The 113,758-nt window shown below is 64.4% G+C and carries 105 protein-coding genes and 1 tRNA gene (1 of these 106 cut by a window edge); 55 read left to right on the top strand and 51 right to left on the bottom strand.

Translation table 11 applies throughout. The features are described from left to right. Window positions 1-67: 67 nt before the first annotated feature. The 3 genes from BM118_RS40730 to BM118_RS41770 form a co-directional block, all read right to left on the bottom strand. A complete protein-coding gene (locus tag BM118_RS40730; RefSeq protein ID WP_244550265.1) occupies window positions 68-511 on the bottom strand; it encodes an SNF2-related protein in 444 nt (147 codons plus the stop codon). A 111-nt stretch (window positions 512-622) separates the two neighbouring features. After that, complete coding sequence (gene mobF / locus BM118_RS28735; protein WP_177234776.1) at window positions 623-3,466, bottom strand: MobF family relaxase; 2,844 nt, start codon at window positions 3,464-3,466, stop codon at window positions 623-625. Then, a complete protein-coding gene (locus BM118_RS41770; RefSeq protein WP_177234775.1) occupies window positions 3,463-3,756 on the bottom strand; it encodes a hypothetical protein in 294 nt (97 codons plus the stop codon). The genes mobF and BM118_RS41770 overlap by 4 nt, the downstream gene beginning before the upstream one ends. A gap of 93 nt (window positions 3,757-3,849) precedes the next feature. On the opposite strand from BM118_RS41770, the gene BM118_RS28730 reads away from it, so the two are divergent. After that, a complete protein-coding gene (locus BM118_RS28730) occupies window positions 3,850-5,646 on the top strand; it encodes a type IV secretory system conjugative DNA transfer family protein (RefSeq protein WP_244550264.1) in 1,797 nt (598 codons plus the stop codon). A 171-nt stretch (window positions 5,647-5,817) separates the two neighbouring features. Here the strand turns inward: BM118_RS28730 and BM118_RS28725 are convergent, their stop codons facing one another. The 5 genes from BM118_RS28725 to BM118_RS28705 form a co-directional block, all read right to left on the bottom strand. Further along, on the bottom strand, window positions 5,818-7,857 hold the full coding sequence (locus tag BM118_RS28725; protein ID WP_092189623.1) for an AAA family ATPase: 2,040 nt from the start codon (window positions 7,855-7,857) through the stop codon (window positions 5,818-5,820). Beyond that, window positions 7,854-8,390: a hypothetical protein gene (locus BM118_RS28720; protein ID WP_092189621.1), complete on the bottom strand. Its 537-nt coding sequence runs from the start codon at window positions 8,388-8,390 to the stop codon at window positions 7,854-7,856. The genes BM118_RS28725 and BM118_RS28720 overlap by 4 nt, the downstream gene beginning before the upstream one ends. After that, window positions 8,387-9,691 carry an SIR2 family protein gene (locus BM118_RS28715; protein WP_092189619.1) on the bottom strand — a complete coding sequence of 435 codons (1,305 nt, stop codon included), beginning with the start codon at window positions 9,689-9,691 and terminating at the stop codon, window positions 8,387-8,389. Before BM118_RS28715 ends, BM118_RS28720 begins: the two co-directional genes overlap by 4 nt. A gap of 359 nt (window positions 9,692-10,050) precedes the next feature. Next, entirely contained in the window at window positions 10,051-11,868 is a 1,818-nt protein-coding gene (locus BM118_RS28710) for a site-specific integrase (protein ID WP_092189617.1), read from the bottom strand. A gap of 97 nt (window positions 11,869-11,965) precedes the next feature. Continuing rightward, window positions 11,966-12,055, bottom strand: a tRNA-Ser gene (locus tag BM118_RS28705). 137 nt (window positions 12,056-12,192) lie between these two features. On the opposite strand from BM118_RS28705, the gene BM118_RS28700 reads away from it, so the two are divergent. After that, window positions 12,193-13,056 (top strand): alpha/beta fold hydrolase, encoded by an 864-nt coding sequence (locus BM118_RS28700; RefSeq protein WP_092189615.1) that lies wholly within the window; start codon window positions 12,193-12,195, stop codon window positions 13,054-13,056. Window positions 13,057-13,342: 286 nt separating this feature from the next. Here the strand turns inward: BM118_RS28700 and BM118_RS28695 are convergent, their stop codons facing one another. After that, window positions 13,343-14,467 carry an ROK family protein gene (locus BM118_RS28695; protein ID WP_092189613.1) on the bottom strand — a complete coding sequence of 375 codons (1,125 nt, stop codon included), beginning with the start codon at window positions 14,465-14,467 and terminating at the stop codon, window positions 13,343-13,345. 329 nt (window positions 14,468-14,796) lie between these two features. Here BM118_RS28695 and rplU point away from each other — a divergent pair, with 329 nt between their 5' ends. The 3 genes from rplU (at window position 14,797) to BM118_RS28680 (ending at window position 16,286) form a co-directional block, all read left to right on the top strand. Then, window positions 14,797-15,186 carry a 50S ribosomal protein L21 gene (gene rplU / locus BM118_RS28690; protein ID WP_011083252.1) on the top strand — a complete coding sequence of 130 codons (390 nt, stop codon included), beginning with the start codon at window positions 14,797-14,799 and terminating at the stop codon, window positions 15,184-15,186. Window positions 15,187-15,283: 97 nt separating this feature from the next. After that, entirely contained in the window at window positions 15,284-15,553 is a 270-nt protein-coding gene (gene rpmA, locus BM118_RS28685) for a 50S ribosomal protein L27 (protein ID WP_011083253.1), read from the top strand. Between the two features lie 139 nt (window positions 15,554-15,692). Continuing rightward, on the top strand, window positions 15,693-16,286 hold the full coding sequence (locus BM118_RS28680) for a GNAT family N-acetyltransferase (RefSeq protein WP_177234774.1): 594 nt from the start codon (window positions 15,693-15,695) through the stop codon (window positions 16,284-16,286). 59 nt (window positions 16,287-16,345) lie between these two features. Here the strand turns inward: BM118_RS28680 and BM118_RS28675 are convergent, their stop codons facing one another. Further along, on the bottom strand, window positions 16,346-17,260 hold the full coding sequence (locus BM118_RS28675; protein ID WP_092189609.1) for a DMT family transporter: 915 nt from the start codon (window positions 17,258-17,260) through the stop codon (window positions 16,346-16,348). Between the two features lie 270 nt (window positions 17,261-17,530). Between BM118_RS28675 and BM118_RS28670 the strand changes: the two genes are divergently transcribed. From BM118_RS28670 to BM118_RS28660, 3 genes are all read left to right on the top strand, one after another. Further along, the gene (locus BM118_RS28670; RefSeq protein ID WP_177234773.1) at window positions 17,531-18,010 is read left to right on the top strand and encodes a MaoC family dehydratase; all 480 of its coding nucleotides are present in this window, start codon (window positions 17,531-17,533) and stop codon (window positions 18,008-18,010) included. Window positions 18,011-18,111: 101 nt separating this feature from the next. Continuing rightward, window positions 18,112-19,152, top strand: coding sequence for a GTPase ObgE (gene obgE / locus BM118_RS28665; protein ID WP_092189605.1), 1,041 nt, complete (start codon window positions 18,112-18,114; stop codon window positions 19,150-19,152). Window positions 19,153-19,380: 228 nt separating this feature from the next. Further along, entirely contained in the window at window positions 19,381-21,015 is a 1,635-nt protein-coding gene (locus BM118_RS28660; protein ID WP_092189603.1) for an alkaline phosphatase family protein, read from the top strand. A 153-nt stretch (window positions 21,016-21,168) separates the two neighbouring features. Here BM118_RS28660 and BM118_RS28655 read toward each other — a convergent pair whose 3' ends face one another. Beyond that, window positions 21,169-22,134: a Bug family tripartite tricarboxylate transporter substrate binding protein gene (locus BM118_RS28655; RefSeq protein WP_177234772.1), complete on the bottom strand. Its 966-nt coding sequence runs from the start codon at window positions 22,132-22,134 to the stop codon at window positions 21,169-21,171. A gap of 213 nt (window positions 22,135-22,347) precedes the next feature. On the opposite strand from BM118_RS28655, the gene proB reads away from it, so the two are divergent. After that, on the top strand, window positions 22,348-23,469 hold the full coding sequence (gene proB, locus BM118_RS28650) for a glutamate 5-kinase (protein WP_092189599.1): 1,122 nt from the start codon (window positions 22,348-22,350) through the stop codon (window positions 23,467-23,469). A 31-nt stretch (window positions 23,470-23,500) separates the two neighbouring features. Here proB and BM118_RS28645 read toward each other — a convergent pair whose 3' ends face one another. Beyond that, window positions 23,501-27,112, bottom strand: a complete 3,612-nt coding sequence (locus tag BM118_RS28645; protein ID WP_092189597.1) for an autotransporter domain-containing protein — start codon at window positions 27,110-27,112, stop codon at window positions 23,501-23,503. 332 nt (window positions 27,113-27,444) lie between these two features. Between BM118_RS28645 and BM118_RS28640 the strand changes: the two genes are divergently transcribed. From BM118_RS28640 to BM118_RS28590, 13 genes are all read left to right on the top strand, one after another. Beyond that, the gene (locus BM118_RS28640; protein WP_244550263.1) at window positions 27,445-28,251 is read left to right on the top strand and encodes an AraC-like ligand-binding domain-containing protein; all 807 of its coding nucleotides are present in this window, start codon (window positions 27,445-27,447) and stop codon (window positions 28,249-28,251) included. Beyond that, window positions 28,251-28,463: a helix-turn-helix transcriptional regulator gene (locus BM118_RS42450; protein ID WP_244550266.1), complete on the top strand. Its 213-nt coding sequence runs from the start codon at window positions 28,251-28,253 to the stop codon at window positions 28,461-28,463. Before BM118_RS28640 ends, BM118_RS42450 begins: the two co-directional genes overlap by 1 nt. A 144-nt stretch (window positions 28,464-28,607) precedes the next feature. Beyond that, on the top strand, window positions 28,608-29,903 hold the full coding sequence (locus BM118_RS28635; RefSeq protein ID WP_092189595.1) for a glutamate-5-semialdehyde dehydrogenase: 1,296 nt from the start codon (window positions 28,608-28,610) through the stop codon (window positions 29,901-29,903). A 23-nt stretch (window positions 29,904-29,926) separates the two neighbouring features. Beyond that, complete coding sequence (locus BM118_RS28630) at window positions 29,927-30,571, top strand: nicotinate-nucleotide adenylyltransferase (protein WP_177234771.1); 645 nt, start codon at window positions 29,927-29,929, stop codon at window positions 30,569-30,571. 208 nt (window positions 30,572-30,779) lie between these two features. Then, complete coding sequence (rsfS, locus tag BM118_RS28625; RefSeq protein ID WP_027547558.1) at window positions 30,780-31,136, top strand: ribosome silencing factor; 357 nt, start codon at window positions 30,780-30,782, stop codon at window positions 31,134-31,136. Window positions 31,137-31,231: 95 nt separating this feature from the next. Continuing rightward, the gene (gene rlmH / locus BM118_RS28620; protein WP_027547557.1) at window positions 31,232-31,714 is read left to right on the top strand and encodes a 23S rRNA (pseudouridine(1915)-N(3))-methyltransferase RlmH; all 483 of its coding nucleotides are present in this window, start codon (window positions 31,232-31,234) and stop codon (window positions 31,712-31,714) included. Between the two features lie 33 nt (window positions 31,715-31,747). Then, window positions 31,748-33,100 (top strand): murein hydrolase activator EnvC family protein, encoded by a 1,353-nt coding sequence (locus tag BM118_RS28615; RefSeq protein WP_092189593.1) that lies wholly within the window; start codon window positions 31,748-31,750, stop codon window positions 33,098-33,100. Continuing rightward, the gene (locus tag BM118_RS28610; protein ID WP_027547555.1) at window positions 33,097-34,452 is read left to right on the top strand and encodes a S41 family peptidase; all 1,356 of its coding nucleotides are present in this window, start codon (window positions 33,097-33,099) and stop codon (window positions 34,450-34,452) included. Before BM118_RS28615 ends, BM118_RS28610 begins: the two co-directional genes overlap by 4 nt. A 159-nt stretch (window positions 34,453-34,611) precedes the next feature. Next, a complete protein-coding gene (locus BM118_RS28605) occupies window positions 34,612-35,838 on the top strand; it encodes a divergent polysaccharide deacetylase family protein (protein WP_092189591.1) in 1,227 nt (408 codons plus the stop codon). Window positions 35,839-35,914: 76 nt separating this feature from the next. Then, the gene (locus BM118_RS28600) at window positions 35,915-36,421 is read left to right on the top strand and encodes an RNA pyrophosphohydrolase (protein WP_092189589.1); all 507 of its coding nucleotides are present in this window, start codon (window positions 35,915-35,917) and stop codon (window positions 36,419-36,421) included. 104 nt (window positions 36,422-36,525) lie between these two features. Continuing rightward, window positions 36,526-37,029, top strand: coding sequence for an RNA pyrophosphohydrolase (locus BM118_RS28595; protein ID WP_092189587.1), 504 nt, complete (start codon window positions 36,526-36,528; stop codon window positions 37,027-37,029). A 609-nt stretch (window positions 37,030-37,638) separates the two neighbouring features. After that, complete coding sequence (locus BM118_RS41765) at window positions 37,639-38,904, top strand: PAN domain-containing protein (RefSeq protein WP_177234770.1); 1,266 nt, start codon at window positions 37,639-37,641, stop codon at window positions 38,902-38,904. Continuing rightward, window positions 38,886-40,019 carry a glycoside hydrolase family 25 protein gene (locus BM118_RS28590; protein ID WP_177234769.1) on the top strand — a complete coding sequence of 378 codons (1,134 nt, stop codon included), beginning with the start codon at window positions 38,886-38,888 and terminating at the stop codon, window positions 40,017-40,019. The genes BM118_RS41765 and BM118_RS28590 overlap by 19 nt, the downstream gene beginning before the upstream one ends. 123 nt (window positions 40,020-40,142) lie before the next feature. On the opposite strand, the gene BM118_RS28585 is transcribed toward BM118_RS28590, so the two are convergent. From BM118_RS28585 to BM118_RS28560, 6 genes are all read right to left on the bottom strand, one after another. Continuing rightward, window positions 40,143-41,795 (bottom strand): adenylate/guanylate cyclase domain-containing protein, encoded by a 1,653-nt coding sequence (locus BM118_RS28585; RefSeq protein ID WP_092189583.1) that lies wholly within the window; start codon window positions 41,793-41,795, stop codon window positions 40,143-40,145. Window positions 41,796-41,957: 162 nt separating this feature from the next. Next, window positions 41,958-42,365 (bottom strand): F0F1 ATP synthase subunit epsilon, encoded by a 408-nt coding sequence (locus BM118_RS28580; protein WP_092189581.1) that lies wholly within the window; start codon window positions 42,363-42,365, stop codon window positions 41,958-41,960. 137 nt (window positions 42,366-42,502) lie between these two features. Next, window positions 42,503-43,936: a F0F1 ATP synthase subunit beta gene (atpD, locus tag BM118_RS28575; protein ID WP_011083272.1), complete on the bottom strand. Its 1,434-nt coding sequence runs from the start codon at window positions 43,934-43,936 to the stop codon at window positions 42,503-42,505. Window positions 43,937-44,019: 83 nt separating this feature from the next. Further along, window positions 44,020-44,892 carry a F0F1 ATP synthase subunit gamma gene (locus BM118_RS28570; protein ID WP_092189579.1) on the bottom strand — a complete coding sequence of 291 codons (873 nt, stop codon included), beginning with the start codon at window positions 44,890-44,892 and terminating at the stop codon, window positions 44,020-44,022. Between the two features lie 152 nt (window positions 44,893-45,044). Continuing rightward, on the bottom strand, window positions 45,045-46,574 hold the full coding sequence (atpA, locus tag BM118_RS28565; RefSeq protein ID WP_092189577.1) for a F0F1 ATP synthase subunit alpha: 1,530 nt from the start codon (window positions 46,572-46,574) through the stop codon (window positions 45,045-45,047). Then, window positions 46,574-47,134, bottom strand: coding sequence for a F0F1 ATP synthase subunit delta (locus tag BM118_RS28560; RefSeq protein WP_092189575.1), 561 nt, complete (start codon window positions 47,132-47,134; stop codon window positions 46,574-46,576). Before BM118_RS28560 ends, atpA begins: the two co-directional genes overlap by 1 nt. A gap of 659 nt (window positions 47,135-47,793) precedes the next feature. On the opposite strand from BM118_RS28560, the gene BM118_RS28555 reads away from it, so the two are divergent. Beyond that, window positions 47,794-48,291 (top strand): septal ring lytic transglycosylase RlpA family protein, encoded by a 498-nt coding sequence (locus BM118_RS28555; RefSeq protein WP_027547545.1) that lies wholly within the window; start codon window positions 47,794-47,796, stop codon window positions 48,289-48,291. Window positions 48,292-48,460: 169 nt separating this feature from the next. On the opposite strand, the gene BM118_RS28550 is transcribed toward BM118_RS28555, so the two are convergent. Then, window positions 48,461-50,671 (bottom strand): primosomal protein N', encoded by a 2,211-nt coding sequence (locus tag BM118_RS28550; RefSeq protein ID WP_092189573.1) that lies wholly within the window; start codon window positions 50,669-50,671, stop codon window positions 48,461-48,463. 112 nt (window positions 50,672-50,783) lie between these two features. On the opposite strand from BM118_RS28550, the gene BM118_RS28545 reads away from it, so the two are divergent. Continuing rightward, complete coding sequence (locus BM118_RS28545; RefSeq protein ID WP_092189571.1) at window positions 50,784-51,749, top strand: tyrosine recombinase XerC; 966 nt, start codon at window positions 50,784-50,786, stop codon at window positions 51,747-51,749. Window positions 51,750-51,987: 238 nt separating this feature from the next. Further along, entirely contained in the window at window positions 51,988-52,578 is a 591-nt protein-coding gene (locus BM118_RS28540) for a DUF4337 domain-containing protein (protein ID WP_092189569.1), read from the top strand. A gap of 294 nt (window positions 52,579-52,872) precedes the next feature. Here BM118_RS28540 and BM118_RS28535 read toward each other — a convergent pair whose 3' ends face one another. The 13 genes from BM118_RS28535 to BM118_RS28475 all read right to left on the bottom strand — a co-directional run bounded on the left by BM118_RS28535 (window position 52,873) and on the right by BM118_RS28475 (window position 67,464). Further along, on the bottom strand, window positions 52,873-53,403 hold the full coding sequence (locus tag BM118_RS28535) for a hypothetical protein (protein ID WP_092189568.1): 531 nt from the start codon (window positions 53,401-53,403) through the stop codon (window positions 52,873-52,875). Window positions 53,404-53,437: 34 nt separating this feature from the next. Next, entirely contained in the window at window positions 53,438-54,838 is a 1,401-nt protein-coding gene (gene lpdA / locus BM118_RS28530) for a dihydrolipoyl dehydrogenase (RefSeq protein ID WP_092189567.1), read from the bottom strand. A 37-nt stretch (window positions 54,839-54,875) separates the two neighbouring features. After that, entirely contained in the window at window positions 54,876-55,625 is a 750-nt protein-coding gene (locus BM118_RS28525; protein ID WP_177234768.1) for an SDR family oxidoreductase, read from the bottom strand. A 64-nt stretch (window positions 55,626-55,689) separates the two neighbouring features. After that, window positions 55,690-56,931: a 2-oxoglutarate dehydrogenase complex dihydrolipoyllysine-residue succinyltransferase gene (odhB, locus tag BM118_RS28520; protein WP_092189565.1), complete on the bottom strand. Its 1,242-nt coding sequence runs from the start codon at window positions 56,929-56,931 to the stop codon at window positions 55,690-55,692. A gap of 159 nt (window positions 56,932-57,090) precedes the next feature. Beyond that, window positions 57,091-60,060: a 2-oxoglutarate dehydrogenase E1 component gene (locus BM118_RS28515; RefSeq protein WP_092189564.1), complete on the bottom strand. Its 2,970-nt coding sequence runs from the start codon at window positions 60,058-60,060 to the stop codon at window positions 57,091-57,093. Between the two features lie 137 nt (window positions 60,061-60,197). After that, on the bottom strand, window positions 60,198-61,082 hold the full coding sequence (gene sucD, locus BM118_RS28510) for a succinate--CoA ligase subunit alpha (RefSeq protein ID WP_092189563.1): 885 nt from the start codon (window positions 61,080-61,082) through the stop codon (window positions 60,198-60,200). Window positions 61,083-61,146: 64 nt separating this feature from the next. Beyond that, entirely contained in the window at window positions 61,147-61,608 is a 462-nt protein-coding gene (locus BM118_RS28505) for a hypothetical protein (protein WP_143099532.1), read from the bottom strand. A gap of 10 nt (window positions 61,609-61,618) precedes the next feature. Continuing rightward, window positions 61,619-62,098 carry a DUF1579 family protein gene (locus tag BM118_RS28500; protein ID WP_092189559.1) on the bottom strand — a complete coding sequence of 160 codons (480 nt, stop codon included), beginning with the start codon at window positions 62,096-62,098 and terminating at the stop codon, window positions 61,619-61,621. A 4-nt stretch (window positions 62,099-62,102) separates the two neighbouring features. Then, the gene (gene sucC, locus BM118_RS28495; protein ID WP_092189557.1) at window positions 62,103-63,299 is read right to left on the bottom strand and encodes an ADP-forming succinate--CoA ligase subunit beta; all 1,197 of its coding nucleotides are present in this window, start codon (window positions 63,297-63,299) and stop codon (window positions 62,103-62,105) included. 220 nt (window positions 63,300-63,519) lie between these two features. After that, window positions 63,520-64,488 (bottom strand): malate dehydrogenase, encoded by a 969-nt coding sequence (gene mdh, locus BM118_RS28490; RefSeq protein ID WP_008145224.1) that lies wholly within the window; start codon window positions 64,486-64,488, stop codon window positions 63,520-63,522. A 262-nt stretch (window positions 64,489-64,750) separates the two neighbouring features. Then, window positions 64,751-65,935: a cell division protein ZapE gene (zapE, locus tag BM118_RS28485; RefSeq protein ID WP_092189555.1), complete on the bottom strand. Its 1,185-nt coding sequence runs from the start codon at window positions 65,933-65,935 to the stop codon at window positions 64,751-64,753. A 173-nt stretch (window positions 65,936-66,108) separates the two neighbouring features. After that, a complete protein-coding gene (thpR, locus tag BM118_RS28480) occupies window positions 66,109-66,645 on the bottom strand; it encodes an RNA 2',3'-cyclic phosphodiesterase (RefSeq protein ID WP_092189553.1) in 537 nt (178 codons plus the stop codon). Between the two features lie 174 nt (window positions 66,646-66,819). Next, the gene (locus tag BM118_RS28475; RefSeq protein ID WP_177234788.1) at window positions 66,820-67,464 is read right to left on the bottom strand and encodes an arylesterase; all 645 of its coding nucleotides are present in this window, start codon (window positions 67,462-67,464) and stop codon (window positions 66,820-66,822) included. A gap of 55 nt (window positions 67,465-67,519) precedes the next feature. Here BM118_RS28475 and BM118_RS28470 point away from each other — a divergent pair, with 55 nt between their 5' ends. From BM118_RS28470 to BM118_RS28455, 4 genes are all read left to right on the top strand, one after another. Next, window positions 67,520-68,242: an ABC transporter ATP-binding protein gene (locus BM118_RS28470; protein ID WP_092189549.1), complete on the top strand. Its 723-nt coding sequence runs from the start codon at window positions 67,520-67,522 to the stop codon at window positions 68,240-68,242. Continuing rightward, window positions 68,239-70,809: an ABC transporter permease gene (locus BM118_RS28465; protein WP_092189547.1), complete on the top strand. Its 2,571-nt coding sequence runs from the start codon at window positions 68,239-68,241 to the stop codon at window positions 70,807-70,809. The genes BM118_RS28470 and BM118_RS28465 overlap by 4 nt, the downstream gene beginning before the upstream one ends. A 268-nt stretch (window positions 70,810-71,077) precedes the next feature. After that, window positions 71,078-71,869 (top strand): Bax inhibitor-1/YccA family protein, encoded by a 792-nt coding sequence (locus BM118_RS28460; RefSeq protein WP_092189545.1) that lies wholly within the window; start codon window positions 71,078-71,080, stop codon window positions 71,867-71,869. Between the two features lie 228 nt (window positions 71,870-72,097). Then, window positions 72,098-72,628 (top strand): GNAT family N-acetyltransferase, encoded by a 531-nt coding sequence (locus tag BM118_RS28455; protein WP_092189543.1) that lies wholly within the window; start codon window positions 72,098-72,100, stop codon window positions 72,626-72,628. Between the two features lie 121 nt (window positions 72,629-72,749). On the opposite strand, the gene BM118_RS28450 is transcribed toward BM118_RS28455, so the two are convergent. The 3 genes from BM118_RS28450 to acnA form a co-directional block, all read right to left on the bottom strand. Continuing rightward, on the bottom strand, window positions 72,750-73,121 hold the full coding sequence (locus BM118_RS28450) for a DUF2794 domain-containing protein (protein ID WP_092189541.1): 372 nt from the start codon (window positions 73,119-73,121) through the stop codon (window positions 72,750-72,752). Window positions 73,122-73,743: 622 nt separating this feature from the next. After that, complete coding sequence (locus BM118_RS28445) at window positions 73,744-74,520, bottom strand: DUF1223 domain-containing protein (RefSeq protein ID WP_092189539.1); 777 nt, start codon at window positions 74,518-74,520, stop codon at window positions 73,744-73,746. Between the two features lie 220 nt (window positions 74,521-74,740). Beyond that, complete coding sequence (gene acnA / locus BM118_RS28440; RefSeq protein ID WP_092189537.1) at window positions 74,741-77,461, bottom strand: aconitate hydratase AcnA; 2,721 nt, start codon at window positions 77,459-77,461, stop codon at window positions 74,741-74,743. 242 nt (window positions 77,462-77,703) lie between these two features. Here acnA and ccmA point away from each other — a divergent pair, with 242 nt between their 5' ends. From ccmA to BM118_RS28415, 5 genes are all read left to right on the top strand, one after another. Beyond that, window positions 77,704-78,306 carry a heme ABC exporter ATP-binding protein CcmA gene (ccmA, locus tag BM118_RS28435; protein ID WP_092189535.1) on the top strand — a complete coding sequence of 201 codons (603 nt, stop codon included), beginning with the start codon at window positions 77,704-77,706 and terminating at the stop codon, window positions 78,304-78,306. Window positions 78,307-78,382: 76 nt separating this feature from the next. Beyond that, the gene (gene ccmB, locus BM118_RS28430; RefSeq protein ID WP_027523533.1) at window positions 78,383-79,051 is read left to right on the top strand and encodes a heme exporter protein CcmB; all 669 of its coding nucleotides are present in this window, start codon (window positions 78,383-78,385) and stop codon (window positions 79,049-79,051) included. A 91-nt stretch (window positions 79,052-79,142) separates the two neighbouring features. After that, entirely contained in the window at window positions 79,143-79,934 is a 792-nt protein-coding gene (locus BM118_RS28425) for a heme ABC transporter permease (RefSeq protein WP_092189533.1), read from the top strand. Further along, window positions 79,931-80,116 carry a heme exporter protein CcmD gene (gene ccmD / locus BM118_RS28420; RefSeq protein ID WP_092189531.1) on the top strand — a complete coding sequence of 62 codons (186 nt, stop codon included), beginning with the start codon at window positions 79,931-79,933 and terminating at the stop codon, window positions 80,114-80,116. Before BM118_RS28425 ends, ccmD begins: the two co-directional genes overlap by 4 nt. After that, entirely contained in the window at window positions 80,113-80,706 is a 594-nt protein-coding gene (locus BM118_RS28415; protein WP_092189529.1) for a DsbE family thiol:disulfide interchange protein, read from the top strand. Before ccmD ends, BM118_RS28415 begins: the two co-directional genes overlap by 4 nt. Before the next feature lie 98 nt (window positions 80,707-80,804). Here the strand turns inward: BM118_RS28415 and BM118_RS28410 are convergent, their stop codons facing one another. Then, window positions 80,805-81,407 carry a septation protein A gene (locus BM118_RS28410; RefSeq protein WP_092189527.1) on the bottom strand — a complete coding sequence of 201 codons (603 nt, stop codon included), beginning with the start codon at window positions 81,405-81,407 and terminating at the stop codon, window positions 80,805-80,807. 146 nt (window positions 81,408-81,553) lie between these two features. Beyond that, window positions 81,554-82,501 (bottom strand): signal recognition particle-docking protein FtsY, encoded by a 948-nt coding sequence (gene ftsY / locus BM118_RS28405; protein ID WP_092189525.1) that lies wholly within the window; start codon window positions 82,499-82,501, stop codon window positions 81,554-81,556. Window positions 82,502-82,561: 60 nt separating this feature from the next. Between ftsY and BM118_RS28400 the strand changes: the two genes are divergently transcribed. Together BM118_RS28400 and BM118_RS28395 are read left to right on the top strand one after the other, a co-directional pair. Continuing rightward, entirely contained in the window at window positions 82,562-83,263 is a 702-nt protein-coding gene (locus BM118_RS28400; RefSeq protein WP_177234767.1) for an RluA family pseudouridine synthase, read from the top strand. A 233-nt stretch (window positions 83,264-83,496) separates the two neighbouring features. Continuing rightward, window positions 83,497-84,606: a DUF2336 domain-containing protein gene (locus BM118_RS28395; protein ID WP_092189523.1), complete on the top strand. Its 1,110-nt coding sequence runs from the start codon at window positions 83,497-83,499 to the stop codon at window positions 84,604-84,606. Between the two features lie 194 nt (window positions 84,607-84,800). Here BM118_RS28395 and mtaB read toward each other — a convergent pair whose 3' ends face one another. Continuing rightward, complete coding sequence (gene mtaB, locus BM118_RS28390; RefSeq protein WP_092189521.1) at window positions 84,801-86,054, bottom strand: tRNA (N(6)-L-threonylcarbamoyladenosine(37)-C(2))-methylthiotransferase MtaB; 1,254 nt, start codon at window positions 86,052-86,054, stop codon at window positions 84,801-84,803. Then, window positions 86,054-86,929, bottom strand: coding sequence for a diaminopimelate epimerase (gene dapF / locus BM118_RS28385; protein ID WP_092189519.1), 876 nt, complete (start codon window positions 86,927-86,929; stop codon window positions 86,054-86,056). The genes mtaB and dapF overlap by 1 nt, the downstream gene beginning before the upstream one ends. 202 nt (window positions 86,930-87,131) lie before the next feature. Between dapF and BM118_RS28380 the strand changes: the two genes are divergently transcribed. Together BM118_RS28380 and BM118_RS28375 are read left to right on the top strand one after the other, a co-directional pair. After that, entirely contained in the window at window positions 87,132-87,914 is a 783-nt protein-coding gene (locus BM118_RS28380) for a GyrI-like domain-containing protein (RefSeq protein WP_092189517.1), read from the top strand. 5 nt (window positions 87,915-87,919) lie between these two features. Further along, window positions 87,920-88,621, top strand: coding sequence for an SIMPL domain-containing protein (locus tag BM118_RS28375; protein WP_177234766.1), 702 nt, complete (start codon window positions 87,920-87,922; stop codon window positions 88,619-88,621). 203 nt (window positions 88,622-88,824) lie between these two features. On the opposite strand, the gene BM118_RS28370 is transcribed toward BM118_RS28375, so the two are convergent. Then, window positions 88,825-89,889: an MBL fold metallo-hydrolase gene (locus BM118_RS28370; RefSeq protein ID WP_177234765.1), complete on the bottom strand. Its 1,065-nt coding sequence runs from the start codon at window positions 89,887-89,889 to the stop codon at window positions 88,825-88,827. A gap of 457 nt (window positions 89,890-90,346) precedes the next feature. Between BM118_RS28370 and ffh the strand changes: the two genes are divergently transcribed. The 7 genes from ffh (at window position 90,347) to BM118_RS28335 (ending at window position 96,368) form a co-directional block, all read left to right on the top strand. Beyond that, complete coding sequence (ffh, locus tag BM118_RS28365) at window positions 90,347-91,894, top strand: signal recognition particle protein (protein ID WP_092189513.1); 1,548 nt, start codon at window positions 90,347-90,349, stop codon at window positions 91,892-91,894. A gap of 86 nt (window positions 91,895-91,980) precedes the next feature. Next, window positions 91,981-92,313: a 30S ribosomal protein S16 gene (gene rpsP, locus BM118_RS28360; protein WP_011083313.1), complete on the top strand. Its 333-nt coding sequence runs from the start codon at window positions 91,981-91,983 to the stop codon at window positions 92,311-92,313. A 9-nt stretch (window positions 92,314-92,322) separates the two neighbouring features. Next, window positions 92,323-92,868 carry a ribosome maturation factor RimM gene (gene rimM / locus BM118_RS28355; protein ID WP_092189511.1) on the top strand — a complete coding sequence of 182 codons (546 nt, stop codon included), beginning with the start codon at window positions 92,323-92,325 and terminating at the stop codon, window positions 92,866-92,868. Window positions 92,869-92,992: 124 nt separating this feature from the next. Beyond that, window positions 92,993-93,760, top strand: coding sequence for a tRNA (guanosine(37)-N1)-methyltransferase TrmD (gene trmD / locus BM118_RS28350; RefSeq protein ID WP_092189508.1), 768 nt, complete (start codon window positions 92,993-92,995; stop codon window positions 93,758-93,760). Between the two features lie 110 nt (window positions 93,761-93,870). Further along, the gene (gene rplS / locus BM118_RS28345) at window positions 93,871-94,251 is read left to right on the top strand and encodes a 50S ribosomal protein L19 (protein WP_092189506.1); all 381 of its coding nucleotides are present in this window, start codon (window positions 93,871-93,873) and stop codon (window positions 94,249-94,251) included. A 406-nt stretch (window positions 94,252-94,657) separates the two neighbouring features. Then, window positions 94,658-96,064, top strand: a complete 1,407-nt coding sequence (gene leuC / locus BM118_RS28340) for a 3-isopropylmalate dehydratase large subunit (protein WP_092189504.1) — start codon at window positions 94,658-94,660, stop codon at window positions 96,062-96,064. Between the two features lie 94 nt (window positions 96,065-96,158). After that, on the top strand, window positions 96,159-96,368 hold the full coding sequence (locus BM118_RS28335; RefSeq protein ID WP_008133068.1) for a hypothetical protein: 210 nt from the start codon (window positions 96,159-96,161) through the stop codon (window positions 96,366-96,368). A gap of 341 nt (window positions 96,369-96,709) precedes the next feature. Here the strand turns inward: BM118_RS28335 and BM118_RS28325 are convergent, their stop codons facing one another. Next, complete coding sequence (locus tag BM118_RS28325; RefSeq protein ID WP_092189502.1) at window positions 96,710-96,970, bottom strand: hypothetical protein; 261 nt, start codon at window positions 96,968-96,970, stop codon at window positions 96,710-96,712. A gap of 298 nt (window positions 96,971-97,268) precedes the next feature. Between BM118_RS28325 and BM118_RS41760 the strand changes: the two genes are divergently transcribed. Further along, a complete protein-coding gene (locus tag BM118_RS41760; protein WP_167771613.1) occupies window positions 97,269-97,478 on the top strand; it encodes a hypothetical protein in 210 nt (69 codons plus the stop codon). Between the two features lie 7 nt (window positions 97,479-97,485). On the opposite strand, the gene BM118_RS28315 is transcribed toward BM118_RS41760, so the two are convergent. Beyond that, a complete protein-coding gene (locus BM118_RS28315; RefSeq protein ID WP_177234787.1) occupies window positions 97,486-97,776 on the bottom strand; it encodes a hypothetical protein in 291 nt (96 codons plus the stop codon). A 160-nt stretch (window positions 97,777-97,936) separates the two neighbouring features. On the opposite strand from BM118_RS28315, the gene BM118_RS28310 reads away from it, so the two are divergent. The 4 genes from BM118_RS28310 (at window position 97,937) to BM118_RS28295 (ending at window position 100,606) form a co-directional block, all read left to right on the top strand. After that, window positions 97,937-98,335, top strand: coding sequence for a metallopeptidase family protein (locus BM118_RS28310; protein WP_092189497.1), 399 nt, complete (start codon window positions 97,937-97,939; stop codon window positions 98,333-98,335). An 81-nt stretch (window positions 98,336-98,416) separates the two neighbouring features. Next, window positions 98,417-99,022, top strand: coding sequence for a 3-isopropylmalate dehydratase small subunit (gene leuD, locus BM118_RS28305; protein WP_092189495.1), 606 nt, complete (start codon window positions 98,417-98,419; stop codon window positions 99,020-99,022). Window positions 99,023-99,103: 81 nt separating this feature from the next. Beyond that, window positions 99,104-99,889: a glycosyltransferase family 32 protein gene (locus BM118_RS28300; RefSeq protein ID WP_092189493.1), complete on the top strand. Its 786-nt coding sequence runs from the start codon at window positions 99,104-99,106 to the stop codon at window positions 99,887-99,889. A gap of 297 nt (window positions 99,890-100,186) precedes the next feature. Continuing rightward, a complete protein-coding gene (locus BM118_RS28295; RefSeq protein ID WP_092189491.1) occupies window positions 100,187-100,606 on the top strand; it encodes a DUF6455 family protein in 420 nt (139 codons plus the stop codon). Between the two features lie 23 nt (window positions 100,607-100,629). Here the strand turns inward: BM118_RS28295 and BM118_RS28290 are convergent, their stop codons facing one another. Together BM118_RS28290 and BM118_RS28285 are read right to left on the bottom strand one after the other, a co-directional pair. After that, window positions 100,630-101,289: an HAD family hydrolase gene (locus BM118_RS28290; RefSeq protein ID WP_092189489.1), complete on the bottom strand. Its 660-nt coding sequence runs from the start codon at window positions 101,287-101,289 to the stop codon at window positions 100,630-100,632. 3 nt (window positions 101,290-101,292) lie between these two features. Further along, on the bottom strand, window positions 101,293-102,174 hold the full coding sequence (locus tag BM118_RS28285; RefSeq protein WP_092189487.1) for an HpcH/HpaI aldolase/citrate lyase family protein: 882 nt from the start codon (window positions 102,172-102,174) through the stop codon (window positions 101,293-101,295). 111 nt (window positions 102,175-102,285) lie between these two features. On the opposite strand from BM118_RS28285, the gene BM118_RS28280 reads away from it, so the two are divergent. Further along, on the top strand, window positions 102,286-102,930 hold the full coding sequence (locus BM118_RS28280; RefSeq protein ID WP_092189485.1) for a carbonic anhydrase: 645 nt from the start codon (window positions 102,286-102,288) through the stop codon (window positions 102,928-102,930). A 117-nt stretch (window positions 102,931-103,047) separates the two neighbouring features. Here the strand turns inward: BM118_RS28280 and BM118_RS28275 are convergent, their stop codons facing one another. Further along, on the bottom strand, window positions 103,048-104,082 hold the full coding sequence (locus tag BM118_RS28275; RefSeq protein WP_092189483.1) for an aspartate-semialdehyde dehydrogenase: 1,035 nt from the start codon (window positions 104,080-104,082) through the stop codon (window positions 103,048-103,050). 116 nt (window positions 104,083-104,198) lie between these two features. On the opposite strand from BM118_RS28275, the gene BM118_RS28270 reads away from it, so the two are divergent. After that, complete coding sequence (locus BM118_RS28270; RefSeq protein ID WP_092189481.1) at window positions 104,199-104,978, top strand: hypothetical protein; 780 nt, start codon at window positions 104,199-104,201, stop codon at window positions 104,976-104,978. Between the two features lie 156 nt (window positions 104,979-105,134). Beyond that, window positions 105,135-105,518, top strand: a complete 384-nt coding sequence (locus BM118_RS28265) for a hypothetical protein (protein WP_092189479.1) — start codon at window positions 105,135-105,137, stop codon at window positions 105,516-105,518. Window positions 105,519-105,669: 151 nt separating this feature from the next. Here BM118_RS28265 and leuB read toward each other — a convergent pair whose 3' ends face one another. Beyond that, the gene (leuB, locus tag BM118_RS28260; RefSeq protein ID WP_092189477.1) at window positions 105,670-106,782 is read right to left on the bottom strand and encodes a 3-isopropylmalate dehydrogenase; all 1,113 of its coding nucleotides are present in this window, start codon (window positions 106,780-106,782) and stop codon (window positions 105,670-105,672) included. Window positions 106,783-107,028: 246 nt separating this feature from the next. Here leuB and BM118_RS28255 point away from each other — a divergent pair, with 246 nt between their 5' ends. After that, entirely contained in the window at window positions 107,029-108,216 is a 1,188-nt protein-coding gene (locus tag BM118_RS28255) for a YbfB/YjiJ family MFS transporter (protein WP_177234764.1), read from the top strand. Window positions 108,217-108,315: 99 nt separating this feature from the next. On the opposite strand, the gene BM118_RS28250 is transcribed toward BM118_RS28255, so the two are convergent. The 4 genes from BM118_RS28250 to BM118_RS28235 form a co-directional block, all read right to left on the bottom strand. Continuing rightward, a complete protein-coding gene (locus BM118_RS28250; RefSeq protein WP_092189475.1) occupies window positions 108,316-109,098 on the bottom strand; it encodes a molybdopterin-binding protein in 783 nt (260 codons plus the stop codon). A gap of 12 nt (window positions 109,099-109,110) precedes the next feature. Beyond that, on the bottom strand, window positions 109,111-109,740 hold the full coding sequence (locus BM118_RS28245) for a cytochrome b/b6 domain-containing protein (protein WP_092189473.1): 630 nt from the start codon (window positions 109,738-109,740) through the stop codon (window positions 109,111-109,113). Window positions 109,741-109,932: 192 nt separating this feature from the next. After that, the gene (locus BM118_RS28240; RefSeq protein ID WP_092189471.1) at window positions 109,933-110,487 is read right to left on the bottom strand and encodes a fasciclin domain-containing protein; all 555 of its coding nucleotides are present in this window, start codon (window positions 110,485-110,487) and stop codon (window positions 109,933-109,935) included. A 424-nt stretch (window positions 110,488-110,911) separates the two neighbouring features. Further along, window positions 110,912-111,673 carry an SDR family oxidoreductase gene (locus BM118_RS28235; RefSeq protein ID WP_092189469.1) on the bottom strand — a complete coding sequence of 254 codons (762 nt, stop codon included), beginning with the start codon at window positions 111,671-111,673 and terminating at the stop codon, window positions 110,912-110,914. A gap of 86 nt (window positions 111,674-111,759) precedes the next feature. Here BM118_RS28235 and BM118_RS28230 point away from each other — a divergent pair, with 86 nt between their 5' ends. Then, window positions 111,760-113,289: a malonate--CoA ligase gene (locus BM118_RS28230; RefSeq protein WP_092189467.1), complete on the top strand. Its 1,530-nt coding sequence runs from the start codon at window positions 111,760-111,762 to the stop codon at window positions 113,287-113,289. Between the two features lie 185 nt (window positions 113,290-113,474). Here the strand turns inward: BM118_RS28230 and BM118_RS28225 are convergent, their stop codons facing one another. Then, window positions 113,475-113,758, bottom strand: partial view of a sulfite exporter TauE/SafE family protein gene (locus tag BM118_RS28225; RefSeq protein ID WP_177234786.1) — the end only. Its footprint extends 577 nt past the window's final position; 284 of the gene's 861 nt are visible here — the last part of the coding sequence; its start codon lies beyond the right edge, outside the window; the stop codon is at window positions 113,475-113,477.

The raw sequence follows: 113,758 nt of genomic DNA, 5'->3' as shown, positions 1-113,758 counted from the left end.
GCGGTGCATGTCGATTTGAATGGACCATCTCCGTGCCGAGCGCGATTGTCTCAGCAGATTCAGAAACTCAAGGACATTGTCGGCCAGAAGAACCTCGTTGAAGCTCCGGGCTTCCATGATGACCGAAAGGCAAATGGAACTTATCGGCAAGCTCCTGGCTCCATTGCTTGCGCAAATTGGCCGGCATGATGATAAGCAGCTTGCGCTTGCGTTCGGCCCATCGTTGGGAGAGAAGCAGACCGGCTTCGATGGTCTTTCCTAGCCCAACTTCGTCTGCCAGGATCGCGCCACGCGAAAACGGATTACGAAAAGCGAACAGCGCTGCTTCGATCTGGTGAGGATTAAGGTCAACCTGTGCGTCCGCCAAAACGCCGGCGAGCATTTCGATGCTGTCGGATGGGCTCCGTTTCGTCAGCTCATGCGCAAAATATTTCGCATGATAGTCCGTCGAACCTGGACGCCGCCCTGCCCCAGGGGTGGCAGAGACTTCCGATCTGAAGCTTTCGTCCATCTGCCCCCCGTTCCACTTACGAAGCTCGCAAGTCCTCGCCCGCCTAAGTAGCAAATATCAGTTCTTTTTGTAATTTCAAAGCGTTATGGCGAAGACGACTTTCCAAATCAACTAGCGAGTTTGCTCCCAGTCGGGCTCCCTCCGCTCCCGTAGTCGAGCCGCAACGCGCGAGCGCAATCCCGTGATCAACTGTCGCAGCATCCTGTCGACGCGCTCGAACGAGCGCATTGCCACTTCCGCAGTCGTCGTCTTCATCAAGGTCCACACGCTGCCGCCAAGCTCCCGACCGACGGCCTTCCGCAGCGACGCGGCTTCGATCGCTCGTGCAATATTCAGCCGCGGGTCGCGCTCGGCGAGCCTGATCTCTCCACTCGCAACAAAGCGCCTGCGATCATCGACGTGGTCAACGACATTGGCCTTTTCGTGATATCTTCGTGCCTCGGCAAAGAGCCGCTCGATTAGCGCGTGGCGGCTGGGCGCTATCCGAGGATCAGCCTGCCGCGCGCGGCAGGCTGCCTCCAATCTGCTAGACTCAATCACGACATAGGCGTCGCCGCGATGCCTTGTCAGACCGACGTAAACCTCTCGCGCATCGGTCGCACTCTGGACATGCAGCACCGCCGCAGACACTGTTTTACCCTGAGCGGCATACACGGTTCCTGCGATGGCGTGCGTGACACGCGGCGCAGCAATTGGTTTCTGCCGATTCTTATTCGTGAGTTCCGACCACGCCGCTTCAATAGTGTTTCCACTATCCAGAGTAAGGGTGAGACGTGGCTGCCCCATGCAATCAGCACTAACGCACTCGATGCACGCGCGCGTACCGTTGCGGACCCCGAACTGAGGTAAGTTTTCGCCAAACCGGATTCGGTCTCCGACTGAGATCGGGATGGTGATGAGCTTGCCGCTATGATCCGTCGCGGACACTTGGTGTTCGACTGTCGAAATCCGCCCCTCTTCCCGGAGAACCTGGCGGGCCTGCTGATTGATTGAGGCGGCGTCACGGTTACGTCGCGTGATAACGATTGCATCATCGCCGTATGTTTCCCGTAACTCACGCCAAAGAGCCACAGTCCGGCGTTGCGCGAGTTCGGATCCGGCGACCAGCTCGATCCGGCCCTGCGCGGCATAGGTTCTCAGCCCCGCCTCCACGTCACCGCGCGCCATGATGGTTGATGCCGCTCGTTGCCAGTCGATCTGTTGTCGGCGAACCTGAGATAGAGAGGCTTGGCGTTCGAGGACATCGGCTATGGCACGCAACGGCGTCGCTCCAGGTACGGGAGCAAGTTGACGCATGTCAGATATAACCACAACCTTGCTGTTGACGTCTTTCGCCACCTGCATGATGTACGAAAAATCAGAAGTTCCGACCATCCCGCCTTCATCAATCAAAATCAAGCTCTTCTCGTCGGGTGATCGGCAGTAACCTGTTGTCACGCTGTGTCGCCACTTGGCAACCGCGACCGCTTCTATTCCCGTCGACTTGGTCAATTCATCGGCAGCAATCCAACTTGGAGAAAGACCAACAGTCCGCAGGCCCGACCGCGCCGCTGAGTTGACGATCGCCTTCGCCAAGGTAGTCTTGCCGGTCCCAGCGCCAGCCTCAACGATACTGATCGGCGCAGCCGAAGTCGCATGCAGAACAGCGCTCTTTTGCTCCTCGCTCAAGTGTGGCGCGGATGCAAGGACTGCCATGACAGCTGCCGCATCGAACCAGCTTCCATTCTCTCGCACAAGCGCACGCAACATTGCTGCCTCGGCCGCAGCGATCGTCGGCGTGGTCCAGCATTGAGCTGGCGCTTGTGTGAGGCCGCAAAGCTTGCGCGCGCTCTCTAGCGCCGCGACTTCCGCGTAGACTGATTCGATGTTGCCTCCGTGCAAGCTTGCTTCAGCCAGTGAATGTTGCAGCAACACGCGGCGGCTCAGGATCGCTTCATGCCGAAAATGCGCTGACGCGGCGCGCGCAACCGGCGTATTCCCGGCGATTTCAGGCGCCTCAAACTCATGATCGGGATTCAATTCATCGCCGGCTGTCACCGAGATGGTTGGACTGGTAACCGCGGTCCACGGATCGACGTCAAGTGCATCAAACTCCCGCCTCCAACGAGCCTCGAGCGCCAGACCGGTCGGCACGTCAGCCTTGCTTCTGCGGCTGGCGAGCGCAGCAAGTTCCTTTTGTGCAGCTGATGAGTCGCTGCGACCTGTGACCGCCTCGATTTGAAGAGACCGTTTAGAAAATGCGTCAATGAGCGATTGCGGGATGCCCGCTATCTCAAACTGATCTCGACCTGCGCGGCGGAACGTGACGCCGAGCGACCGCAGCCCCGCACTGAGCGCCGACCTGAACGCGCTGCCTACTGCGAGCTGCCATTCGTAATGGTCGGTATCACAGCTGCGGTATTTTCTGTCCGCAGAGCGGGCCAAGTTTAAGAGGACCGCGTGCACATGGCAGGCAGGGTCGCCTTCCCGCGAAGTGAAATGCTCAAAGAGGCCGACGATGATGTCTGTCGGTTGTTCTCGCCGGCACCCACCGGCTCCGAGACGTACATAAACGAGACGTTCTCGCACGAGAAATTGCAGGGCCTGGTGCACTGCCTCGCGTTGAATTTGCTCAAGCCTCTCGCGCTGCTCCGGGGTACCGGCCGCCCACAAAAGACTAAAGCTCTTCGGTGCCGAAAACGTCAGATCCCAGCCGGCGCGGTGTCGAGCGCCAGCGCCACGCACTAGGGCAGCGCCGTTACGGGGATCAATACCGCTGCAGAGATCGCGGAAAGTGCTTCGCTCGATCGGAGCGCCGTTGCGGACGAGGCTCTCCCCGGTCGACCACCAATGCCCTTTGCCTTCGCTCGCGTAGTACTCGTCGCGCGCTCGGGGCTTCGCCTCGCGGTTCGGATCATCCGTGTAATAGCTGCCCGCACTCGGCCCGCAACCGAGCACGTGCAGAGAAACCGTCACCTCTTGTCCCTGACAGGAAAATGCTCTGCCGGAGGAGCCACGGAAGCTGACGCAAGAGCTCCAACAAACTCGGCAATGGTGAGTAGCGCTTGATCGATTTCTTCCTGGCGCTCGATGAGCACGCGGTGACGCAGGGCAGTTTCGAAAGATTGCGACACGCAGTCCGCCGCAAGCTGCTCGGCAGAAGTTCTGCTTTGCATCGCAGCCTGCCTCAGCGCCTGAAAGACACCGGACGGCAATTCGATCTTGAGCTGAACTGTCACTGCTGTCTTCAAAAAAGCCCCCATCATGTGATGCTCGGTACGTGGGCGCTGGAGCCGCCGCCCACAAGGGCCATTGACAGGACGCTGTCGGCTTCGCTCACTTTAGTGCGTGGGGTGTGAATGTTTCTTTTGTTGGACTTTGATTGGCAATTTGTTGGACCTGCTTGGCAGAAGTTGGCCCGACGATGGAATGAAAAATTCTTATTGGGACATTGTTGGCCCAACCAACCGATGCTGGAGACGACCACACTTGGTAATTATATAAACGCAAGGATGAGCTCTCTCTCACGATACGTCACCCTTTGCGGTGTGTCTTTGGCTGCGGCGCTTTTTGGCTATCCACTCGCCGCGCTCACCGTCCATGGTTTTAACATCGACGTTTGGCCCGATGTCGTCATCCGGCCGAGCGGCTGGTTCTGGACGATCCGCGGGCTCGACGCGCTCGTCAATCTCGAGGCCTACGTTGACATGGCCTGTGCCATCAGTCCTGCATTCCCTGCAGGGGGACTCTGGCACGTGCTCGCAATTTTTCTTGCGCCCATAGCCGCCGCGGGGTGGCTGCTGCAAAAGAGAGCGCTGCCGGCCCGTGATCCGCGCGGCACCTTTGGCAACGCGCGGTGGGCAAATGCCGGCGAGAAGGCTGCGATGCGCGAAGGTGTCGAACTTGGCATCGATCCGGATACTGGGCGGCCACTCAGAGTCGCATTCGAAGGGAATTTTCTGACGATTGCGCCGCCCCGGACGGGTAAGACTTCGGGGCTAGCAATCCCGAATCTTTGGGCGCTCGGAGACGATACTTGGCGTGGTCCCAGTGTGGTCATCGACCCCAAAGGGCAAGTCTTCAAGGCCGTTGCCGAACGGCGGCGCGCGTTTGGGCGACGCGTGGTGTGTCTTGATCCGATGAATTTGGTCGGCGGTACTGATGGATGGTGCCCCATGCAGGCCATCGATGCGACTGATGTCCTCTATATGCAAAGTATCGCGCGCGCTCTGCTGCCCGCCGCCACGACATCTGAAGGCGCTTATTTCCAGAACCGCGCGAGCGATGTGATCGTTACCGCTATGCGAGCGGCGATCGCAGCGAACGAGGCGAAACCTCAATTCGTCTCGAAGTTGCTTAGCGATCCGGATAAACTTTCTAAGCACCTTGCTTCACTAGACAACGACATCATTACAGCCCGTGTGCGCACATTGCTGGCCATGGAGGCGCGCACGCGCGATCCAATTTTTTCGACAGCGGAGCAGGCGTTTCAGTGGTGCGACGATGACCGCATGCAGCGGCTGACGAACCGGAGCACATTTCGTTTTGACGAGCTCTGCCGCGATAAAATCGATATCTTTCTCACCCTGCCGACAGAGGCACTGGAAGTGCTAGGGCCATTCATCAGATGGTTCTTAGTGGACTTGTTCACTGCAATCCGCAGACATCCGCCCATTGAGCGCACCCTAATTTTCGTCGATGAGGCCCGCGCGTTGGGGCGGTTCTCGGAGTTGATTGTCGCCTCCGGCGAGCTGCCTGGATATCAAGCGAGCCTGTGGACCTTTTGGCAGGACAGAAGTCAGATATCGGCGATCTATGGGCGCGATGATGCCGCAACGCTGCTGCGCACGGCCGAATTCGTCACTCTTTCTGATCCGGCCAGCGTCGATCCTGACGAGTGCGACTTCTGGTCGAGAGCTTTGTCGAATTTTACGCTCATGCAAGAGTCGCACAGCAATGACGTCAGCAGCTCAAAGAGGCGGACAAGCACAACCACTGCGCCGACTGCCGCGCGCCTGATGACGGCGGAAGAACTCGCGCGGCTCCCTGGCGGAGAACTGATCGTCTTTCCCAAAAGCCAGCGCCACGCCAAGCGCCCGCTGCGTTTATTGAAGACCCGCCACGACGACCGGCGGTTCTCGAAATCCGATCCATAGCACCTCCCCCTTTTCCTCCCTTCCCCCCCTCCGCCTGGCAAAACAACGCGATAAAATGCATTGTATCGTCCGAAGACGGTCGCACCTTCGGATTTGAAATGGGTCAGCGCAACGACTACCGAGACGAGTAAATTCGGGCCTTCATTGCGGTCCGGTGGATAAGAGTGTGCCTTAGGAAGCCTGTGCAGGCCGCAGTATTTCGCGAGGCATGGGGACAATATCTTGGATCTCCGCAACGCTACCAGAGCCGGTCGTCGACATCGTTAGATCGAAGCGGCGACCGAGCTCCAAAGATGTGCTTCGGAGCTTGTGGCAGAGCACATCGGCTAGCGCCCGGCTCTCGACGGCGACGATGACTTGGCGACCTGTGCGCCGGATGGCGGATAGCACCTCAACAAGATTAAGCGCCCTGTAGTCATCGATGTGCTGGACAGGGTCATCGAGCAAAAGCGTCCGCCATTCGCACCAACGCCGAGAAAGGTGGATGGACAACAGGAACGCTAACCCAGCCGCTCGCCGCTGGCCGCTACTAAACAGAAATTGAACATTACGGCCGTCGCCGACCGTGAAATTGAGAGTACCTCGCACCTTTCCACCAAAGTCCGACTCAATTTCCCGCCATTCCGAATGTGGCCGAAGACGGCGATACAGCTCTTGCAGGAGCGGCATCACGGTATCGAACTGCTCGGCAGAAATCTGGTTGGCGACGGTCTTGGCAGCGGCCTGAATCTCACGTGCCCTTGCGACAGCTCGCTCGGCGTCGGCTAACTTCGCTGACTCGCTATCAATGGTCGTACGCAACCCGCCCACTCGATTTTGCCAGGTTGCGACGCGGTCCGCAGCTCCTGACGCCTCCAGAATGAACAGCGCCCGTTCGAGGCGCGCGATTTCTTCCTGCTCATCCAGCAATGCGACTTGCGCAAGATCAGGCTCCTCCGGATTTGCTTTGAATCCGAGCCTCTCAAATCCGCGCCCTATGTCACGGATGGCTTGGAGCACTTGGTTGCTGCGCATTGTTAGCGCGGCTTCTGCGGCGCTTGTTTGATTGATGTCTTCTCGTACGGCAGAAACTGCTCGTTCAGCTTCTGTCACGGCCAACTCGGCCTGTGTCAGCATTGCGTCGCGTCCCGCGAGCTTAGTCCGCGCTGCGGACACAGCCGCCTCGAACTCCTCCTTCGACCGAAAAGCGTTGCAGAGAGGGCAGTGCCCGTCCTGTAAGCCCAGCTGTGAGCCGTGATCGACGAGAGCGGCGAGATGGGACGCGAAGAGGTCGCTCTCGCGTTCCGCATCACGAGCTCGGACAGCTGCACTGAGACTGCTTTGGACAGCCGCTAGCCGATCTTTCGCTGACGCAAGCAATGTCCGTTTCGCGGATAGATCGTCGTTCCATTCTTTTGACCGAATGGTCGCAAGATCCGGCTCTAAATCAAAAGCGCCAGAGACAAGCCTCTCAAGCTCGGCAAGGCGTTGCTTTTTGTCTGCAACGATCTGGCGTAGCGCATCATTGCCGCCTTCCGAGGGAAGCGAAAGCGTCATGTCTTCGAGCGTCTTCATGGCTTCGGCGACGTCTGGCGATTTCTCGGCCAAGCTTCGCGCTTCCGTAAGTGAGCTTAAGGCACGCCCAAGTTCGACCTGGAGGTTTTCTAGACGCCGTTGCTGGCTGTCTCTCGTGCTGACGGCTGCGTCGAGGATTTCCCGCGTTCTCTCGGCAAAGTCTGGACCGACTAGCCCGCCAATAGCCTCGCGGACAGCCTCAAATCGGGCCTGCTCCGATTGGTCAACGCTTAAGCGAACAATCGATTCATCCCTGATGAGCGTCGTTTTCATCAGCGTCTCGGCCGAGACACGGGTGTCTTCGCCGCCACATAATAGATTGATGTTGTCCCGGGCTTTGTCTACGAGACCACGGCGCGTGCGGGTGACCGTGAAGCGGTTCCCATCATCTTTAACAAACCCTACCGAGACAAAATTTTCTTTGGCTTCACCGGTTCCGACCCACCAAATGTGATCTTCCAGCCCACCGCCACGAGCATTGCGGATCGTGTATTTATTGATTGAGCCAGTCACGGCAAAATCAATGGCGTCCAGCACCGTACTCTTGCCCGCCCCATTGTGCCCGGTAAGGATGGCAAAACCAGCCGGCAGTTCGAAGCGTATCCGCTCCCTGAAGCCTCGAAATCCGGCGACCTCGACGAATTCGATTTTCATCATCTGGTCCCCAGCATGGCGGCGACTTCAGCGGCGGGCACATCCTCGTTAAGCGCCGCGTCCGCGGCCTCGGGTGCGAAGTCCGCGATACGGCGACGCAGGCGATCAGCATAGTTTTCTTGTTCAAGTGAGGGGCGATATTGCAGCGGTAGAATGGGGAGCAGAGCAGTTATAACTTCATCGACCGTCCCGACGCCGCAGGCTGCTATCTTGCGGGTTCGTTCTAGGTTCTCCTCGATTTGCCGGATCAGCCGTGATTGTTCCTCATCGGCTGGGGCGGCGCAGATGAAGAGCGAGTAAATGTTCCAGGCTTTGTCATTTGCTTCGCGAAGACGGGAAGCGAAGCGGTTCAGGGTTGCAGCCTCCTGGGCCTGCCAGCGCTCGATCAGTGTTTGGGGGTCGTCGAAGATATAGCCAAAACCCAACAAGGCATCGTCCTCAAACGATACTCCCGCGCGTCGATCAACCGGCATTAACCAGCATTGATACCCGCCGTCCTTGAGAACCAACTGAAGAGTCGAAAGCAGGTCTGTCATATCTCAAGTTCCGCGCGCGCTTGTTCCAAGGTTAGCCATTTCGCGGTGCCCCCTCTTGCTGGCCGGACAACACTTGCGCCAGCTCCGGCCGGAATGACGGTCGCCGGTATGGTAAGGTCAATGGCACCTGCACAAATGACGATGTCGGGCGATGCAAGTGCCGGCGGCTCGTCGTATCGTTCTCGCACTGTGGAGAGCGATTGGCCTCCTCCCTGGACGACCCTAATGGTCTTGTCGTTAAGTCTATACCAGGCGCCTTCGCGTGTCGCGTTTGCCTGCGTCAAAAGTACATGAGCAAGGGCAGCCTGCGCGGACTCCGGGCCGGGTATTTTCTGTTTGGCGGCCCGGTTATAGGGGATGCCTTCGGCGTCCCTACGCAAATCATAGAGTTCGTCGCCCTGCCAGTTGGACGGGTCTGGCGGGGCAACGCCGGGGGTCATGGGCTGGGCGAGCCCGAAGAACCTACGTGCCCACACTTTTGAGAAAGCTGTACGCAGCTCATCGAGTGCCGCATCGCCCGAACTGGCAACATGCGTGAAGTGCGTCCCGGCAGTTAGGTTGGCCCAAAGCTCCGGCGCCTTTTGGCGAAGTGCCTCTGTCGGCGAAGGATCGATCACCACCACGCTGCGGATGCCGCCCACGGCAATCGCGTCAGCGAGGACAGCATTGAAGTATCCCCAGTCAGTCCAAAATCCAACGATCAACAAATCCTTGCCTGGCAGGTTTATGGCAAGCCAGTGCTTAATGCTCTGAATGCGCTGCTGGACGTCAGCTTCCTGGAGTTGTCGCTGGGTCCATAGAGTTGCTGGTCGGTCCCGATCGAGACACCCGTGAAATTTGAGAAGTGGATTGGTTGCTGCGCTAAATTCGTTCGCCTCCGCACCGTCAAGAGCGCCGCGCAAATCGACCTTCCGCGCTTTGGCCCAGGACTCGATCAGTGGATCGAAGTTGGCAGAGAGGATGGAGTGCGCGGCGCGCGCCACAAGAAGATCGGACACGGCCGCATGCCCTGCGTTGGGCTGGCCAAGTAACTCAGCCCACGGAACAAGCCCCAGGAAGCGATCTTTGAAATGACCGGCCTGATGAAAGTGGCCGGCCAACGCATCAAGATCGTTTCGTAAAGGTTCGGGAAGCACCTCAATCGCTCGCCATTTCTCGTAGCAAATTTCGGCCACCTTCCATGCGGGAAGGAGACTGCTAGGCGAGGGGATCGAAAGGCCAGCGCCACAAAGCAGCATCAGCCGGTTGGCTTCGATACTGCCAAGCAAGTCCGTCAAAATTTGATCGCTGAGAACAGGCATGCGGGGGTGAGGATCAACAAGCGAATTGGTGCGGTCGGCCGAGATCGAACCGGCATAGCTCTGTTGAGCGGCCGGAGCGCCACAACCTTAGGGAACAAAATCGTAATAGGCCTATCTCAATAAGTCGATTCCACTACCTCGATTTTTCTCCCTCATTCGTCTTTTTGATATTTCCCCGCCGATCACGCGACATATCGGTGAAAGGACATACGCCCGATCGCTGAGCTCGACTAAATCCTGTCCGAAGCCAATGCTTCAGAGGCCGCCTTCTTGCAAGAGCACCGCAGTTACCTGGCGCTGCGTCTGCAAAGTGCGCTATCGATCCGTGCCGCGGGCCAAGTCGACCATCGGAACGGCAATCATTCGGGCCCCTTAGTCTTCCGCCCCATCGTCCGCCGCCCCGCTGCAAGGGCATCAAAGTCCAACCCGTGAAATACCGAAAAATCAAGGTCCTTAGGCAGCTTCAGGTTGCGCAGCTTGCGACAATCGGCTGCCGTCAGTGCACGCCTGCCGTATTTCTCGTGTTCGTCGCCAAGCTCATGACCAGCCTGCAAACGCCGTGCACGCGGGTCAACTTTGCGGTCGCGCATTTCATCGATCATGTCGCCACGCATCGAGTGCAAGACCTCAATGTTGCCGCCGATGGCGCCCGCGCGACGCAGAAGGCGATTTAAGTTCTTCGACGTCTGCTTGGCGGCATTGGCGTAGTCGTGAATCATCTTGAACACGAACCCGTTCTGGCGACGCGCCCAATCGATGAACCCGATCTCTTCGAACGTGCGGTGGAACACGAACGGAGTAGTGCTCTCGTCCGTCTTTATCGGGACGCGTTTCCAAACACCGTTCTCGCAAACAATGCCGTCCGTTCGCGCGACCCAGGCGCCATATTTTTGACGGATATCTTCACCGCACAGATAACACAACGCTCCGATCCGGCGCGACGTGAGATAGGTGAGCAGCGGCAACATCGCCCCATCGAGCACCCGGTCTTGCACGCCAAGAATGAAGGCCTGATTGAGGACCGAGAGACTCAGCGGCTCCCGTCGCGCCGACGGCGCATAAATTGGCGGCCAACGCAAACGGACGTTGGCAAATGGGTAGGTGTAGTCATGGTCGGGAATGCCATGGCTAAATACGGTCTTGATGTTCGCCACATAGCCGTCTTCCATCGATTTGCGCTTGAGTGGCTTGAGGTGCAAGTCTCTATTGGCTTCCAAGATTTCTTTAACGCTCTTGCCCTCCATTTCCGGATCGTTGCGCTTGGTGACGCCCTGCGGCCAATACTGCATCGCGTTGACGTAGGTCTGAAGGTCGCGCGGCTTGTATTGATCGACCGAACGATCGCCCATAACCCCGATCCAAGTATCGCAGCGAAGGCGCAGCGTATCCAGCTCACCTTTTTCTGCCCCTGCCGCAGCGCGCACCGCAATGTAGTCATGCAGGAGCTGGCTGAATTTTGGTGCCGTCGACACAACAGTAGTCAGTGCCCGCGGCACCGACTCAGGCGGTATTGCGGACTGCTGCATCGGCACCATGGGCGCATCAGGTGTCGAGATGAGGAGCTCGGAAGTTGCCGTAGCGGCGGCCATCGGCGGCGTATTCGCCGCCCTCGTTGGCTGCCCCAACGACGCGTCGGCAAACGCATTCAGCTTATCGTAAAGGGCGTCCTTGTCGCGGTCTGTGACGAGCGCATCAGACAAGGCGCCCAACGTGCGCAACCGATCGTAATAGACCGGACGCAGACGGTCAGCATTCGCCACGACGATCGGGCTACCACCCTCGCCTTTACCGACCTCCCGCTCGATTTCGACGAGGTGACCAATGGCCGCATGCGCAGCCACCTCCAGCGGCGACCGTGGCGGCGGTCCTTGCCGCAGCGCCACCGCGCCCCGGATCAGCACCCCCTTGAGCCATTTCAACCACTCTTCGGTGCCACTCGGCGGTATTTCCTCGCCCTCGCCCATCGATCGCCTCTCCGCAAATAGCCGCCGCGCCAGCACGGCGAGCTCCTCGGCCCGCCGCTGTGCTTCTCGGCGCGGCAGAACGCCGAGGCTCACTCTAAGAGGGGGGAGGTTCCGGCAACCGGCAAGCGCTTTCGGCACCCTGATCTGGAAATAGGTGTGGAAGCCGGTGACGACGAGATAGCGACCGGGAACTACTTTGTTGGCTACAGACACGGCTACATTCTCTCGAAATGCGCCGAAAACCTTGTCCGCAATTATTTTTTTAGGCCTCAGAAAGTGGCGAAGGGTGACTTCCGATCGTCACTTTGGATGGCGGAGAGGGAGGGATTCGAACCCCCGATAGGCTTGCACCTATGCCGCATTTCGAGTGCGGTGCATTCAACCACTCTGCCACCTCTCCTGAAGGCGCCATATTAGGAGCAGGGCCCCTGTGGTTGGGGGCGTTAATAGGCGAGGATGGCGGGCCAGACAAGGCGCGAAAGGGGAAAATCCGCTGCCTCTTTCACCCCCGCGTCCTTCAGCCCGGGAGGAACCGCTGTGGAGCATCTGACGATCAAGGCCAATGGCGCCGATTTCCACCTGGTCCGCGCCGGCCACGGCAAACCGCTGCTTTTGCTGCATGGTTGGCCGGAATTCTGGCTGACCTGGGAGCCGGTGATGGCCCGGCTGGCCGATCGCTTCACGCTGATCGCGCCCGATCTGCGCGGCTTCGGCGACAGCGACAAGCCTGACGGGCCTTACGGGCCGGACGGGCATGCGGCCGACATGCTGGCGCTGATGGACGGGCTCGGCATCGACCGATTCGGCGTCGTCGGCCACGATGTCGGTGGCGCCGTGATGCAGCCTTTGGCGCGGCGGGCACTGGGGCAGCTCGCGGGGCTGTTTTTCTTCGATTTCGTCTATCCCGGCATCGGAGCGCGCATGGCGGCGCCCGATAGGCTCAACCACATCTGGTACCAGTCCTTCCACCAGATGGAGATGGCGCCCGCGCTCGTCGGCGCCAGCCGCGACAACTGCCGCCTTTATATCAGCCACTTCCTGAAGGGCTGGGCGCATCGAAAAGACGCCTTCGACGACGTCCTCGACGCCTTCGCCGACAACTTCTTCAAGGACGGCAATCTCGCCGGCGGCTTTGCGCATTATCGCGCCTCGCATGCCGGGCGCGTCGCGATGATGAAGGGCGAAGCCTTGCTGCTGCCGCCGATCGATGTGCCGACCTGCGTGCGCTGGGCCGAGCACGATCCGCTGTTTCCCTATGCGTGGACCGATCGGCTCGGCGAGACGTTCAGCGCGCTCGATCTCGCGATGTTTCCCGGCGCCGGTCACTTCCCGCATCGGGAAGATCCGGATCGCGCGGCCGCGGAGATCGCGGCGTTCTTTCAGCGCGTCGGCTGGAGCTGAAGCTCGAACGCCAATTCCGTTCCGATGGAATCGGAACGGGGCGCTCGATTCTTGTTTTGACGCGTTTCCTTGACGCGAAGCGGCATCCACTTCGCTCGAAAACGCTCTGGGACTCGAAAGAGGGGTCGGGACCGCCAGACGCGGTAAACACTGGCGGTCCCGGTGCCGCTCATTGAAATGCTGGCCAGGAAGGGCGGCTTCGCCGGCCAGGTGAGGCGACAATTCGACCGTAGCGGGTGCCCCACGCACCGCAACGCAATCCGTCCCTTAACCTAACCAGTCAAGGTTACTCCTTGTCAGACTTAGCCTTTTTCTTCCCATTCTCGGTAGAATCACGGTCTTTCCCATTGTCCTTGCGGCGGTTGGTGAAGCGCGCATTGCCGAGGCCCGTGCCGATGGTGAGCACGCCCCAGCGCTCGACATCCTGCATGAACGGCACCTCGGAGAGGCCCTGAACCACGCCGTCATTGTGCATCAGGATCGCGGTGTCGTGCTCGCCGATCTCGGGGATGCCCTCGCTCAGGCTCGCCGGCAGGTTGAACTTGCTGCTCTCCCAATTGCCCGGCAGGTTCTGCGCGCCCTTCTCGATCGAGCCGTCTGCGTTGATCACGCCGGGACAGGCGATGCCGATGAAGGGCGCGAGCTTGAAGCCTTCGGTCTCGGCCTCGGTGATCAGACCCTTCAGCATCTTGGTGAGGCGCTTGACCGCGCCTTCGCGCGTCGGCTCGTCGTCGGCATGACGCCACAGCTCGGATGTCACGACCTTGGCCTTCGACAGGTCTTTTGCCTTTTTCCAGCTCGTTTCCACGAGGCCACAGCGGATATTCGTGCCGCCGATATCGACGGCGAGGATGCTGTCATGAGCCTCGAAGATCCATGACGGCGCCAGATGCAGCGCGCCGATCAGGCCGGCTTCATCGGGATGATGGCGGATCGGCTGCATATCGATCTTGAAGTCCTCGGATTTCAGGATGATCTCGGTGCGCGCGATCGCGAGCTCGCCGAGCCTGGAATCACGAAATCCGCCGCCGACGATGATGCGCTCGGTCTTGGCCCAGGCCTTGGTCTTGAGGAAGCGCCGCGTGACATAAGCGAGCTCCTGGGCGAAATCCTCGATCGCGCTGTGGACCAGCGCCGAGGCCTCGGTGTCGTCGCCGATCAGGATCGCATCCAGTGTCTTCTTGCTGATCTGGTCCGACGGCTCCTTGCCGAACGGGTCCTCGCCGGTCTTGCGCAGCGGCTTGCGCCAGCGGTCGAGGATGTCGCGGAACGCACCCTTGCTGGCGCGGTCGCCGAGAAAACCGTCCTCGTCCTTGATCTCGATGTTGAAACTGTCGACATCCACCGACGGCAGGCGGCTCGCGCCGTGCTGCGCAATGCCCGTCGTCGCGACCAGTTCGTCCGTTGCCATGGGTGCCCTTGCCCGCTTGCGAAATCTCGGGGACAACGGCGCGGGAACCCGTTGGTTGCAAAGCCGGCGGAGAATCGGCTGACGGGCGGGCGGGCGGCCAAATCCTTCAAATCCGGGCCTTTTTCGGCGGTTTTCCTTGACTTGCGGCGTCCGGCGGCTATAAGACCCACACCCGGCGCGGGGCGTTTCTCGCGCCGCTTGTTTTTGTGTGGGTTTTCAAAGGGATAACTCCCGCCCGCACAAAACTCGCATAAACCCATAGCGACTGACAAAAAGCCGGCCCCGACAAACTGTCGCGAGGCCGGGATTGAACACGAAGGAAAACAACGATGTTCGCAGTCATCAAAACCGGCGGCCGGCAGTACCGCGTCGCTCCGGATGATGTTCTGGAAGTAGGCAAGATCGAAGGCGAAGTCGGCTCGATCGTGCAGCTGAATGAAGTTCTGGTGGTCGGCGGCGACACGCCGATCCTGGGTCTGCCCACGGTGGCCGGTGCGTCCGTTGCGGTCGAGGTGCTCGACCACAAGCGCGGCCCCAAGGTCATCGCGTTCAAGAAGCGCCGCCGCAAGAATTCGCGCCGCAAGCGTGGCTACCGCGACGAGATCACGGTGCTGCGCGTCAGCGAGATCCTGACGGACAACGCCAAGCCCACCAAGGGCCCGCGTCCGAAGAAGGAGAAGGTCGCCAAGGAAGCGACCAAGGAAGACGCCGCCGCATAAATTGATCACGCCAATTCACGAATTGATGCGTGAGAAATTGTGAAATGATTCCGTCAAGGAATTGATCTAGAACTACTCAGGATTTCGGAGACGAGCCATGGCTCACAAAAAAGCAGGCGGTTCATCGCGCAACGGTCGCGATTCCAAGGGCAAGCGCCTCGGTATCAAGGCGTTCGGCGGGGAAGTTGTGATTCCCGGCAACATCATTGCGCGTCAGCGCGGCACCACCTGGCACCCCGGCCTTAATGTCGGCATGGGCACGGACCACACTTTGTTCGCCAAGATCGAGGGTCGCGTCACGTTCCAGGCCAAAGCCAACGGCCGCACGTTCGTATCGGTGCTCCCGATCGCAGAGGCGGCTGAATAGACGGTGGATCAAATTTGGAGTCCGCCGGGTCCTACCAAACCGGCGGAGTCCACAGATAGGCTCCAGGGGAGGCGGGAAACCGGCCTCCCCTTATCTTTGACTTGCTCACTTTAACTTAGTGACTTTCACGGAGCCGGACATGTTGCAGGATTTCTCGAGCGTGACCTTGCGGGAGGCGAGACCTAGCGTCGTCGCCACCGAGCGGCTGACCTTGCGGCGACCGACCCTCGCCGACGTCAGGACCATCGCCCGGCTCGCCAACGACCGCCGTGTCGCCGAGAACACGCGCCGCCTGCCGCATCCCTATTCGCAGGACGACGCCGTCGAATTCGTCCGCGCCACCGCCGAGATCGGCAGCGAGACCGTGTTCCTGATCGAGCACGACAGCGGGCCGGTCGGCATGGTCGGGATCGACTGCGCGAAGCCCGACAATGCCGAGCTCGGCTACTGGCTCGGCGTCGAGCATTGGGGCCAGGGCTTCGCCACCGAGGCCGCACGTGGCGCGATCGACTTCTTCTTCGAGGAGTTCGAGGACGATCACCTCTATGCCGGCGCGCGCGTCACCAACCCCGCCTCGCGCAAGGTGCTGGAGAAATGCGGCTTCCAGTGGAGCGGCGTCCAGCTGCACCGCTTCCTGGCGCTGGGCTCCTCCACGCCCGTCGACTGCTTCCGCCTGTCGCGCGGCGTGTGGGCGTCGCTGAAGAGCTGGAGCAGTGCGCGAAGGATGAGGTAGGCGCGCAACTCTCACCGGTGTCGTCCCGGCGAAGGCCGGGACGACGGTGTGACGACAGTTCACGCCGGCGGATTTACGTCCGCGCTCTGCCGCCCCAGATCCCGTTCGCGCAAGTAGATGTAGAACCCGGCGCCGATGATGATGGCGGCGCCGACGATGGTTGCGACCTCAGGCACGTCGCCGAACACGACGAAGCCGAAGATCACGGCCCAGACGATCATCGAATATTGATAGGGCACCACGACGCTGGCCGGCGCGAGCTTGAGCGAGCGGTTGACGCAAAACAGCGCCGTCACCGAGATGAGCCCGGCGGCAGCGAAGATCACGAGGCTACCAGGGGTCGGCGGCACCCAGTGGTAGGCCGACAACACTGCGCCCAGTGAAAACGTGCCGATGAATTGCGAGGACGCCATCACAATGTCGGGCGTCTTACGCAGGCTGCGCGTGATCAGCATCAAGGTCGCGAACGAAAGACTGCCGCCGAGCGCGATCAGCGCCGGCAGGCTGACGGTCTGCGCCGATGGCCGCAACGCGATCAGCACGCCGCAGAAGCCGATCAGAATCGCGGTCCAGCGCCGCCAGCCGACCTTCTCGCGCAGGAAGATCGCCGACATCGCGGTGACGAAGATCGGGCCGGCAAGGTAATAGGTGATGACGTCGGCGAGCGGCAGATAGACTGTTGCGATGAAGAAGGCGGCGACCTCCAGCGTCGACAGCGTGACGCGGACGAGCTGCAACCACGGCCGTTCGAGGCGAATGAATTCCTGACGATGCCGCCAGATCATCGGCGACAGCAAGAGCAGCGCCGCGCAGGCGCGGAGGAACAAGAGCTGCCCCACCGAATACGTCCCGACCAGGAACTTGCCCATGGCGTCGCCGAACGAGAACATGAAGATCGACAGCACCATCAGCGCGATGCCGGCAAGGCGCGCGGAGCGGTCGTCATAGGCGGAGAGATTCTTGAAGAAGGGCATTGGAGCGAGTCGGAGTGTGAGAGGTCGTCATTGCGAGCGAAGCGAAGCAATCCAGACTGTCTCCACCGCGGCAGTCTGGATTGCTTCATCGCTTCGCTCCTCGCAATGACGGGCGGAGAGAGCACGGAAAAACCGGCGATTAGCGTCGCTTGCGGTCGTTTTAATGACGTGGGCGACCAGGACAAGCCCACCACCGCCGAATTGAACGGATTGTCGCACTCTTCGCATCGCGATAGCGATAGGCGCCTCATCGACAAAGAGAGCTTTGACATGACCGACTTCGATCCAGCCCGGCACCGCATGATCCCCACGCAACGCTGGTTTGAGGATTTCGTCGTCGGCGAACGCTTCGTGCTGCCGAGCCGGACCCAGACCTCGGCGGTGTTCGTGGCGTTCCAGACCGCGAGCGGCGACACCCATCCGGTGCATTACGACGTGGAATATTGCCGCAGCCGCGGCATGCCGCATCTGCTCGCCCACGGCTTCCAGACCTTGATCCACACCGCGCCCGGCGCCGGCCTGTTTCCGTTCATGGTCGAGGACTCCCTGGTCGGCTTCCTCGAGCAATCGAGCCGGTTCCTCAAACCCGTGTTCGCCGACGACACCATCTATCCCGCGCTCGAGGTCACCGAGCTGATGCCGGGACGCTCGACCGGCGTGATGACGCTCAAAAGCACCGTGTTCAACCAGCGCAAGGAGCTGGTGCTGGAGGGCACGCAGAAATTCCTGATCCGGCGACGGCCCCTCTGAAGTCGTCTTGGGTTAAGCAAGGGGCGAAATTCGCGGAATTTCGGCCGATTTGCGGGTAAGTCCGGGTTGCCGCGGGGGACCGGCTGGCCTACCTATGGCCCATGAAATTCCTCGACGAAGCAAAGGTCTATATCCGCTCCGGTGACGGTGGGAACGGCTGCGTGGCGTTCCGCCGCGAGAAGTTCATCGAATTCGGCGGCCCCTCCGGCGGCAATGGCGGCCGCGGCGGCAACGTCATCATCGAGGTCGCCGACGGGCTCAACACGCTGATCGACTACCGCTACCAGCAGCATTTCAAGGCCCAGAAGGGCGAGAATGGCGCAGGCTCGGACCGTCACGGCGCCAACGGCAAGAACATCGTGCTGAAGGTGCCGATGGGCACGCAGATCTTCGACGAGGACCGCGAGACGCTGATCCACGACTTCACCAATGTCGGCGAAAAGTTCGTGCTGGCCGAGGGCGGCAATGGCGGCTTCGGCAACGCGCATTTCAAATCCTCGACCAACCGCGCGCCGCGCAACGCCAATCCCGGCCAGCCCGGCGAGGAGCGCTGGATCTGGCTGCGGCTGAAACTCATTGCCGACGCCGGCCTCGTCGGCCTGCCCAATGCCGGCAAGTCCACCTTCCTGTCCAAGGTCAGCGCGGCCAAGCCGAAGATTGCCGACTATCCCTTCACCACGCTGCATCCGCAGCTCGGCGTCGTGAATGCCGACGGTCGCGAATTCGTGCTGGCCGACATTCCAGGTCTGATCGAGGGCGCGCATGAAGGCGCGGGCCTCGGCGACCGCTTCCTCGGCCATGTCGAACGCTGCCGCGTGCTCTTGCATCTCGTCGATGCGACCTGCGAACACGCCGGCAAGGCCTACAAGACCGTGCGCACAGAGCTCAATGCCTATGGCGGGCTGCTCACCGACAAGATCGAGATCGTCGCGCTGAACAAGATCGACGCGGTCGAGCCGGACGAGCTCAAGAAGCAGAAGGACCGGCTCAAGCGCGCCGCCAAGAAGACGCCGCTGCTGCTCTCCGGCGCGACCGGCGAGGGCGTGAAGGAAGCCTTGCGCGCGCTCGTCGCGGTGATCGGCGAGGCCCCGGTGTCCGCCAAGGCCAAGAGCGCCGCCGAAGCGGAGCCGTGGTCGGCGTAATTGTCGTCCCGGCGAAAGCCGGGACCCATACCGCGTGATCTATCGGTTGCAAGCGCTCGTAGTACCGAACACCCAGTCTTCGCCAAACTACATCCTGGGGTTATGGGTCCCGGCCTTCGCCGGGACGACAAAAGAATGTAGAGCGGCGGGTACCCGCATCACTGGCAGGTTGTCACCGGCGCTCCAATAGCGCAGCATCCAACAATCAAGAAACAGCAGGGATGACGCATGGCGCGCGCGAAGAACGTTCTCTGGATCATGTGCGACCAGCTTCGCTATGACTATCTCGGCTGCACCGGCCATCCCACGCTGAAGACTCCCAACATCGACGCCATGGCGAAGCGCGGCGTGCTCTTCAGCAAGGCTTACGTGCAGTCGCCGATCTGCGGGCCCTCGCGGATGTCGTTCTACACCGGCCGCTACATGCGCTCGCACGGCTCGCACTGGAACGGCTGGCCGCTCCGCGTCGGCGAACCCACGCTCGGCGATCACCTCAGGAAGATCGGCGTGCGCAACGTGCTGGTCGGCAAGACCCACATGGCGCCCGACCTCGAAGGCATGAAGGCGCTCGGCATCCCGCCGGAGTCGATGATCGGCGTGCATGTCGCCGAATGCGGTTTCGAGCCCTATGAGCGCGACGACGGCCTGCACCCGACGGGACGGCCGCGCCCGAAATACGATGAGTATCTCCGCAAGCAGGGATTCGAAGCCACCAATCCCTGGGAGCATTGGGCCAATTCCGGCGCAGCGGAGGACGGCTCGTTGCAGAACGGCTGGCTGCTGGTGCATGCCGACAAGGCCGCGCGCGTGCCGGAGGAGCATTCCGAAACGCCTTACATGACGCGGCGCGCGATGGATTTCATCACCGAGGCCGAGACCGACGGCAAGCCGTGGTGCCTGCATCTGTCCTACATCAAGCCGCACTGGCCCTACATCGCACCCGAACCCTATGCCAGCATGTACTCGACAGCGGACATGATCCCGGTGATCCGCTCCGAGCGCGAGCGCTCGAGCCCGCATCCGGTGTTCGGCGCCTATATGGACATGCGCTACTCCCGCAACATGGCGCGCGACGATGCCCGCGAGAAGGTGATCCCGACCTATATGGGCCTGATCACCCAGATCGACGACCAGATGGGCGTGCTGATGAAGTTCCTGGAGGCGCGCGGCCTGCTGGACACGACCATGATCGTATTCACATCAGATCATGGCGACTATCTCGGCGATCACTGGATGGGCGAGAAGGACCTATTCCACGAGCAGTCGGCGAAGATTCCGCTGATCATCATCGACCCCTCGAAGGAGGCCGACGCCACCCGCGGCACGCGCAGCGATGCGCTGGTGGAAGGAATCGATCTCGCGCCGACCTTCGTCGATTATTTCGGCGGCAAGGTGCCGGGCCACATTCTCGAAGGACGCTCGCTGCTGCCGCTGCTGCGCGGGCCGACGCCGTCAGACTGGCGCAAGGTCGCGTTCTCCGAATACGACTACGCCATGCAGGACGTGCGGCTGAAACTGAACCAGCCGATCGAACGCTGCCGCCTGTTCATGGTGTTCGACGGCCGCTGGAAATACATCCACGCCTCCGGCTTCCGCCCGATGCTGTATGATCTCGAAACCGATCCGGAAGAGTTTTCGGATCGCGGCGACGATCCCGAATGCGCCGGCATCATCGCGCGCCTTCAGGCGGAGCTGTTCGACTGGGCGCTGCACCCCAACGACCATATCACCACGCCGCATGAGAAGATCGCGGCCTATGCCGACAATCAGCTACAGGTGAAGGGCGGCGTCTTGATCGGCATATGGGATGAGGCCGAGCTTGCGGCGATCAAGGATGGCATCGCGCAGCGCGCGAAGATGTAAGTTGCTCTTCGCCTCTCCCCGCCTGCGGGGAGAGGCCGACGCGCGAAGCGCGGCGGGTGAGGGGGAGTCTCCGCGAGTCCAACTGCCGGTGTCCCCGCGGAGACTCCCCCTCACCCCGACCCTCTCCCCGCAAGCGGGGAGAGGGAGAAGACCTCAATTCTCGATCTTGTACCCTGTCGCCTTCACGATCGGCTGCCAGAACGCCGTGTTGGCGGCGAGCTCCTTCGTCAGCCCATCCGCAGCACTGCCGACCGGGATCAGGCCGATCGCGGTGAGCTTCTCCTTCACCTCGGGCCTGGCGAGCGCGGCGCTCGCGGCGGCGCCGAGCTTGCTGGCGAATTCCGGCGGACTGCCGGCGGGAAGCCACATGCCGTACCAGGCGTCCGCAACGAGATCGATGCCGCTCTCCTTCAGCGTGGGAACCTCCGGCGCAAAGGGCGAGCGTTCCGCGCTCGAGACCGCAATGATCTTCACGCCCTTGGCGCGATGCTGCGGCAGCGCATCGGCCAATGTCACGATGCCGAACGACAGATGGCCGCCGATGAGATCGTTGAGGATCGGCGCGCTGCCGCGATAGGGCACGCGGGTCAGGGGAATGCCGAGATCCTTCTCGAGCTTGGAGCCCATGAAATGCGGAATGGTGCCGTTGCTCGGCACCCCGAACGACGTCTTGTCCGGATGCGCCTTCAGCCACGCCACGAATGACTTGAAATCGGCAGCATCGATCGCCGGGCCAATCACAACGGCGAACTCGAACCGCGCCAGCAGCGACACCGGCATGAAATCCTTGGCCGTATCGAAGCTCGGTGTCGCCTCCACCATCGGCAGCAGGTACATGGTCGGGCCCGTCGTCACCAGCGCCATGCTGCCATCGGGGCTCGCGCCCTTCACCGCCTTGATGCCGATCAGGCCGTCACCGCCGGTGCGGTTCTCGACCACGATGGTCCGTTGCAGCGCCGGCGCCATCTCCTGCGCGATCAGCCGGCACAGCGTGTCGCCGCCGGCTCCCGCCGCAAACGGAAAGATCATTTTTGTCAGCCCGGCCTGCGCTTGCGCCCCGCCCGCCTGCGCGACTAGCGGCAGCCCCAGACATCCGGCCATGAATTTGCGGCGATCCATACGTTTCCTCTCCCAGCCCATTTTGGTTGCCGGCATTAGAGCCGGACCGGTGCTCAAGACAAGGCCGAAGACAAAGCCAGCTTGCGCCGTTTACCATCCCCGCCGCCTTGCGCCGGCCATCGTCCTGCTGCAAAAGCAGGCCTTACCGGCGCCGCTTATCTGCTCCGCCGTTCCACACCGAGCAATTCGTCACACGCGCCAACACATACACACATGGCCAGCCCCGAACTCAGTCAATTCCGCCGCATCGTCGTCAAGGTCGGCTCCGCGCTGCTGGTCGATTCCGACAAGGGCGAGGTGCGGACGTCCTGGCTCGCCGCGCTCGCCGACGACATGGCCAAGCTGCACAAGGAGGGACGCGACGTCCTCGTGGTCTCCTCGGGCTCGATCGCGCTCGGCCGCAGCCGGCTCAAGCTGCCGCGCGGCCCGTTGAAGCTGGAGGAAAGCCAGGCCGCCGCCGCGGTCGGCCAGATCGCGCTGGCGCGGATCTGGTCCGAGGTGCTCGGCGCGCACGGCATCGACTCCGGCCAGATCCTGGTCACGCTTCAGGACACCGAAGAGCGCCGCCGCTATCTCAATGCGCGCTCCACCATCGGCAAGCTCCTGGAGTGGCGCGCCATCCCGGTGATCAACGAGAACGACACGGTCGCGACCACCGAGATCCGCTACGGCGACAATGACCGCCTCGCCGCGCGCGTCGCCACCATGGCGAGCGCCGACCTCCTGGTGCTGCTGTCGGACATCGACGGGCTGTACGATGCCCCGCCGAAGAACAACCCGAACGCAAAGCTCATTCCCGTCGTCGACAGCATCTCCTCGGAGATCGAGGCGGTGGCGGGCGACGCCGAGTCCGAGCTGTCGCGCGGCGGCATGCGCACCAAGGTCGAGGCGGCCAAGATCGCGACCACCGGCGGCACGCATATGCTGATTGCCTCCGGCAAGATCGAGCACCCGCTCCAGGCGATCGCCAATGGCGGCCGCTGCACCTGGTTCCTGACGCCGGCCAATCCCATCACCTCGCGCAAGCGCTGGATCGCGGGCACGCTGGAGCCGAAGGGCACGCTGACGATCGACGCCGGCGCGGTGACGGCGCTGCGCGCCGGCGCCAGCCTGCTGCCGGCCGGCGTGACCAAGGTCGAGGGCCAGTTCGCCCGCGGCGATGCCGTGATCGTGCGCGGCCCCGACATGAGCGAGATCGGCCGCGGCCTGATCGCCTATGACGCCGACGACGCCGAGCGGATCAAGGGCCGCTCCTCTCCGGACGTGATGACCATCCTCGGCATCAGCGGCCGCGCCGAGATGATCCACCGCGACGATCTGGTGATGGGCGGGTAGAACCCGACCGATCCCATCTGACGATCATGGCCTACCACGCGTAGCGGATGCCGCCCTTGCCGGCGTAGCTCCTGACAACGTCCGAGAAGGCCCCTTCGAACGACGCCGAGATCGAGACGCCATTGCGCCACGCGATCTCGGCGGACGCACTGGCCAGTGCGGCGTCAGGACCGGGCGATGCGCCGCCGACGACGAAGCTTGCGCCGGGCAAGGCCTGAAAGGTGGCGACGATGCTGCGATCGACGCCGTATTCGTGCGCCCACGCGGCACGGCCGCGGACGGTCAGCACCGCCTGATCGATCAGGAGCGACTTGTCGGTGCGCAAGCCTATCTCGCTGCGCGTCGCAGTCGCCGTCCTCGCCGCGTAACTCAATGCAAAGGTACCGGAGCCGGCCAGCGCCTGCTCGGCATAGGCGGGCAGATCGAACGCGGTCACCTGCGCGGCGGCATAAGGCGTGACGCCGAGCCATCGCGCCGCGAAACGGTAGCCGGCCTCGCCGCGTGCGGAAAAGGCATTGGCATCGAATTGCGCCCGCAGCCGCTCGCTGCCGTTCACGGAGACGGTGCGGTCGGTGGTGACGTCCTGCCAGCCATAGGCGAGCGCCGCGGTGACATAGGACGGCCCGGCGGTATGCCGCACGAAAGCGCCGACCTGGAACAGATCGGAGCGACCGCTGCCGCCCGCGGCGACGTTGAAGCTCGTTCCACCACCGGCCAGCGCGAAGCCGGCGACCGTGCGCGGCGACAGCCATACAACCGCACCGACGGCGGTGCCGGCCACGCGACTGGTGGCGGTGTTGGAGCCGGTCACCGCATTGCCGTCGGTCGTCTGCGACCCGCCAAAGCCCGCGGCCCAAACGCTCCAGCGCGAATCGAAGCTCGCGCGCGACGGCGCCTTGGTCATCATGCCGTAGGCCTCGCGCTCGGCGCCGCGGCGCTCGCCGGCCGCGGCGGCATAGCCGATCGCACCATCGGCATCAGCGCCGCGCGAACCGCGACCGTCGACAAAGGGATCGGTGAGCACGGTGAGAAACTGGTCCATGGCATCGAAGGTCGTCTGCTGCGCGCCGGTCGCGGTTTCGCCGGAGAGCTGGGTCAGTGCGCCCGCCAGCGGCGTGCCAGTCAGCCCGAACAGCGCGACGAAGCCGGGCGGCAGCGTTCCGCCGCCATTGAAGAAGCCGTTGAGCGCATCGGCGACGTTTCGCTGATTGCGGTTCAACCCGCCGGGAGAAAGCGCACCGAGTTGCGCCGTCAGGTCGATCAGCACGTCGGTTGCCGTGGTCCGCAGGCCGGCGCTGAATCCGGCCGGCAGGGCGACGGTGGAGAAGGCGGTAAAATTGCCACTGATCGCCCCCGCATGAAGGATCGAATAGCTGCGGGTGAGATACGTTCCGGACGCAAACGCCGCGGTCACGCCGCCCGCGAGCGTCGCACTGCCGGTGACGATGGCGCCGGTCGTAGCGCTCGGATTGAGTTGCACCAGATAGACCGCTCCCGACTGGAAGGCGAGATTGCCGGCAATCGTCGTTGCGCTGCCCGGCGTCCCCGAGCCGGGCGCGAAGATCGCTCCGCCCTGGATCAGCGTATTGCCGAGCGTGCCGCTGCCGCTGAGGATGGCACCGCTGCCGATCGTGGTCAGGCCCGACGACGCAATCGAGCCATTCACCCGCAGCTCGCCGCCGCCGACAAGGGTTGCGCCGCTGTAGGTGTTGACACCGGTGAGCAACAGCAGGCCGCTGCCGGTCTTGGTCAGCGCCATCGCTCCCGTGCCGTCCTGAATCGTACCGGAGAACACCGTCGAGCTATTGTCCCCGCCGGCGGTCAGGACGGCGGCGCCGCCGCTGTTGGTCACGGTGCCGGCGCCGGCCAGCGATCCCACGGCGTTGGAGAATCCGCCGAGGTCGAGCACCGCGCCGCCCAAAACCGTCATTGCGGAATTGTTGCCGAAGGCGCTGGTCGAGCCGGCCTGCAGCGTGCCGGCCTCGACCACGGTCGGGCCGTTATACGTGTTCAGACCCGACAGGACGAGCGTTCCGGCATAGCCGCTCTGGTTGTTGACGACGACATCGCCCGACCCCGACAGCACGCCGCTCAGGTTGACGGTGTTGCCGGTGAGAACGTTGTAGGTCGGATCGCCGGTTGCCGTGATGTCGTTGGCGATAGTGAAGCTGCCGTCGAAGTTCACGGTGACGCCGGTGACGCCGCCGTTGAGCGTCAGCGCGCCGCTACCGAGCGCGCCGGAATTGCCGACGACGAGCGTCGTGCCCTCGTTGATGGTGGTGCCACCGCTATAGGTGTTGGGGCCGGCAAGGGTGAGAGTGCCGCCGCCGCTCTTGGTGAGCGCGACGCTGCCGCCCTGGTCCGCGGCGTTGGTGCCGCCGCCGGGATTGGTGCCGCCCGAGCCGATGTAGTCGGCAATTCCGTTCGCAATCGACTGGCTGCCGGCGCCAAAGGCGAGTGTGGTCGGGGTGCCGCCGGTGCCCTGGAAGAAGATGCCGGACCCGAAGGCGCTGCCTGGATCGCCGTAGCCGCCGCCACCACCACCGCCGGCAACGCCGTTGCCATTGACGGTCAACGAGCCGGTGACCGTGACGGTACCGCCGGTCTGGACATAGACCGCGCCGCCGGCGCCGAGCCCGCCGCCGCCGCCCGCGCCGCCCGCGACGAGCAGACTGACATTCGCGGCTCCTGCACCGAAGCCACCGGCGCCGCCGGTGCGCGTCGTTGAGTAAGCAGCGGCGCCGCCGCCACCGAAACCGCCATTGCCACCGGCGGCGCTAACTCCGCTATATGCGCCGCCGCCGCCGCCGCCATACCCGCCCGCGCCGCCGATAGCCTGGTCACCGACGAAGTTGGAGCCGCCGCCACCACCGCCGCCGAACCCTCCGTTGCCGCCCTGCGTGTTGCCTGGCGTAAGACTATTGTCGCCACCGCCACCGCCGCCACCGAACCCTCCGTTACCCCCGGTGCCGCCGCTGCTGGTCGTGCCTATACCGCCGTTGGTGCCGCCGCCATTGGTGCCAAGACCGCTCACGCTATTGCTGCCGACGGCCAGCCCGCCGCCGCCGTTACCGGCTGAACTCGAGCTGCTTCCGCCATTTCCTCCCATACCGCCGCCGCCGCCGGCCAGGTTGTTGGTGAAGGCGCCGCCCGCGCCCCCGCTCGCCTGGTTGTTGCTCAGGCTCACATTGCTGAGCGTCAGCGCGCCGTTGCTCGACACGAACACCGCGCCGCCGAGACCGGCGCCGCCGCCACCACCGTCGATGCCCAGACCGCCCTGCGCCGCCGCGTTGGCGATGGAAAGATTCGCGATCGTGACCGAATAGGTCGAACCGGTTGTCCCGGCATCGCCAATGAAGAACGGACGATAGGTCCCGGCGCCGCTGATGACGGGGTTGTTGCCGTTGCCATCGATGGTCAGGTTCCTGGTGATGACAGGCAGCTCGCTCGCAAGCGTGATGGTGCCGCCGGTCTGGAACATGATGGTGTCGCCATTGCCGGCGCTGGTGATCGCCGCCCGCAGGCTCCCGGCGCCGCTATCGGCCGTGGTCATCACGAACAGCGTGGCTGCGTTTGCCTCGCAGGCGAGACCGAGCGTAGTGGCGAGAAGCGCGAAGCGCAGCGGCAGTCCGGTGGACTTCAATGTCGCGAACCTCAAGCGGAAGCATTGCCGCGCCTGCCTGCAAGTCGGGCATTCGCGACGTCGTAAGACGCCGCAGAGGGGTAACAGGTTGTCTATGCGGGCGATGTGCTCAGCGTCTCACGCGATGATTTCACCGGATGCTGATGCACGCGGAGCACAGAGCCGCTCGGCTGCGCCAGCCTCGCACGACCTCACCAGGGTAGTGTTGCTTGCGACGCGATTTTCGGATCGTTAATGAATGCTGCCGATATCGGCGTTCGCATCGGTCCACGCTGTGTGCGGCCTTGTCGTTGTCGAAGCGCGATGTCCACGAGGTACGAATGAGCGAGACCATGCCGGCCGACGAGACCGGGCGCGGCGCGTCAGCGCTCGCACAACTGCGGGCGGCAACATCGGGTATCTGCGACGTCATTCCGCTGACCGCCGATGATGATTTCCATGTTTCCACGGCGACAATGGCGTTGGGCAATGCCTTGCTGGTCGAATCCTTTGCGACCGCGCTGAAATACGACAGGACACCCGCGCACGTCGCGCGCGGCGGCCTCGATCATTATCAAGTCATCCTCTGCCTGCAGGGCGAAATGCAGTTCGCCTCGGGACGCCGCGAGGTGACGCTGCGGCCTGGCGACATCTGCCTGATCGACATGGCGCAACCGAACCGCACCGTGCTGACGGGAGCGGACGACGCGCGCGCCCACCACATGGCGCTGATCCTGCCGCGTCCGCTGCTGGCGCCGCGGCTGGCCCATCCGGACTCGGCGACGGCGTCATCCCTGCCGGCCGGACACCTCCACGCCCGCCTTCTGGCAAGCCAGTTTGCCGCGCTTTGGCGGCCGACCGAGCCGGGCACCGGCGACCCCAACGCCACGATCGAGGCCACAATCGAGGCCATGACCGATATCATCGCCGGGGCCGCCGGCAGCGCGGCCGACGTGGACGGCGCCGTCGAGCGGGCCGAGCGGCATCTGTATCTCGCGATGATCAAGCGCCACATCGCGGCCAATCTCGACATCGAAGCGCTCACGGCCCAAGAGCTCTGCCGCCGCTTCCAGATCTCCCGGGCCAGCCTTTATCGCCTGTTCGAGGACGACGGGGTCTCGCACGCTACGTGCAGGAGCAAAGGCTCAATCGCGCCTTGATGCTGCTGATCTCGCCGGCGTCGCGAGGCCGGCGCCTGATCGATCTTGCCGTCGATCTGCAATTCAGCAGCGACTCCACATTCGTCCGCGCCTTTCGCCGGCAGTTTGGACTGACCCCGGGCGAGATCAGGAGCATGTCGGCAACCTGGATCAGGGATCATGGCGAGGAGCCGGGACCGGACGACCTGCTTCATCGGCTGGGGCGCCACTGACAGACGGGTGTTTTTCCGGCGCCGCCGTGCGAATTCGTGCCGGCCCGCACCGGCCTTGCGGCCCCCTGCCCGCTTGATTCCCAGCCTCGCCAAACCCGGGATTTCCGTGCTAGGACACTGCCTTAGCAGAAGGTTGAAACCCCAATGGCCGCCCCCCTCAAAGCCGTCGACGGCAATGCCGATCTCCAGGCGCTGATGTCCGATCTCGCCACCCGTGCCCGCGCTGCCGCGCGCGTGCTGGCGCTGGCGCCGCCGGAGCAGAAGAACCGGGCGCTCGAGGCCATGGAGCGGGCGATCCGCGCGAACGCGGCGACGATTCTCGCCGCCAATGCCGAGGACGTTGCGGAGGCGCGCGCCTCCGGCAATGCGACCTCCTCCTTCATCGACCGCCTGACGCTGACGCCGGCGCGCGTCGAAGCGATGGCCGAGGGCATCGGCATCGTGCGCGGCATCGCCGATCCGGTCGGACTCGTCACCGAGAGCTGGCAGCGGCCGAACGGCATGACCATCGAGCGCGTGCGCGTGCCGCTCGGCGTCGTCGGCGTGATCTTCGAAAGCCGGCCCAATGTCGCGGCCGACGCTGGCGTACTGTGCCTGAAGTCGGGCAATGCCGTGATCCTGCGCGGCGGCTCCGACAGTTTCCGCTCCTGCCGCGCCATCCACGAATGCCTGGTGCAGGGCCTGCGCGAAGCCGGCCTGCCCGAAGCCGCGATCACGCTGGTGCCGACGCGCGACCGCGCGGCGGTCGGCATGATGCTGTCGGGATTGAACGGTGCGATCGACGTGATCGTGCCGCGCGGAGGCAAGAGCCTCGTCGCGCGCGTCGAGCAGGAGGCGCGCGTGCCGGTGTTCGCGCATCTCGAAGGCGTCAACCACGTCTATGTCGATGGCAGCGCCGACCTCGCCATGGCGAAATCGATCGTGCTCAACGCCAAGATGCGTCGCACCGGCGTCTGCGGTGCAGCCGAGACGCTGCTGGTCGATCGCGCAGCTGCCGCAACGAGCCTGAAGCCGCTGGTCGAGATGCTGATCGAGGCCGGCTGCGAAGTGCGCGGCGACGACGCCGTGCAGAAGACGGACACGCGCGTGAAACCTGCGAACGACGACGATTGGGACACCGAATATCTCGACGCGATCATCGCGGCGAAGGTGGTCGACGGCGTCGACGGCGCGATCGCGCATATCCAGAACCACGGCTCGCATCACACCGATGCGATCGTGAGCGAGAACGAGGCTGCCGCGAAGAAATTCCTGAGCGAGGTCGATTCCGCCATCGTGCTGCACAACGCCTCGACGCAGTTCGCCGATGGCGGCGAGTTCGGCTTCGGTGCCGAGATCGGCATCGCCACCGGCAGGTTCCATGCCCGCGGCCCTGTCGGCGCCGAGCAGTTGACGAGCTTCAAGTATCGCGTTCATGGCACCGGGCAGACGCGGCCGTAGGTAACGTCGCGAGGCGCGGGCAATTGAGCAACAATTTCGTCGTGCCGCGTTTCGTGGCGCAAGCGATCCCGCCCTCGACACCGGGCATGCGCGTCGGCCTGCTCGGCGGCTCGTTCAATCCGCCGCATCAGGCGCATCGCGCGATCAGTCAGTTCGCGCTGAAGCGATTGCAGCTTGATCGCGTCTGGTGGCTGGTGACGCCGGGCAATCCGCTCAAGGAGAACGGCACGCTGCATGAGCTCGGCGCGCGCATGCAGGCCGCGCGCGACGTCGCCAACGATCCCAGGATCGAGGTGAGCTGTCTCGAATCCGTCATTCGCACGCGCTACACTATCGACACGATCAACACCTTGCGCCGCCGCCTCCGCGGCCTGCGCTTTGTCTGGATCATGGGCGCCGACAACCTCGCTCAATTCCACCGTTGGCAGGACTGGCGGCGCATCGCCGGCCAGATGCCGATTGCGGTGATCGATCGCCCGCCACAGAGTTTCCGTGCCCTCGCTTCACCGGCCGCCAAGGCGTTATCGCGTTACCGCCTGCCCGAGAATGAGGCGGCGTTGCTTGCGGACCGGCCGGCGCCGGCCTGGGTCTTCCTCACCGGATTGAAGCTGAACCTGTCCTCGACGGGCCTGCGGAACCCGGACGGGAGCTGGAAAGGTACGAAGTGAGACAGACTTGTGCGGGCGTAGTGTGGCTTGGGGCTCTCTGGCATATTGAAACCCTTAACCCCACATGATGTAGTGTAACCAGTGAGGGCCGGATTCGGCTCTCGCGATACAGTGAAAGGAATGGTCCCTGGCCACATCTGTATTGTCCAAGTCTGTTTTACCCAAGGTTGCTAAGCCTACGCGTAAAACATCGACCAAAGCTGCGGCCTTGAAGGCGCAACCCGACGCCGACAAGACGCTGAGCCTGATCCTCTCCCGCCTCGAGGACATGAAGGCGGAAGAGACGGTCACCATCGACCTTCGCGGCAAATCGGCGTATTCCGACTACATGATCGTCACCACGGGCCGGGCCAACCGGCACGTCGGCGCGATCGCGGAAAACGTCACGAAAAGCCTCAAGGAAAACGGCATCAAGAGCATCCACGTCGAGGGCTTGCCCAATTGCGACTGGGTGCTGATCGATTCCGGCGATGTGATCGTGCACGTGTTCAGACCCGAGGTCCGCGAGTTCTACAATCTCGAGAGATTGTACACGCAGGGCCCAGGGGCGGCGAAGGCGATCTAGGCTCACTGAGCCGATTTCGAATCGGCTGACGCGCATGCTAGCGTCGTGCGCGCGCATATTGCGCGCGGTCTTGAAAACGCGACCCTGAAGATATCATGCGTGTTGCTGTCATTGCGGTGGGCCGGCTGAAGCAGGGCCCCGAACGGGAGCTTGCCGACCGCTATTTCGAGCGGTTCGACGAGGCCGGCCGCAAGCTCGGATTCCGCGAGCTGTCGATCCACGAAATCCCCGAGAGCCGCGCGCGCGACACCGCGACGCGGATGGCCGAAGAGGCTGCGGCGATCTCCGCGCATATCCCGGACAAGTCGATCCTGGTGGCGCTGGACGAACGCGGCCAGAATCTCGATTCCACCGTATTCGCACGGCATCTCGGGCGCTGGCGCGACGAGGGTGCCGGTCATACTATCTTCGTGATCGGAGGGGCGGACGGACTTTCGCCCGAATTGCGCCGTAAGGCCAAGCTCGCGATCGCGTTCGGCTCTGCGACCTGGCCGCACCAAATGGTCCGCGTCATGCTTCTGGAACAGCTTTATCGGGCCGCCACCATCCTGGCCGGCCATCCCTATCACCGCGCGTGATCCGCGCCACAACGAGCACCTTTGCCTAAAGCGATGCGAGCGCCTGTCCTCAACCTGCTGCTGATCGCTGGCCTCACAGGCGCAAGTGTCTTGGACGCAAGTGTCTTGGACGCAAGCCTCGCGCAAGCTCAGACGCTGCCGGCACCGCAGACCGCAGCCGTCTCGCCCGATACGATCAAGCAGCGCGAGCAGGAGCTGGAGGCCGCGCGCGCCAGGCAGAAGAGCGCGGAAGAGGCGCAGGCCAAGCTCAAGGCCGAGATCACCTCGCTCGGCCAGGACCGCACCCAGCTCAACCAGCAGCTGATCGACACCGCCGCCAATGTGCGCTCCGTCGAGACCAAGATCGACGAAGCCGAAACGCGGCTGAAGACGCTGAACGGCCGTGAGCAGCAGATGCGTACGTCACTTGATTCGCGCCGCGCCGACATCGTCGAGGTGCTGGCGGCCTTGCAGCGCGCCGGCCGGCGCACGCCGCCGGCGCTGCTGGTGCGGCCCGAAGATGCGCTGCAATCGCTGCGCACGGCGATGCTGCTCGGCGCCGTCGTGCCGGAATTGCGCGGCCGCGCCGAAAAGATCGCGAGCGAGCTCGGCGAGCTCGTGGCTCTGCGCAAGAACATCGCCACCGAACGCGATCAGCTCGCCGGCGACCGCGACAGGGTCCGCGACGACCAGAGCCGGCTCGCCGCCCTGGTCGACGAGCGGCAGCGCCAGCAGGCCGCGCGCGAAAAGGATCTGGATGCCGAGAACTCGCGCGCCATCATGCTTTCAAGGCAGGTCGGCGATCTCCAGGGGCTGATCACCAAGATGGAGCAGGACCTGCAAAGCGCCGCCAAGGCGGCCGAGAAGGCGGCTGAGGCCGCCAGGCAGGCCGAGGCAAAAGCCGCCGCCAGTGCCAAGTCCGGCCCGGCCGCTTTCAAGGACCGCTCCCGGACCACCCCCGCAATCGCCTTCGCGTCCGCCAAGGGCCTGCTGCCTCTTCCGGTTAACGGTAACAAGATCAGGGACTTTGGCGGTTCCGATGGGGTCGGCGGGGTCCAGAAGGGCATTTCGCTCGCGACCAAGCCCGGCTCCCAGGTCACGACGCCGTGTGACGGCTGGGTGGTCTATGCCGGCCCGTTCCGCAGCTATGGACAACTCTTGATCCTCAACGCCGGGGGCGGGTATCATGTCCTGATCGCCGGGATGGAGCGCATTTCGGTCAACATCGGACAGTTTGTGCTCACGGGGGAGCCGGTCGCGACCATGGGGTCGACCTCTCAAGTCGCCTCCATTCTCGCCACGAACGCGAGTCAACCTGTGCTGTATGTCGAGTTCCGCAAAGACGGCACTCCAATCGATCCAGGCCCATGGTGGGCCGCAAATGAAGGCGAGAAGGTTCGCGGATGATGCGCAAGACTTCAGTTATCCTCCTCAGCGCGGCCACCGGTGCGGCACTGACGCTGTTCGTGACCCAGCCGCGCGCGGTCTTCATGGGCTCCAGCGCGCGAGCCGCCACCGCGGACACCTATCGCCAGCTCAATCTGTTCGGCGACGTCTTCGAGCGCGTGCGCTCCGACTATGTCGAGAAGCCCGACGACACCAAGCTGATCGAATCCGCCATCAGCGGCATGCTCACCGGCCTCGATCCGCATTCGAGCTACATGGACGCCAAGAGCTTCCGCGACATGCAGGTGCAGACCCGCGGTGAGTTCGGCGGCCTCGGCATCGAGGTCACGATGGAAGACGGCCTGATCAAGGTCGTCTCGCCGATCGACGACACGCCGGCCTCGCGCGCCGGCATCATGGCCAACGACATCATCACCAATCTCGACGACGAAGCGGTGCAGGGCCTGACCCTGAACCAGGCGGTCGAGAAGATGCGCGGTCCGGTCAACACCAAGATCAAGCTCAAGATCATCCGCAAGGGCCAGGACAATCCGCTCGACGTCACCTTGGTGCGCGACAACATCCGCGTCCGCTCGGTGCGCGCCCGCATCGAGGCCGACGACATCGGCTATATCCGCATCACCACCTTCAACGAGCAGACCACCGAAGGTCTGAAGCGCGAGGTCGCCAACCTCTCGAATCAGATCGGCGACAAGCTGAAGGGTTACATCATCGACCTCCGCAACAATCCGGGCGGCCTGCTCGAGGAAGCGGTCACCGTCTCCGACTCGTTCCTGGAGAAGGGCGAGATCGTGTCGACCCGCGGCCGCAATGCCGAGGAGACCCAGCGCCGCACCGCGCATGCCGGCGACCTCACCAAGGGCAAGCCGGTCATCGTGCTGGTCAATGGCGGCTCCGCCTCGGCGTCCGAAATCGTCGCCGGCGCGCTCCAGGACCACAAGCGCGCGACCATCGTCGGCACGCGCTCGTTCGGCAAGGGCTCGGTGCAGACCATCATCCCGCTCGGCTCGGGCAACGGCGCGCTGCGGCTGACCACCGCGCGCTACTACACGCCGTCGGGCAAGTCGATCCAGGCCAAGGGCATCGTGCCCGACATCGAAGTGCTCCAGGACGTGCCGGACGAGCTGAAGTCGCGCACCGACACCAAGGGCGAGGCTTCGCTGCGCGGGCATCTCAAGAACGACGGCGACGAGAAAACCGGCTCGCAGTCCTATGTCCCGCCGGACGCCAAGGACGACAAGGCGCTCAAGCTCGCCGACGACCTGCTCCACGGCATCAAGAACAGCGCCTCCGCAGCGCCCACGCCGGGTGCCGACAAGGCCGCGACCGACAAGCCCAAGGCCGCGAACTAAGTCGGCGAGCCAAGTCGGCGTACCGCGCGATCCAACGCAAAGGGCGGCTCCTGGAGCCGCCCTTTTTGCTTGGAACTCCTGGCATCCCCGGCCTATCCCGGCCTGCCGTCGCTTGACCTCGGCGTGGTATCGTCATTGGTGAGTGATTCGGGATCGCGCATGACTGAAACGGCCGATGATCTGAGCGCCCCGCTCGGACAGGACAAGCCGCGCCGGAAACGCCGGCTGCGGCTGCCGTTCACGGCCATGCAGGCGCTGGCCATGCTGCTCGGCCTGTTCCTCGTCACTTTTGCCGGCTTCGCCATCTTCAACAAGGACCCGCTCGGCGGCGAGCCGATGACCCGGATCGCGATCCGCGAGCCGAAAGCCACGGACGAGAAGCCGGCCCCCTCCGGCCACGGCCAGGAAAGCAAGCAAGAGGGCAAGCAAGAGACCAGGGAGGCGCCGAAGCAGGCCGCTCCCGGCGAGCAGAAGACCGTCACCATGATCGACGGCTCCACCGGTGCGCGCCACGACGTGGTGATCGGCGCCGGTGAGGCCACCGACAAGGGCGATGCGGCGGCCTCCGCACCGCCGCCCGTCATGGCGGGGATCGACCCCAAGCTGCTGGAGAAATCGCGCTACGGCATGATCCCGGTGGCCGCCGCGGGATTGAAGCCGTTCAACGTCTACGCGGCCGACGCCGACCGCGCCAAGGCCGCCAAGATGCCGGTGGTCGCGATCGTGATCGGCGGGCTCGGCGTCGGCGCCGCCAAGACCACCGACGCGATCATGAAGCTGCCGGCCGCGGTGACGCTGGCCTTCACGCCCTATGGCTCCGATCCCGGCAAGCTCGCCGAGCGGGCCCGCGTCCAGCGCCACGAGATCTTCCTCCAGATCCCGATGGAGCCCTACGACTTCCCGGACAACGATCCGGGCCCGCAGACGCTGCTGACCTCGCTCAGCGCCGACCAGAACATGGACCGCCTGTACTGGCACCTGAGCCGGATGCAGGGCTATGCCGGCATCACCAATTTCATGGGCGCCCGCTTCGTGGCGACGGACGCGGCGATGCAGCCGATCATCCGCGAGGCGGCCAAGCGCGGCCTCGGCTTCTTCGACGACGGCTCCTCGCCCCGCAGCATCGCGCCGCAGGCGGCAGCGAGCCAGGCGATGCCGTTCGGCAAGGGCGACATCGCGATCGACGTGGTGCCGACCCCGACCGAGATCGACCGTGCGCTGAACAAGCTCGAATCGGCGGCGCGCGAGCGCGGCGCGGCCATCGGCACCGCCTCCGCCCTCCCCGTCTCGATCGAGCGCATCGGCGCCTGGACCAGGACATTGGGCGACCGGGGCATCCTTTTGGTGCCATTGACAACCGCGATGCTGAAATCAAAATCCAGCTAAATCAACGAATTGGTACGGCACAGCTCCAGGCGGGGCCGGTCAAGCCCTACCGAGAGCACGCAAGAGGTCTGGCGGAATGGCGCGTTACGAGGATTTGCCCTACCGGACCTGCGTCGGAGTGATGCTGATCAACACGAAGGGGCTGGTGTTCATCGGCCGCCGCGCCGGCGGCATCGAGCAAGTCAACGACGCCCATGTCTGGCAGATGCCGCAGGGCGGCGTCGATCCCGGCGAGGACACCTGGGAGGCCGCCAAGCGCGAGCTCTATGAGGAGACCAGCGTGCGCTCGGTCGCGCGGCTCGGCGAGGTTCCGGACTGGCTGATCTACGACATCCCGCGCACGGTTGCGGGGCGCGCCTGGAAGGGCCGCTACCGCGGCCAGCGCCAGAAATGGTACGCGGTGCGCTTCACCGGCAAGGACAGCGAGATCAATGTCGAAAACCCCGGCGGTGGCGGCCACAAGGCCGAATTCGTCAGCTGGCGCTGGGAGCCGATGAAGAATCTGACCGGGTTGATCATCCCGTTCAAACGCCCGGTCTATGAGCGCGTGGTGAAGGAGTTTTCCGCGCTGGCGGAGGAATAGTTTGCACCGTCACTCCGGGGCGTGCGAAGCACGAACCCGGGATCTCGGAATTCCGAGGCTGGTCTTTCGGACCATCCCGGAATGACGATCAGAGAAGTGACCGCATGTCGAACGACAACAAACCCTACCGTCCCAATGTCGGGATCGCGCTGTTCAATGCCGATGGCCGCGTGCTGATCGGCCACCGCTTCAAGGGCGACGGCCCCGAGATCATCCTGCCGGGCCTCGACTGGCAGATGCCGCAGGGCGGCGTCGACGAGGGCGAGGACCTGCGCGATGCGGCGATGCGCGAGCTTTGGGAGGAGACCAATGTCGTCAGCGCGAGCTATCTCGGCGAGACCGACTGGTTCACCTACGAATTCCCGCCCTATGACGGACCGCAGACGCACCGGCTGGCGAAATTCCGCGGCCAGCGCCAGAAGTGGTTCGCGCTGCGCTTCACCGGCAAGGATGACGAGATCGATCCGCTGACGCCGCAGAACGGACAGCCCGCCGAGTTCGACGCGTGGCGCTGGGAACGTCTCGATCGCGTCGCCGATCTCGTGGTGCCGTTCCGCCGCGAGGTCTATCAGGCCGTGGCGAAGCAGTTCGCGCCCTTCGCGAACTAAAACGTCGAAAACAACCCCATGCACAGTAGCCGGCCACCGCCGGCGCGGGGCCCCGGTGGTCGTTGCGAAGTTGCTGAAACATCGACAGAAATGATCAGCAACACGCAATCGGCGCAACAGGGTTCGCCGATGCGCGAATCGAACGCCGTCGTTCCCTAATCGGTCGGTCTCAGACCGTCAGCATCGAACAGAAAATCCCAGCGCCCCTCGTGCTGGCGGACGGACGCACCGATGGTTTGCTGACGTTCCTCCGAAGCGAGGACAGTCGCGTTTGGCGTCTGCAAACACGGGCCGTGCTCCGCTCGGCGATCTGAAGATCAAGCGGCGTCCTTCGCGCCCGATCGCATTGCCGCTTCGTTGAAGGCACAGCCTTTCATTGGCGCATTCCAGACGGCTTATCGTCGAGAGCACGGACAGCTCGGCGGCTGACGCCGTACGAGCACAACCAAAGGGACTGCAAGGCCGTCGGCGCCAGGATCGCCGATAGTCCACCGCGACATTGCCGCCCCCTTCCATGCGAGACGAATGGACGCGGCAGTTAAGATGTTCTTGTCAGTCGGCGCAACCCTTGCTTTAATTCCTGGACATGGGTCTCGCAGGGGGAGGGCCTTGAGGTTCGCCAGTATTTTCCGGGCGGCATGCGCTGCCACAGCTTTATTTTTCTCGGCCGAAGGTGCTTTAGCAAATAGTGCAGCGGATTTTTGTGCGACGGCGCCGTTTTGGCCACCGGATGATCAGAAGCAGGCTGATCCCGACATCCAGAATATTTTCTCGCAATTGCGGAAGTTTTATCCGCGCTTCAAACGAATAAGGACGATCAAGGGAGCGGGCATCGCGCCGCAAGCCGACGTTTGCCCAGATGGCACGTCCATCATGCTGTTCCCTCAGGAATTTCTGGACGCCGTGCGGTTAGCGCCGAAGGGAGGGGACAGTTACTGGAAATGGGTGTTTATCTTCGCACACGAATATTCTCACGTCGCCTTGAACCACAATCTCGTTGAGACGGTATGCCGACAGGGCAAGCAGGCTGTACCGAAGTCTTGTATCCAGTTCTTTTCAAGCGAGTTCAGCCGTGGCCTCGAACTGGAGGCAGACTTCTGGGCTGCATTCACCCTCGGGCGGATGGGGGCGACGCTCGATGAGACGACCGCCGCGCTGAAGTCCATGGCAACTGAAGATGAGGACTTTAGCCATCCCTCTTATGCTGTTCGCATCGAGAATGTCGCTAACGGATGGGGTCAAGGAAGTCCGCCAGCATCGGAAGGACGGCCGACGTCAGATATCCTGAACTCATTTACAATGCGCCCGAACTACGACATTCCGGGCCACGAGTATTATTCGTTTCCGACACCATCCATTCTCGCCTGTGCTGCCAAGTGCACGGGAGCGCATCCGGAGATTTGCGCGGCATTCAGCTACGATAAGTGGGCACAGTTCTGCTATTTGAAGAGAGCGGAGATTGACCTAGCAAAGGAAAAGGGCCGGCCTTTCTCCACTCAGGATCTCGTCTTGAAGTTCGACGTGTCCTCGGACACCGGCATTCCAAAGTCTTTCGGAAAGCCGAGGGTGGCCGTCAAGGATACGCCCGGTACGATCCCGGTAACGGAAGATCAAAGGAAGAATTGCAACCAGTTCGAATCGATTGCCCGTGCCCGTTTCTATGGCGCGGCGAGCCCAATGTCGTCGCCCATACCGTCGAGCACTGCCTGCCTCTCGCGGTGTCGCGGAGACCCAAAATGCAATGCTGTCCAGTTTGCGGATGGAAAGTGCACGTTCTACTCGACGATCGGCAGCACGTTCCCGGTAGCAGGCAAGCGCACCGTCATTGCTTTTCGAAAGTACGCTTACGATCCGGCTTGTTCACGCCAAAGATAGAATTGGAGATTATTGTGCGCGCTTTTCGCAGGCTGTTAATTTCTGCTGTCTGGTTGATGATTGGAGGTCTCCCTTCCGCGGTTTGGGCGGCCGATGATGTGAGAGAGATTTTTTCGGTTCAGGAGCTTCGCGACCTGTGGCTACCGCCCGAGATAACTGGGCTTAGCGTGGCGCCGCCTCCACCTCCTTTTGTACTGGAGCCGGGCGGTGAGGCTTTCTCTGGCGTTTATGGCGCGGACGTTTCCCATCACAATACGGACTGCGTCGGCCCCAACTGCAAGCGCTGCGAGATCGACTGGAGCAAGGCGAACGCTCATGGCGTGAGATTCGTCTACATGAAGGCGACCACGGGTGTCGGGGCGGTCAAGCCAGACGTCAGCTTTCCCATTTATTGGAAAGCCTTGGCGAACTTTCATACGAAGGGACAAATCTACCGGGGATCCTACCATTGGTTGACGTCTGATGCGGGTCATGACGGCCTGAAGCAGGCCAAGCATTTCCTATCGGTCGTCAATCCAAAAGATGCGCAGCTCGCACCGGTCGTTGATTTTGAAGAGGATCCCGTCAGCAGGGACAGCGACTATTACGAATCCCACCCGCAGACCTGCCGCATCAAGAAGTCATCGGCAGGTGACGTCTATTACGTTTGCGACGGCTGGGTTGATGTGCCCAAGGGCGAACGTTTGCAGAGGCTCAGGGATTGGCTGGAGACGGTCGCGAAAGCAACGTCGATGATACCGATCATCTACACCCGGACGAGCTACTGGAAGGAGATGCTGGGCGCAGAGGGCGAAAGCTTGGTCAAGCAGTACTCGCTGTGGCTGGCACAATATCCTGTCGAGCCAAGGAAGTGGCATGACGCCCATCCGGGAAACGGCTGGCGGATGCCAAACCTGCCGAAGGACGCCGCTTACCCGCCCGGCAAGACAGGCGACAAATATCCCAGCAGGCACTTCTGGCAGTTTACCGAGCGGGGAAAGTTCAAGACCCCGGTCATCACGTGCAACGGCACACCGGCTGACAAGCGATCCATGGACATGAATTGGTATCCGTCCAGCGAGGCTGACTTTAAGCAGGCATTCGGATTGGCCCAGCAGGCATTGACGAAGAAATGACGTGCGCCACTCACGTGGCTTTGCACATGTACACAATGCAGCGGTCCGACCGTGCCTGGGTCCAGGTAGCGATCATTCGCGGTGCCCCGGTCAGAGGCAGCCCGAGCAAGTCGGGTTGCCGGGCTAATTCGTCGGCCCGACCGTGAACGGGCCGATCGCGATCACGTGGCAGTCGCTGTCGCGCCTGGCGCAATCGGCCAGCGCGGAGTTGACGGCGGTCTGCTCGTCGGCGGCCTTCAGGCCGAGGCCGAGGCCGGGGCGGCCTGCGGTGCCGACGGCGACGGCATTCCAGCCCATGGCGTCGGCGAGCTTGCGCACGACCTCGTCGCGGGCGTCGGCCACGATCGAGGCATTGCTCGCGGCGTGGAAGAAGCCGGTGATCCTCAGCAGGGTCGGGATCGGCACGACGAAATTATCGTCGACAGCGACGATCATACAGGCGACGCCCGCGATCGCGCCGCACGATTCCAGGGAGCGCCGCGCCGCGTCGTCGGCGGACGAGGCGCCCAGCACCATGAAATATTGTCCGCCCGGGCCGAGCGCGACCGAGCGGGATTTCGCCGCCGGCACGAACATGTTCTCGAGCCGGACTTTCTGCGGATCGCGCACCATCGGAAAGTCCTTCGACGCGAAGGCCCGCTCGGTCATGGCGTCATGCCGCACCCAGGGCTGCGGCGGCATCGGCGGCTTGCCGTGCGCATAGACGATGGTGTTGCCGACCGCATAGAGCTCGCAGCGCCGCGGCGATTGCGCGGCATCGGCGCGCTTCTGGCACTGGTCGAGCGCGGCGTTGCGCGCGGCCTCCTCGTTCGGCTGGTTCAACGCCGAGCCGGTGAAGCCGCCGATGTTGAGTGCGAAGGCCTTGTAGTCGCCGGCGGCGGAATAGTCGCCAGCCAGGTAGTTGCGGACGCGCTCGTTGATGAAGGGCACGCTGTCGGCAGCAAACTTGCCTGAGATCGGCGCGGCGGATGGCGACGGCGCGGGCATCGGAGCCATCGCCGCGCCGGCGTTCGGCGGCGCCATCGGTGTCACCGGCGCCTTTGCGATCTGGGTCGGTGTCGGGCTCGGCGCGGCACTAGGTGTCGCGGCCGGCGTCACTGCGACGCTCGCCGTCTGCTTGAGCTTGGTGTTGTAGAGGAAGCCGGTGACGCCGATGGCGACGATCGAGACGACTGCGACCACCAGCGGCCACATCCACACGGGCGCGGCGGCCAGCTTGGAGGCGGGCTTCTTCAGCTGCGGCTTCGAATAGGTGCCGTCCTCGCGCCGCATCGCCACCATGTAGGCGTGCACCGGCGTCGGGATGTTCTTCACCTCCTGCGCGCCGATATCGGCGAACTGCACCGACAGCTTGTTGGCGACCTGCTCGTGCACGGCACGGGACACGCAGATGCCGCCGACCTCGGCGAGGCCTTCCAGCCGCGCGGCGATGTTGACCCCGTCGCCGAGCAGATCGCCGTTGCGTTCGACCACGTCGCCGATGGTGATGCCGATGCGGAACGACATCTGCCGGCTCGGCGGATAGGCCATGTTGCGGGTCCGCAACGACTCCTGGATGTCGATCGCGCAGCGCACCGCGTCCACCGCGCTCGGAAATTCCGCGAGCACGGCATCGCCGGCGGTATTGAAGATGCGGCCGTTCGCCTTTGCGATGAAATCGTCGATGACTTCGCGGTAGGAGGCAAGGCGCCGCAGCGTCTCCTCCTCGTCCTCCGCGACCAGCCTCGAATACCCGGCAATATCGGCTGCGAAAATCGCTGCGATCTTGCGTTTCATCTGTGACCCGCCCCGGAACAAATTCGCGGGCGAAGAATGCCGCTATCGGCGGCGCGGTGCAACAAAGTTTCAGCGCCCGCCACTTCCGTGACGAGCGCTGAATCTATTCAGGAATTTCTTGCAGGAATTTCGCGTTCGAGCCCCGAAGCGATGCCTCGGGGCTTAGTGCATAGCCGTCGTATTGAGCTGCTGCTGGATGCTCTTGAAGTGGTCGAGCCGCTCGATGGCCTGATCGAGCTCGCCACCTTCGTGCTCCTTCAGCCCCTCTTCCATCTCCGCGATGGTCTCGGCGAACTGGGCACGGTCGAGCTCGGCCAGCGAGGTCGCGACGTCGGCGAGTACGGTCAGGCCCCTCTCCGAGACTTCGGCAAGACCGCCGAGCACGATGATCTTCTCGTGCCTGCCGCCGGCGGTGACGGTGAGGATGCCGGGCCGGATCGCAGCCACGACCGGCGCATGTCCCGCCAGCACGCCGAAGTCACCCTCGACGCCGGGGATGTCGACCTGGTCGACCTCACCCGAGAATGCGAGCTTTTCCGGAGAGACGAGATCGAAGTGGAAGGTGGCCATGGTGTTTCCGCTTGCTTTGCCTGTCACCCGCGGGCCTGACCCGCGGGTCCATCCATCAAAATTCTCTTTCGATGGATCGCCGGGACTTTAGCTCGAAGACGCGCTTCGCGCTTTTGCCCGGCAATGACATCTGAAACTTAGGCCGCTTCCGCCGCCAGCTTCTTGCCCTTCTCGACCGCCTCTTCGATGGTGCCGACCATATAGAAGGCGGCTTCCGGCAGGTGGTCGTACTTGCCTTCCACCAGGCCCTTGAAGCCCTTGATGGTGTCGGCGAGGTCGACGAACTTGCCCGGCGATCCCGTGAAGATTTCGGCGACGTGGAACGGCTGCGACATGAAGCGCTCGACCTTGCGGGCGCGGGCCACCGTCAGCTTGTCCTCTTCCGAAAGCTCGTCCATGCCGAGAATGGCGATGATGTCCTGGAGCGCCTTGTAGCGCTGCAGCACCTGCTGGACCTGACGGGCGACCGCGTAGTGCTCCTCGCCGACGACCAGCGGGGAGAGCATGCGCGAGGTCGAGTCGAGCGGGTCCACCGCCGGGTAGATGCCCTTTTCGGCGATCGAGCGCGACAGCGTGGTGGTCGCGTCCAGATGCGCGAACGAGGTCGCGGGCGCCGGGTCGGTCAAGTCGTCGGCCGGAACGTAGATGGCCTGCACCGAGGTTATCGAGCCCTTCTGCGTGGTGGTGATGCGCTCCTGGAGCGCGCCCATGTCGGTCGCGAGCGTCGGCTGATAACCCACCGCCGAAGGAATACGGCCGAGCAGCGCCGACACTTCCGAGCCGGCCTGGGTGAAGCGGAAGATGTTGTCGACGAAGAACAGCACGTCCTGGCCCTTGTCGCGGAAGTCTTCCGCGATGGTCAGACCGGTGAGCGCGACGCGGGCGCGGGCGCCCGGCGGCTCGTTCATCTGGCCGAACACCAGCGCGCACTTCGACTTCACGCTCGGATCCGGATTGTGCGGATCGGCGTTGACCTTGGACTCGATGAACTCGTGGTAGAGGTCGTTGCCCTCGCGGGTACGCTCGCCGACGCCGGCGAACACGGAGTAACCGCCGTGCGCCTTCGCGACGTTGTTGATCAGCTCCTGAATCAGCACGGTCTTGCCGACGCCGGCGCCGCCGAACAGGCCGATCTTGCCGCCCTTCGCGTAGGGAGCAAGAAGATCGACGACCTTGATGCCGGTGACGAGAATCTCAGCTTCCGTCGACTGGTCGGTGTAGGTCGGCGCTTCCTGGTGGATAGCGCGCAGGCCTTCCGACTTGACCGGGCCGGCTTCGTCGATCGGCTCGCCGATGACGTTGATGATGCGGCCGAGCGTGCCTTCGCCGACGGGAACGCGGATCGGCGAACCGGTGTCGGTCACTTCCTGGCCGCGGACGAGACCCTCGGTGGTGTCCATCGCGATCGTTCGCACGGTGGATTCGCCGAGATGCTGGGCGACTTCGAGCACCAGGCGGTTACCGCCGTTCTTGGTCTCGAGCGAGTTGAGAATGGCCGGGAGGTGGCCTTCGAACTGCACGTCGACGACGGCGCCGATGACCTGGGTGACGCGACCGGACTGGGCTGCCATTGAATGTCTCCTTCGATCCGAACTTCTGAACCGCGGTCAGCTTGACCGGGATGTTGCGTTTGACGGGTATTGAAGCGCCTTGATCAGACGGCCTCGGCACCCGAGATGATTTCGATCAGTTCCTTGGTGATCTGCGCCTGACGCGTGCGGTTGTAGACCAGCGTCTGCTTGCGGATCATCTCACCGGCGTTGCGCGTCGCGTTGTCCATCGCGCTCATCTGCGCGCCGTAGAACGAGGCGTTGTTCTCGAGCAGCGCGCGGAAAACCTGGACCGCGAGGTTGCGCGGCAGAAGGCGCGTGAGGATCTCGTCCTCTTCCGGCTCGTATTCGTAAGACGTCGTGCTGGCGGCGGCGCTCTCCTCGACCACCAGCGGGATGATCTGCTGGGCGGTCGGGATTTGCGCGATCACCGAACGGAAGCGCGAATAGAACAGCGTGCAGACGTCGAACTCACCGGCATCGAAGCGGGCCAGCACCTTCTTGGCGATGTCCTCGGCGTTGACGAAGCCGAGCTGGCGAACGCTGCGCAGGTCGAGATGCTCGACGATCTGCTTGTCGAACTGGCGGCGCAGCTGCTCGTAACCCTTGCGGCCGACGCAGAAGAACTTCACTTCCTTGCCCTGCGCCATCAGCGCCAAAGCGCGCTCGCGGGCGAGACGCACGATCGAGGAGTTGAAGGCGCCGGACAGGCCGCGCTCGCCGGTGCAGACCAGCAGCAGGTGAACCTGGTCCCTGCCGGTGCCGGCCAGCAGCGCCGGCGCGCCGGGCGAGCCCGCCGCGGCGCCGGCGATGTTGGAGATCACCGCGCTCATCTTGTCGGCATAGGGACGTGCAGCTTCCGCAGCGGTCTGCGCGCGGCGCAGCTTCGAGGCCGCGACCATCTGCATGGCCTTGGTGATCTTTTGCGTCGCCTTGGTGGAGGCGATGCGGACGCGCATGTCTTTAAGTGACGCCATTCTTCGTCCCCGACGGTTCGATCCCTTGCGGTCAAACCGCTAGCCTGTCTCTGTCGTCATGCCCGGGCCTGTCCCGGGCATCCACGTCTTCGTCTTTCCACGCGGCAAGGCGTGGATGGCCGGGACAAAAGCCCGGCCATGACGGCTCGTTATTACGCGAAGCTCTTCGCGAAGCCTTCGACCACCGACTTCAGCTTGGCAGCGGTGTCGTCGGAGAGATCGCGGCTGTCGCGGATCGTATTGAGGATGTCGGCGTTCTTGCCGCGCAGCAGCGAGAGCAGGCCGTCCTCGAACGCGCGCACCTTGTTGACCGGAAGCGGATCGAGATAGCCGTTGGTGCCGGCCCAGATCACGCAGACCTGCTCTTCCATCTTCAGCGGCGAGAACTGCGGCTGCTTCAGGAGCTCGGTGAGGCGCGAACCGCGGTTGAGCAGGCGCTGGGTCGAGGCGTCGAGGTCGGAGCCGAACTGCGCGAACGCCGCCATTTCGCGGTACTGCGCGAGCTCGCCCTTGATCTTGCCGGCGACCTTCTTGGTGGCCTTGGTCTGCGCGGACGAGCCGACGCGCGACACCGACAGACCGACGTTCACCGCGGGACGGATGCCCTGGAAGAACAGGTCGGTTTCCAGGAAGATCTGGCCGTCGGTGATCGAGATGACGTTGGTCGGGATGTAGGCCGACACGTCGTTGGCCTGGGTTTCGATAATAGGCAGCGCAGTCAGCGAGCCCGAGCCATGATCCTTGCTGAGCTTCGCCGCGCGCTCGAGCAGGCGGGAGTGCAGATAGAACACGTCGCCCGGATAGGCTTCGCGGCCCGGCGGACGGCGCAGCAGCAGCGACATCTGGCGGTAAGCGACGGCCTGCTTGGACAGATCGTCATAGATGATGACGGCGTGCATGCCGTTATCGCGGAAGAATTCGCCCATGGTGCAGGCAGTAAAGGGGGCAATGTACTGCATCGGCGCCGGATCCGACGCGGTGGCGGCGACGACGATCGAGTATTCGAGCGCGCCCTGCTCTTCCAGCACCTTCACGAACTGGGCGACGGTCGAACGCTTCTGGCCGACCGCGACGTAGACGCAGTACAGCTTGATGTTCTCGTCGGGCTGCGCGTTGAGCGGCTTCTGGTTCAGGATGGTGTCGAGCGCGATCGCGGTCTTGCCGGTCTGACGGTCGCCGATGATCAGCTCGCGCTGACCGCGGCCGATCGGGATCAGGGCGTCGATCGCCTTGAGGCCGGTCGCCATCGGCTCGCTCACCGACTTGCGCGGAATGATGCCGGGTGCCTTGACGTCCACGCGCATACGCTTGTCGGCCTGGATCGGACCCTTGCCGTCGATCGGATTGCCGAGCGCGTCGACGACGCGGCCGAGCAGGCCCTTGCCGACCGGCGCGTCCACGATGGCGCGGGTGCGCTTGACGGTCTGGCCTTCCTTGATCTCGCGGTCGGCACCGAAAATAACGACACCGACGTTGTCGGTTTCGAGGTTCAGCGCCATGCCGCGGGTGCCGTTCTCGAACTCGACCATCTCACCGGCCTGGACGTTGTCCAGACCGTAGACGCGGGCGATGCCGTCGCCGACGGACAGCACCTGTCCGACTTCGGAGACTTCAGCTTCCTGGCCGAAATTCTTGATCTGGTCCTTGAGGATCGCGGAAATTTCCGCGGCGCGGATGTCCATCAGCCTGCCTCTTTCATCGCGTGCTTGATCGAATTGAGTTTGGTGCGAAGCGAACCATCCACCATGCGGCTGCCCAGCTTGACGACGAGGCCACCGATGATCGAGGGATCGACTTTCACGTTCAGCGCGACGTCCTTGCCGGTCACCGACTTCAGGGCAACCTTGAGGGCGTCGAGATTCTTGTCCGAGAGCGCCTCCGCCACGGTGACATCAGCGGTCGCCTCGCCCTTGAACTTGGCGACGAGGGCGCGGTAGGCGCGGATGACGTCAGCCACCACGAACAGGCGGCGGTTGGCGGTCAGCACTTTCAGGAAATTGGCGGAGATGCCGGCGATGCCGACCTTGTCCAGCACGGCCGTGAGGGCCCTGGACTGGGCATCGGCCGCGAACACCGGACTGCGGACGAGGCGCTTCAGATCGGCGCTCTCGCCGAGCAAGGCCTCGAACCTGTCGAGGTCGGCCTTGACCTCGTCGACCACTTTCTGGTCGCGGGCCAGTTCAAACAAGGCCGTTGCATAACGGCCGGACACACCGGAAACGGACGTATCTTCTGCAGCCACAGACGCGCTCTTTTAGCTGTCAAATTCGCAAGGGAAAAACCGTCGCCACGAAGCGGCGCCTAGCGATCCAAGCCCTTGGAATTCAAGCGGGACTTCGATTTTCGACCAGCACGGGAAGTGCCGGGCTCGTTAAAATCGCGGCTTTGCTAACATAGCAGGCGCGCACGTGCAACATGACGCCAAATTAAAGGCATGAGGTTCTGTCGCCAGTTCGTCGCAGTCCGCGACACGCAACGACGACATGACCACCAACTTGCACGACGACCTGCCGCGCCACGGAATTGCCGCGAGCCTTACGTCCGCGTCGCCCCCATTGGTTCCTGCCCTCAGCGCATAGCGGCCATGAACACGGATCGCTGAGGCGTGATTCCCGCCTCGTCAGTTCCACCCGGCGAATACTTACCCAACTCTAAACGCGGGGAGCGATGACTTCGTTTTACAGTATTGGAAAGTAATCAGATAGTTAACAAATCGTTAAACCCAACTATTACGGAATATCGCCTGAATATCGAAACAGATCACAAGATATTTCATGATGACATAGAACAGATTTACTGCCCAATTCATGCCGCATTGCGAAAGGAAACGCCAATCCGCTCACAACCTGATGGGGGCTCCACTGGCCACATATGTGGCAATACTAGATTAGGGACCACTAAATGCTGTCTTTCAAGACGCTGGGCACTGTGACCCGGCCGCGCACGGCGATCGCCTTCATTGCCGCAACTCTTCTCATTGGGGGAACTGCCACCGAAGCGTCCGCCAAATCCAGGCATCACCGGCACCATCATCGCCACCACGTCCAGAACGACTCCAATGCCGGCTCGGATTGGCGCAACGCCAACGCGGCGATGACGCCGTCCTCGGGCACCGGGCACAGCTTCTCCGGCATGGCCTCCTATTACGGCAACGAGTCCGGCAGCAGGACCGCCTCGGGCCAGCGCTTCAACCAGAACGCCATGACCGCGGCGCACCGTTCGCTGCCGTTCGGCACCAAGCTGCGCGTCACCCATGGCGGCTCGAGCGTCATCGTCACCATCAATGACCGTGGCCCGTTCATTCGCGGCCGTGTCCTCGATCTCTCCACGGGTGCTGCCCGCGCCATCGGCCTCACCGGCGCCGGCGTCGGCCGCGTCACCGCGGAAGTCGTCTCCTAAGGCGCATCACGCGTGAAACAAGCCCGCTGTCTTGGGGGACGGCGGGCTTTTTTGTTGCTGTCATTCCGGGGCACGCGAAGCGTGAACCCGGAATCCATCGGGCGACAGAATCTGCGGTGAAATGGATTCCGGGCTCGCGCTGCCGCGCGCCCCGGAATGACGGCGGGAACTACAAAAAGCTCTGCGGATCGACGTCCACCTCGAGCTTCTGATTGCCCTTCGGCTTCGGGCAAACGGCGAGCCAGTTGCGCAGATAGTCCGACAGGTCGAAACCGCGCGCCGATTTCACCAGGATGCGGAAGCGGTAGCGGCCCTTGATCACGGCGAGCGGCGCTTCCGCCGGGCCCAGCACCACCACGCGCTCGTCGCGCGGCGCGAGCGCGACGAGGCGGCGGCCAAAGCCTTCCGCGCTCGGGCGGTCGCCGGCCGAGATGATCAGGCTGGCGAGCCGGCCGAACGGCGGATACAGCGTGCGCTCGCGCAGATCGATCTCGCTGTCGTAGAAGGCCTCGCGGTCGCAGGCGATCAGCGCCTTCATCACGGGATGGTCGGGCTGGTGGGTCTGGAGATAGCCGACGCCGCGGCCCTGCTCGCGGCCGGCACGGCCGATCACCTGGTTGAGCAATTGCCAGGTGCGTTCCGCCGCGCGCGGATCGCCATTGGACAGGCCGAGATCCGCATCGACGACGCCGACCAGATTGAGCCGCGGGAAATTGTGCCCCTTGGCGACGAGCTGCGTGCCGATGATGATGTCAACGCGGCCCTCCGCGATCTCGGCAAGCTCGGAGCGCATGGTCTCGATCGAGGTGATGAGATCGCTCGACAGCACCATGGTGCGCGCCTCCGGGAACAGCGCCGCCGCTTCCTCCTGCAAGCGCTCGACGCCGGGGCCGACCGCGACCAGCGATTCCTCCGCCGAACAGTTCGGACAGATATGCGGGCGCGGCATCGAGAAGCCGCAATGGTGACAGACGAGGCGCTGGCGGAAGCGATGATCGACCAGCCAGGCATCGCAGATGGTGCAGGCGAAGCGGTGGCCGCAGGCGCGGCACAAGGTCAGCGGCGCATAGCCGCGGCGATTGAGGAACAAGAGCGCCTGCTCGCGCCGCTCGATCGCGGTCCTGATCTCGCCTGCCAGGCGCGGCGAGATGAAGCGGCCGCGCGCCGGAGGCTCGCGGCGCATGTCGATCGCCTCGATATGCGGCATGTGCTGGCCGCCGAAGCGCGAGGGCAGCGCGATGCGCTGATAGCGGTTCTTGCGCGCATTGACCTCGGATTCGACCGACGGCGTCGCGGACGCCAGCACGATCGGAATTTTTGCGATATGCGCGCGCACCACCGCCATGTCGCGGGCGTGGTAATGCACGCCCTCGTCCTGCTTGTAGGCCTGGTCGTGCTCCTCATCGACGACGATGAGGCCGAGATTGGCGTAAGGCAGAAACAGCGCCGAGCGCGCGCCGACCACGACCGGCGCGCTGCCTTCGGAGATCGCCGCCCAGTTGCGCGCGCGGGTGCGCGGGGTGAGCTCGGAGTGCCATTCGATCGGCCGCACGCCAAAACGCTGCGCGAAGCGGTCGAGGAACTGGCCGGTGAGCGCGATCTCCGGCATCAGGATCAGCGATTGCCTGCCGCGGCGAATCGCCTCCGCAACGGCCTCGAAATAGACCTCGGTCTTGCCCGAGCCGGTGACGCCGTCGAGCAGCGCGACGTGGAAGGTGCCGTTGGCCGCGAGCGCGCGCATCGTATCGACGGCGGTGCGCTGGAGCGGTGTGAAGTCCGGCCGGCCGAAATCCGGATCGGGGGCCGGCGGCGGCGGAGGCGGCGGCATCAGCTCGACCGTAAGCGTACCTTCGTCGACGAGGCCGTCGATCACGCCGGCCGAGACGCCCGCCTCCTTGGCCGCCTCGGACTTGCCGTGCAGCAGCCGGTCCGACAGCACCTCGATCACGCGTTGCCGCGCCGGCGTCAGCCGCTTGGGAGGATCGCCGACCAGGCGCACGCCGGGGCGCACCCGCTCGGGGCCGAGATTCTCGCCCATGCGCAGGCACATGCGCAGCACCATGCCGCGCGGGCTCAGCGTGTAATTGGCGACCCAGTCGACGACGGAACGCAGCTCGGGCTTCAGTGGCGGGAGGTCGAGCTTCTCGTTGACCTCCTTGAGGCGGTTGTGCAGGCGGGGATCGGGATTGGCGTTCTCGGCCCAGACCACGGCGAGCACCTCGCGGGGCCCAAGCGGCACGCCGACGAGATCGCCCGCCTTCAGCTCCATCCCGCGCGGCACCTTGTAGGAATAGGTCTGGTCGAGCGCGACCGGCACCAGCACGTCGACCATGCGGGTCGCGTTGGCGGAGGCGGTGCTGCTGCGGGACGTGTGGTCCATGAACTGAGAATCGGAACCCGGGGGCCTCAAGGCTAGCGCCGTGGGGCGGCCTTAGCGAACGATAAACGAGTGTGATGCGATATACTGTGCGGAATCACCACGTCCAGAGCGCATGAGCAAAGCGGCCGCCCCACCCATCGAGCTCGCCAGCGCCGATCCTGACATCGCGCAGGAGATGACGCGCTGGCTGTCGCATCTCGGCGCCGAGCGGCGGCTGTCGCCGAAGACGCTGGAGGCCTATGGCCGCGACTTGCGGCAGTGCCTGGATTTCCTCAGCAATCATTGGGGCGAACGCGTCACGCTGAAGCGCTTCGCGGCGCTGGAAGCCACCGACGTGCGCGCCTTCATGGCGATGCGCCGGGCCGACGATATTGCCGGCCGCTCGCTGATGCGCGCGCTGGCGGGCCTGCGCTCGTTCGGCCGCTTCCTCGAACGCGAGGGCAAGGGCAAGGTCGGCGCGCTCTCGGCGATCCGTGCGCCAAAAGTTGCGAAGAGCCTGCCCAAGCCGCTACCGATGGCTTCCGCAAAGCGTCTTGCGGACGCCGACGAGCGCGCTGGCGAGGAACGCGAGACCTGGATTCTGGCGCGCGATGCCGCGGTGATGGCGCTGCTGTATGGCTCCGGCCTGCGCATCTCCGAAGCGCTCGGCCTCAAGCGCCGCGAGGTGCCGAAGCCGGGCGAAGGCGACGTGCTCGTCGTGACCGGCAAAGGCAACAAGACCCGCATGGTGCCGGTGCTCCAGAACGTGCTCGCGCTGGTGCAGGAATATGTTGCGATGTGCCCGTATCCGCTGCCGGCGGAAGGACCGATCTTCGTCGGCGCGCGCGGCGGTCCCTTGAGCCCGCGCATCATCCAGCTCGCGATGGAGCGGCTGCGCGGCGCGCTCGGCCTGCCCGACAGCGCGACGCCGCATGCGCTGCGCCATTCCTTCGCCACGCATCTGCTGTCGCGCGGCGGCGATTTGCGCGCGATCCAGGAATTGCTCGGCCATTCCTCGCTCTCGACCACGCAGATCTACACCGGCATCGATTCCGAGCGGCTGCTGGAAGTCTATGCCAGCGCGCATCCGCGGCGCTGACACACTGCAAGCCATCGTGCCCCGGACGCAGCGCAGCGCTTCTTCAGCGGTGCGCTGCTGAGCCGGGGCCCATTCGTGGCGAATGGCTGGGTCCCGGCTCTGCGTCGCAGCGTTACACGCCGCGCCGCGTCCGGGACACGAGAGCCGACAGACTGACACAGTCTCGTCATAACGCGCGTGCCTCTTGCGCGTCGCCCGCGGTTCGGTCAATCGTGGGGAACCGAGGCAGGAGGGATTTATGAGCGCACATGAAAGCATGGAGCACGCCGAGCACGCCGAACACGCGTCCGGCTCGAACAAGAAGATCGCACTTCTGATCGCCGTGCTGGCGCTGTTCCTGGCGATTTCCGAGACGCTCGGCAAGGGCGCCCAGACCGAATCGATCAGCAAGAACGTCGAGGCCGCCAATCTCTGGGCGTTCTTCCAGGCCAAGAGCATCCGCCGCACCGTGGTGCTGACCGCGGCCGAGCAGGGCAAGCTCACGCTCGCCGGCACCACCGACGACGCCATGAAGGCGACGGTGCAGAAGCAGGTCGACGACTGGACCAAGACCGCGCAGCGCTACCGCTCCGAGCCCGAGACCGGCGAAGGCACCGAACAGCTCGCCGAGAAGGCCAAGCATGCCGAGCACGAGCGCGACGAGGCGACCGCGAAATACCATCACTTCGAGCTGGCGTCCGCCGCCTTCCAGATCGGCATCGTGCTGGCCTCGGCCACCATCATCACCGGCATGATCGCGCTGGCTTACGTCAGCGGCATCCTGACGCTCGCCGGCCTCCTCATGACCGCGCTCGGCCTGTGGTGGCCGCACCTGATGCATTTGCATTGAGGGGCTGCGCGCTGTTAATCCCGTCATCCTGAGGTGCGAGGCTTGCGATGCAGCGCATCGCGGGCAGAGCCTCGAAGGATGAACGGCCGGGATGCAGCCGGGCGGAAAGAGCCGGGCCGTCGCCCTTCGAGGGCCGCTGAAGAAGCGGCCACCTCAGGGTGACGGTGCGAGACTGATTGCCGCAATCCGGATTTGTAGCCCGCATGAGCGCAGCGATATGCGGGAGCGGCAACAAAGAATCCCGGATGTCGCTTCGCTCATCCGGGCTACGGGACCGTGATTTGCGGCGAGTAGCTAGCGCGCCTCGTGCACGCTCTTGCGGAAGCGCTGGATCAGGCGGAGGGTGCGGGAGGACCAGCCCTCGCCGTTGCCGCTGATGATCTCCTTGATGCGCCGCTTGATCGGGTCGACGAGCTCGGCGGCCTTGGCGCGCAGCTTCATCACGAGGTCATAGAGCCGCTCGAACCAGGGCATCTCCATGAGCTTGTCGCGCGTTACGTCGAAGACGAAGGCGGTGACGCCGACGCCGAGCATCTTTGCGAACAGGATCGTGAAGACGGCGCTGGTCCAGTATTCATGCGCGAGCAGCCACAGGCCGACCAGCTTGAGCGGGAACAGCGGGATGATGGGGACCGCGAATACGATCAGCGTCATGGCCGGCGACAGCGCGTCGACGCGCTCCGTCAGCCATTGCTTGAAGCGCGCGAGCGGAATCGCTGCGACAACCCGCGCGACGATCGGTTCGAGATGGTCCCACAGCCAGGCTTCGATCAGGAAGATGATCGCAAGCAGGACCCAGACCGGTTGAAGAAGGCGGCGCAGCATGTGTTGTCCCGCCCGATTCGGCTCGTGGCGTGGCCTACATATGGATGGCCCGCTTGCCGACTGCAAGCGCGGCTTCCTTGATGGCCTCCGAGCGGGTCGGATGCGCGTGGCAGGTGCGCGCGAGATCCTCCGCACTGCCGCCAAACTCCATGAGAACGCACGCTTCATGGATCATTTCCCCAGCTTCGCGGCCGATAATGTGCACGCCGAGCACGCGATCGGTCTTCGCATCTGCGAGAATCTTCACAAAGCCGTCGGTGGTCTGGTTGACCTTGGAACGGCCGTTGGCGGTAAACGGAAACTTCCCGACGGTATAAGCCACGCCGGCCTGCTTCAGTTCCTCCTCGGTCTTGCCGACGCAGGAGACTTCCGGCGTGGTATACACGACGCCTGGGATAACGTCGTAATTCACGTGGCCGGCTTGCCCCGCGATGATCTCCGCAACCGCAACGCCTTCGTCCTCCGCCTTGTGCGCGAGCATCGGGCCGGCGACGACGTCGCCGATGGCATAGACGCCCTTGAGGCTGGTGGCGAAATGCGGATCGATCTGCACGCGGCCGCGATTGTCGAGCGCAACGCCGGCCTCCTTCAGGCCGAGGCCATCGGTGTAGGGCACGCGACCGATGCAGACGAGGACGACGTCGGCTTCCAGCGTCTCCGCAGCACCGCCGGCCGCGGGCTCGATCGTCGCCTTCAGCGTCTTGCCCGAGGTGTCGACCGCGGTGACCTTGGCACCGAGCTTGAATGCAAAGCCCTGCTTTTCGAGCATGCGCTGGAATTGCTTGGCGATCTCGCCATCCATGCCGGGCAGGATGCGATCCAAAAACTCGACGACGACGACTTCGGCGCCGAGCCGCTTCCACACCGAACCGAGCTCGAGGCCGATCACGCCGGCGCCGACGATCAGCAGCTTGCCGGGGACCTTGTCCAGCGACAGCGCGCCGGTGGACGAGACGATGCGCTTCTCGTCGATCTCGATGCCCTTGAGACGCGCGATGTCCGAGCCGGTGGCGATCACGATGTTCTTCGTTTCGACCACCTGCGACTTGCCGTCGGCGGAGACTTCGACCTTGCCGGTGCCCAAGATCTTGCCGGTGCCCTTGAGCACGTCGATCTTGTTCTTCTTCATCAGGAACTCGACGCCCTTGACGTTGCCGTCGATGCCCTGCTGCTTGAAGTTCATCATCGCAGGCAATTCGAGCTTCGGCGCGGAGACGCTGACGCCCATCTTGGCGAAGGAATGCGCGGCCTCCTCGAACATTTCGGATGCGTGCAGCAGCGCCTTCGACGGCATGCAGCCGACATTGAGGCAGGTGCCGCCGAGTGTGGCGTTCTTTTCGACCACGGCGACTTTCATGCCGAGCTGGCTGGCGCGCACCGCGCAGACATAACCGCCCGGTCCGGTGCCGATGACGACGAGATCGTAGGTAGCCATGAGAGAAAGTCCCGTGAGTTTAGCGTGGAAAGATGTGTCAGCGTCCGCCGGACACATCGAGAATGGCTGAGGTGACGTAGGAGGCATCGTCCGACATCAGCCAGACGATGGCATTGGCGATTTCCTCGGCGGTGCCGACGCGCTTCATCGGCACCATATGGGCCAGACGGTGGGCGCGGTCGGGCTCGCCGCCGGCGGCGTGGATTTCGGTGTCGATCAGGCCGGGCCGGATCGCGGCAACGCGAATGCCTTCGCCCGCGACCTCATGGCCGAGGCCGACGGTGAAGGAATCGACCGCGCCCTTCGAGGCGGCGTAATCGACATAGGTGTTGGGTGCGCCTAACCTGGCGGCGACCGACGACAGATTGACGATGACGCCGCCCTTGCCGCCATGCTTGGTCGACATCCGCTTTACAGCTTCGCGCGCGCAGAGGATGGAGCCGGTGACGTTGACCGCCATCACGCGCTGGATGCGCTCGGCCGACATCTCGTCGACGCGGACGCCGCTCTTGCCGACGATGCCGCCATTGTTGACGAGGGCGCCGAGCGTGCCGAACTTGTCCGCTTGCTTGAACAGTTCGATTATGTCGCTTTCCTCGGCGACATCGCATTTCACCGCGATGGCCTTGCCGTTGCTGGCCGCGATCTGCGCGACGACTTCGTCCGCAGCCTGCTTGTTGCTGGCGTAGCCGACGACGACACGGAAGCCGCGTGCGGCCGCCGCGAGCGCGGTCGCCCGCCCGATGCCGCGGCTGCCGCCGGTGATGACAACGACTTTATCCGTCATGCGCCCCTCCATGGTTCGACACGCGCCGTCGCGAGAGGCGACGGCGCTCGCAGAGCATCAGCGATCAGAGATCGAGCACCAGGCGCGCCGGATCTTCCAGGCTCTCCTTGACGCGAACCAGGAAGGTGACGGCTTCCTTGCCGTCGATGACGCGGTGATCGTAGGACAGCGCCAGATACATCATCGGGCGGACCTCGATCTTGCCGCCGACGACCATCGGCCGCTCCTGGATCTTGTGCATGCCGAGGATGCCGGACTGCGGCGCGTTCAGGATCGGCGTCGACATCAGCGAGCCGTAGATGCCGCCATTGGTGATGGTGAAGGTGCCGCCCTGCATCTCGTCGATCTTGAGCTGGCCGTCACGGGCACGGCGGCCGAAATCGGCGATACCCTTCTCGATGTCGGCGATCGACTTGTGGTCGCAGTCGCGCACGACAGGCACGACGAGGCCCTTGTCGGTGCCGACGGCGACGCCGATGTGATAGTAGTTCTTGTAGATCAGGTCGGTGCCGTCGATCTCGGCGTTGACCGCCGGGATGTCCTTCAGGGCCTGCACGACCGCCTTGGTGAAGAAGCCCATGAAGCCGAGCTTGCTGCCGTGCTTCTTCTCGAACGCGTCCTTGTAGTGCGCGCGCAGCGCCATGACATTGGTCATATCGACCTCGTTGAAGGTCGTCAGCATGGCCGCGGTGTTCTGCACGTCCTTGAGGCGGCGCGCGATGGTCTGGCGCAGCCGGGTCATCTTGACGCGCTCTTCGCGGGCGGCGTCATCGGCCGGCGACGGCGCGCGGACCTGGACGGCGGCAGCGGGCTGGTTGACCGGGGTCGGCGCGGAGGCGGCGCGCTCGATCGCGGCGAGCATGTCGCCCTTGGTGACGCGGCCGTCCTTGCCGGAGCCGGGAACGGTCGAGGCGTCGATGCCGGTCTCGGCCGAGAGCTTGCGCACGGACGGGGCGAGCGGCGCGTCCGCCGGCGGCGCCTTCGCGGCCGGAGCCGGTGCGGCAGCAGCCGCGGCGGCGGGAGCGGCAGCGGCCTTGGCGGGAGCAGCGGCCGGCTTGGCCGCGCCAGCGGCGCCTTCCGTGATCTGGCCAAGCAGCGCGCCCACAGCAACGGTCGCGCCGTCAGCGGCGATGATCTCGCTGAGCGTGCCGGCGGAGGGCGCCGGGACTTCGATGGTGACCTTGTCGGTCTCGAGCTCCACCAAGGGCTCATCGACGGCGACGGGGTCGCCGGCCTTCTTGAACCAGCGGCCGATGGTGGCCTCGGTGACGGATTCGCCGAGCGTCGGCACACGAATTTCAGTCATGGTCTTTTCCTTAAGGGATCGCCGGTGCGGTCATGAATTCCAATTGTCACGGCCAGCGAAAAGCAGGCCATCCAGCAAGCCGGGGCGTTCGCATTCACGAGGACGCCACGGCATGCCGGATGCCCCGCTTTTGGCGGGGCATGACGCAGTTCAAAAAGTTCAGCTCAGTGCTTCGTCCAGGAACGCCTTCAGCTGAGCCTGATGCTTGGACATCAGACCCGTGGCGGTCGCGGCGGAAGCGGCGCGGCCGACATAACGCGGACGCCGGCTCGCACCGTTCACCTGGTTCAGCACCCATTCCAGATAGGGCTCGATGAAGTGCCAGGCACCCATGTTGCGGGGCTCTTCCTGGCACCACACCACTTCGGCCTTCTTGAAGCGCGACAGCTCGGCCACCAGCGCCTTCAGCGGCACCGGATAGAGCTGCTCGACGCGCATCAGGTAGATGTCGTCGATGCCGCGCTTCTCCCGCTCCTCGTAGAGGTCGTAATAGACCTTGCCGGAGCAGAGCACGATGCGGCGGATCTTCTCGTCCGGAACGAGCTTGATCGCCTCGCTCGGCAGCATCTGGGCGTCATCATAGAGGATGCGGTGGAAGGTCGTTCCCTTCGCGAGCTCTTCCAGACGCGACACCGCCCGCTTGTGACGCAGCAGCGATTTCGGCGTCATCACGATCAGCGGCTTGCGGATCTCGCGATGCAGCTGACGGCGCAGCACGTGGAAGTAGTTCGCCGGCGTGGTCGGATAGACCACCTGCATGTTGTCTTCTGCGGACATCTGGAGATAACGCTCGAGACGCGCCGAGGAGTGCTCCGGTCCCTGGCCCTCATAGCCGTGCGGCAGGAGGCAGACGAGGCCGGACATGCGCAGCCATTTGCGCTCGCCCGAGGAGATGAACTGGTCGAACACGACCTGCGCGCCGTTGGCGAAGTCGCCGAACTGGGCTTCCCACAGGGTCAGCGTGTTCGGCTCGGCGAGCGAGTAGCCGTATTCGAAGCCGAGCACCGCTTCTTCCGACAGCAGCGAGTTGATGACCTCGTAATGGCCCTGCTCATGGCCGAGATGGTTGAACGGCGTGTAGCGGCTCTCGTCCTCCTGGTCGATCAGGACCGAGTGGCGCTGCGAGAAGGTGCCGCGCTCGGAATCCTGTCCGGACAGACGGACATGGTGGTTCTCATTGAGCAACGAGCAGAACGCCAGCGCCTCGCCGGTCGCCCAGTCGATGCCCGCGCCGGTGTCGATCGCCTTGGCGCGGTTGTCGAGGAAGCGCTGGATGGTGCGGTGGACGCGGAAACCATCCGGCACCTTGGTGATCTTGCGCCCAATATCCTTCAGTGCGGCGATGTCGACGCCGGTGACGCCGCGCCGCGCGTCCTCTTCCTGGTCGGCGATCTTGAAGCCGGCCCACTTGCCGTCGAGCCAGTCGGCCTTGTTCGGCTTGTAGCTGGTGCCGGCCTCGAACTCGGCATCGAGCCGCGAGCGCCAGTCGGCCTTCAGCTTGTCGACCTCGCCCTCGGTGACCACGCCCTCGGAGATCAGGCGCTTGGCATAGAGCGACAGCGTCGACGGATGGGCCGCGATCCGCTTGTACATCACCGGCTGGGTGAACGCCGGCTCATCGCCCTCGTTGTGGCCGTAGCGGCGATAGCACCACATGTCGATCACGACCGGCTTGTGGAACTTCTGCCGGAACTCGATCGCGACCTTGGCCGCGAACACCACGGCTTCCGGATCGTCGCCGTTCACGTGGAAGATCGGCGCGTCGATCATCTTCGCCACGTCCGACGGATAGGGCGAGGAGCGCGAGTAGCGCGGATAGGTGGTGAAGCCGATCTGGTTGTTGACGATGAAGTGCACGGAGCCGCCGGTGCGGTAGCCCTTCAGGTCGGACAGGCCGAAGCATTCCGCGACCACGCCCTGGCCGGCGAACGCTGCGTCGCCATGCATCAGCAGCGGCAGCACCGAGATGCGCATGTCGGGCGGATCGCCGTGCTGGTCCTGCTTGGCGCGGACCTTGCCGAGCACGACGGGATCGACGATCTCGAGATGCGAGGGGTTGGCGGTCAGCGACAGATGGATGCGGTTGCCGTCGAACTCGCGGTCCGAGGAGGCGCCGAGGTGATACTTGACGTCGCCGGAGCCTTCGACCGCATCAGGATTGGCCGAGCCGCCCTTGAACTCGTGGAACAGCGCGCGGTGCGCCTTGCCCATCACCTGGGTCAGCACGTTGAGGCGGCCGCGATGCGGCATGCCCAGCACGATCTCCTTCACGCCGAGATTGCCGCCACGCTTGATGATCTGCTCGAGCGCGGGGATCAGGGATTCGCCGCCGTCGAGACCGAAGCGCTTGGTGCCGGTGAACTTGGTGTCGCAGAACTTCTCGAAGCCCTCGGTCTCGACCAGCTTCGTCAGGATGGCGCGACGGCCTTCGCGGGTGAACGAGATCTCCTTGTCCGGACCCTCGATGCGCTCCTGGATCCAGGCCTTCTGCGCGGCATTGCTGATATGCATGAACTCGACGCCGAGCGTCTGGCAGTAGGTGCGCTCGCAGATCGCGGTGATCTCGCGCAACGTGCCGTATTCGAGGCCGAGCACGTGATCGAGGAAGATCTTGCGGTCGAAATCGGCCTCGCTGAAGCCGTAGGTGCGCGGATCGAGCTCTTCGCGGTTGCGCTGAGCTTCGATGCCGAGCGGATCGAGCTTGGCGTGGAAGTGGCCGCGCATGCGGTAGGAGCGGATCAGCATCAGGGCGCGGACGGAGTCGCGCGTGGCCTGAAGCAGGTCCGCGGAGGAGAGGCCGGCGCCCTTGTCGCCCCCCTTGGCCTGCGCCTTGGCGGCGATCTTGGCACCGACCGCCTTCTCAACCTCGGCCCAGTTGCCGTCGAGGGCGGAGGTCAGGTCGTCCTGCGGCGTCAGCGGCCAGTTGGCGCGCTCCCAGGACGGACCTTCGGCGTTCTTGCGGACGTCGTCCGGCTGGTCCTTCAGGCTCTTGAAGAACTCCTGCCACTCGGCGTCGACCGAGGACGGGTCCTTCTCGTAGCGGGCGTAGATTTCGTCGATGTAGGTGGCGTTGGTGCCCTGCAAAAAGGAAGAGAGGGCAAAGGCTGCGTTCGCGTCCTGGCGAGACATACTTGAGTTCCTGGCGATTTCGGTTCGCGCATAACAAACGGCGCTGGCGCTGGGCTCCCCGGCAGAGGCCCAGCGCGATTGGCACCATTTACCCTATTTGCTGCGAAACTTCGCCCGGAAAAGTACGAAGAAGTGAATTAGCCTTTCAACTTTTCGGCAAGCGTGTGCCCGAGGCGGGCGGGAGACGGCGACACTGTAATCCCAGCCGATTTCATCGCATCGGTCTTGGAACCGGCGTCGCCCTTGCCGCCCGAAATGATCGCGCCGGCATGGCCCATGCGGCGGCCGGGAGGGGCGGTGACGCCGGCGATGAAACCGACCATCGGCTTCTTGCGGCCGCGCTTGGCCTCGTCCTTGAGGAACTGGGCGGCGTCCTCCTCGGCGGAACCGCCGATCTCTCCGATCATGATGATCGATTCCGTCTTGGGGTCGGCGAGCAGCATCTCCAGCACGTCGATGAATTCGGTTCCCTTGACCGGGTCGCCGCCGATGCCGACCGCGGTGGTCTGGCCGAGGCCTTCCTGCGAGGTCTGGAACACGGCTTCATAGGTCAGCGTGCCGGAGCGGGAGACGATGCCGACGCTGCCGGTCTTGAAGATGTTGGCGGGCATGATGCCGATCTTGCATTCGCCGGCAGTCATGACGCCCGGGCAGTTCGGCCCGATCAAGCGCGACTTGGAACCGGCCAGCGAGCGCTTCACGCGGACCATGTCGATGACGGGAATGCCTTCGGTGATGCAGACGATCAGCGGGATCTCGGCGTCGATGGCTTCGCAGATCGCATCGGCCGCGCCCGGCGGCGGCACGTAGATCACCGACGCATCGGCACCGGTCTTCTCACGCGCCTCGCGCACGGTGTCGAACACCGGCAGGCCCAGATGCGTCGCGCCGCCTTTGCCCGGCGAGGTGCCGCCGACCATCTTGGTGCCGTAGGCCATCGCGGCCTCGGAGTGGAAGGTGCCGTTCTTGCCGGTGAAGCCCTGGCAGATGACCTTGGTGTTCTTGTCGATCAGGATGGACATGAGACGAGCCTGCTTTCGTGGATAACTGTTACCTGGCCGGATGACGGCCGCTCAACGTGACGATTCAATCGAAAGAGTAACCGCCGAAAAAGATTTCGTGCGGCTCACCCTTTTCGAAAATGACTGTGTAGACCGCCGATCCGCGGTCGATGCGATCCCACATTCGCTGATTGGTTTCGACCTCTTTGCGCGTCGGCTTTGATGTTCCGAACAGACCTTCCACGTCGGGCGGAGCCAGCGGGAAGGCCGTCATGAATGGCATTCCGCTCCCATCGAAAGGCGCCGGCGCGACCTGCACGATGTCGAGGATGGATCGGGTCCCGGTTTCGTCGCACTGCTCCATGACCTGCTCGATCGAAGCGTGTTTCGCACCCGGGACAGGAGCGGACAAATCGATGGGGAAGGTCTGGCGCGGCGTCACGGGATTGTAGCGCCCCGCTTGAAACTCGCGGTCCCGCAACTTCTGCAACGCTGCACCAAAATCGTCCTCATACGGAACGAAATACCAGTATGGATGAGCACCCATGGATCTCGCCCTAATGGATCCGCCGGTAGACGCCGGTGAGCACGTCGGCCCAGCCTTCCGCGTCCGGCGAGAACTGGATCTTCAACGCATAGGAATTGTCGTCGATGATCTCGTAGACGTGGCGCGCATTGCCGCGGAGCGAGCCGCGCACCAGTGTCAGGGTCTTGCCGACCCACCCGCCAGAGGCGGGCGAGGGCGGCGTGTAGCCGAGCGAGTCGTACCAGAACAATTTGTAGGTCCGGTCGTCGCGGTCGAAGGTGAAGATGCCGTGGGTGGCAAAACTCTGCTTGCCGTCGCGCATCTGGACCGCGTCCTGGATCAGATAGAATCCGTTGAGGTCCATGCGCGCGACAGTGCGCGAGGTGGCCGGCCCGCCCGCATTCCAGCGCGACGGGAAGACCACCTCTTCGCCATCCCATTCGCCGGCGAACGCGGCGAGGCGCGCGTGCTCGGGGAGCGGAGATGATGCGGCGAGATGGTCCTGGGTCATGGCCTTAGCCTCCCTTGACGGCCTTCACGATCTTCTGCGCGGCGTCGTCGAGATTGTCGGCCGGCACCACGTTCAGGCCGGATTCACGGATGATCTTCTTGCCGAGCTCGACATTGGTGCCTTCGAGGCGGACCACCAGCGGCACGCTGAGGCCGACTTCACGAACCGCAGCCGTGACGCCCTCGGCGATCACGTCGCACTTCATGATGCCGCCGAAGATGTTGACCAGGATGCCCTTCACGTTGGGATCGGCGGTGATGATCTTGAACGCGGCCGCGACCTTCTCCTTGCTGGCGCTGCCGCCGACGTCGAGGAAGTTCGCCGGCGCCATGCCGTAGAGCTTGATGATGTCCATCGTCGCCATGGCGAGACCGGCGCCGTTGACCATGCAGCCGATGTTGCCGTCGAGGGTGACGTAATTGAGGTCGTGCTTGGACGCCTCGATTTCCTTGGCGTCTTCCTCGGTCTCGTCGCGCAGCGCGAGCACTTCAGGGTGACGGAACAGGGCGTTGTCGTCGAACGACACCTTGGCGTCGAGCACGCGGAGCTGGCCCTGCTTGGTCACGACCAGCGGGTTGATCTCCAGCATCGACATGTCCTTGGCGACGAACGCCGCGTAGAGCTGCGCGGTGAGCTTCTCGGCCTGCTTGGCGAGATCGCCGGAGAGTTTCAGCGCGTTGGCGACGGTGCGGCCGTGATGGCCCATGATGCCGGTCGCGGGATCGACCGAGAAGGTGACGATCTTCTCAGGCGTGTTGTGCGCGACGTCCTCGATGTTGACGCCGCCCTCGGTCGAGACAACGAAGGAGACGCGCGAGGTCTCGCGGTCGACCAGGATCGAGAGATAGAATTCCTTGTCGATGTCGGAGCCGTCCTCGATGTAGAGGCGGTTGACCTGCTTGCCGGCCGGGCCGGTCTGCACGGTCACCAGCGTGGCGCCCAGCATCTGCTTGGCGAATTCGGAGACCTCGGCGGCCGACTTGGCGATGCGGACGCCGCCCTTGTCGCCGGCGGAGGCTTCCTTGAACTTGCCCTTGCCGCGGCCACCGGCGTGGATCTGGCTCTTCACCACCCAGACCGGACCCGGCAGCGCTTTGGCCGCAGCGTCCGCGTCAGCGGCCTTCAGGACCGGGACGCCCTTTGAGATCGGCACGCCGAACTCACCCAGCAGCGCTTTGGCTTGATATTCATGGATATTCATATGGTCGCTCCCTGAACCCGCGGGCGGTGACCTCGTAGGCCCACCTCAGTCTTGTGGCTGGCATACCATATACCACAGGAACTGCAACCCGGATTCTTTGACATCGATCTCTGGACTGCTGAGCCGGAACCCGCCAAGCCTTCAACAAGAGTTGCAGTCGGGGTCCGGAAGTGAAACCGCCGAAGACCGGGTTTCGATCTTCGGCGGGAATTGCTTTGCCTTAGCGGCCGAGAAGATCGGGTGCGATCTTCTTGCAGGCGTCGACCAGGCCCTGTACGGCGCCGACCGACTTGTCGAAGGCCTCGCGGTCCTTGCCGGCGAGCTCGATCTCGACGACGCGCTCGACGCCCTTAGAGCCGATCACGACGGGCACGCCGACATACATGTCCTTCACGCCGTATTCGCCGTTCAGATACGCAGCGCTGGGCAGCACGCGCTTCTTGTCGCGCAGATAGCTCTCGGCCATCGCGATCGCGGACGCGGCCGGGGCGTAGAAGGCCGAGCCGGTCTTGAGCAGGTTGACGATCTCGGCGCCGCCGTTGCGGGTGCGGTCGACGATCTCGTCGAGGCGCGCCTGCGAGGTCCAGCCCATCTTGACGAGGTCGGGCAGCGGGATGCCGGCGACGGTGGAGTACTTCACCAGCGGCACCATGGTGTCGCCATGGCCGCCGAGCACGAAGGCGGTGACGTCTTCAACGGACACGTTGAACTCGTCGGCCAGGAAGTAGCGGAAGCGCGCCGAATCCAGCACGCCGGCCATGCCGACGACCTTCTTGTGCGGCAAGCCCGAAGCCTTCTGCAGCGCCCACACCATCGCGTCGAGCGGGTTGGTGATGCAGATGACGAAGGCATCGGGGGCGTACTTCTTGATGCCGGCGCCGACCTGCTCCATGACCTTGAGGTTGATGGAGAGGAGATCGTCGCGGCTCATGCCGGGCTTGCGCGGCACGCCGGCGGTGACGATGCAGACCTTGGCGTTGTCCAGCGCCTCGTAGGAATTCGCGCCGGTGTAGTGCGCGTCAAAACCGTCGACCGGCGAGGACTGCGCAATGTCGAGCGCCTTGCCCTGCGGCACCCCCTCGGCGATGTCGAACATCACGACGTCGCCCAGTTCTTTCAGGCCGATGAGGTGAGCCAGCGTTCCGCCGATCTGACCGGAGCCAATCAAAGCAATCTTGTCGCGCGCCATGTGAACCTGTCCTTTAGACACGTAAGGAGGGGAAAACTGACAGGGTGGTTATCCCTTTCGCCTCGCCCGTTCAAGTCGGTGGATGCCCAATTGTCGGGCTTGCCGATATCGCAGCCAGCATACCCCGTCCGTCATTCCGGGATGCGCCGACAGGCGCAGGCCCGGAATCCATCGGGCTGCAGAGTTGGTGGCGCGATGGATTCCGGGCTCGCGACTTTGTCGCGCCCCGGAACGACACCGGCGAGAGCGGAGAAAATAGGACTTAAGTCTCCACCAGGCCCTTGGTAGAGCCGCTGGCGGTGGAATCCTTGCGGCCGTGAGCCAGCGCCAGATAGGATTCCGAGCTCATTTCGATCAGGCGCGAGGCGGTCCGCTTGAACTCGTTGGCCTCGTTGCCCTCGTCGGCGAGGTACAGCGAGATCGGGTTGGCGTCGGCCGAGGCCATCAGCTTCACGGCATTGTCATAGAGCGTATCGATCAGCGTGATGAAGCGCTTGGCGGCGTTGCGCTGGGAGAAGTCCATCACTGGAATATGGTCGACCAGGATGGTGTGATAGTCGTGCGCGAGCCTGAGGTAATCCGATGCGCCGAGCGGCTTCTCGCAGAGATCGGCGAACGAGAACCGCGCCACACCATGGGCCGAGCACGGCACGTGCAGGATGCGGCCCTTGATCGAAATATCGCGCGACTTGCATTTGGCGCTGCCACTCATCCGCGACCAGGCGCGGTCGAGCGCGGCATCCGCATCGCTGTCCGCCGGCGTCAGCCACATCGGCACGCCCTGAAGCTTCTCCAGCCGGAAGTCGGTGCGCGCATCGAGCCGCGCGACGTCCATGTGATCGGTGATCTGCTTGATGAAGGGCAGGAACAGCGAACGGTTGAGGCCGCCTTTGTAGAGATCGTCGGGCGCGACGTTGGAGGTTGCGACCACCACGGTGCCGAGCTCGAACAATTTGGCGAACAGGCGTCCCAGGATCATCGCGTCCGCGATGTCGGTGACGTGGAATTCGTCGAAGCAGAGCAGCCAGCTCTCCTCGAAGATCGCGTTCGCGGTCAGCGCGATGACGTCGCCGTCGGCGATCTCGCCGCGCGCGATGCTCTGGCGATAGTCGTAGATGCGCTCGTGCACATCGGCCATGAATTCGTGGAAATGCGCGCGCCGCTTGTACTCGACCGAAGACTGCTGGAAGAACAGGTCCATCAGCATGGTCTTGCCGCGGCCGACCTCGCCATGGATGTAGAGCCCGCGCGGCGCCTCGTCCTTGTCACTGCTGAACAGGCGGCTGAGCAGGCCCTGCTTGCGCTGCGGCTTGTAAGCCGCGAGCCGCTGGTCGAGCGCCGCATAGGCTTCGGCGACTTCGGCCTGCGCGGCATCGGGCTCGATCGCGCCGTCGGCGATCTGGGCCTGAAAGGCCTCGCGGAATGGGGAACTGGGGGTCGAGAGCATGGCCCTTTACCGCCAGAGACGGACGGAAATTGCAAGCCGTGAATTGAGGCCAGAGGTATGCGCTTTCGCGTCCCGGACGCGCAGAGCCGGGACCCACTATTTCGTTCATCGCCAGATATCGTTCGTTGTGGAGCGCTGGGCCCCGGCTCTGCGGCCGGGGCGCGAGAGTTGCGCTACGCACACAGCTCGTAGGCGTCCTCGACCACATACGGCCCGCCGCCGGTGGAGGCGCGCGACGAGAACAGCACGAAGCGTTCGGCCATGAACGCCTTGCTCGGGAAGTAACCGCGCAGCGACAGATAGTCGGCGACGTCGCGGTCGGATGCGTCGTACAGCCGGGCCAGCGTGACGTGCGGGATGAATTTGCGCCCCTCCGGATTGAGGCCGATCCGCTGCATCATGCGTTCGAGCTCGGCCTGCAATTCCATCAGCGGCTTGCTCGGCGCAATGGTGGCGACCACCGCGCGCGGCTTGCGGCCGCCGAAGCTCGTGAGCCCCTGCACCTTCACCTCGAACGGCTTGCGGTCGACGCGAAACAGCATCGAGGCGATCTCGTTGGCGGAGACGCCGTCGATATCGCCGATGAAGCGCAAGGTGACGTGATAATTTTCGGGATCGATCCAGCGGGCGCCGGGAAGGCCGCCCCTCAAGTTGGAAAGCGTCTGGCCGATCTCGGCCGGAATTTCCAGACCAGTGAACAAACGCGGCATCGTTTCTCACTCCCGATGCTTGGGTACGGCCCCTTGAAGCAGGACCTTATCCAAATTAGAGCCGGCGACGAATCACCGGTACCCTGATTCCTATCGCAGTTGTGTGACTCTGCGAAGCATCGCGCGGGCCACCCCGGGAAAACCCTGGGAATTAGGGTTAGCGTTGCCTGCTTTTCAACGGCGCTGCTCGCTTATGTTGCGCAAGAATGCCTCCGCCGTGGGCAGCATGTTGCCGACGATGATGTCGACGCCGGCCGCGGTCGGATGGATGCCGTCGGCCTGGTTGAGCTTGGCGTCGGCCGCAACGCCGTCGAGGAAGAACGGATAGAGCGGCACGTCGAATTGTTTCGCCAGATCCGGATAAATCGAATTGAAGCGCGCGGCATAATCGGCGCCGTAATTCGGCGGTGCCAGCATGCCGCACAGCATGACTGAAATCCTGCGGGCCTTCAGACGCTGGACGATGTCGGTCAGCGCGGTGCGCGTCAGGCCAGGATCGATGCCGCGCAACGCGTCGTTGGCGCCGAGCTCGATGATCACGCCCTCGGTTCCCTCAGGCACCGACCAGTCGAGCCGGTCGCGGCCGCCGGAGGCGGTGTCGCCGGACACCCCGGCGTTGGTCATGTCGACCTCTATGCCATTGGCCCGCAAGGCTTTTTGAAGTTTTACGGGGAACGCCTCCTGGGCCGGAAGGCCAAGGCCCGCGCTCAAGGAATCGCCGAGGACCACCAGCTTGATTGGTTTGGCGGCCGGCTGTGCTTGTGCCGACGCCGCTATCGCCATTGTCATCAAGGCGAGCATCAACACGGCTATGTGCATGAACATTCCGTAACGCCTCTCGACCGCGCCATCGGAGTTGCCATATGACCGGACCATGGACACTCGCATCGAATCCTCTTCGCTCGCCGGCACCGCGCCGGACACCATCGCCATCTCCAACGTCAATCTCTCATTGGGTACGGGCGCGGCACGCGTTCACATCCTCAAGGATATCAACCTGCGGGTCGCCTCGGGCGAGACGATTGGCCTGATCGGCCCGTCAGGCTCGGGCAAATCCACGCTGCTGATGGTGATGGCGGGGCTGGAGCGTCCTGATAGCGGAGAGGTGGTGGTGAACGGCACGCCTTTCAATGCCCTCGACGAGGACGCACTCGCCCGCTTCCGCGGCCGCCAGGTCGGCATCGTCTTCCAGTCCTTCCATCTGATCCCGACCATGACGGCGCTGGAGAACGTCGCCGTGCCGCTCGAGCTTGCCGGCAATCCCGACGCCGCAAAACGCGCGGCGCAGGAGCTGCAATCGGTCGGGCTCGGCGACCGCCTGCATCATTATCCGACGCAGCTTTCCGGCGGCGAGCAGCAGCGCGTCGCGCTCGCCCGCGCGCTGGCGCCCGATCCCGCCATCCTCGTCGCCGACGAGCCGACCGGCAATCTCGACGAGGCGACCGGAAAGCAGATCGTCGACCTGCTCTTCACCAAGCATGCCGAGCGCGGCATGACCTTGGTGCTGGTCACGCACGATTCCTCGCTCGCGCATCGCTGCGATCGCGTGATCCGCCTGCGCTCCGGGCGCATCGACACCCAGTCTGCGCCGGCATGAGCGCCGCGGCCGAACCGTTCGCGCGACCCAACGTCGCCGCGTTGTCGCTCCGCTACGCGCTGCGCGAATTGCGCGGGGGCCTGCGCGGCTTCTATGTTTTCATCGCCTGCATCGCGCTCGGCGTGATGGCGATCGCCGGCGTCGGCTCGGTGTCGGCGAGCCTCTCCGACGGCCTCGCCCGCGAAGGCCGCACGCTGCTCGGCGGCGACGTCTCCTTCGTGCTGTTCCAGCGCGAGGCCAAGCCTGAAGAAGTCGCCTTCCTGCGTTCGCGCGGCACCGTCTCGACCGCCGCGACCCTGCGCGGCATGGCGCGCTCGGCCGAGGGCAAGCTCGCGCTGGTCGAGATGAAGGCGGTCGACGACACCTATCCGATGCTCGGCCAATTGACGCTGGCGCCGCCGCTTGCGATGTCCGACATCCTTGCAGAGCGTGACGGCGCATTCGGCGCGGCTGCCGATCCGACGCTGCTGGCGCGGCTCTCGCTCAAGACCGGCGACCGCGTCACCATCGGCTCGGCGACCTTCCAGATCCGCAGCACCGTCGAAGCCGAGCCCGACAAGCTCGCCGGCGGCATCGGCTTCGGTCCGCGCTTCCTGATCAGCGAGGCAGGCCTGCGGGCCACCGGCCTGATCCAACCCGGCAGCCTGGTGCGCTGGGTCTATCGGGTGAAGCTGCCTGAGGCCGCCAACAACGAGCGTGCCACCGACGCCTTCATCGCCGATGCGCGCAACGCCGCGCCGCAGGCCGGCTGGGAAGTCCGCAGCCGCTCCAACGCCTCGCCGCAGCTCGAGCGCAACATCAGCCGCTTCACGCAGTTTTTGACGCTGGTCGGCCTCGCCGCGCTGCTGGTCGGCGGCGTCGGCGTCGCCAACGCGGTGAAGAGCCATATCGACCGGAAGCTCGAGGTGATCGCGGCCTTCAAGGCCGTCGGCGCCACGGGCCGCGACGTGTTCGGCATCTATCTCGCTCAGGTCGTCCTGCTGGCAGCGATCGGGTCCGTGATCGGGCTCGCGCTCGGCGCCGCGATGCCCTTCGCCATCGTCGGGCTGTTCGGCAAGCTGTTGCCGCTGCCGGTGGTGCCGGCCGTGCACGCCGACGAACTCGCGCTGTCCTTCGTCTACGGCCTGTTGACCGCGCTCGCCTTCGGCCTGTGGCCGCTCGGACGGGTGCACGACGTGCCGGTCGCCGCGCTGTTCCGCGACACCATCAGCTCCGAATGGCACCGGCCGCGCTGGAGCTATCTCGTGTTCATGGGCGTCGTGATCACCCTGCTCGTCGCGGTCGTGATCGGCCTGTCCTTCGACAAGCGCATCGCCGCGGTGTTCGTGGCGTCCTCGGTCGTCGTGTTCGCGCTGCTGCGCGGCATCGCCGCCCTGCTGATGACGATCGCGCGACGGCTGCCGCGGACGCGCCTGCCGATGCTGCGGCTGGCGATCGCCAACATCCACCGGCCGGGCGCGCTGACGCCCTCGGTCGTGCTGTCGCTCGGCCTCGGGCTCGCCGTGCTCGTCACCATCACCCAGATCGACGGCAATCTGCGCCGGCAGTTCCTCGCAGCCCTGCCGGATCAGGCGCCGTCGTTCTTCTTCATCGACATTCCGAGCACGCAGGCGGCGCAGTTCGACGGCTATCTGCGCCAGGTCGCGCCCGGCGCCAAGGTCGAGGACGTGCCGATGCTGCGCGGGCGCATCGTCGCCGCGCGCGGCGTCCGCGCCGAAGAGCTCAAGCCGACCACCGATTCCGAATGGGTGCTGCAAAGCGACCGCGGCCTCACCTATACCGGCGAGCTGCCGAAAGGCTCCAAGGTGGTCGAGGGCGAGTGGTGGAGCGCCGACTATTCCGGCCCGCCGCTGGTCTCGATGGAGAAGAAGATCGCCGACGGGCTCGGCCTCAAGCTCGGCGACGAGGTCGTGGTCAACGTGCTCGGCCGCGACATCCCGGCGAAGATCAGCAATCTGCGCAACATCGACTGGCAGGGCCTCGGCATCAATTTCGTGCTGGTGTTCTCGCCGAACGCCTTCAAGGGCGCGCCGCACACCCATATCGCGACGCTGACCGAAGCCGGCGGCAACGCCGAAGGCGACGGCAGGATCATCAAGCAGGTCGCCGACGCCTACCCCATGGTGACGAGCGTGCGCGTGCGCGAGGTGATGGAGACGGTCGGCTCGGTCGTGACCAATCTTGCGCTGGCGATCCGCGGCGCCAGCGCCGTGACCCTGATCTCGGCGATCCTGGTGCTGGGCGGGGCGCTCGCCGCCGGCCATCGCCACCGGGTCTACGATGCGGTGATCCTGAAGACGCTGGGCGCGACGCGGCTGCGGCTGCTCGGCGCCTATGCGCTCGAATACCTCCTGATCGGGCTCGCCACCGCCGTCTTCGGCGTGATCGCCGGCAGCATCGCCGCCTGGATGATCGTGACGCGGCTGATGACGCTCAGCTTCGTCTGGCAGGCCGGCAGCGCAGCCGGCGTGGTCGTGGCCGCCCTGGTCGTCACCGTCGGGCTCGGGCTCGCCGGCACGCTTCTGGCGTTGAACAAAAAGCCCGCCACGGTGTTGCGGAATTTGTGACAAAAGGTAGCGGGCCGCCGCGCGGGTGCGAAATCGCACGATTCCGGCGATTAACCACGTCTGCTCGTCTGGATTGCGGGCGAGGGCGACATTCAGCCGCGCGTGGACGGTTGCAGCGAATGTGTTAGTTTCCCACATATCGAATGGGTTCGGAGCCCCGATTGTTAGCCAAAATTTAGTCGGAAGACATCGGTATCCGAGATAGAATTTGACGAACCGGCGGCATGGCGACCCTCATGCCGGACCGGCCAACCAACGGGAATCGACCATGTCGGACCTAGACCGTAACTACGCTTCTCCTTTCGGCAGGGCCGCCGGGCGTGTTGACGCCGCGACGGTCGACGCCGGTCTGCGCGCCTACATGCTGCGCATCTACAATTACATGAGCATTGGCCTCGCCATCACGGGCCTTGCCGCACTCGGCGTCTACATGGCCGCCGTGACTGACGTTCCGACCCCGGAAGCCGTCCGCGTCGGCAAGCTGTTCCTGACGCCGTTCGGCTATGCGATGTTCGTCAGCCCCCTGAAGTGGCTGTTCATGCTCGCGCCGCTCGCCATGGTGTTCGTGATCTCGGCAGGCATCAACCGTCTGGCACCCTCGACCGCCCAGATCCTGTTCTGGGTGTTCTCGGCGCTGATGGGCATCTCGCTGTCGTCGATCTTCCTGGTGTTCACGCACACCTCGATCGTGCGGGTGTTCTTCATCACCGCGGCGACCTTCGGTGCGCTCAGCCTCTACGGCTACACCACCAAGCGTGACATGACCGGGATGGGCTCGTTCCTGTTCATGGGCCTGATCGGCATCATCATCGCCAGCCTGGTGAACCTGTTCCTGGCGAGCTCGATGCTCCAGTTCATCGTGTCCGTGGTCGGCGTGCTCGTGTTCGCGGGCCTCACCGCCTGGGATACCCAGCGGCTGAAGAACGACTACATCTACGGCTACGCTGCGGCCGGCGGTGACATCGCAGAGCGTGCGGCCATCACCGGCGCGCTGTCGCTGTACCTGAACTTCATCAACCTGTTCACGCTGCTTCTGCAGCTCCTCGGCCAGCGCGACTAAGCACTGCGACGAGAGAATGGACACGAACCCCGGCCGCAAGGCCGGGGTTTTTGTTTTGGGCAGGGTGCCTCCACGAACACCGTCATTGCGAGCGCAGCGAAGCAATCCAGAGTGCCTCCGCGGATGCATTTCTGGATTGCTTCGTCGCAAGGGCTCCTCGCAATGACGGAGTATGTGGAAACGATGTTGCCCCTTCCGGCCGCCGCGGGAAGGCTCTAATCTTTCCCCATGTCCACACCTGAAATCAGGCCCACCCTTGAGGCCGACCTCCCCGCCATCACCGCCATCTACCAGCAGGCCGTCCGCGAGGGCACGGCGACGTTCGAGCTGGAACCGCCCGATCTTGCCGAGATGACGCGGCGCTACCGCGCGCTGGTCGACGGCGGCTATCCCTATTTCGTCGCCATCCTCGACGGGCGCGTCGCCGGCTACGCCTATGCCGGCGCCTACCGGCCGCGGCCGGCCTATCGCTTCACGGTCGAGAACTCGATCTATCTCGATCCCTCCTTCCACCGCCGCGGCGTCGGCTCGTTGCTGCTGGAGCGGCTGATCACCGAGTGCGAGGCGCGCGGCTTCCGCCAGATGATCGCGGTGATCGGCGATTCCGCCAATGCCGGCTCGATCGGCGTGCACACCAAAGGCGGCTTCAGGATGATCGGCACGCATCCCAATGTCGGGCTGAAATTCGGCCGCTGGCTAGACACGGTGATGATGCAGCGCGAGCTCGGCGAGGGCGCAAGCACGGTGCCGGGGAAGTAGGGCTCACACGGTCATTCCGGGGCGCGCGCAAGCGCGAACCCGGAATCCGGAAGTTGTGAGCGAATACGGATCGGGATTCCGGGTTCGCGACTTCGTCGCGCCCCGGAATGACGGCGTTGGGCTACACCACCGCCAGCTTGCGATCGATCACCAGCAGCACGCGCTCGAGCTCGTGGCCGCGGCGCAGGATCAGGCCGGTCGCCGAGATCACGCTGTACATGCCCTGCTTGCGCGCGAGGCGCGGGTCCTTCTCGATGCGATAGATCGGCACTTCCGAGGCGCGGCGATAGACTGAGAACACCGCGCGGTCCTTCAGGAAGTCGATGGCATAGTCGCGCCACTCGCCGTCCGCGACCATGCGGCCGTAGAGATTGAGAATTCGGCGCAGCTCGAGCCGGTTGAAGGTCACCTGGTTCGGCTGCGCATTCGCAGCGACGGGGCGCGCCGCCGCGCGCTGCTCACTCGGATCGGCATCCTCCGACATCAGACTCATGGGAAGCGCCTCCTCATCGCACGGCATGATCGCGTCCGCGAAAACCGTCCCCGGAACCGCGGATCATGACAATCGCATGATTGCGCCAACCGTTCCCCGCCGCAAGGGGCTCTCGAGGGCTCTTTGGAAGAGCTCCCGGTGCAACCCATCGAATCGGGCGTGAATCGGAGCACACGCAACGGTGGAACTCTGTCGCGACGAACCGTCACGGGATCGTTAGCAGGAATCATAGTATCGCCGCTTTTCCGCCCAGCGCCTGCCGCCCTGCACTGCGAAAAGACCTGTGTGCGTTGACCCGGTCCTTTCGGTTCCGGATTCCTCAGCCCCCAGCCCCCCGGGGTCGATAGGATCGGGTCTGTACGCACGACAAGGAGGGCCAGCGCAAGTTGGTCCTTTTTTGTTTGTGTCGGGATGTTTCTGCCGCGCTGTCATTTCGGGGCGCGCGAAGCGGGAACCCGAAATCCATCAATCCGAATTTCCCAGCTGAGAAATGGATTCCGGGCTCGCGCCAAAAAGTGGGGCGCCCCGGAATGACGAGAGAGCAGATTGTCCGAGACAATCTTACATACGCTCTCTCCCCTCATGGTGAGGATGCGAGCACGACGCTAGCGAGAGATTCGAATCAGTGCAGCGACGTGTACGCCGCGCCCAGCATCGGGCCGGGTTTCTCGCGGCTGCCGTCCTGGACATAGACCACCGCGCCGTCGACGCCGTCGCGCGTAAGGTTCTCGATCGGCACCGTCCAGCTTTCCGGACGACCGGTCCAGTCGCCGACCTTGAGCAGGTTGCGCACCACGTTGTGATAGGTGACTTGCTGTCCGCGATTTTCGCCTTTGGCGATCGCGATCGGCACTGACCTCGCGATCGAGCAGATCCAGACCTCGCCGTGCGAGATCGCCGGCTCCTTGCTCGCGGCCACCGACACGTTAATCTGCTTGCCCGAGAGCGACATCGTCACCGGCACGCTCATCACGCCCGTGCCCTTGTCGGTCTTGCCGATCGCGCTCTCGATGCCGGCACGATCACTGCCGATGACATGCGTCGAGCCATTCACCACGACCTGCGGCGTGTAGACCTCGCGGTCGCCGCGCATGCGCGAATAGGCGCGCTGCCGCGCCGAGAAGCGCGAATCCGCCAGCGTGTCCTTCCAGCCGAGATAATCCCAATAATCGATCGGCATGCTCAGCGCGATGATCGAGGGGTCGCTGGAGAGATCGCCGATGATCTTGTCGGCGGGCGGACAGGAGGAGCAGCCCTGCGAGGTGAAGAGCTCGACCACGGCGCGGGGATCAGCCTGGGCGGGACGGATGACGGCGACGATCGCACAGATACCGAGTGCTCCCGACCAGAGGGCACCGGACCAACGTGAAATCGGATGAGAAGCCGTCATTGCTGTCATGTCGAACGCCGCACACCATTGCTCGTGGGAAGGGAAATCTTATCGCCTGATGGTCACCGTAGTCTTACGGGCGCGACACACTCATCCGTCCTGGCCGAAATTTCCGCCGGGCGGGCCCATCCGAAGCATGCCGCAAACGCGCGAAGGCGGCCCTGTGATAGGCCGCCTTCGTTTAACCTTCTACTCACGTCGCAGTGAGCCACCGTTCACAAATTCGCGCTTAGGCCGCGAGCTTGCGCAGCACGTAGTGCAGAATGCCGCCGTTCCGGTAGTAGTCGAGCTCGTCCAGCGTATCGATGCGGCAGAGCAGCGAAACGCGCTGCAACGAGCCGTCGCCGGAGACGATCTCCGCGGTCAGCTTCTGACGCGGCTTCAGATCGCCGACGAGACCACGCAGCGTGACCTTCTCGTCGCCCTTCAGGCCGAGCGACGACCAGGAGGTGCCTTCCTCGAAGGTCAGCGGCAGCACGCCCATACCGACGAGATTGGAGCGATGGATGCGCTCGAAGCTCTGGCAGATCACCGCGCGCACGCCGAGCAGACGCGTGCCCTTCGCAGCCCAGTCGCGCGAGGAGCCGTTGCCGTATTCGGCGCCGGCGAACACCACCAGCGGCACTTGCTCCTGCTGGTACTTCATCGCGGCGTCGTAGATCGACATCTGCTCGCCGTCGGGCCAGTGCTTGGTGAGGCCGCCTTCCGGGATGTTGCCGTCGGCGCCCTTGAGCATGAAGTTCTTGATGCGGATGTTGGCGAAGGTGCCGCGCATCATCACCTCATGGTTGCCGCGCCGCGTGCCGTACTGGTTGAAGTCGGCGGGACGCACCTGGTGCTCGCTGAGATATTTGCCCGCGGGCGAGGTGAGCTTGATCGAACCGGCCGGCGAGATGTGGTCGGTGGTGATCTTGTCGCCGAACATGGCGAGGATGCGCGCCTCGACGATGTCGGTGACCGGCTCCGGCTCCTTCTTCATGCCGTCGAAATAGGGCGGGTTCTGCACATAGGTCGAGCTCATGTTCCAGCGATAGGTCTCGCTCTCGACCGTCTTGATCTTGCGCCAGTTGGTGTCGCCCTTGAACACGTCGGCATACTTCTTCTTGAAGATCGACGCGGTCACGAACTTCTTCATGAAGGCGTTGATCTCCTTCGTCGTCGGCCAGATGTCCTTGAGGTACACCGGCTTGCCGTCCTTGCCCTCGCCGAGCGGCTCGACCGCGAGGTTCTTGGTGACGGTGCCGGCGAGCGCGTGCGCGACGACCAGCGGCGGCGAGGCCAGATAGTTCGCCTGCACGTCCGGCGAGACGCGGCCTTCGAAGTTGCGGTTACCGGAGAGCACGGCGGCGGCGACGATGCCGTTGTCGTTGATCGACTTCGAGATCTCCTCCGGCAGCGGACCGGAATTGCCGATGCAGGTGGTGCAGCCGAAGCCGACCAGGTTGAAGCCGACCTTGTCGAGATCGGCCTGGAGACCGGAATCGGCGAGATAGCCCGCGACGACCTGGCTGCCCGGGGCGAGCGAGGTCTTCACCCACGGCTTTGCCTTGAGGCCCTTTGCGGCAGCGTTGCGCGCCAGGAGGCCGGCGCCGATCAGCACGCTCGGGTTCGAGGTGTTGGTGCAGGAGGTGATCGCGGCGATCACGACGTCGCCGTGCCCGATCTCGAAGTTCTTGCCTTCGACGGCAAAGCGCTTCGCCGGCTCTTCGGCCTTCTTGTACTCATTGGCGAGCGCGACCGAGAAGCCTTCGGCGACCGACGGCAGCGCGATGCGGCCTTCGGGACGCTTCGGACCGGCCATCGACGGCACGACGTCGGCGAGGTCGAGCGTGAGGGTTTCGGTGAACACCGGATCGGCCGACTTGGCGGTGCGGAACAGCCCTTGCGCCTTGGCATAGGCCTGCACCAGCGCGACGCGCGGTGCCGCACGCCCCGACGTCTTGAGGTAGTCGATCGCGGCCGCGTCGACCGGGAAGAAGCCGCAGGTCGCGCCGTACTCCGGCGCCATGTTGGCGATCGTCGCCTTGTCGGCGACGGAGAGATTGTCGAGGCCGGGGCCGAAGAACTCGACGAACTTGCCGACCACGCCGAGCTTGCGCAGCATCTGCGTCACGGTCAGCACGAGGTCGGTGGCGGTGACGCCTTCCTTCATCGCGCCCTTCAGCTTGAAGCCGACGACGTTGGGCAGCAGCATCGACAGCGGCTGGCCGAGCATGCAGGCTTCCGCCTCGATGCCGCCGACGCCCCAGCCGAGCACGGCGAGACCGTTGACCATGGTGGTGTGGGAGTCGGTGCCGACCAGCGAGTCGGGATAGGCGACCTCGAAGGTGCCGGTCTTCTTGCCGACCGTCATCTTCTCCTTCTTGGTCCAGACCGTCTGGGAGAGATATTCGAGATTGACCTGGTGGCAAATGCCGGTGCCGGGCGGCACGACGGAGAAGTTCGAGAACGCCTTCTGGCCCCACTTCAGGAACTCGTAGCGCTCCTGGTTCTGCTTGTACTCCTCGGCGACGTTCTTGCCGAAGGCCTTGTTGTCACCGAAGAAGTTCACGATCACGGAGTGGTCGATGACGAGGTCGACCGGCACCAGCGGATTGATCTTCTCGGCATCGCCGCCGAGCTTCTGCATCGCGTTGCGCATCGCGGCGAGATCAACCACCGCGGGCACGCCGGTGAAGTCCTGCATCAGGACGCGCGCCGGGCGGAACGCGATCTCGTGCTCCAGCGACTTCTTGCGCAGCCATTTGGACACCGCGACGATGTCCGCCTTCTTGACCGAGCGGCCGTCCTCATTGCGCAGGAGGTTCTCGAGCAGGACCTTCATCGAATAGGGGAGTTTCGAAATTCCCTTCAGACCATTCTTCTCGGCCGTGGGCAGGCTGTAATAGACATAGGTCTTGGCGCCGACCTTGAGGGTCTTTTTGCATTTGAAGCTGTCGAGCGAGGTCATGTAGGAAATCCCAATTGTTAGTTATACCCGGCAAGGGGTATTTTAACACCGTCAGCGAATCCGGCTGGGTCGCTTGCAGGGGCAGGTTGAGTTGCTGCATCAAGTAGTTCCGGGCTTATAGAAGCTTTCTAACCGCGCCGCCACAGCCACAATCGTGCCGCAGCAATTCGCGAGCCAAAAATTCCCATGCGCTACCCCAAGTTTTCCTGAGGCCTGGTTTGGACGGATTGATACGAGGCAAGATGCAGCTTTCCGGACGTGGGGTGATCTGTGTGCGGGGTGGCCGCGAGGTGTTTGCCGGACTCGATTTCGAGGCCGGCTCCGGCGAGGCCGTGGCGGTCGTCGGCCGCAACGGCTCGGGCAAGACCTCGCTGCTGCGGCTGATTGCGGGCCTGCTCATTCCGGCCGGCGGGACAATCGCGCTCGATGGCGGCGATGCCGAGCTGACATTGCCTGAGCAATGCCACTATCTGGGCCATCGCGACGCCCTGAAGCCGGCGCTGAGCGTGGCGGAAAATTTGTCATTCTGGGCTGATTTTCTGGGCGGCGAGCGTTCCGACGCCCACGAGAGCCTCGCCACGGTCGGGCTTGACCACGCCACCCACCTGCCGGCCGCTTTCCTGTCGGCCGGCCAGCGCCGCCGGCTCTCGCTGGCCCGGCTGCTGACGGTGCGCCGCCCGGTCTGGCTGCTGGACGAGCCGACCACGGCGCTGGACGTGGCCGGCCAGGACATGTTCGGCGGCCTGATGCGCGACCATCTCGCCCGCGGCGGCCTGATCATCGCCGCGACCCACATGGCGCTGGGCATCGAATCACGCGAGTTGCGGATCGGGGCGATGGCATGATTCCGATGGACCCTCAGCTTTCCAAGCGGCCGGGCTCCGCCCTCTCCGTTCCCTCCCCCCTTGCGGGAGGCCCCCCATGACCGCCCTGTCCGCCCTCATCCGCCGGGACGTCCGGATCGCGCTCCGCGTCGGCGGCGGGGCGCTGATCGGCGTGCTGTTCTTCCTGACCGTGGTGGTGCTGATGCCGTTCGCGGTGGGGCCGGACCTGGCGCTGCTGTCGCGGCTGGGGCCCGCCATTCTCTGGCTCGGCGCGCTGCTGGCGAGCCTGCTGACGCTGGACCGGCTGTTCATGGCCGACCACGAGGACGGCTCGCTCGACCTGATCACCATGAGCCGGACGCCGCTGGAACTCGCCTGCGCGGCGAAAGCGCTGGCGCATTGGCTGGCGGCGGGCCTGCCGCTGATTGTCGCAACCCCCGTGCTGGGCCTCCTGCTCAACCTCGACATGGTCGCGACCGGCGCGGTGGCCCTGACGCTGCTGGCGGGCACGCCGGCCCTGACCTTTACCGGCATGATCGGCGCCGCGCTGGCGGTGACGCTGCATCGCGGCGGGCTTTTGATGGCGGTTCTGGTGCTGCCGCTGTCGATTCCCGTCCTGATCTTCGGGGTAGCGGCCTCCCAGGCGGTGATCGTCGGCCCCATGTCGTTCGGCGCGCCGTTCTCGATCCTGTGCGCTCTGTCGCTGGTCAGCCTCGTGATCGGCCCCTTCGCGGCGGCGGCGAGCCTGCGGCATGGGCTCGACTGAGATGAGCTCGACTGACCTTGACCCCGATCAACTTTCGCTGCCCGCTTTTATGCTGATTGCGTGAGTGCTGACCTGTGATTATCAGAATACCATGACGCTGATCGACCTCGCCAACCCGACACGGTTCCTCGCGCTGACGGCGCGGGTGTTGCCGTGGCTTGCGGCCGCGACCGTCATCCTGCTCGCGATCGGCCTCTATCAATCGGCTCTTGCGCCCGACGACTACCAGCAGGGCGCGACCGTGAAGATCATGTTCATCCACGTGCCCAATGCCTGGCTGTCGATGTTCGTCTGGGGCGTGATGAGCATCGCCTCGCTCGGCACGCTGGTGTGGCGGCACCCGCTCGCCGACGTCGCGGCGAAGGCGGCAGCGCCCATCGGCGCAGCCTTCACCTTCCTCGCGCTGCTCACGGGCTCGCTGTGGGGCCGGCCGATGTGGGGCACCTATTGGGAATGGGACGCGCGACTGACCTCGGTGCTGATTCTCTTCCTGATGTATCTCGGCCTGATGGCGCTGTGGCGCGCGGTCGACGATCCCTCGCGCGCGGCGCGCGCTGCCGCCGTGCTGACGCTGGTCGGCGCGATCAACCTGCCCATCATCAAGTTCTCGGTCGACTGGTGGAACACGCTGCACCAGCCCGCTTCCGTGATGCGCATGGGCGGCTCGTCGCTCGACAAATCGTTCCTGATTCCGCTGCTGGTGATGGCAATCGCGTTCACGCTGCTGTTCGTCACGCTGCACCTGGCTGCGATGCGCAACGAGATCCTGCGCCGCCGTGTCCGCTCGCTGCAAATGATGCAGGCGAGCCGCATCGCGTTTTCGAACGAAATGAGCGCCGGTTCGCGTCACGACAACGCGTCGAAAGAAATCGGGGCCGCATGACCATGTCGCTCGGTCCCTATGCCTCCTTCATCGTGACGTCCTATGCCGCCGCCGCCCTCGTGGTCGCGATCCTGATCGGCTGGATCGTGCTCGACTATCGCAGCCAGACCCGGCGCCTGCACGACCTCGACCGCAGCGGCATCACCCGCCGTTCGGGCCGTAGCGCGATGGATCGGCCATGAGCGATCACACGACTCCCGCACCGCCGCAGCGCCGGACCTTCCTGATGGTGCTGCCGCTGATCGCCTTCATCGGCCTGGCCGTTCTGTTCTGGTTCCGGCTCGGCAGCGGCGATCCCTCGCGGATTCCCTCCGCGCTGATCGGACGGCCGGCGCCGCAAACGATGCTGCCGCCGCTCGAGGGATTGCAGGTTGATAACGTCCAGGTGCCGGGTCTCGATCCCGCCGCGTTCAAGGGCAAGGTCAGCCTCGTCAACGTCTGGGCCTCCTGGTGCGTGCCGTGCCACGACGAGGCGCCGCTTCTGACCGAGTTCGCCAAGGACAAACGCTTCCAGCTCGTCGGCATCAACTACAAGGACGCCTCCGACAATGCGCGGCGCTTCCTCGGCCGCTACGGCAACCCGTTCGGCCGCGTCGGCGTGGATGCGAACGGCCGCGCCTCGATCGAATGGGGCGTCTATGGCGTGCCGGAGACCTTCGTCGTCGGGCGTGAGGGCACCATCGTCTACAAGCTGGTCGGCCCGATCACGCCGGACAATCTGCGGAGCGTGCTGCTGCCGCAGTTGGAGAAGGCGTTGAAGGCGGGGTCTTAGCCAAGACCGTCATTGCGAGCGTAGCGAAGCAATCCAGAGTCCCTCCGCGGATACATTCTGGATTGCTTCGCTGCGCTCGCAATGACGAGCTGAGAGAATTACCCCTTCCTCACATCCCCCGCTTCCGCCTCGCTCGTTTCCAGCGAGACCGGCTCGAGGTGATAGCGCTTGGTCAGCGGCATCTGGGCGATGGCGAAGATCATGGTCAGCGGCGTCACGCCGAACACCTTGAAGTTCACCCAGAAATCCGTGCTCTGGGTGCGCCAGACGATCTCGTTCAGCACCGCCATGCCGGCGAAGAACAGCGCCCAGCGCAGCGTCAGGATGCGCCAGCCCTGCGGGGTCAGGTTGAACATCTGGTCGAACATCACGGCGATGAAGGAGCGGCCGAACAGGAGCCCGCCGCCGAGGATGGCGGCGAACAGGCTGTAGATGATGGTCGGCTTGACCTTGATGAAGGTCTCGTCGTGCAGCACCAGGGTGAGCGTGCCGAACACCAGCACGATCACGCCCGTCACGATCGCCATGATCGGGATATGGCGCGTCACCACATAGGAGGCGATCATCGCCGCGACGATCGCGACCATGAAGGCGCCGGTCGCGGCGAACAGGTTGAACTTCGCATTCACGAAGAAGAAGACGAGCAGCGGACCGAGTTCGGTCGCAAGCTTGAACAGCGGATGCGGCTGGGTCTTGTCCATCACCTGACCTTTGTTGCTGTCATCCCCCGCCTTGTGCGCAATTGCGCACTGGGGCGGGGGATCCAGTATTCCGTGGCGCCTGTGATCTACAACCAGCGGCGCGGCGTACTGGATGCCCCGCCTGCGCGGGGCATGACGAAAGAAACCTATGATTCGATTCCGGCGATCGCGCGGGCGAAGTCGCGCGCGGTGAAGGGCGCGAGATCGTCGACGCCTTCGCCGACGCCGATGAAATGCACCGGCAGTTTGAATTTTTCCGCGAGCGCCACCAGGATGCCGCCGCGCGCAGTGCCGTCGAGCTTGGTCATCACGAGGCCGGTGACGCCGGCGGTGCGATGGAAGGCCTCGACCTGCGACAGCGCGTTCTGGCCGACGGTGGCGTCGAGCACAAGCAGCACCGCATGCGGCGCAGTCGCGTCCACCTTGCGAATGACGCGCACGACCTTTTCGAGCTCGTTCATCAGCTCGGCCTTGTTCTGAAGCCGCCCGGCGGTGTCGATCAGGAGCACATCGATGTTCTGCTCCTTCGCCGCCGTCAACGCGTTGAAGGCGAGGCTCGCCGAGTCGGAGCCTTGCGCCCCCGCAATGACCGGCGTCCTGGTGCGCTCGCCCCAGACCTTGAGCTGCTCGATGGCTGCGGCGCGAAACGTGTCGCCGGCGGCCAGCATCACCTTGCGGCCTTCGGAGGCGAATTTCTGCGAGAGCTTGCCGATGGTGGTGGTCTTGCCGGAGCCGTTGACGCCGACGACGAGAATGACGAACGGCTTCTTGGCCGTATCGATCGCGAGCGGCTTTGCAACCGGCGCCAGCACCTTCTCGACCTCGGTCGCAACGACGTCCTTGACCTCGTCCGCCGAGATCGCCTTGTCGTAGCGCCCCGTGCCGACGGCGTCCGCGATGCGCACCGCAACCTGCGTGCCGAGATCGGCGCGCAAGAGCACGTCCTCGATGTCGTCGAGCATGGCGCGGTCGAGCTTGCGCTTGGTGACGAGGTCGGCGACCGCGGTCCCGAGCGTGGACGAGGTGCGCTTCAGCCCGTTGGACAGGCGGCGCCACCAGCTCAGCTTGGGGGGATCTGACGTGGTATCGTTCATGATGGCGGTGTGTTAGCCGTTCCGGCTCCCAAACGAAAGTCTTGACCGAAAGTCCTGCAATTGCTCGATGTTCCCGAATTGACCGCTGACGAAATCTTAGGCCGCGTGCTCCATCGCGACGGATTGATGCTGGTCATCGACAAGCCGGCCGGCCTGCCGGTGCATCGCGGCCCCAAGGGCGGCGCCAATCTGGAGGCGTCCTTCGACGCGCTCCGTTTCGGCCTGCCGCGGCCGCCGGTGCTGGCCCACCGGCTGGACAAGGACACCTCCGGCTGCCTCGTGCTCGGCCGCCATCGGAAAGCCACAGCCTCGCTTGGCCTGCTGTTCAAGCACGGCAAGATCGGCAAGACCTACTGGACCGTGGTCGAGGGCGGGCCTGCCGAGGACGAAGGCACCATCGATATGCCGCTCGGCCGGCTCAATGCCGAGCGCGGCTGGTGGCAGAAGCCCGATCCGGAAGGCCAGAAAGCCATCACCAACTGGAAGGTGATGGGCCGGGGAAATGGCCTGGCCTGGCTCGCCATGGAACCGGTGACCGGGCGGACCCACCAATTGCGGGTGCATTCGGCCGCGACCGGCTGGCCGATCTTCGGCGATAACATTTACGGCAACGGCCCCCGCTTCGGCGAGCCGCGCCTGCATCTGCATTCCCGCGAGATCGTGGTGCCGATTTCCCGGAACAAAGAGCCGGTCCGTGTGGTGGCCCCGGCCCCGCCCCACATGCACGAGCGGCTGCGCGCCTGCGGCTGGAACGGGGAATAACCCGCACAGCCGGTAGACCCTCATGGTGAGGAGGCGCGTCAGCGCCATCTCGAACCATGCAAGGCCCCGCTGCTGCAGACGGGCCTCGATCCTTCGAGACGCGCCCGCTTTGCGGGCTCCTCAGGATGAGGGTCCACCGGTCCATGGTTTACGAAACGTTCAGTGCTCGCCTCTAATGATAGCGGTTGCTTAGAACAAGCTTCCGTCAATCCGCTCAGGACGAGCCGCGCGTCATGTCCAAGGCCGAGCTATCGATCATCGACGAGGTCGAATCCGCGATTCGGATTGGCTCGGCGGAAAAGGGCCTGGAGACGGCCCGCCGCGTCACCGACCTGTTTCTGTCCTCCGCCGGTAGTTTTGACGACGAGCAGATCGCACTGTTCGACGAGGTGCTCGAGCGCCTGATCGGTACCATCGAGCTGCGCGCCATCGCCGACATGGGCGCGCGCGTCGCGCTGGCCGAGATCAGCGCGCAGCTCGCGCCGATCGCGCAGGCGCCGCCCTCGGTCATCCGCCGCCTCGCCAACAATGACGAGATCCGCATCGCCGGTCCCGTGCTCCAGGAATCCGCGCGCCTCGACGAGGGCGAGCTGGTCAGGATCGCATCATCCAAGGGCGAACTGCATCTGCTCGCGGTCGCCGGGCGCTGGTGGCTGAAGGAGATCGTCACCGACGCGCTGCTGGCGCGCCGCTATCCCAGCGTCAGCCGGCGGCTTGCCGCCAACCCCGGCGCGCGCGTTTCCGGAGGCGGATTCGCCATCATCGTCGGCCAGGCGGAGAGCGATCCGGAGCTCGCCGTCAGCGTCGGCGTCCGCGTCGACCTGCCGTCGGAGCTGCGCCGCGAGTTGCTGCGCTCGGCGAGCGATGCGGTTCGCACCCGCCTCTTGTCACGCGCGCCGCCGCATCTGTTCGAGGAAATCCAGAGTGCGATCGCCGCCGTCACCGCCGGCGTCGCGCGCGAGATGTCAGGTGTCCGCGATTTCGAAGGCGCCAAGCGCGCCATCGCAGGTCTCAAGGCATCCGGCCAGCTCAACGAGGCGACGCTGTTCGGCTTTGCCAAGCAGCGGCGCTATGAAGAAGCCGTCGCGGCGCTGGCGGCGTTGTCGCAATCCACCGTCGAAGTGATTCGCCCGCTGATGCAGAGCCTGCGCGAGGACGGCCTGCTGGTGCCGTGCAAGGCGGCGCAGCTCAGCTGGGAGACGACAGCTGCCGTGCTCGAAAGCCGATTTGCGACCGGCGCGATGAAGCCGGCCGACCTCGCGAGAGCGCAAAGCCATTTCGCCCACATGACACCGGAGAACGCGCGGCGGACGCTGCGGTTCTGGCAGGTGCGGGCGTCGTAGACACCCCGCATCCACCCCCTCGGGGTCGTCCCGGCGAAGGCCGGGACCCATAACCACAGGGAGAAGTTTGGCGACGGCTAGCAGTTACTCTGCTTCGTTGGGACAAGCACCGCGCATAATCGATAGATCACGCGGTATGGGTCCCGGCCTTCGCCGGGACGACGTTGGGGATGGAGTTGTGTGATGACCGCAGATTACGTGGTCAGCCGCTCGCCATCACTGCCGGCAATCCTCAGCGGCACGACACTCCCCACGCGCGCGCCCGCAATCGCGACCGGCAGATAATGCTCCGTGCGGCCCTGGCTGCCGCTCTCGATCAGCACATCGCGCGTTGCGCCGATCTCGGCTTGCAGCCGCTGACGCAATGCTGCCTCACCAGCCGCACGCAGCCGCCGCGCACGTTCCTTGATCTCCGGCCCCGCAACCTGCGGCATCCGCGCGGCGGGCGTGCCGGGGCGCGGGGAATAGGGGAAGACGTGCAGGAAGGTGAGGCCGCATTCCCTGACCAGATCGAGCGAGCGCGAAAACATCGCCTCGGTCTCGGTGGGGAAGCCCGCGATGATGTCGGCGCCGAAGGCGATGTCCGGCCGCAGGCGCCGCACCTGGTCGCAGAAGGCGATCGCATCGCCCCGCAAATGCCGCCGCTTCATGCGCTTCAAAATCATGTCGTCGCCGGATTGCAGCGACAGGTGCAGATGGGGCATCAGGCGTGAATCGTCGCCGATGGCATCCAGCAGATCGTCATCCGCCTCGATCGAATCGATCGAGGAGATGCGCAGGCGCTTCAGCTCCGGCACATGGCGCAGGATCTGCTTGGTCAGCATGCCAAGCTTCGGCGCACCCGGCAGATCGGCGCCATAGCTGGTGAGATCGACACCGGTCAGCACGATCTCGGCGTGACCACGTTCCGCCAGCGCCCGCACCTGCTCGACCACGGCGCCCATCGGCACCGAGCGCGAATTGCCGCGGCCGAACGGGATGGTGCAGAAGGTGCAGCGGTGGTCGCAGCCGTTCTGCACCTGCACGAACACGCGCGGCAGGCCGCTCGCGAAGCCGTCGAGGAGATGCGGCGCCATCTCCTTCACCGCCATGATGTCGCTGACGGCGATCTTCTCGCTGGCACCGATGTCGAAGGCAGCGCGCGTATCGCGCCAGGCATCGCTGCGCATCTTGTCGTCATTGCCGACGACGCGGTCGACCTCGGCCATATCGGCGAACATCCGGCTCTGCGTCTGCGCGGCGCAGCCGGTGACGACGATGCGCGCCTCCGGCCGCGCGCGCTTCAGCTTGCGGATCGACTGCCGCGCCTGCGCCACGGCCTCGTTGGTGACGGCACAGCTGTTGATGACGATGGTGTCGGAGAGCCCCGCGCCTTCGGCCTCGCGGCGGATCACCTCGGCCTCGAAGGCGTTGAGGCGGCAGCCGAAGGTGACGATCTCGACGGACATCAGCCGACCGGCGCGAACAGCGCCGGATCGAAATTGCTCTCATATTCGAAGGTCGCGGTGCCCGTCATCAGCACGTGATCGTCGCGCTCGCGCCATTCGATGCCGAGCTTGCCGCCGGGCAACGTGATCTCGACATTGCGCTCGGCGCGCTTCAGCCGCGCCGCGGCGACGGCCGTGGCACAGGCCGCCGAGCCGCAGGCCCTGGTGAGCCCTGCCCCACGCTCCCAGGTGCGGATCGTGATGTGGTCGCGATCGACGACATGGGCGAGCGTGATGTTGGCGCGCTCGGGGAAGATCGGATGGTTTTCCAGCAGCGGACCAAAACGCTCGAGGTCATAGGCGTTGACGTCGTCGACCCAGAAGATCGCGTGCGGGTTGCCCATGCTCACCACCGAGGGCGAATGCAGGATCGGATTGTCGATCGGGCCGATCTGCAATTCGATGTAGCGGGTATCGCGAAACTCCTCCGCCAGCGGAATGTCCTGCCAGCCGAACCTGGGCACGCCCATGTCGACGGTGTAGAGATCGGGTGCCGGGCCCTGCCAGCAATTGAGCAGGCCCGCCGCGGTCTCGAACGTCGCCGTTGCCTGCCCGGTCTTCTCGAAGATGCGCCGCACCACGCAGCGCATGCCGTTGCCGCAGGCGCCGGCTTCGGAGCCGTCATTGTTGTAGATGCGGATGAAGGCCTCGGTGCCGTCGAGCCGCGGCTTCTGAAGCACCATGAGCTGATCGTAGTGCACGCCGCCGTGCGCAGATGCCACCGCGCGGGCGTCGTCCGGCGTCACCGCCGAGGCGGAATCGCGCATGTCGACAACGACGATCTCGTTGCCGATGCCGTTCATCTTGGCAAATGCGTGGTTGGCCAGCGCGCTCATGAAAATTCCCGAATTTCGCCCGCCTTATATGGCGATCCTTGGCCGCTTGGCCAGTGTTTTGCCGCCGGGCGCCAGGTCGTCTGCCATGACGCATCTGTCATGGGACGAATTCGGCGCTCGCGTGTTAGAACCGCGTAGTTCGCGCGAACCGGGATGCGCGGCCGGGTTAAGGCCTTGGTGGGCAAGGTCTGGGGAGAATAAAATGAACACTTTTCGTCGTCTTGTTCTGGCCGCGCTGATCCCGGCAGCGGCCTTGTCATTTGGCCTGTCCGGCACTCTGGCACAGACGCCGAGCCCGGCACCGGCCGCCTCGGCAAGTCCTTCTCCAATCAGTCCCTCGCCGGCCCCGTCGGTTTCGCCCGCTCCGGCTGCAAGTGCCTCGCCTGCCCCTGCGGCAACATCCTCGCCTGCGGCGAGCGCCTCACCCGCCCCGGCCGCATCGCCGGCGCCCGCAGCCAGCGCTTCGCCCAGCCCGGGCGCACCGCCGCCCGCCGCAGCCGCCACCCCCGCCCCGGTCCAGACCGCCGATCCCTTTGGCCTCGAGACCACGCTGGAGTCCAGGAAGGTCGTGATGGTCAAGGGCACTGCCAATTGGGACTCGGCCTTCGACACCCTGGTCGACGCCTTCAAGGCGCTGAACACGCTCCTGGACAAGCAGGGCATCAAGCACGCCGGCAATTCGATGATCGTCTACACCTCGACCGACGACACCGGCTTCACCTTCCTCGCCGAGATCCCGGTCGATCAGGACCCGCAGAAACTGCCCAAGGACATGAGCATCGGCAAATCGCCGGAGGGCAAGGCGCTGAAATTCGTCCATCGCGGCTCCTACGACAACATGGACAACACCTATGAGGCGATCACCAATCACCTCGACGACAAGAGGCTGGAAGCCAAGGACACCTTTATCGAGGAGTACCTCACCGATCCCCTGAAGACGGCGGAGGACAAGCTCGTGATCAATGTTTTCGTGCCGCTGAAGTGAGACCGATGAAAAAGCCTGCCGTACTCGCCTCCGTTCTTGCCACCACGCTGCTGGCCGCGCCTGCGCGCGCCGACGATTTCCCCTCCGCGATCTCGGTGAGCGGCGAGGCCACCGTTTCAGTGGCGCCCGATCTTGCGCAGATCGACGCGGGTGTCGCCAATGACGCCAAGACGGCGAAGGAAGCCACCGACGCCAACAACGCCGCGATGGGCAAGGTGCTGCTGGCGCTGAAGGGTGCCGGGATCGCCGAGAAGGACTACCAGACCTCGCGGCTGTCGCTGCAGCCGCAATACGGCCAGAACAAATCCACCGGCGCCTCGCCGGTGATCGGCTTCCGCGCCTCCAATCGCGTCACCGTCAAGATTCGCGACGTGACCAAGGTGGCCGGCATCATCGACACGCTGGTCGGCGCCGGTGCCAACGACATCGGCAACATCTCGTTCGAGGTGACGCAGGCGTCAAAACTGCTCGACGAGGCCCGCGAGCAGGCGGTGGTGGATGCCCGCCGCAAGGCCGAGATCTACGCCAAGGCCACCGGCGTCACGCTGGGCGCGCCGCTCAGCGTCTCCGAAGGCGGCGCGCCGATGCCGTTGTTCAAGACGCGAATGGCAACGGCACCGATGGCCGCACCCGCCGCCGTTGCACCCGGCGAGGAGACGCTGTCGGTGACGGTGAATGTGAGCTGGGCGATCAAGCAGGGGCAGTAGCAAGCTTCGTAAGAGGCAGGCTGCTCGCCACAAATACAGCCGTCGTCCTGGCGAAAGCCAGGACCCATTACCCCAGGGAGTTGTTGTAGCGCGAAGCGGGTAACCCCGAGCCTTCGCCAAACGATTCCCTGTGGTAATGGGTCCTGGATCAGCGCTCGCTCCGCTCGCTTGTCCAGGACGACGAGTTGAATGGGTGTTGAGAGCTAAATCTCCACCACCTGCCCCGGCTTCATCGCGACAAATCTCTCTTGCGGAATTTCGGCGACATCCAGCGCTTCGACCAGCGCCTTGGCCGGTGCGTCGATCGCTTCATCCGTGAGCTGGAACGTGCCGTGGTGATGCCCGAGCGCGTCCTGCGCGCCGCAATCGAGCAGCGCCTTCACCGCGTCTTCCGGATTCATGTGCTGGTCGCGCATGAACCAGCGCGGTTCGTAGGCGCCGATCGGGAGGATCGCCAGGCGTAACGGCCCGTGCTTCTCGGCGACGCGGCGGAAATGTCTGCCGTCGCCATAGCCGGAATCGCAGACGACGTAGATTTTCCCGGCCGGCGTCTCCAAGACAAAACTCGCCCACAGCGCCTTGTTGCGATCGAACAGGCCGCGCGCGGTCCAGTGCCGGGTCGGGACCAGATGCACGGCGATGCCGCCGCCGAGCTCGACGCGGTCGTGCCAGTCGAACGCCTCAGCGTTGATCGACGAGTCGGCGCTACCCATCGTCACGTCATTGCCGAGCGGCGTGACCACCCGCGGGGCAAAATTCTTGGCGAGCCGCGAGAGCGTCGCGATGTCGAGATGATCGTAATGCCCGTGCGAGACCAGCACGACGTCGATCTTCGGCAGCTTCTCGAAGGCGATGCCGGGATCGTTGTGCCGCTTCGGTCCGGCAAAGCTGATGGGCGACACCCGCATCGACCAGACGGGATCGACGAGGATGTTGAGGCCGCCGGCCTGGATCAGCCAGCTGGCGTGACCGACGAAGGAGAGCCGCACCTTGCCGCCGTCGACGCGCTCCGGCGGGGTGTCGGCATGGGGGCTCGGGGCCCAATCCGGCCAGGTCGCCCGCTGCCGCTTGCCGCTGAACTGCCAGCGCAGCACCTCGCGAAGCGATTTCGGCGGCGCGCCGTCGGGATCGAAGAAGTTCAGGCCGTCGAAATGGTCGGAGACGGAGCCGTCATAGGTTTTCATGCGTGACATCCAGAGGGAGGGGACACCGACCAGCGCAGCTGCTCCGGCAAGCAGTCCGAAAAGGCGGCGGCGGGTGACCGGCACGGGCGAGCTTCTAGGGATGGTGCGGACGGTAGGGCATCACCGCCTATATGGGCGGGGCCAGAGGAAAAGGAACCCACCGCCGGAAAGGACGTGTTTTCAAGGCCTTGCCTTCCGAAGCGGCTCCCACCACCCTAACTTTCCTTGACTTTTGGGCGGGAGCGGCGTTTAACCCCGCCACTTTCTCGGAAAGGCTTTCTTTTCGACCCGCCGACTGGCCCCGGAGGTCAGAGGTCAACGCCCGACAGCGCTGTGCGCCCTCGGGCGCAAAGGTGTTTGGAAGATCGCTTGCCGGGTAAGTGGTCATCCCCCGCGAAGGCGGGGGATCCAGTATTCCAGAGGCGCCTCGGCTAAAGCCGAGAGGCCGCGGCGTACTGGATGCCCCGCCTTCGCGGGGCATGACAGCGGTGAGTAACGGAGCGCTCTTCCCATTCGGGAGGACAGCAACAGGACAACGGCATTGTTCGACAATCTGTCGGAACGGCTTGGCGGCATCCTCGATCGTCTGACGGGGCGCGGGGCGCTGACCGAAAAGGACGTCGATGCCGCGATGCGCGAGGTGCGCCGCGCGCTGCTGGAGGCCGACGTCGCGCTGGAAGTCGTGCGCAGCTTCACCGAGCGCGTCCGCGAGCAGGCGATCGGCGCCACCGTCGTCAAGTCGGTGACGCCCGGCCAGATGGTGGTCAAGATCGTCCATGACGAGCTGATCAACACGCTCGGCGCCGAAGGCCAGACCATCGACGTCAATTCCGTGCCGCCGGTGCCGATCATGATGGTCGGTCTGCAAGGCTCCGGTAAAACCACCACCACCGCGAAGCTCGCCCGCCGCATGGTCCAGCGCGACAAGCGCAAGGTGCTGATGGCCTCGCTCGACGTCTATCGCCCGGCGGCGATGGAGCAGCTGGCCGTGCTCGGCCGCGATCTCGACATTCCGACCCTGCCGATCGTGGCGGGACAGCAGCCGGCGCAGATCGCCAAGCGCGCGCTGGAAGCCGGCAAGCTCGGCGGCTACGACGTCGTGCTGCTCGACACCGCCGGCCGCACCACGCTCGACGAAGAGATGATGGCGGAAGCCGCCGCGATCAAAGCCGCGGCCAACCCACATGAAGTGCTGCTGGTCGCGGACTCTCTCACCGGCCAGGACGCAGTCAATCTTGCCCGCGCCTTCGACGAGCGCGTCGGCCTCACCGGCATCGTGCTGACCCGCGTGGACGGCGACGGCCGCGGCGGCGCCGCGCTGTCGATGCGCGCGGTCACCGGCAAGCCGATCAAGCTGATCGGCACCGGTGAAAAGACCGACGCGCTGGAGGACTTCCACCCTGATCGTATCGCCGGCCGCATCCTCGGCATGGGCGACGTGGTGTCGCTGGTCGAACGCGCCGCCGCCAACATCGACGCCGAAAAGGCCGCGCGCACTGCCGAGCGCATGCGCAAGGGTCAGTTCGACCTCAACGACATGCGCGAGCAGCTGTCGCAGATGGCCAATATGGGCGGCATCAGCGGCCTGATGGGCATGATGCCCGGCATCTCCAAGATGAAGAACCAGATCGCGGCCGCCGGGATCGACGACAAGATCTTGAAGCGCCAGGTCGCCATCATCGATTCCATGACGCGCGACGAGCGCCGTCATCCCGACCTGCTCAAGGCCAGCCGCAAGAAGCGCATCGCCGCCGGCTCGGGCCAGAGCGTCGAGCACGTCAACAAGCTGCTCAAGATGCACCGGAACATGGCCGACGTGATGAAGGCCATGGGCTCGGGCAAGCGCGGCCCGCTCGCCGGCATCGCCCAGGCCATGGGCTTTGGCGGCGGCACGAAGATGCCTTCGCCCGAAGAGATGAAGGCGATGCAGGAGAAGATGCAGGGTGGCGGCGGACAGGGCCTGCCCAACCTGCCGAAGGATCTGCCGCCCGGTCTTCGCTCAGGTTTACCGAATTTGCCGGGGCTTACGGGCCTCAGCGGCAAGCCGACCCTTCCGGGGCTCGGCGGTTTTCCCGGCAAGAAGAAATGAGGAATTCGTCGCACGGGATCGATAAGCATCCCGCGCAACGCGGAATACCAATCAACCGAACAAACTGTACTTTGAAGGAGAACTGAATGTCCGTCGTTATCCGCCTCGCCCGCGCAGGCACCAAGAAGCGTCCCGTCTATCACGTCGTCGTCGCCGACTCGCGCTTTCCGCGCGATGGCCGCTTCATCGAGCGTCTCGGCTATTTCAACCCGCTGCTGCCGAAGGACAACGAGGCGCGCCTCAAGCTCGACATGGAGAAGGTGAAGGCCTGGGTCGCCAAGGGCGCGCAGCCGTCGGACCGCGTGTCGCGTTTCCTCGACGCCGCCGGCGTCAAGAAGCGCGAAGCCCGCAACAACCCGCAGAAGGCCGTGCCGCGCAAGGAGCGCAAGGCGCAGGCCGAAGCCGCCGCGAAGGGTTAAGGCCAGACCATGCCGGCGCTGGTCTGCGTCGCGCGGATCGGCGCCGCGCATGGTGTGCGCGGTGCGGTCAAATTGTGGACCTTCACCGAAGATCCCTTTGCCATCAGGCGCTACGCCCCGCTTCTGTCCAAGGACGGCAAGCGCCAGTTCGAGGTCGCAACGGCGCGCGAGGCCAAGGATCATCTGGTCGCGACGTTCAAGGGCGTCACGACCCGCGATGAGGCCGAGCGCCTCAACGGCATCGAGCTCTATGTCGCGCGCGAACAGCTGCCCGCGACCGATGCGGACGAATATTACCACACCGATCTGATCGGGCTCGCCGCCGTCACCACGGACGGCGAGGCGCTCGGCCGCGTGCTCGCGATCCATAATTTCGGCGCCGGCGACATCATCGAGATTGCACCGCCCAAGGGCACGTCGCTGCTGCTGCCGTTCTCCAATGCGGTGGTGCCGGAGGTCGACATCGCCGGCGGCCGCGTCGTGATCGCGCTGCCGGAGGAAATCGCGGGCGATGATGTCTCTCCGGGTCGTCCCGGCGAAGGCCGGGACCCATAACCAAAGACGACAATTTTGGCTAAGCTGATCGCTCCAGTCATCGCAAAACAAGCTGCGGTGGGTATGGGTCCGGATCAGCGCTCGCCACGCTCGCTTGTCCGGGACGACGAGACATTTGGATACAATGACCAACCCCTCACCCTGGCGCGCGACGGTGCTGACGCTGTTTCCGGAGATGTTTCCGGGGCCGCTCGGCGTGAGCCTGGCCGGCCGCGCGCTGGCCTCCGGGCTCTGGCAGTTGGAATCGCGGGACATCCGGGCCTCCGCCACCGACCGGCATCGCAGCGTGGACGACACCCCGGCCGGTGGCGGCCCGGGCATGGTGCTACGGGCGGATGTTCTGGCCGCCGCCATCGACGCGGCGGAGATCGGCCAAGATTCTTCAAAAGAGCGGCCCCGCCTGCTGATGAGCCCGCGGGGTCGGCCATTGACCCAGGGCCGCGTGGTGGAGCTCGCCCAGGGTCCGGGCCCCCTGATCGTCTGTGGGCGGTTCGAGGGGGTGGACCAGCGGGTGATCGACGGGCGGGGCCTGGAGGAGGTCTCGATCGGCGATTACGTGCTGTCCGGGGGCGAAATCGCCGCGCTGGCGCTGATTGACGCCTGCGTCCGGCTGCTACCGGGGGTCATGGGCAAGGAGGCCTCGGGAACCGAGGAAAGCTTCTCCGACGGCCTGCTCGAATACCCCCAATATACCCGTCCGCAGCTGTTCGAGGGGGTCCCGATCCCGGAGATCCTGACCTCCGGCGACCACGCCAAGGTCGCGGCCTGGCGGCGGGCCGAATCCGAGGCCCTGACGGCGGCCCGGCGGCCGGATTTGTGGGCGCAAGTCCCCGCGAAGGCCCCGAATCGGGCCGGTCGCCAAAAAACGCCAAAAAACAAGACAGACGGGTGACAAACGCTCCGGCTTGTCTTATAGGAGCGGCCAAATCCGCAATGGCTGGATAGACGAATTTTGCGCAGCCCCCGTTTGAAAAGGCTGGGCGCGCCGATGGAGATTTACCCATGAACCTGATCAAGCAGCTCGAGCAAGAGCAATTCGACAAGCTGTCCGCCGGCAAGGACATCCCGGAATTCGGCCCCGGCGACACCGTGATCGTCAACGTGAAGGTCGTCGAAGGCGACCGCACCCGCGTGCAGGCCTATGAAGGCGTCTGCATCGGCCGTTCCGGCGGTGGCCTCAACGAGAGCTTCACCGTGCGCAAGATTTCGTACGGCGAGGGCGTCGAGCGCGTGTTCCCGGTGATGTCGCCGATGATCGACTCGATCAAGGTGGTGCGCCGCGGCAAGGTGCGTCGCGCCAAGCTGTATTACCTCCGCAACCTTCGCGGCAAGTCGGCCCGCATCGTCGAGAAGCAGGACCGCGCGACTGCCGTCGGCGAGTAAGCTTTCGCCCACCAGGCAAGTTTCGAAGAGCGCGGGGCCGAACGCCCCGCGCTTTTTTTGCTTTGCACGACCGTCATCGCGAGCGCAGCGAAGCGATCCAGACAGTCTCCGCGGATGCATTTCTGGATTGCTTCGCTGCGCTCGCAATGACGAACTTGAAGCACTCGCGCTTTTACCGCTGCATGCTATATAGCTTCTAGAATGTTTCCAGATTTGACCAGCCTCGCCCCCGTCAAGCGCATCGTCATCGACGATCGCTCGCGGCTGCCTGGCCGGTTCTTCGGACGCTTCGCGACCTCGGCAACGTCAGAGCTTACGCGCGCAGCCTAAAAGCTGCGCTGACGATTTTGTTGCCCCGCGCGCCACCCGCGCTCTTCGCTGACACACATTCCCGGAGCTTAAGCTCATGTCCAAGCCGACCACACTGTACGACAAGATCTGGAACGACCATCTGGTGCACGAAGCCGACGACGGCACCTGCCTGCTCTATATCGACCGCCATCTGGTGCACGAGGTGACCTCGCCGCAGGCGTTCGAAGGCCTGCGCACGACCGGGCGCAAGGTGCATGCGCCGGAAAAGACGCTCGCCGTCGTCGACCACAACGTGCCGACCACCGACCGCTCCAAGCCGAATCCCGATCCGGAGAGCATCGAGCAGATCAAGGCGCTGGCCGAGAACGCCAAGGAATTCGGCATCGAATATTACAACGAGTTCGACAAGCGCCAGGGCATCGTCCACGTCATCGGCCCCGAGCAGGGCTTTACCCTGCCCGGCACCACCATCGTCTGCGGTGACAGCCACACCTCGACGCATGGCGCGTTCGGCGCGCTCGCGCACGGCATCGGCACCTCCGAGGTCGAGCACGTGCTGGCGACGCAGACGCTGATCCAGAAGAAGGCCAAGAACATGCGCGTCACCGTCGACGGCAAATTGCCTGACGGCGTGACCGGCAAGGACATCATCCTCGCCATCATCGGCGAGATCGGCACCGCGGGCGGCACCGGCTACGTGCTGGAATACGCCGGCGACGCGATCCGCGCGCTCAGCATGGAAGGCCGCATGACGGTCTGCAACATGTCGATCGAGGGCGGCGCCCGCGCCGGCCTCGTCGCGCCCGACCAGAAGGCCTACGACTTCCTGCGCGACCGCCCCAAGGCGCCGAAGGGCGCGGCGTGGGACGCGGCGATGCGCTACTGGGAGAAGCTGCGCTCCGACGAAGGCGCGCATTTCGACCACGAGCTGCGCCTCGACGCAGCAAAGCTGCCGCCGATCGTGACCTGGGGCACGAGCCCGGAGGACGTCATCTCGGTGACCGGCATCGTGCCCGACCCCGACAAGATCGCGGACGAGGCCAAGCGTCTCTCCAAGCACCGCGCCTTGAAGTATATGGGCCTGACCGCGGGGACGAAGATCACCGACATCAAGCTCGATCGCGTCTTCATCGGCTCCTGCACCAACGGCCGCATCGAAGATCTGCGCGCCGCCGCCAAGATCGCGGAAGGCAAGCAGGTCTCCGCCAGCGTCAACGCCATGGTGGTGCCGGGCTCGGGCATCGTGAAGGAGCAGGCCGAGGCCGAGGGTCTGGACAAGATCTTCATCAAGGCCGGCTTCGAATGGCGCGAGCCGGGCTGCTCGATGTGCCTTGCCATGAACCCGGACAAGCTCAAGCCGGAAGAGCGCTGCGCCTCGACCTCGAACCGCAATTTCGAGGGCCGCCAGGGCTTCAAGGGCCGCACGCATCTGGTGTCGCCGGCGATGGCGGCCGCGGCCGCGATCGCGGGTCACTTCGTCGATGTCAGGGAGTGGCGGTAAGCTGCTCCCCGCAATTTGAGCTAAAGCGGCAAGCGGCTGTTAATCGCCAGCGCCGACACTGCGTCCTCGCGACGGCTTCGCGAGGACACGCCTCATGGCCAACAAGCCTGAATATGTCGATCTGATCAGCGAGGCGACGCGCCAGCACCGGCGGCGCGCGACACCGCTGCGCATCGTCGCCAAGCCCGAGGTCGAGGAGACCTCAAAGCTCAGCCGCTGGCCGCCGGCGATGTTCAGGCAGTGGAAGATCGAGAACCTGATGCGGTGGAAGTCCGCGTCGTGGAAGCTGAAGGATTGGCTGTGAACCAGACACGTCATTCCGGGGCGATGCAAAGCATCGAACTACGGTGCGCAGTTGCGCACCTGAGAATCTCGAGATTCCGGGTCTGGCGCTGACGCGCCATCCCGGAATGACTGCGCAAGAGGTGAATACGCGCTTCCCCTCTATAGCCCGGCATGACGCTCTACGAACTGCTCCCATCACCAATAACGGTACGGATAGTGCCAGCGGTGCCAATGGTGCCAGCGGCAGATGCGGCGCGGGCCTCGCCCGACTATGTCGAGATCTCGCAAGACCGAAAGGCAGGCGCACAAGCGACAGTGCTGTTGGTCAAAGGATTTGCGCCCGCCGGCTAGAGCAGCAACTCACCAGAACGGTCCATAGCCGAATACGAAAGGCGCGGGCACACCGTAAGGATAGGGACGGTAGTAGACGGGCCGCGCGTAATAGCGCGGATCATGGGGCGCAGAGTGCCGCGCAATGTCATGGTGCCGCGCGTGTCGTCGCGCATCAAACACCGCGATCCCCGCCGAGGCATCCGGCTTCGTCGTCCTCTGCATCGCGGAAGCGCGAGGCAAACCGGCGGCGAGCCCAACGATAACGGCCAATGCAATCCATCGCGTCATGACGACCTCCGCGCCTTGAGCATGCGGGCTTCACAAGGCCGTCTGCAAGTTAAAACAGGCCCGGCGGTGATGACCATGCCCGCGCCGATCATGACGGCGCCAATGGTGTTACGACACAAGGATTAGGGCCGAGCTCTGGAGCCTTGAGACTGAATAGGCTATGGATGAACGCGCCCCGGACGTGAATGCAGAGGGCACGCAACAAGTCCCTGAGTCTCTGCGCAACATTTCAGGCGCCACCAAAACCGGCCGTCAGCGACGAACGTATCTTCTGGTCAAGCGAATGCAGGAGATGGTTATGCCGAATTCCAGCGGATTGCGGATATCTCGCCTCGCGATCGCAGCGAGCCTTGCGCTCGGCGCGAGCTCGGCGATTGCCGCGCAGGGACCGGGCGTCGAGGCCGGCGCGGCGAGCCCGCTGACTCAGCTCGTGATGACGATCCTGGTCTATGGCGCGTCCGCAGCTGTCGTCGGCGCCGGCCTGATCGGCGCGCTCCGCGGGAATTGAGGGGGCGTCAGCCCCGGCGCCAGTAGCAGCTCATATGCGGCACGATCACCGTGCCGCTGGGCCGGTATTCCTGCACATAGGTTGCGTTGCACTCGCGGACCGCATCGGGACCGGGATTGTAGCGCGGATAGACGCCGTCCGGGCTGTAATAGGGCGTGACGCGCAGGCGCGGCTGGGGCCGCCTGCGCGGCGGCGGGGCGTCTGGCGATACGGCCTGGGCCAGCCGGATGTCGGGGCCCGCCGCCTGGGCTTGGGCCGGGGTTTGGGCGCCGACAAAAAAAGTCGAAAACAACCCCATGCACAGTAGAACCGGTACTGCTGTTCCCGCCCGCATCACACCACCACTGACCTGAGCCATCCCCTTGATGCGTCGTACGCTCCTCGTTTTCACGCGCGACGTCAACGCCGATCCTATAATGCGGGATGCAACGCCGCGGAACCCGCGCTAAGAGAAGTCCATGTGGACGGAATTGAAGGCCCCCTCGTTGGCCGAGATGGAAGCGGTGGCCCACGAATTGTTCGAGCGCCTGCCGGCGGAATTTCGCGGGCTGTGCGAGGGCGTGATCATCCGCGTCGACGACTTCCCGACCGAGGAGGTCCTGGACGAGATGGACTGCGAGAGCGAGTTCGACCTGCTCGGCCTGTTCCAGGGCGTCGGCCTGCCCCAGCAGAGCTTTGGCGACGTGGCGCGGCTGCCCAACATGGTCTGGCTCTACCGCCGGCCGATCCTGGATTACTGGGCCGAGCACGACGAAACCCTCGGCCATATCGTCCGCCACGTCCTGATCCACGAGATCGGCCACCATTTCGGCCTTTCGGACGACGATATGGCGGCGATTGAGGCTCAAGCAGACTAGATCTGCCGAATTCGGCCTAGGATTCGGCCCCCGATCGCGATAAATACCTGTTCCCCCTGAACCACCCGGGAAAGCGCAACCATGGACAAGTTCACTACGCTGGAAGGCGTCGCGGCGCCGCTGAAGATCATCAATGTCGACACCGACATGATCATTCCGAAGCAGTACCTCAAGACCATCAAGCGCACCGGCCTTGGCAAGGGGCTCTTCTCCGAGCAGCGCTACAAGGACGACGGCAGCGAGAATCCTGATTTCGTCCTCAACCAGCCGGCCTATCGCAATTCGAAGGTGCTGGTTGCCGGCGACAATTTCGGCTGCGGCTCGAGCCGCGAGCACGCGCCCTGGGCGCTGCTCGACTTCGGCATCCGCTGCGTGATCTCGACCTCGTTCGGCGACATCTTCTACAACAACTGCTTCAAGAACGGCATTCTGCCGATCCGCGTTGCCCAGGAAGACCTCGACAAGCTGTTCGACGACGCCGAGCGCGGCGCCAACGCGACGCTGACGATCGACCTGCCGAACCAGGAGATCCGCGGCCCCGACGGCGGCAAGGTCAAGTTCGAGATCGACCCGTTCCGCAAGCATTGCCTGATCAACGGCCTCGACGACATCGGTCTCACGATGGAGAAGAAGGCCTCGATCGACACCTATGAGGACAAGCTCAAGCGCGAACGCGCCTGGGCCTGAGCTCGATATCCGGTTCAAGCCCCGGTGCTGATAGCGCCGGGGCTTTTTCTTTGCCCTGATTATCTCGTATAGCTTCCGGCCATGCTGCCCGACATCGTCACCTTCTGGCACGGCCCGATGGACGCCCTGCGCCAGACCTGCCTGCGCTCGCAGCTTGCGGCCGGCCACAAGGTCACGGTCTACAGCTTTGACACCATTCCCGGCCTGCCTGCGGGCGTCGGCAATGCGGATGCCGAAGCGATCCTGCCGCATGCATTCTCCGAACGGCTGCGGCCGCCGCAGCCGGATGGAAGCTGGCGCGACTGGACCACGCTTCAGTTCAGCGACTTCTTCCGCATGAAGCTGATGGCGAAGAATCTCGGCCTCTGGCTCGATGCCGATGTGCTGCTGCTCAAGCCCGTCGAGATCGATCCAGCAAAGCCCTACTTCGCCTGGGAGCGGCCGCGCCAGCTCGGCAATTCCGTGATCTACCTGCCGCCCGAGCACGGCATCGTTGCCGCGTTCGAAGAGCTGATGGAGCAGGAGGAGCTGACGCCGAACTGGCTGTCAGTGCGCCATCGCATCACCTTCATGATGCGCCGCCTGCGCGGCGGCTCGAACCGCCTCTCCGACATCCGTGTCGCGATCTTCGGACCTGCGGCGCTGACTGCACTCGCGCGCCGCACCGGCGAACTGCAGAGTGCCCTGCCGAAGCAGTCGTTCTACGCCGTGCACGCCGAGCCAAAGCTGTTCTTCGACCCCTCGAGCTATCTCGGCCTCGTCACCGACCCCGAGATCATCGGCCTGCACATTTCACCCAAGGGCCGCGGCGGCGAAAAGCCGATTCCGTGCAGCCTGTATGCGTGGGCGACGGAGCGGTTTGGCTGAGAGCCGATTCTCCGCCGTCGTCCCGGCGAAAGCCGGGACCCATAACCGCAGGAAGCGGTTTGGCGAAGACCCTCCGTTACATTATTCAATGGCAACGCGCACCGCGCACCATCGATAGACCTCGCGGTATGGGTCCCGGCTTTCGCCGGGACGACGGCGGTGGTTGTTGCGATGCTGCGCCGCGTCCGGGGCACGAGATCGGATTTTGCCGTTGGATCCTGTTTGATCCAGCGCAACGCGCTTCTGCATCATTGTGCTTTATTCGGCTCCAATTCCACGACCCAAACGGAGCCTCGCATGAGCACCGCAAGCAGGCCGTATCCCATCGTTCAGGATCTCATCGACTCCTTTGCGAGCTGGCTGAAGCATCGCCGCGAGATGAACGAGATGCGGCAGCTCGATCGCGCCGATTTCGACCGGATCGCGAGCGATCTGAGGATCGCACCCGACGATCTCGAAGAGCTGGTCCGTCATGGCAAGCACGCCGCCGACGAGCTGCCGAAGATGCTGGAGCAGCTCGGCATCAACGCCGAAGGGCTCGGCCGGGCACAGCCGCTGCTGCTGCGCGACATGGAGCGGGTCTGCTCGCTCTGCGGTCACAAGGGACAGTGCGACCGCGATCTCGCCGACGGCACCGCCGCGGAGAACTATCACGGCTACTGCGCCAATGCCGCGACGCTGGAATCGCTCGACCGCGCCGATCTCGCGCCGCGCTGACGCGGCGCGGATTGCGACGAAAACTATCCGTTCAACATCGATAGAGCCGTGCGCGCGAGATCGGTTGGTCGCTCCACCAATTGGTCCGCGCCGGCCGCCTCCAGCTCATCCCGGCTGCCATATCCCCAGAGCACGCCAAGCCCGCGCATCGTGACCGCATGAGCGCCGACGATGTCGTGGCGGCGATCGCCGATCATGAGGCTGTGCGAGGCGGCGATACCGTATTCAGACAGGATATGGGCGAGTAACTCAGGCTTATGATCGAGCGTGCCACCCGGCACCGAGCCGTGGATGCCGTCGAAATACACCGCCAAATTCAGGTTCTCCAGGATCCGGCGCGCGAAGACTTCGCGCTTCGACGTGGCGAGGTAGATCCTCAATCCGGCTTGCCGCAGTTCCTGGAGCGCTCCGCCGATCCCAGGATAGGGCTCGCTTCCGAGCAAGCCGCTTTCCCCGTAGTGCTGGCGGTAGGCGACGACGGCTTCATCGATTCGGTCGTCGCCATATGCCTGCAGCAGCGTCCGCAAGATTTCTTCGAGTGGTGGACCAATCGCTATGTCAGGTGCCTTGGCTGGATCGTGCCCGAGCACACGCAATGCGGCTGTGCAGCTTGCGACAATGCCCGGCTGCGAATCGACCAGCGTACCGTCGAGATCCAGAAAGACGGAACGGGCCGGGGACACACCTCAGCCCTTCCCCATCGCCGCAATCGCGTCCGCAATCTCGATCGTGCGCCGCGCCATGTCGGCGTGCAGGCGCTCCACCATCGCGCCATCGAGACGGATCGCGCCGCGCGAGACGTTCTCCGGCAATTCGAACGCCGCGATGATTTTTCGCGCGCGCGCGACTTCCTCTTCCGGCGGCGTGAAGATCGCGTTGCAGGCTTCGATCTGCGAGGGATGGATCAGCGTCTTGCCGTCGAAGCCGAGGTCGCGGCCCTGCGCGCATTCGGTGGCAAAGCCGTCGGAATTGTTGATGTCGCTGTAGGGGCCGTCGAGGATTTCGAGGCCGTGGGCGCGCGTCGCCAGGATGCAGTGGGTGATCATCGGGATCATTGCGGCGCGGCCGGGCAGCATCCGGATTCGCGTCTCGCGCGAGATGTCGTTGGGGCCGAAGACGAAGCCCGAGAGACGCGTCTTCGGATCGCGGCCGGCGGTCGCCAGCTCCTCGGCATGCAGCACCGCGCGCGCGGTCTCGATCATGGCCCAGACCTTCACGGTCGGTGCGGCGCCGAGCTCGGCGAGGTGATGGCCGATGGTCTGGAGATCTTCGACGCTTGAAACTTTTGGAACCAGAATGCCGTCAGGCGATGCCTTGGCCGCCATCGCGACGTCATCCGCCCACCAGGGCGTGTCGAGACCATTGGTCCGGATCAGGACCTCGCGCTTGCCAAACCCCTTGGCCGCGATCGCGGCGGCGATTCCATCGCGCGCAACCGCCTTGGCGTCGGGGGCGACGGAATCCTCGAGATCGAGGATCAGTCCGTCGGCGGCCAGATTCTGCGCCTTTTCCAGCGCGCGGGGGTTGGAGCCGGGCATGAATAGATGGCTGCGGCGCGGGCGGGTCATGCGAATGGTCCTTCCGGTTTCCTCGTAGCTCTTCTGACCTGAGCCGATAGCACCTGGCATGCCTATTCGAAAGGCTTGTTCGCCCCTGCGGTCTATGATTAGGCATAGGCCATGATCACATTCCCAGAGCATTTGCTGGAAGGCTACAGGGCCTTCGCCACCCAGCGGCTGCCGACCGAGCAGACCCGCTATCGCGAGCTGTCGGTGAAGGGGCAGTCGCCGGAAGTGATGGTGATCGGCTGCTGCGACAGCCGCGTCTCGCCAGAGGTGATCTTCGACGTCGGCCCGGGCGAATTGTTCGTCGTCCGCAACATCGCAAATCTGGTGCCGGTGTATCAGCCCGACGGCAACGCGCATGGCGTCTCGGCGGCGCTGGAATATGCGGTGAAGGTGCTGAAGGTGAAGCACATCGTGGTGCTCGGGCACGCGCAATGCGGCGGCATCCGCGCCTTCGTCGACAAGATCGAGCCGCTCACCCCCGGTGACTTCATCGGCAAATGGATGCAGATGTTCATCAAGCCGGGCGAGGTGGTCGAGCAGCGCGACCGCGAGACCATGGCGCAGTTCGTCGAGCGCATCGAGAAGGCCGCGGTGTTCCGCAGCCTGGAAAACCTGATGACCTTCCCGTTCGTGCAGAAGGCGGTCGATGCCGGCCAGATGCAGACCCACGGCGCCTATTTCGGCGTCGCGGAGGGATCGCTGTTCGTGCTGGACAAGGTCGCGAAGGAATTCCGCAGCGTCAAGGACGCGGCGTGAAGTCGTGATTCGTAGGGTGGGTTAGCGAAGCGTAACCCACCACTTCTGTCACCGCGGAAACTAGCGAGGTGGGTTACGCCTTCGGCTAACCCACCCTACGGCACTACGCGAGCTTCGTTACGCCGCCTTCTTCTTCGCGCTGATCAGCTTGCGGTTGATCAGCACTTCCGCGATCTGGATCGCGTTGAGGGCTGCGCCCTTGCGAAGGTTATCGGACACGCACCACAGCACGAGGCCGTTCTCCACCGTGGCGTCCTCGCGGATGCGGCTGATATAGGTGGCATCCTCGCCGGCCGCTTCATAGGGCGTGGCGTAGCCGCCGGGCTCATGCTTGTCGATGACGAGGCAGCCTGGCGCCGTGCGCAGGATGTTGCGCGCTTCGTCGGCGCTGATCGGATTCTCGAACTCGATGTTGACGGCCTCGGAGTGGCCGACGAAGACAGGCACGCGCACGCAGGTCGCGGAGAGCTTGATCTTGGGATCAAGAATCTTCTTGGTCTCCATCATCATCTTCCACTCTTCCTTGGTGTAGCCGTCCTCCATGAAGACGTCGATCTGGGGGATGATGTTGAAGGCGATGCGCGCGGGAAACTTCTTATTGACGATCTCGCTGTTGGTGTAGACGGCCTTGGTCTGCGAGAACAATTCGTCCATCGCGTCCTTGCCGGCGCCCGACACCGATTGATAGGTCGAGACCACGACGCGCTTGATCGTCGCCTTGTCGTGCAGCGGCTTCAGCGCGACCACGAGCTGCGCCGTCGAGCAGTTCGGGTTGGCGATGATGTTCTTCGCCTTGAAGCCCGCGGTCGCATCCGCGTTCACCTCGGGCACGATCAGCGGCACGTCCGGGTCCATGCGCCAGGCCGAGGAGTTGTCGATCACGACCGTGCCGGCAGCGCCGATCTTCGGCGACCATTCCTTCGACACCGAGCCGCCCGCCGACATCAGGCAGATGTCGACGTCGGAGAAGTCGTAATGCTCGAGCGCTTTGACCTTCAGGGTGCGGTCGCCATAGGAGACCTCGACGCCGACGCTGCGGCGTGACGCGAGGGCCACGACCTCGTCCGCGGGGAATTTGCGCTCATCGAGGATGTTGAGCATTTCCCGTCCGACATTGCCGGTCGCGCCGACGACTGCGACTTTGTAACCCATCGTTCACTCTCCGATGAAAAAGCCCGTTCCTGAAGCTGACGCTTAAACAGGAAGAGCAGCGCTTCTATGCGAGAACCGGCCTCAAGACAACGTTGGACCATGCCCGAAGGCCATGGATGCACTCGCCTGAGGCCAGCACGGCCGCAACTCCCACCCAGATCCATCTGGCGCTCGCCAATCTCGCCGACGAGGTCGTCGGCACGCTGGCGCGCCTGTTCGCCTATGTGGGGACGCTGGCCCTGTTTGCCATCCTTGGCCTTGCGGCATTGGCTCAGCTCCCGAGCCTGCGCGACGACGCGCCGGCGCTGAAACCGGGCTGGAGCGTGGCCGACCGCTCGCATCCCGCCTTCGCGATCAGCCGGCTCGATTCATCAGAGAAAACAGCCTCTTATACCATCCTCCGGCATCCCGAAGGCGGTCGCAGGGACGTGATGCGCTGGACTGGCGAGGCGGACCGGCCCGTCGCCGAGCTCGATATTTACCGGGAAGGCGGCGAATTCGACGTGACGCGCCCGGCGACCGCAGACCTGGCCGTTCAGATGGGCCTCGACGCGGCCGCCCCGCTCGAGCAGGCCGGCCTGATCGACACGAAATTCGGCCCGGTCGCCCTGTTCCGGCCGACCGGCACGGCGCAGGCGTGCCTTGGCTATCTCAAGCGCAGCGAGGAGCCGGCGCTCCAGATCTCCGGCTTCTCCTGCCAGGGCGATACGCTGCCCGCCCAGCGCGCGGCCATCGCCTGCACGCTGAACCGGCTGACGCTGCTCACCTCGGGTAACGAGCCGAAGCTGGCGGAATTGTTCGCCCGCGCCGAGCTCAAGCGCAGGGGTTGCGCCCCCCAGGGCGCGCCGGACTGGCTGCTGGGCGCCGCGAACGCGCAATTGCGCGGAGCGCTTTGACCGGCATCAAGCTCAAGTGGCTGGTATTCATGCAACTTTTGCCGGCGCGTACGATTATTCCGCCCTGGTGTGACCCAATAGACCTAGTTGCGGCCACCCCGACCGGGCTAGTATGGGTCGAAATCGACTGGCGGCTTGCCGCCTGAAGGGGACGTGATGAGCTCGAAATTTTCTGCCGCGAACAAATTGGCGACATTGCTTGCGGCGGGCGCCGCGATTGCCATGGTCTTCGCGGCGCCGGCCTCGGCCGACACCAAGATCAAGCGCTATGACGAGCGCGGCCGGCCCTATTACGGCCCGAGCGGCCCCAACGCGGTCTATCAGCAGGGACGCACCCGCATCTATGTGAGCAAGCGCTCCTGGCTCGACGGCGGCACCGAGGTCAACCCGGGCGATCGCAAGTTCACCGACTACGCCTTCCCGCCGGCCGTCGGCTATCCGTCCTTCGCCCGCGAAAACCTCAACCGCCCGATCGATCGCCAGCCGCTGTCCCCGCCGGCCGATGTCGGCGGCTATCCGCAGAATTTCCCGCTGTACTGAGGCGGACGCAGGCACCGAATCAAAATGGCCGGGCTCGCGCCCGGCCATTTTTGTTTGTGTTGTCATTCCGGGGCGGCTCGGAGAGCCGAACCCGGAATCTCGAGATTCCGGGTTCGATGCTGCGCATCGCCCCGGAATGACGGCATCAGCCTTACGCGTGCAGCTTCTGCAATTCCTTCAGGATCGCTTCGCCCATCTGCGTGGTCGAGGCGGCCGTGGTGCCTTCCGACTTGATGTCGGCGGTGCGCAGGCCGCTGGCCAGCACCGCGGCGATCGCGGCATCGACCTTGTCGGCGAGCGCGCCCATGTCGAAGGAGTAGCGCAGCGCCATGCCGAAGGACGAGATCATCGCGATCGGATTGGCGAGGCCCTTGCCGGCGATGTCGGGCGCCGAACCGTGCACCGGCTCGTACAACGCCTTGCGCTTCTTGCTCTTCACGTCGACCTCGCCGAGCGAGGCCGAGGGCAGCATGCCGAGCGAGCCGGTCAGCATCGCCGCGATGTCGGACAGCATGTCGCCGAACAGATTGTCCGTGACGATGACGTCGAACTGCTTCGGCCACTTCACCAGCATCATGCCGCCGGAATCGGCGAGCTGATGCTCGAGCGTGACATCAGGGTATTCGCGCTTGTGGACCTGGGTCACGACCTCGTTCCAGAGCACGCCCGACTTCATGACGTTGCGCTTCTCCATCGACGTCACCTTGTTCTTGCGCTTCTTCGCAAGGTCGAAGGCGACGCGGGCGATGCGCTCGATCTCATAGGTGTCGTAGACCTGGGTATCGATGGCGCGCTTCTGGCCGTTGCCGAGATCGGTGATGGTCTTGGGCTCGCCGAAATAGACGCCGCCGGTGAGCTCGCGCACGATGACGATGTCGAGGCCTTCGACCGCCTCGCGCTTCAGGCTGGAGGCATCGGCCAGCGCCGGGTAGCACACCGCGGGGCGGAGGTTGGCGAACAGGCCGAGATCCTTGCGCAGGCGCAGCAGGCCGGCTTCGGGGCGCACCTCGTAAGGAACGGCGTCCCACTTGGGACCACCGACCGCGCCGAAGATGATGGCGTCGGCGGCCATCGCCTTGGCCATGTCGCCCTCGGAGATCGACACCTTGTGGGCGTCATAGGCGGAGCCGCCGACGAGGCCGGTATCGGTCTCGAATTTGGCGATGCCGGCCGAATTGAGCCAGTCGATCAGCCGCTTCACCTCGCCCATCACCTCGGGGCCGATACCGTCGCCGGGAAGCAGCAGCAGTTTGTGGGTCGCCATGGTCAGATCCTTCTCAATCCTCTCTCGTCATTCCGGGGCGCGAGCAAAGCGAGCGAGCCCGGAATCCATCAGGCCACGCAACGAGTGGTGGAATGGATTCCGGGCTCGCGCCAAGAGGCGCGCCCCGGAATGACGGCCGGCCGGAGTGCTAGAGCGGCGTTGCGCGCTTGGCAAGACACCATTGCCGCGCTGCGGCTGTGCAAGGCCGGCAGGGCCTGCCACACTGCGGGACGCCGGAGTACCCCTTTGCACGCCCCTGATCGTCCCCCGCCCGACGCGCACCCCGCGCGGCTGATCCTGACCTTGTCGCTGGCGGCGACGGTCGGGCTCGGCATCGGCCGCTTTGCCTATGCGCTGGTGCTGCCGGACATGCGGGAGGACCTCGGCTGGTCCTACTCGGCGGCCGGTTTCATGAACACCATCAACGCCGTCGGCTACCTCGTGGGCGCGCTGGTCGCGTCCCGGCTGATCCAGCGCGTCGGCTGGTCGGCCGCGATCCGCTTGGGAACCCTGGCCTGCGTCGCCGCGCTCGCCACCTGCGCGCTGACGGGGAATTTCGTGGCGCTGAGCCTGGCACGCCTGGTGCTGGGCCTGGGTGCGGCGGCCGGCTTCGTCGCCGGTGGCGCCCTGGCCGCTTCGATTGCGCAGTCGCGCCCGGAGCGGGCGAATTTCCTGCTCAGCCTGTTCTATGCCGGCCCCGGGATCGGCATTCTCGCCTCGGGGCTGATCGCCCCGTTCACGCTCCAGCATTTCGGGCCGGGCTCGTGGTGGCTGGTATGGTGGGCGCTGACGCTGCTCTCGGCCGCGATGACCGTGCCTCTGTTCCTGATCCGCATCGAGAGCCGAGCGCGTTTCACGGAAGGCAGCCACGCCGCCTTCGCCATTCTCCCCGTGCTGATCTATCTCGCCGGCTACTTCCTGTTCGGCGCCGGCTACATCGCCTACATGACTTTCATGATCGCCTATGTGCGCGACGGCGGCGGTGGTGCCGCGGCGCAGGCCGCGTTCTGGAGCCTGATCGGTCTCAGTGCCTTCGTCACGCCGTGGGTCTGGCGCGGCGTCCTCGCGCTGGATCGCGGCGGGCTTGCCACCGCCATCATCCTCGGCACCAACGCGCTCGGCGCGGGCCTGCCGATGCTGGGACATTCGACCGCATGGCTGGCGACCTCGGCGGTCGTGTTCGGCGTCGCCTTCTTTGCCGTGGTCGGCTCGACCACGGCCTTCGTCCGCTTCAATTATCCGCCCGAGGTTTGGCCGACCGCGATCGCGGCGATGACGATCTCGTTCGGCGTCGGCCAGACGCTGGGCCCGATCGTGGTCGGCGCGATCACCGATGCGCTGGGCAGCCTGAGTTATGCGCTGAACGTCTCGGCGGCGCTGCTGGCGCTCGGCGCGGTGGCGGCGCTGTGCCAGCGGAAGGTGGGGCCTTCATAGCCGTCATTCCGGGGCGCGCGTAGCGCGAACCCGGAATCCGGAGATTATGGCATGAGATTCCGGGTTCTCGCTTCGCGAGCCCCGGAATGACTGCCTCAATCAGCTCCCGCTGAACGAATTATACCCCTGGTCTTCCCAATAGCCGCCCTTGTAGTCGTTGGTGACTTCCATCGAGACCACGTATTTCGGGTTCTTGAAGCCGAGCTTGGTCGGCACGCGGATCTTCATTGGGAAACCATAAGCGCGCGGCAGGATCTCGCCCGCGTATTTGAACGTCATCTGGGTCTGCGGATGCAGCGCGCTGCGCATGTCCAGAGGCGAGTTGTAGCCGTCCTTGTCGGCGCACTGGAACCAGACATATTTGGCGCGCGTGTCGGCGCCGATCAGCTTGAGGAAATCGCGCAGCGGCGTGCCGGTCCAGCTGCCGATCGCGCTCCAGCCCTCGACGCAGATGTGACGCGTGATCTGCGTGACCTGCGGCAAATGATAGAGCTCGTCCAGCGTCCAGGACTTCTTGTTGTCGACGAGGCCGCGCACTTCGAGCTTCCAGTCCGCGGCCGAAACCTCCGGCGCATCGTCGAGATCGTAATAGGCGTTGAACGGAAACGGCTTCGTGATGGCGCTCTCGGGGAAGGTCGGCGCCAGCGCGTCGGGATTGAAGATGAAATCCTGCACGGCGTCGTTGAACTTCGAGACGCTCTTCAGCATCTCCTCGGCGGAGGACGAGTCGATCACGTCGCAGCCGGTGAGCAGCGTCAGCGCGCCGAGGCTGGCGCCGCCCGCGATGAAGCGGCGGCGGGTGACATCAGGCATCGTCTTGATCGAGTCCTTGATCAGCAGCCGCTTGTCGACGCCGGGGATCAGGAAAGAGCGCTTGGCCATGACGGTTCTCCCTCAGCGACCGATGATCATCGCGCGCAGGCTCTTCGGCACCAGCAGCGCGAGGGCGACGTGGATGACAAGGAAGGCGCAGATCGCGGCCATGCAGAAGAAGTGGACGTAGCGCGCGGTCGGATAGTCGCCGAACAACATGACCAGCCAATGCAGCTGCACCGGCTTCCACATCCCCAGGCCGGACAGCACGATCAGCACGCCGACCACGATGATGCCGGCATAGAGCACGCGCTGCACGTAATTGTAGACGGTGAGATCGTCATGGCCGAGCTTGAAGGTCAGCGCCGCCCTGACGTCGTGGAGCACGCCGGCCGGCGTGATCGGCAGCAGCTTTTTGCGGAAGCGGCCGGTGGCGAAGCCCGTGACCAAATAGGCGAGGCCGTTGATCATCAACAGCCACATCGCCGCAAAATGCCAGAGCAGGCCGCCGCCGAGCCAGCCGCCGAGCGTATACTCACGCGGGAAGCTGAAACCGAACAGCGGCGAGGCGTTGTAAATCTGCCAGCCCGACAGGATCATCAGGATCATGGCAAGGGCGTTGATCCAATGCATGACGCGGACCCAGGCCGGCTGGATCACTTTGGCCGGGCTGGACCGGACCTGCTCGTCGGTGACTGTGAGGCTTGCCATGATGGTTCCGTCCTTGGACCGTCCCTTGGATCGTCTGTCGGGAATTATACGCCGGGCATTCCGTTTTCGTTACGCCCCGCCGACGATCGAATCGATGCCGGCAGGCTATCGCGGTCACAATAAAGCGAGCCGGGTGGCCCCGGCTCGCCGTTTCGTCGCACCCTGTCGGGGGTGAAACAGGATGCCGCGGTGTTACGTCGCCGGCATCAGCACGGTGTCGACCACATGGATCACGCCGTTCGACTGGTTGACGTTGGAGATCGTCACCATCGAGGTGCCGCCCTTGGCGTCGATGATCCAGACCTTGCCGTCCATCTTCTTCACCGTCAGCTCCTCGCCTTCCGCCGTCTTCAGCTTCTTGCCGTCGGTGAGGTCGGAGGCCTCGAGCTTGCCGGGCACGACATGGTAGGTGAGGATCTTGGTCAGGGTCGCCTTGTTCTCGGGCTTGACCAGGGTGTCGACGGTGCCGGCCGGCAGCTTGCCGAAGGCAGCGTTGGTCGGCGCGAACACCGTGAACGGGCCCTTGCTTTCCAGCGTCGGCACGAGACCGGCCGCCTTCACCGCCGCCACCAGCGTGGTGTGGTCCTTGGAGTTGACGGCATTCTGGACGATGTTCTTGGACGGGAACATCGCAGCGCCGCCGACCATGACGGTCTTCTCTTCCGCGCGAACGGGCGCGACGACGGTCGCGGTGATGGCGAGGGCGCTGAAGGCGGCGGCAGCGAGATAGGCAATACGCTTCGACATGGAAAGTCTCCCGATTGAATTGAGCCCGGCAATGGCCGGTGCTTGAGTTGGGGCAACAACGGCGGCTGCGGCAGTTTGACGTGAAGCAGCAGCGCCGTCGTTGGACCGAACTACGGGAGGGTTTGCGAAGTGGTTTCGGGGAAAAATTCTTTGTGATGCGTGAAACTATGTGCGGGGCGCTTCGTGTGGTGCGCGGGCGCGGTCCACACACTCCGCTGTCGTCCCGGACAAGCGCAGCTCCGACAACGCGCAGCGTTGTCTGGAGCGGAGCGCAGAGCCGGGACCCATAACCCCAGGAAGATATCGTGGCACGAGCTGGCAACCACGAGTCTTCGCCAAACTCCTCCCTGTGGTTACGGGTCCCGGGCTCGCGACTTCGTCGCGCCCCGGGACGACGAGTGGAGATTGTCGCGCGCGCTATACCTCAATCCCTGCTCAACGGCGTCTGAATGAACCCGCGATTGTGCGTCGGGCTGATCAGGAGCTCGTTGATGCAGACGCGCGCCGGCATCGACGCGATGAAGGCGATGGTGCGGCCGAGGTCTTCGGATTGCAGCATCCTGGCCTGCTCCTCCTCGCTTGGCACCACCGGGCGCAGCTTCAGGATCGGGGTCGCCACCTCGCCCGGCATCAGGCAGCAGGCGCGCAGGCCGTTGACGCATTCGTCCATGTTGAAGGAATGGGTCAGCGCCAGCACCGCGTGCTTGGTCGTGGTGTAGGCCGGGCCCGGCATCTTCGAAACGTGGCGGCCGGCCCAGGACGAGACGTTGATGATCGAGCCGTCCTTTTGCTTGCGCATCGTCGGCAGCACCGCGCGCATGCAATAGAGCACGCCGTTGAGGTTGACCTGGACCAGCTTGTCCCAGCCCTCCAGTTCCATGTCCTTCCAGCTGCGCTTGGGGACATTGATGCCGGCATTGTTGACCAGAAGATCGATGCGGCCATGCCTGGCGACGATCTGATCGGCCGCCTTCTGGGCTTCAGTGGCGTCGGATACGTCCAGCGCGATGGCCTCGGCGGCCCCGCCCGCCTTGATGATCTTGGCGACCACGGTATCCAGGGCTGACTGGCGCCGGCCCGAGACCACCACCGTCCAGCCGTCGGCAGCCAACGCCTCGGCGCCGGCCTCCCCGATCCCGCTGCCGCCGCCGGTGACCCAGGCCACGCGTTTCCCATTTTTTGTCATGCAAACTGTCTCCGTTGCTTCATCGGGGCGGTTTTTGCTAATCCAGCCCTCGGTTTTGACCGACCTTGCGGTCCAGGAAATCTTGCATGAACCAAGCAGCCAACGCCAATCTGTTTTCCCGCCTGTTCGACGGCCTGGACGATCCCAAACGCCTCGCGATCGAGACGCATGACGGCGCCCGTATCAGCTATGGCGATCTGATTGCGCGGGCCGGGCAGATGGCGAATGTGCTGGTCGCGCGCGGCGTGAAGCCCGGCGACCGCGTCGCGGTGCAGGTCGAGAAATCGGTCGCGAACATCGTGCTCTATCTCGCCACGGTGCGGGCCGGCGCGGTCTATCTGCCGCTCAACACCGCCTATACGCTGAACGAGCTCGATTACTTCATCGGCGATGCCGAGCCGTCGCTGGTGGTCTGCGATCCCTCCAAGGCCGAGGGCCTCGCCCCGATCGCCGCCAAGGTGAAGGCCAGGGTCGAGACGCTCGGCCCCGACGGCAAGGGCTCGCTGACGGAAGCCGCCGAAAAGGCGAGCAGCGACTTTACGACCGTGCCGCGGGCGAGCGACGATCTCGCCGCGATCCTCTACACGTCGGGCACCACCGGCCGCTCCAAGGGCGCGATGCTCACCCACGACAATCTCGCGTCGAACTCGCTGAGCCTCGTCGGCTACTGGCGCTTCACCGACAAGGACGTGCTGATCCACGCGCTGCCGATCTACCATACGCACGGCCTGTTCGTGGCGACCAACGTGACGCTGTTTTCGCGGGCGTCGATGATCTTCCTGCCGAAGCTCGACCCTGACCTGATCATCAAGCTGATGGCGCGCGCCACCGTGCTGATGGGCGTGCCGACCTTCTACACCCGCCTCCTGCAAAATGCCGCGCTGTCGCGCGAGACCACCAGGCACATGCGGCTGTTCATTTCGGGCTCCGCGCCGCTGCTCGCCGAAACCCACCGCGAATGGTCCGCGCGCACCGGGCACGCGGTGCTCGAGCGCTACGGCATGACCGAGACCAACATGAACACGTCGAACCCCTATGACGGCGAGCGCGTGCCCGGCGCGGTCGGCTTTCCGCTGCCAGGCGTCTCCGTGCGCGTGACCGAGCCCGAGACGGGCAAGGAATTGCCGCGCGAGGAAATCGGCATGATCGAGGTCAAGGGCCCAAACGTGTTCAAGGGCTACTGGCGCATGCCGGAGAAGACCAAGGCCGAATTCCGGCCCGACGGCTTCTTCATCACCGGCGACCTCGGCAAGATCGACGGCAAGGGCTACGTCCACATCCTCGGCCGCGGCAAGGATCTCGTGATCTCCGGCGGCTTCAACGTGTACCCGAAGGAAATCGAGAGCGAGATCGACGCGATGCCCGGCGTGATCGAGTCCGCCGTGATCGGCGTGCCGCATGCCGATTTCGGCGAGGGCGTCACCGCGGTTCTGGTCTGCAACAAGGGCGCGGACGTCAGCGAAGCCTCGGTGCTGAAGGCGCTCGACGGGCGGCTCGCCAAATTCAAGATGCCCAAGCGCGTGTTCGTGGTCGACGAGCTGCCGCGGAATACCATGGGCAAGGTGCAGAAGAACGTGCTGCGGGATACGTACAAGGATATTTACGCGAAGAAGTGAGGCGTGGACTCGTCGAGAAGCTGCGTCGAGGAACCACCACGCGACGCGCTGTCATGCCCCGCGAAGGCGGGGCATCCAGTATTCCAGAGACGGCTATGATAGAACCAAGAGGCCGCGGCGTACTGGATTCCCCGCCTTCGCGGGGAATGACACTGAGGGTGTAGGACGCGCATGCCCCAAACCCGTCACTGCCCGCCCAACAAACTCATCACGAACCTGCTTCCGACAATAAACAGATAGCACCCGAACGCTGCTTCCAGCGTCCGCTTCGACATCGCATGCGCGGCTCTCACGCCGAGCGGCGCGGTGACGAGACTCATCGGCATCACCAGCACGGCGCCGATCAGCGAGACATAGCCGAGCGCGAACGGGATTTGCAGGGCTGCGACGGCCGGATAGGTCCCTGCTGCCGGCCAGCCGGCATAGACGTAGCCAATTGCGCCGGGGATCGAGATCAGGACGGCGAGTG

The sequence above is a fragment of the Bradyrhizobium sp. cf659 genome, assembly GCF_900113725.1.
Taxonomy (GTDB): Bacteria; Pseudomonadota; Alphaproteobacteria; order Rhizobiales; family Xanthobacteraceae; genus Bradyrhizobium.
The sequence above is the reverse complement of the archived record's forward strand: the minus strand, read 5'-3'. Positions and strand labels throughout refer to the sequence as shown.

Coding starts and splice junctions, on each gene's coding strand:
- rpsP (WP_011083313.1), top strand. CDS start 91,981: ATGTCCGTCGTTATCCGCCTCGCCCGCGCAGGCACCAAGAAGCGTCCC.
- BM118_RS28450 (WP_092189541.1), bottom strand. CDS start 73,121: ATGAGTCTGATGTCGGAGGATGCCGATCCGAGTGAGCAGCGCGCGGCG.
- BM118_RS28675 (WP_092189609.1), bottom strand. CDS start 17,260: ATGCCCTTCTTCAAGAATCTCTCCGCCTATGACGACCGCTCCGCGCGC.
- BM118_RS28395 (WP_092189523.1), top strand. CDS start 83,497: ATGTCCAAGGCCGAGCTATCGATCATCGACGAGGTCGAATCCGCGATT.
- leuD (WP_092189495.1), top strand. CDS start 98,417: ATGGACAAGTTCACTACGCTGGAAGGCGTCGCGGCGCCGCTGAAGATC.
- ccmB (WP_027523533.1), top strand. CDS start 78,383: ATGACCGCCCTGTCCGCCCTCATCCGCCGGGACGTCCGGATCGCGCTC.
- BM118_RS28525 (WP_177234768.1), bottom strand. CDS start 55,625: ATGACGGATAAAGTCGTTGTCATCACCGGCGGCAGCCGCGGCATCGGG.
- rpmA (WP_011083253.1), top strand. CDS start 15,284: ATGGCTCACAAAAAAGCAGGCGGTTCATCGCGCAACGGTCGCGATTCC.
- BM118_RS28470 (WP_092189549.1), top strand. CDS start 67,520: ATGGACACTCGCATCGAATCCTCTTCGCTCGCCGGCACCGCGCCGGAC.
- BM118_RS28635 (WP_092189595.1), top strand. CDS start 28,608: ATGGCCGCCCCCCTCAAAGCCGTCGACGGCAATGCCGATCTCCAGGCG.
- atpA (WP_092189577.1), bottom strand. CDS start 46,574: ATGGACATCCGCGCCGCGGAAATTTCCGCGATCCTCAAGGACCAGATC.
- leuC (WP_092189504.1), top strand. CDS start 94,658: ATGTCCAAGCCGACCACACTGTACGACAAGATCTGGAACGACCATCTG.
- acnA (WP_092189537.1), bottom strand. CDS start 77,461: ATGACCTCGCTCGACAGCTTCAAATGCAAAAAGACCCTCAAGGTCGGC.
- atpD (WP_011083272.1), bottom strand. CDS start 43,936: ATGGCAGCCCAGTCCGGTCGCGTCACCCAGGTCATCGGCGCCGTCGTC.
- zapE (WP_092189555.1), bottom strand. CDS start 65,935: ATGCTCTCGACCCCCAGTTCCCCATTCCGCGAGGCCTTTCAGGCCCAG.
- obgE (WP_092189605.1), top strand. CDS start 18,112: ATGAAATTCCTCGACGAAGCAAAGGTCTATATCCGCTCCGGTGACGGT.
- BM118_RS28570 (WP_092189579.1), bottom strand. CDS start 44,892: ATGGCGTCACTTAAAGACATGCGCGTCCGCATCGCCTCCACCAAGGCG.
- BM118_RS28500 (WP_092189559.1), bottom strand. CDS start 62,098: ATGACCCAGGACCATCTCGCCGCATCATCTCCGCTCCCCGAGCACGCG.
- BM118_RS28545 (WP_092189571.1), top strand. CDS start 50,784: ATGAGCAAAGCGGCCGCCCCACCCATCGAGCTCGCCAGCGCCGATCCT.
- rplU (WP_011083252.1), top strand. CDS start 14,797: ATGTTCGCAGTCATCAAAACCGGCGGCCGGCAGTACCGCGTCGCTCCG.
- BM118_RS28425 (WP_092189533.1), top strand. CDS start 79,143: ATGACGCTGATCGACCTCGCCAACCCGACACGGTTCCTCGCGCTGACG.
- BM118_RS28655 (WP_177234772.1), bottom strand. CDS start 22,134: ATGGATCGCCGCAAATTCATGGCCGGATGTCTGGGGCTGCCGCTAGTC.
- BM118_RS28285 (WP_092189487.1), bottom strand. CDS start 102,174: ATGACCCGCCCGCGCCGCAGCCATCTATTCATGCCCGGCTCCAACCCC.
- BM118_RS28580 (WP_092189581.1), bottom strand. CDS start 42,365: ATGGCCACCTTCCACTTCGATCTCGTCTCTCCGGAAAAGCTCGCATTC.
- BM118_RS28460 (WP_092189545.1), top strand. CDS start 71,078: ATGTCGGACCTAGACCGTAACTACGCTTCTCCTTTCGGCAGGGCCGCC.
- BM118_RS28410 (WP_092189527.1), bottom strand. CDS start 81,407: ATGGACAAGACCCAGCCGCATCCGCTGTTCAAGCTTGCGACCGAACTC.
- BM118_RS28535 (WP_092189568.1), bottom strand. CDS start 53,403: ATGCTGCGCCGCCTTCTTCAACCGGTCTGGGTCCTGCTTGCGATCATC.
- BM118_RS28660 (WP_092189603.1), top strand. CDS start 19,381: ATGGCGCGCGCGAAGAACGTTCTCTGGATCATGTGCGACCAGCTTCGC.
- BM118_RS28245 (WP_092189473.1), bottom strand. CDS start 109,740: ATGGCAAGCCTCACAGTCACCGACGAGCAGGTCCGGTCCAGCCCGGCC.
- BM118_RS28455 (WP_092189543.1), top strand. CDS start 72,098: ATGTCCACACCTGAAATCAGGCCCACCCTTGAGGCCGACCTCCCCGCC.
- leuB (WP_092189477.1), bottom strand. CDS start 106,782: ATGGCGACCCACAAACTGCTGCTGCTTCCCGGCGACGGTATCGGCCCC.
- BM118_RS28720 (WP_092189621.1), bottom strand. CDS start 8,390: ATGACAGACCTGCTTTCGACTCTTCAGTTGGTTCTCAAGGACGGCGGG.
- BM118_RS28640 (WP_244550263.1), top strand. CDS start 27,445: ATGCCGGCCGACGAGACCGGGCGCGGCGCGTCAGCGCTCGCACAACTG.
- mtaB (WP_092189521.1), bottom strand. CDS start 86,054: ATGTCCGTCGAGATCGTCACCTTCGGCTGCCGCCTCAACGCCTTCGAG.
- BM118_RS28230 (WP_092189467.1), top strand. CDS start 111,760: ATGAACCAAGCAGCCAACGCCAATCTGTTTTCCCGCCTGTTCGACGGC.
- BM118_RS28240 (WP_092189471.1), bottom strand. CDS start 110,487: ATGTCGAAGCGTATTGCCTATCTCGCTGCCGCCGCCTTCAGCGCCCTC.
- BM118_RS28335 (WP_008133068.1), top strand. CDS start 96,159: ATGGCCAACAAGCCTGAATATGTCGATCTGATCAGCGAGGCGACGCGC.
- BM118_RS28375 (WP_177234766.1), top strand. CDS start 87,920: ATGAAAAAGCCTGCCGTACTCGCCTCCGTTCTTGCCACCACGCTGCTG.
- BM118_RS28265 (WP_092189479.1), top strand. CDS start 105,135: ATGAGCTCGAAATTTTCTGCCGCGAACAAATTGGCGACATTGCTTGCG.
- BM118_RS28295 (WP_092189491.1), top strand. CDS start 100,187: ATGAGCACCGCAAGCAGGCCGTATCCCATCGTTCAGGATCTCATCGAC.
- ccmD (WP_092189531.1), top strand. CDS start 79,931: ATGACCATGTCGCTCGGTCCCTATGCCTCCTTCATCGTGACGTCCTAT.
- BM118_RS28280 (WP_092189485.1), top strand. CDS start 102,286: ATGATCACATTCCCAGAGCATTTGCTGGAAGGCTACAGGGCCTTCGCC.
- BM118_RS28445 (WP_092189539.1), bottom strand. CDS start 74,520: ATGACAGCAATGACGGCTTCTCATCCGATTTCACGTTGGTCCGGTGCC.
- BM118_RS28695 (WP_092189613.1), bottom strand. CDS start 14,467: ATGGCAACGGACGAACTGGTCGCGACGACGGGCATTGCGCAGCACGGC.
- BM118_RS42450 (WP_244550266.1), top strand. CDS start 28,251: ATGCTGCTGATCTCGCCGGCGTCGCGAGGCCGGCGCCTGATCGATCTT.
- BM118_RS28555 (WP_027547545.1), top strand. CDS start 47,794: ATGCTGTCTTTCAAGACGCTGGGCACTGTGACCCGGCCGCGCACGGCG.
- dapF (WP_092189519.1), bottom strand. CDS start 86,929: ATGAGCGCGCTGGCCAACCACGCATTTGCCAAGATGAACGGCATCGGC.
- BM118_RS28610 (WP_027547555.1), top strand. CDS start 33,097: ATGATGCGCAAGACTTCAGTTATCCTCCTCAGCGCGGCCACCGGTGCG.
- BM118_RS28315 (WP_177234787.1), bottom strand. CDS start 97,776: ATGGGGTTGTTTTCGACTTTTTTTGTCGGCGCCCAAACCCCGGCCCAA.
- BM118_RS28380 (WP_092189517.1), top strand. CDS start 87,132: ATGAACACTTTTCGTCGTCTTGTTCTGGCCGCGCTGATCCCGGCAGCG.
- proB (WP_092189599.1), top strand. CDS start 22,348: ATGGCCAGCCCCGAACTCAGTCAATTCCGCCGCATCGTCGTCAAGGTC.
- BM118_RS28515 (WP_092189564.1), bottom strand. CDS start 60,060: ATGTCTCGCCAGGACGCGAACGCAGCCTTTGCCCTCTCTTCCTTTTTG.
- BM118_RS28310 (WP_092189497.1), top strand. CDS start 97,937: ATGTGGACGGAATTGAAGGCCCCCTCGTTGGCCGAGATGGAAGCGGTG.
- BM118_RS28325 (WP_092189502.1), bottom strand. CDS start 96,970: ATGACGCGATGGATTGCATTGGCCGTTATCGTTGGGCTCGCCGCCGGT.
- BM118_RS28670 (WP_177234773.1), top strand. CDS start 17,531: ATGACCGACTTCGATCCAGCCCGGCACCGCATGATCCCCACGCAACGC.
- ccmA (WP_092189535.1), top strand. CDS start 77,704: ATGCAGCTTTCCGGACGTGGGGTGATCTGTGTGCGGGGTGGCCGCGAG.
- trmD (WP_092189508.1), top strand. CDS start 92,993: ATGACCAACCCCTCACCCTGGCGCGCGACGGTGCTGACGCTGTTTCCG.
- rplS (WP_092189506.1), top strand. CDS start 93,871: ATGAACCTGATCAAGCAGCTCGAGCAAGAGCAATTCGACAAGCTGTCC.
- sucD (WP_092189563.1), bottom strand. CDS start 61,082: ATGTCCATCCTGATCGACAAGAACACCAAGGTCATCTGCCAGGGCTTC.
- BM118_RS28270 (WP_092189481.1), top strand. CDS start 104,199: ATGCACTCGCCTGAGGCCAGCACGGCCGCAACTCCCACCCAGATCCAT.
- BM118_RS28585 (WP_092189583.1), bottom strand. CDS start 41,795: ATGAAACGCAAGATCGCAGCGATTTTCGCAGCCGATATTGCCGGGTAT.
- BM118_RS41760 (WP_167771613.1), top strand. CDS start 97,269: ATGCCGAATTCCAGCGGATTGCGGATATCTCGCCTCGCGATCGCAGCG.
- BM118_RS41770 (WP_177234775.1), bottom strand. CDS start 3,756: ATGATGGGGGCTTTTTTGAAGACAGCAGTGACAGTTCAGCTCAAGATC.
- BM118_RS28465 (WP_092189547.1), top strand. CDS start 68,239: ATGAGCGCCGCGGCCGAACCGTTCGCGCGACCCAACGTCGCCGCGTTG.
- sucC (WP_092189557.1), bottom strand. CDS start 63,299: ATGAATATCCATGAATATCAAGCCAAAGCGCTGCTGGGTGAGTTCGGC.
- lpdA (WP_092189567.1), bottom strand. CDS start 54,838: ATGGCTACCTACGATCTCGTCGTCATCGGCACCGGACCGGGCGGTTAT.
- BM118_RS28725 (WP_092189623.1), bottom strand. CDS start 7,857: ATGATGAAAATCGAATTCGTCGAGGTCGCCGGATTTCGAGGCTTCAGG.
- BM118_RS40730 (WP_244550265.1), bottom strand. CDS start 511: ATGGACGAAAGCTTCAGATCGGAAGTCTCTGCCACCCCTGGGGCAGGG.
- BM118_RS28550 (WP_092189573.1), bottom strand. CDS start 50,671: ATGGACCACACGTCCCGCAGCAGCACCGCCTCCGCCAACGCGACCCGC.
- BM118_RS28605 (WP_092189591.1), top strand. CDS start 34,612: ATGACTGAAACGGCCGATGATCTGAGCGCCCCGCTCGGACAGGACAAG.
- BM118_RS28415 (WP_092189529.1), top strand. CDS start 80,113: ATGAGCGATCACACGACTCCCGCACCGCCGCAGCGCCGGACCTTCCTG.
- BM118_RS28505 (WP_143099532.1), bottom strand. CDS start 61,608: ATGGGTGCTCATCCATACTGGTATTTCGTTCCGTATGAGGACGATTTT.
- BM118_RS28615 (WP_092189593.1), top strand. CDS start 31,748: ATGCGAGCGCCTGTCCTCAACCTGCTGCTGATCGCTGGCCTCACAGGC.
- ftsY (WP_092189525.1), bottom strand. CDS start 82,501: ATGAACGATACCACGTCAGATCCCCCCAAGCTGAGCTGGTGGCGCCGC.
- BM118_RS28300 (WP_092189493.1), top strand. CDS start 99,104: ATGCTGCCCGACATCGTCACCTTCTGGCACGGCCCGATGGACGCCCTG.
- BM118_RS28475 (WP_177234788.1), bottom strand. CDS start 67,464: ATGCACATAGCCGTGTTGATGCTCGCCTTGATGACAATGGCGATAGCG.
- mdh (WP_008145224.1), bottom strand. CDS start 64,488: ATGGCGCGCGACAAGATTGCTTTGATTGGCTCCGGTCAGATCGGCGGA.
- BM118_RS28730 (WP_244550264.1), top strand. CDS start 3,850: ATGTTTCTTTTGTTGGACTTTGATTGGCAATTTGTTGGACCTGCTTGG.
- BM118_RS28250 (WP_092189475.1), bottom strand. CDS start 109,098: ATGGCCAAGCGCTCTTTCCTGATCCCCGGCGTCGACAAGCGGCTGCTG.
- odhB (WP_092189565.1), bottom strand. CDS start 56,931: ATGACTGAAATTCGTGTGCCGACGCTCGGCGAATCCGTCACCGAGGCC.
- BM118_RS28715 (WP_092189619.1), bottom strand. CDS start 9,691: ATGCCTGTTCTCAGCGATCAAATTTTGACGGACTTGCTTGGCAGTATC.
- thpR (WP_092189553.1), bottom strand. CDS start 66,645: ATGCCGCGTTTGTTCACTGGTCTGGAAATTCCGGCCGAGATCGGCCAG.
- BM118_RS28680 (WP_177234774.1), top strand. CDS start 15,693: ATGTTGCAGGATTTCTCGAGCGTGACCTTGCGGGAGGCGAGACCTAGC.
- BM118_RS28275 (WP_092189483.1), bottom strand. CDS start 104,082: ATGGGTTACAAAGTCGCAGTCGTCGGCGCGACCGGCAATGTCGGACGG.
- BM118_RS28235 (WP_092189469.1), bottom strand. CDS start 111,673: ATGACAAAAAATGGGAAACGCGTGGCCTGGGTCACCGGCGGCGGCAGC.
- BM118_RS28600 (WP_092189589.1), top strand. CDS start 35,915: ATGGCGCGTTACGAGGATTTGCCCTACCGGACCTGCGTCGGAGTGATG.
- rlmH (WP_027547557.1), top strand. CDS start 31,232: ATGCGTGTTGCTGTCATTGCGGTGGGCCGGCTGAAGCAGGGCCCCGAA.
- BM118_RS28595 (WP_092189587.1), top strand. CDS start 36,526: ATGTCGAACGACAACAAACCCTACCGTCCCAATGTCGGGATCGCGCTG.
- rimM (WP_092189511.1), top strand. CDS start 92,323: ATGCCGGCGCTGGTCTGCGTCGCGCGGATCGGCGCCGCGCATGGTGTG.
- BM118_RS28540 (WP_092189569.1), top strand. CDS start 51,988: ATGAGCGCACATGAAAGCATGGAGCACGCCGAGCACGCCGAACACGCG.